Source organism: Peribacillus sp. GL_122 (assembly GCF_057835005.1).
The window spans coordinates 2,021,889-2,137,231 of sequence record NZ_CM174415.1 but is presented as its reverse complement, the minus strand read 5'-3'; the positions used below and the strand labels follow the sequence as shown (position 1 = coordinate 2,137,231).

Sequence of the window (115,343 nt, the reverse complement as noted above, 5' to 3'; positions counted from 1 at the left end):
TGAATTCTTTCATGATGGGAACAGCTGCGAGACCCACGATCGATTTATCTGCAAAATTGATGACGGCTCCAAAGAATAATAGAATGAGAACAACCCAACGCATATAATTCCCTCCCCTGCTTCATTTTTGTTCACACACTGATCTACCCATCCAACTTAGGTTTCATAAATGAAACCACATTCCCTTCTTTCAATCCTTTTCCAATTCTTCTTTAACTAACAATCTTTTTAATAGTTTACCCACTGTATTCCGCGGAAGTTCTTTTCTCAATTCAAATACTTTTGGTACTTTATAAGGAGTCAATTGAGAATAACAATATCCTTCTATTTCTTCAAGATCCACGGAAGCACTTTCTTTAGGTACGATGAATGCTTTCACAATTTCGCCTTTTTCTTTATGGGGGATGCCCACCACAGCTGCCTCTTTTATTGCCGGATGTTCATATAGAACACCTTCTACCTCCTGCGGATAAATATTGAATCCGCCGACGATGATCATTTCTTTTTTCCTGCCGACTATATAGAAATATCCTTCATCATCCATCACCGCAAGATCGCCAGTATATAGCCAGTCATTCTGTAAGGCCTTTTTGGTTTCTGCTTCGTTATTCCAATAACCCTTCATGATTTGCGGGCCTTTTATGAGCAACTCCCCGACGCATGTGTTAGGCACTTCATTATTTTCATCGTCAATGATCATACAGTCCGTGCCTGGAAAAGGGATGCCAATGCTTCCGATTTTCCTTTTTCCAAATGGCGGATTACGATGAGTGGAAGGAGAAGCTTCCGACAAACCGAAACCCTCTCCGATTTTGGCACCTGTCAGCTCCTCAAATCGCTTGATTACTTCAACCGGCAGAGGCGCCGATCCACAAGAACAACTTTTTAAACAATTCAGTCCATAGTTTTCAATTCCAGGATGATTGACGAAAGCATTATACATCTTTGGAACTCCTGGAAAGAAAGTCGGACGGTACTTTTTTATTTTTGCAAGTACATCTTGAAGTTCGAATTTTGGAAATAAGAGGATGGCAGCTCCAATATAGATACCTAGATTCATCGCACTTGTCATGGCATAAACATGGTAAAGAGGCGTAGCTGCCAAAACGATTTCTTCACCAGGTTTCAGGGAATCCCCATACATTTCAAAACTCTGCACGACATTGGAGGTTAAATTATAGTGAGTAAGCATGACACCCTTCATCTTCCCAGTTGTGCCGCCAGTATATTGGATGACTGCAGTATCTTCATACGGGTTTATCATTTCGGGCTTCTTAATGGCATCTCCGGTTTGAATCATCGTTTGAAGGGAATAGGAGCCATTTTGATCATTTTCCGTATCAATGTAAACATCAAATTCATATATCGCTTTCGTTTCTTCGATTGTATTTGCGGCCGTTTGGTCAAATACAATATTCTTGGTATCTGAGTCTATTAAAATTTGCAAAAGTTCCCGCGGTTTATACAGGGGATTAATCTGTACAACTATCAGACCCAGTGCCTGTGCAGCGTAATAACTGATTATGAAATAAGGGTGGTTGGCCATCATCAGACCAATACGTTCACCTTTAACAAAGCCCATTTCTCTCCATTTACCTGCAAGTTTGTCTACCTGCATTTTTAGATTCTTATAATCCATTGAATGGTCTTCATAAATGATGGCTGTATGTTGTGGAAACTTACTTGCTGTTATATCAAGCAGCGAATAGACCGATATTTCCGGCAGCTTCATAGATTTCATTCTTTCAACATACCATTGCTCCCATGGTTTATTTATTGTTTTTCGCACCATTATCCCTCCGCACATAAACGAATTTCTTATCGTGCATGTTTGATTTATACTTATAGTTATTATGCAACTTGCATGCCAAGTCCCATTTTTGTGTAAAATCGCTTAGTATTAAGACCAGTCAATTCATTAATGAATTTTATTCAGTTATAATGCCTATCTTTAGAGGATTCATCGAAATGCCAATAATTCATTTTTGAATTTTTGATTGGTTTTCTAGCGCTTGTGAAACTAGGCTTTTACCATATTATAGATTATACCTACTCACAAATCGTGATTTTGATTTTATCCATGGGTTTTATAAAATTTAAAAAGCCCATCCAGCAACGGATGGGCCTATTGCAACATTTATTAAAAATTGGCTTACTAGTGAAGTTTATAAAAATCTATTGCTCAACTCCAGTCCTGGATTTCTAGCTTTTGCGCATTCACAGACTGATTTTGGGCCACCGCTGTATCCAAGAATCTTCTAAGCCACATAACTAGTTCAATCGATCGGACCATCCTGTAAAGATCTAGATATCTCGTTCTTTAAGACCATTATCCAATATGGCTTGAAGTTGTCGTCCTTCATTTTGATCTTTGCTGCTTATTCGTATGTATCCAAATTTACGAACATCCATTTTTTACACCTCATTCTATTTCTTTCTACTATTCTACTAAAAACGTTCGTAAAAGTGTATGTAAAACAATGAACGTTCGTAAAGTGTTTTTAAACTTTAACGAACGTTAAAATAAGAGGATTTTATCGAAAATAGAACCGTTCGTAAAAGTGTACTTTTACGAACGGGATTTAAAATGATTATTTTGAGTAGAAAGAAGAGATTTTGCAGGAGTAGAATGATAGTTCGAAAAACATGTTGAGTAATTAAAATCAGTTTGAATATCAATAATGACAAATTGGTCTGGCGATTTTGAAACGCCCAATGTACGAAACTGGAACATTCTAATCATCCTCTACCTATATCACTTACAAACAGTAAATACCAACTATTAATAAACAATACAATGAACACATCGAGGTAGTTTAAAATTTGTTACAGAATTTCATTCTCCCCCCTCTTTGTTGTTGCCCGTTGAGTAGAAATAAAATTTAATACATGTCGTTTTCCAGGTGCTGCCTGAATAGCTCCTTTTACGGAAGCAGTTAGTGCTCCACTTGCATTTGCAAAAGTAAGTAATCGTTGATGATTTTCACTCACTCTTTCACATAGATTTTCATTAGATACTTCAAGTGACACTAGTTCGGATAAGAAACCTCCGATAAATGCATCACCTGCCCCAGTTGTATCCGAAACAATTACTTTAAATCCTTTGTCTTCATATTCCTCTCCATTTTTCAAATAAATATTTGCGCCATCGCTTCCTTTTGTATATACGACTACTTTCACGTTACCGACAAAAAGGGATTTAATCGCTTCTTTTTCCTTATTAATATTTGTTATAAAATATAATTCTTCATCGGATACTTTTACAATATCAGCTAGAGGCAAGAAGTTTAGTATCGTACGCCGACAGCTTTCTTCATCAGGCCATAAAGGAAGCCTGACATTAGGGTCAAAACTTACAATTCCACCTATTTTATTAAATCTGTCTATCACTTTTATATGAGTTTGTTTCATTGGACTTTCAACTAAATCCACTGAGCAAAAGTGAAGAAGATCTCCTTGATTAAACCACTCTGACTTCACCTCATCTGGTGAAAGTAATAAATCAGCTGTATTCTTTCGATAAAAATTAAAACTTCTTTCTCCGAAATTATCTACAGATACAAATGCTAATCCAGTTTCACCTTCATCGCTTCGAATTATATAGGAAGTGTCTACATCATTTCCTTGAAGCACGTCCATTAAATAATCACCAAAATTATCATTAGCTATCTTGGTTAGCATGACGGAATTCCCACCATATTTTGCAATTGCAATCGCAACGTTCATAGGAGCTCCACCGGCAACACGTTCAAAACCAGTAACCTCTTTTAAAGATTTTTCTTTTTGAATAGGAATAAAATCAATTAATGTCTCGCCAATACAAAAAACTTTTTTCAATGTATTCACCCCTAAACAAGGAACAAGTGGTCTAGACACTTGTTCCTTGTTATTTTATTTCCAGATGTCTTTTAGGTTCCAATAAGTTATTTCCTTGACTTGTACATCACCATTCTCAGTAAATAACTCAATACCTAATCTATCTTCATTCGGATAGATACGACTTGTCATGGTCGTTTGTCCATCATTCGCAAAGATTTCAATGGAAGATCGATCAATAAATACACGTAGGGAAAGCTCTTTATTTGTCTCAAGTATTGTGTTCCTAACACCATCTTCCACTTTTCCTGACTTGGAGCAATCAAGTGTTAGCTGTTGTTTATCTAAGTGATACGTTAATACTGTTTCTTCTTGGTTAACTCCACGAATCTTTAGACCTACAGATTGAGCACTACAATTAGTTAAGTCAAACACAGCTTTCACTTCAAGTAAATCATCTTTCGTTTCTACCAAATAGCTTTCAGAAATGGATTGATTTGTACACTCATTGTGTTCAGAATCACGTAATAAGGTTAATTCCTCAACAGGATTCATTAAAATCTTGTTATGATCCCCTAGCGTTATTTCACGTGGTAATGTTAAGGCTCCACACCATCCATCTGCTTTTGTTGGCATGTTTGACTCCCACATATCCATCCAACCAATTGCAATTCGACGACCTTTATCATCTAATAGTGTTTGAACTGCATAAAAGTCATGTCCATTATCTAGTTCAGTAAATGATCCATGAACAAACGCGTTTGTTTCATAATTATAATCTCCAACCAAATAACCTGTTTGGAATAGATTATTATATAAATCTCCATTTGATTTAATACCTTGAGGAGAGATCATTAGAATATATTTTCCATCTAATTCAAAGAAGTCTGGACATTCCCACATATATCCAAGTGAGCCATCACTTTGTGCAAGAACGCCAATGTATTCCCAATTCAGTAGATCAGGAGAACGGTATAAAATAACTCTTCCGACATTCTCCTTCGTTGAATTTCCTAAAACCATGTACCAGGCATCATTGTGCTTCCACACCTTTGGATCACGGAAGTGATGTGCACTATCTACTGGTGGTTTAGCAATAACCGGATTTTCTCCAACTTTCTCAAATGTTATGCCATCCGTACTGACCGCAATATTTTGATTTTGATAGAAGAGATCTTTTTCCTTATCTGTATAGTGATGTCCTGTATAGATTAGGGTTAGTTCACCATTATTATCAACGGCACTTCCTGAGAAACATCCATCTGTATCACATGCATCCCCAGGAGCTAAAGCAACAGGCAAATGCTCCCAATGAATGAGATCTTTACTTTTTACATGGCCCCAATGCATAGGCCCCCAATTTGCATCATATGGATGGAATTGATAAAATGCATGATATTCCCCCTTATATTGTGCGAAACCGTTCGGGTCATTAATCCAGTTAGCTGGAGCCATGATATGGTAACCTAATCGATAACGATTATTTATTTTTTTCTTTGCATTCTTCAGTGCCTCTTCAGCCTGTTTAATTCTATTAATTGTTAACATCCTAACATCCTCCTATATTATCTTTCGTAACCTTTCCACATTGCCATTTAAGCCTTTGCTTTTTTTAGAACCTTTTAAAGTAAAGATTGAAATAATGGTAAAACAAAAAACCATGATTCCCATGATGAGATAGGTATGACGAAATCCTACACTGTCATATAATCCACCTGCAATTGGTGAAAGAATAGATGCACCTACCTGAGAGGCAAATTGGAAACCAACTAGATAAAGCACAGAAGATAGACGGGTATCAAAATTCGCTGCTAAATATTTAAAAATAGCAATTAGCATAATAGGCAATTCTAGAGCATGAATTAATTTCATCGAAGAAATTCCGATTGGCCCAACAACTATTCCAGAACCGATGATTCGGAAGGCCATTAAAAATCCTGCTAAAATTAAACTATTCTTTACACCAAACTTATTTACGATAAACGGAGCAAGAAACATCATTCCAGCCTCTAAAAATACTTGGAACGAGTTTAGATATCCAAATACTTGATTGCCTAACGATTCAGTCGGAAATAAAGATGCGTAATAAAGAGGGAATTGCTGATCATAAACACTGTAGACGCATGTCACCCCAATAATGTACATCATGAAAAACCAGAAATCTTTTAATAAAAAAAGTTGTCCAACGTCTTTTAATTTAATAGAATCGGCTCTATTTATCTCTTGATCCGTCATTTCTATTTTCACAGACATAATAATGGCCACTAATATGATTGCTGAAACAGATGCAACCCAGAAATTGATATTTGGATTAATATTAAACAGCTGTCCTGCAAAAAATGTAGCTGCCGCCCACCCTAGAGAGCCCCACATTCTCGATTTTCCATACTCGAAATCATATTTACGGCTAATCTTCTCAATATATGATTCAATCGCTCCAATACCAGCTAGAAAAGCAACTGCTAAATAAATTCCTCCAACAATCGCGCCCCAAAAGACATTGTATTTTAATAATGGTCCATAGATGAAAATATAAAATGGTCCTACAAATACGATTAGCAAACTAATGAAAGATAATATTTTTTTCTTTAAACCTATTTTGTCAGATATATAACCATATAGTGGCTGCATACATAAGGCGAAGATAGCGTTTACAGAAAAGATAATACCTGTAGCTGACCCACTTAAATTTATTTCTTGTCCTAACCAAATGGAAAATAAAGAGTAACTAGAAGACCAAGTGAAAAAGAAAAAGAAAAAATACGCACTTAACATCCAATACAGATTTTTTGAAACTTTCAATTTAATTGCTCCTTTTACTAGACATGTGAAAAGAAATGAATAACTAGTTAACGATATGAAAAAGAAGAAATAGAAATATGAATTTAAGTCCATACATGGTTGTTAATGATGATACACTCTCTATTTAATGCCTGTACCTGAACCGCCAATCCCCTCTAAAATATAACGTTGAGCCACAATATAGATAATAATCAATGGAACGGTGGATATCGTCAGTACAGCCATGACTTGGTTAGTATAAACCGGATCTGTACTATTAATTGCTGTAATCGCTACTTGGATCGGAAATTTCGACTTGTCTGTCAAGACCATCAGAGGCCAGATATAATCATTCCAACTTCCGATGAAAGCCAATGTCCCAACAGTGGCAACGGCTGGTTTAGACATCGGTAGCATGACCCGCCAGAATACTTGCCATGTATTTGCCCCATCCAATTTAGCCGATTCAATAATCTCTGTTGGAATAGCCATAAAAAAGTTTCGGAACAAATAGATATTGAATGCCCCTGCCAACGCTGGCAAAATAACCGCAAGACGTGTATCCACTAATCCAATGCTATGAATAATGGTAAATTGAGAGATTAAGATGGTTTCAAATGGCACGATCAAAATAGCCAATAAAAGACCAAACAGCACTTTTTTTCCACTAAAATTAAGTTTAGCAAATGCATAGCCCGCCATCCCATTGATAATTATGGAACCAACTGCTACACACAAACCATAAAACAAACTGTTGCCGATATAACCTAGTAAATGAAATCGTAACAGAACTTGCTTGTAGGATACAAACCAGTCTGATGGATGAAATGATGGCAGGAAAGCCTTAATGTTACTCATATCGTTATAAATTTCCGCTTCTGGTTTCATCGAGGATGCGACCATCCAAAACAGCGGAAAAATAAATAGCACTGCGAGCAAAACCAGGCAAATGTATTCTAAAATCGTTAGAGGCCCGAATTTCCGTCTCATCAGTCTTCATCCTCCTTCACCAGTTTACGTTGCGTAATCGTAACCAATCCGATAATCGTTCCAAACAAGAGAGCAATTGAACTGGCATAACCAACCATGCGGTCCGTAAAACCAGTTTGATAAATATAATAGACAACCGTCATGGTGGAATTCACTGGTCCGCCTTGCGTCATAACCATTGGTTGAACCAACAGCTTGAATGCGCCAATTAATGTGGTAATAAATATAAAAATTGAAGTTGGTTTCAACAAAGGTAACGTAATGTAAATAAATCGTTGCCATTTATTCATTCCGTCTAACTGTGCCGCCTCATAGACATCACCAGGGATATTCTGCAGTCCTGCTAGAAAAATCAGCATCTGAAAGCCGGCTCCTTGCCAAGCCGAAACCACAACAATTGTAAATATCGCCTGCTTAGGACTTGTCAAAAACGGTTGCGCTGAAATGCCGAAGTATGTGAGTACATTGTTAATAATCCCTTCATTTGGATTCAACAAATACAACCATAGAACAGAGATAACGACAAGTGACATGACAACTGGACTAAAGTAAGCTACTTTAAAAAACGTGTTTGCTTTACGTTGTTTATTTAACAGGAGGGCCAGCCCAAGAGCTGCCCCTATCTGTAACGGAATAACCCAAACTACAAATTCCAGTGTGTTCACCAAGCTTTTCAGAAAAATTGGGTCCTGGAATAGATTAATGAAATTGTCCAATCCGACAAATGTGCGCATATCGGGTGTTAATAAATAATAATCCGTAAACGCATAATAGACTGACATAATAGATGGAATAACAAGGAACATCGATAAAAGTAACAACGCCGGCCCCAAAAATGTATATGCAACTACATTTTCTTTCCACCGAATTTTATTCTTGATTCTTCCCTCTGGTCTCAGAAATGTATAGACATTCCTATTTTCTTTCCATCCAATTTTACTCATAGTTCCTCCTTCTAATTGGCCTTATCTATAGCTGATTGCATTTCTTTCGCATGTGTATCCAATACTTTTTGGATATCTTTATTTTGATCATAGAAGCTGATGTCATCGATTGTTTGTTGGAAAGCACGCGTGACTTGCGGATAAGCCGGTGTAACGGGACGTGCGTGTCCTGTTTCTTTCAATTGTTTCAGGAAGACATTCATTTGATCTGAGAACTCTTTTGCCATCACTTTTTCAGAAGAGTATCGGACTGGCAGTGCTGCAATCGTACGGCTCAGTTCCACATTCGAATCTTTGTTTGTCATCCAGTCAACTAATTTTGCAGCCCATTCTTTATTTTCGGACGTTTGTGTCATCGCAAATTGCCAACTACCTGAAGGAGAAACTAGTTTCTTTGTCTTTGGTGATACTGGATATGGCATAACGCCATAATCTACCTTTTGGTAGTTTGTTTTCATATCAGTTACTGTCCATACTCCACTAAACTTCATTGAATATTTTTCCGTTTCAAACGCTTGTTTGACTGGCGTTCGTGTCGTATAACCTTCTTTCAACATTGTTTGAATAAAAGTCATTGCTTCAACAGTAGTTTTTTTATTGAAGACACCTTCTGCTTTCTTTCCATCTTTCGAGATGATATCCCCATCAGCTGACCAGACAAACGGAGTTAGCGCATACGTCAACATTTCGTCTTTCGACTGTAATTGCATATCAATAGCTGGTTTGTCGTATTTATCTTTCAACGTTTTACAAAGAGCAAGGAATTGGTCCCATGTCCATGGATTATCAACTGTTGGCAGCGTATTCAAATCTACGCCCGCCTCTTGTAACATTCTTTTATTGTAGTAAATCCCAACTGATGATTCACTAACACCAATTGCATACAGCTTGTCTTTATAAGTTCCTTGTTGCTTAATACTTGGCAGCAAATCCTCTTGATCTTTTATATACTCATCCAATGGTGCAATGACACCAGATTTCGCGTAAGCAGCTGTATTTGGTCCGTCCAAAGTAATAACATCCGGCAAAGTGCTGGTTGTAAGGGCCGCGTTTACTTTGTCTTCATAACCACCGCCATTTCCGCTACGTGGAATAAATTCAATTTTAGCTTTGATATTGTCAGAAGAATACTTCTTATTGAAGGCTTCTACCCGTTTTTTATACACTTTTCCTTCTTCATTCTCATCAGATATATGTACCCACATCGTAATCGTCTTTTTACCATCACTATTTACGCTTTCGCTTTTGCTGCAGCCCACCGCAGCAAACATCAGTAATAAAGATATACTTACTAGTAGCCATTTCTTCATACCTTTCACTTCCCCCTCATATGTCTTTCGTCTTAAAAAAAAACTTATAAAAGCGCTTTCAATTGTAGTTTATGTCAACCGGTTACATATGTCAACCGATTGACAGTTATTTTTTTGAAAAATCAGACATTATCTTTCATGTAATTTGTCTCTAACTCTTGCACATATTAGTACTTTTCTCTAAAATAAGTGCGTGATCCGACTAATCTGAAATTATTTTATTATAGGGTTTTCCTAGTAGGTGACAGATTATGATATGCTATTAAACAGTTTATTAATGGATTTTTCATTTTTATCACCTTCGCTCTTTATACAATATTGATGCCAATGTTTAATATCTCTGTGAACCAACTGAAAAAATCTCAGTATCCAATCAATGGACCAAAACATGAAAACTTTATTCAAATGAGTAGTTAAAAAAGTTAAATAAAATGGATGTTTCTTAATAAGGTAGGAGGACATGAAATGAAGCCTAACATTCACGATGTGGCAAAAATAGCAGGTGTTTCATCAACAACAGTTTCCCGTGTATTAAATAACCGCGGTTACATAAGTGAAAAAACAAAAGAAAAAGTTTATAAAGCGATGGAAGAGATTAATTATTTTCCAAACGATTTAGCCCGTTCTCTATTCAATAAACGAACTAATATAATAGGACTAATTATCCCAAATTCAAGTAACCCATTTTTCGGTGAACTTACCTTTCATATTGAAAGCATCTGTGCTTCATTAGGCTATAAATTGTTACTTTGTAACAGTTTAAACCGTATAGATAAAGAAGAAAAATATTTAGAAATGCTCATACGTAATCAGGTAGATGGAGTAGTCGTTGTGACATATAACCGAGGTATACTAAATTATGAGAAGCAGAATCTTTCTGTCGTAGCAATTGACCACTACTTATCGAAAAACATCCCTGTTGTTGGCTCTGACAATTATAGCGGAGGAAAAAAAGCTACAGAATTATTAATAATGAAAGGTTGTCAGTTTATTGTTCATATAAATGGACCAATTGAGCTGCAAACACCAGCAAACTTAAGAAGAAAAGCGTATGAGGATGTTATGAAGGAACATAGTAGACTTCCAATTACATATGAAGTTTCACCTCGTCAAAGTCATCAAGAAGTAATCTCTAAGCTTTTTGATGAACATCCAGAAGTAGATGGGATCTTTGCAAGTGATGATTTAATCGCGGCATCTGTTATAGCTGAATCTAAAAAACGCGGAAAAGATATACCAACGCAATTAAAAGTTGTCGGTTATGATGGAACAGAAGCCGTTCAAGTTTTACTGCCAGAATTGACAACCATACAACAACCAATTGATTTAATTGCCAAGACAGCAATTGATATTTTATTAAAACAAATTGAAGGTGAATTTAACAATTTTCCGTTTGAGACATATCTGCCTGTTAAACTTTTAGAAGGTGGAACGACTTAATTTATTGTATTTGTATGATGGTTTTTGGAGGTGTCAAAACCGGCTTTGGTGCAAATACAAAGACGAATAGAAAAAAATTGTAGATTCACTCTAAATAGCTAGTTATAAAAAAGAAACTGTATTACTTGAAGGGAGTCAGTTCACGTATTTTGTCTGAAAAAGTGTACTTTTTCGAATGGGATAGACAGATCAAATTAATATTTTAACCCGTTAACGTTTTGAGTCTATTCTTAGCCTCGCCCTTTTTATATAGGAGTGTAGTTAGTATAGTTTCATGAACACATTTTAGTTAAGTCCTTACAATGATTTTTGAGAGGATGTGTCCGTCTTGTATAGGTAAAAAATATAATAATGAGTTCAAGTAGACTATAGTAGATCTTTATCACTCGGGTAATTCAGTTAAGAATTAAGCGGCTAATATGGCGGTTAAAGAATTTACTCCTATCGTTTTGGGGAAGAGTCCATGACTCCAAAGAAATGGAAAGCGGAAAATAAAATTGCTCCAACAGGCAAAGGCCGAGGGGCTAGGAAAAAACTATGAATAAAGAGGAAAAGAAAAATAGAGGATGGGCAGCATTATTATTAAGTTAATTTTGAATGTAATGGCTTTTGTGTTAACCACATTTTCAGGTTAAAACGGTAGAGCAAACAAGGCTGCACCAGATTTTTTTCGTTTCGGGCAGCCTTGTTTGTTTATTCCCGACAGCCGGTAGTCGTCTGCCCGGCTTGTATAATAACAACACTGTTTGCAATAGGGTCTCAACGCTTCAATATGTGACATGATAAGTTCTAGTAGATATGTGAGTAGGTGAGATTGGCACACAAACATCACTATCATGTTCTCTCACTAAATTATAGAAGATAAAGCGTATTTCCTTCAGGGCCGAGCGGCAAATGTCCATCTGCAAGCAATTCTACAATAAATGAAAATGGGTTTTCTTCACCGGCAAGTTCGGCTGTACAAGCAAGAACGCTTATATACATGGCATGTCCAACGAGGAACTTGATTGCTTTTTCATCCCTAAATACGTTGAATGCTTGTTTATATGCTCCATGAAAAACGGCCTCCGGCACTTTGTCCACGATATCGGCAAGCAGTTTTTCATTTCCAGCGGCATCGATCTTTTCCTTAAGTTGATCCGGTAATTCTTTCAGAACTTCCCAAAGTGTACTGCTTTCAAACGAAAGTTGGCTGACTGTTTCTAAAACCTGCGCTGCCGAAAGCCACTTTATTTTATATTCACTGACGCCAATTGCACTCATAAACTGCTCTACTTTTTTCTCTGCTTCATTACACTTTACCCCTGCCTGTGAATACCAGTCTATGGATGTAAGTCGCTCAATCATTTCATTGGCAGACCGTGCGTCTGTACCATACTTTTCTTCATTGATTATTCCGGCTAAAGCCATTTTAGTCCGCTCCTTTCATATCTTCCGTTTTATCAGCCTACTGGGATTTCCCTGCCGACCAATGTCTGTTAATATTTTGTTGTCAGTTCTGGAGGACCAAATTTCGGTCCATATGGGCCTTCATCGAGCCAGCGTCCCAGTCTTGGAACTATGGATACGAGGGATGCTGCAAGTTCACGCTTTAGGTTCATTTCAGGGGCATCCCCTTGAAGGTGATGCAATGCAGTGGTTGACCCGTCTCGGTTCCACTTTGCGGCAATCCGTCTTTCAGTCGCTGCTGCATCAATTGCTTCTTTTCGCTCCGCTTCAGAATTAGATTGAAGCGCTTTCTCAATCCCCCTTACAGAAATAATTGCATCCGGTATTCCGGAGTTCAATCCACGGGCACCAAAATGACCTACTCATATACAATTGGTCATCACTTTCATTAACTTCTTGCTAATTTTTAATTCCCTTAATACCCACACACACATCGTTTCTTTGCTTTAATTACTTTTCTAAAGTCCTTGGTTGCTATTACATTTTTTGAACCACTTTTCCGGAATCTTTTATCATCATCAATTTCACTATTTCATTCACCATTCTTCATGCTCCAACATATAATACCTCAAAGGAAAACCGGGGGTATCAACATGCAAGACAATCAACATGGATCGCAAATGAATGAGGTTGAAAAGTTTGATGAATGGGTAAAAAGTTTTTTTCTGGATCCGGAAACTTGTGCGTTGGATCATCAACTTTTTTCAATTGATATATACGAAAGTGACGATGAGTATATGGTGGAAGCGGTTTTGGAAAATCATGATGTGAAAGATATAAAAGTTTGCCTATGTGATAATGAGCTATCGATCATCGTTTACGATACTGATAAGCCAATTCTTGAAAAAAAAGAAGATATACTGCCCACACAGAGAAAGATCCCTTTCCCCTTTTCGATTTGCTCTCGAAGAATTACCGCTGAATTCTCGAATCCGATATTGGTGATTCGCATCCATAAGTTTTCCCCCGGAAAAACAGCTGAAGATATTAACATTGAGTAGTTCATTCATAAAAATAAAAAGAATGGCCTAGGGAACCACTTCTCCCTTAGCCATTCTTTTTTCTTGATTATCCAGCAAAATAAAAGGACGTTCGACTTCCATTTTGTGTCGAAATGACTTGCAGCTGTGCATCAATTCTTTCTTTCAATTCCGGCACATGGGAAATTATTCCGACCAATCTCCCGGTGCTTTGTATATCCATTAATGCTTCAATCGCATGATCAAGAGATTCAGGGTCGAGCGTACCGAAACCTTCATCGATGAACATCGTTTCAAGTGAAATACCGCCAGCGTTCTGCTGGACAACATCCGCAAGACCCAAAGCAAGTGCAAGGGATGCCTTAAAGCTCTCGCCTCCCGAAAGGGTTTTGACATGTCTCTCATGTCCTGTATATTGGTCATACACAGATAATTCCAGACCGCTCTGGATATTCCTGCGTGTAGGATCAAGCTTTCGCAACAGCTGATATCTGCCGCTTGTCATTTTCAGCAGCCTTGAATTGGCTTCTTTTAAGATATCATCTAAAAAGGCTGCCAGTACATATCGTTCAAACGTTATTTTGAAGGAATTTTGACCTTTGGAAATCTCTGACAGATGACCGACTATACTGTACCTTTCATCTAAACTTTTCTGATTTTCCCTGATTTGCGCCAATTTCCTTTCGATTTCTTCGTTATTCCGAATTTCAGCCTGTAATTCATTCTGATTTTGGCGTAACGACTCCAATTCTCCATCTATGAAATCGAAAGTCTTTTTCAATCCTTCAAGATCTGGTTTGGCCACATCTTTTAATTTCATTTCCAAATCATGAAACAGACTTAAAATACTTTGCCAATTTTGATTATACTGTTGTACTTGGTCCTCCAAATTTCCAAGAGCCGCTTCCGATTTTTTTGCTGCCGTATATTCTTTATAATTGGAAAAGCCTTGATTGGTCATATCCGTAATTAACTTTTCCCGCTCCTCTTTCAATTCTGCATTTAAGGCCTCTATATTTCCACTTAGGGATTCTTTTTTTGCAATGATGGCCGATTCTCTTTCCTTCACCAGTTGGAGGTTTTTTTGTGCATCATCAAATGCCGATTGTAAGCGTTTCTGTGTATTTACAGCCATTTGATAAGCTTCATTATATTCTTCCTCAGTCCGTATTCCGTCTGGCAGGGAATCGGTTAATCCAGTTAGTTTTGTAGAGTTTTCAATATACCTCGTTTTCCCTTGGTCCTCTTTTCTCTCTAAAGAGATCATATTATCCTTAAGCTGGGATGCTTTCTCTTTTAAATCCTGCAACCTTTTTTCCAGATCATTGAGTACAGACTTTTTCCGCATCAATTCTTTTAGCTGCTCTTGAAGCACTTTTCCTTTTTGTACAAACTGTAGCAAATGCCCATCAATATTTTCACACCTAAACTCCGGCATGCCATTTTGTATGTCACTAAGCTTTTCTTGTGAAGACTCTGCTAGTGCATCATATTTGGATTTCGCTTGATAATATTCACTTTCCGCTTGGCTTTTTTGTTGTTCTGCAGTTTTCAGCTTGTTTTCTTGATCTTTCAGTTCCAAATCCGTCGGCATATGCTCATGCAATTGCGCTGGTTTTGGATGACTTTGCGAACCGCACACAGGACAATTTTCTCCAGAATGCAGCATGGAAGCAAGCATACCCGCTTGGCCAGTTCTCCAGTTTCGATTCAGGGTTTCAAGTTTTTCCTTCTCCTGAATTTGTATTCTTTGTAACTCTTGGAACCAATTATTCTTTTCATCCAGAACTCGTTTCGTATTCTGGATTTCATAAAGAACTTCTTGAAGCTTTTTAATCTTAGATAACGATTGATTATTTCTTTCTGCTTCAATTTCCTGATCACGATAAAGAACAGCCGCTTTTTCCGCTTCTGTTTTTTCTTGAGCGACTTTCTCTGTTTCCGCTTCAATCGACAGATGTTCCGAAACAGTTTTTTCACGAAGTCGTTTGCTAGTTTCCCACTCTTTTTCATCTAAAGTAACCTGTGCTTTTAAGCTTGCAAAAGTCATGACAGCCTCTTTTACCTGCTCAAGCTGATGAACAGTTCGGACTGCCTGCTCTCTTTGATTATCCTTCGACTTTTCCTTATCATAGGAATCCTGCTTCTCAATGCGCTCAATCCGTAACTTCTCGGACTGCTCACTTAACTTTTGAAGTTCGGTATTCGCATCTTGTACTTGTTTGCCAATTCGCAAATAGTATTGTTCCTGCTTTTCAAGCGAAGCCGCTTTGTGTGCCATTTTTATTTGGACTTTCACTAATTCCATTTCTGGCAGCTTTGCTTCAAGGGCCTCCTTTTCATTCCGCAGTTTTTCTTTTTCCGAAAATCGATTTAATAAATCGACAGCTTTTGAAAGTTCTTGATTTACTTGATCACGAGCTTTCTGCTTTTCCTGTATTTGTTTATTTATATACTCACTTTTTTCTGCCGCTTGCAAAATGACTTCCTGTAACAGCGGTAAGACCTGTTGTTCACTAGGCTCTTCCCCTTGTATTTGTACCTGTAATTCTTCATTATTGCCAGGCTGGATGCCTTTCATTAATTCAATTCGCCGCTGAGCACTTTTTTCACTTTCCTTTTTTAGGATGGAAGCCTCTTCTTTTAATTTTTCTTCTATTCGTTTATAAAGTTCAGTATGAAATAATTTCTGGAGAATCTGTTCTTTATCCTTGCTGTCGGAAGTTAACAGTTTTCGAAATTCATTCTGTGGAATCATCAGGATTTGCCGGAATTGATTAGCGTCAAGTCCAATGAGTACTTTGATTTTTTCTTCAACTTCCCGTACATTTGCTCCCAGCAATTTTTTTCCTTCGGCCAATATCTCATATAATTCAGCCTTTGCTCCAACAGTTGTTGTTCCTTCACCTGCTTTTTTCTTGCGTTCCTGCTGCGGGGACCGGGTCACCAAATACGTTTTTCCACGCAGTGTAAATTGCAACGAGACTTCCGTCCATATATCATCTTCGGCAAACTGACTTCGTAAATCTTGCCCGCTTCGATCTTCACCACTGGCTTTTCCATATATCGCAAAACTAATACCATCAAATATCGTTGTTTTCCCTGCGCCTGTCTTTCCAGAAATGACAAACATCGTCCGTTCTCCAAGGGAATTAAAGTCAATGGTTTCCCTTCCTGCATATGGTCCGAATGCCTGCATCGTTAATATATCCGGTCTCATTTCAAAGCCTCCTCTTTCTTAACAGCCTCAATTACCGAAACCATCAAATCCTGCTTTTGAGAATCAAAGTCCCGATCTGTCATTTCTTGATAAAACGTTTCAAACAAGTCCAATTCTGATTTCCGTTCATCTTTTACAGAGGAGAAAGATTTTTTTCTTCTAAGGTCGGTCAAATCCCATTTACGCTCTAGATGTAGTACGTTCGGATAAATCTGGCGCAAGCGGTTAATAGGATCAATGAGTGCCCCCTCATCATTTAGTGTTATTTTCAAATAGTCATCCCTTTTTTGCGATTGATAGAATGCCGGATCGAGTAACTCTTCCATAACTCCAGATATCTCCCTCATATCGAACTTGGGTGCCAAAGAACGATAGCGTATATGAAAGCTTCCATCTTCTTGCATATCGACGATGGAAAGCGACTTATTTTGCTTGGCCTCGGAAAAAGAATATTTTAATAGTGATCCAGAGTAAAACACCTTAGGATGACGTATTGCGTCTGGACTATGTAAATGCCCAAGTGCCGTATAATCGAACGCATCGAATAAGTCGGATGAAACACAGCCGGAGCCACCTACAGACAAGACCCTTTCCGAATCGCTCGTTTTTCCGCCTAATACAAAAGCATGTCCTACGAAGACATTCGGCTCATCCTTATTGAAATTCTCGGCAATCGTTCCGGTAATCCGCTTCATCGCTTCTTGATGGGAATGGATACTATCATCTTCAAAAAGATGGCGGACCGTCCCAGGTTCTGCATATGGAACACAATAAAAGTTCACGCCTTTGATACGGACCGGCTCACATGTTTTTGTCAATTTCCCATGAATGTATAACTGACTATGACGATACCATGATGAACCGAATGCGAGTCTTTCCGCAGAATCATGGTTTCCCGATATCGCAACGATGGAAGTATTCATTTTCACATTAATCGTATAAAGGATTTCATCAAGAAGCTCCACTGCTTCAGTCGGCGGAACGGAACGATCATATAGATCACCGGCAATCACGACCGCATCCGGTTTTTCCTCTTCGACAATTTCTATGAATTGCAAGAGTGCATGCCTTTGGTCATCTGTCATATGCACCCCGTGAACGATTTTCCCTAAATGCCAATCAGCCGTATGGATAAATTTCATAGTTTCACTCCGTCCTAATTTTTACTTACTATTATTATATCAAAAATTTTACGAATAGCATGGTTTGGGTACAAACGTTCTAATTTTTACCACACTGCCCCATTCTTTTGAAAGATTCAGAATAAAAAAAGCAAACTCCAAAAGAGTCTGCTTTTTTCATCATTAGCTGAATAAGTGTTCATATGGAACCATATTCACCTTTCTTTCAGCTAATTTTTTTTGTAAAAATTTATGGTCACGTTTTGGTGTGGCAATGATATAGCCGCGTATCACTAAATCTTCCGTAATATCGCCCGCTTTTTCCTTTAACGCCAACTCTCCGATTTTCCCTGCGATTTTATGACGTGCAACATCACGAAAAAGTTCTGGCACAGGGCTCACTAAATCTTCCAGTAATTCCTTTTGCTGCTTTGACCATAAGTGCTTTGTTTGTTCCAAATAGTATTCTTCCCAATCCATATCGGATTTCCCATCTTCTTTCGGAAATCTTTTCAGGAACTTCCGAAACATGAAAAAGCCACCTATGCTCATCAATATAATTAAAAGGGCTACCCAAAATAGAATAAACCATAAAAACCATCCACTAAGCAAAGTACCACCTCATATGTATAGAATGATCGTCACTATTATTATAGACAGTAACCCATATCTTTACAAGACTGGCAATGTAATCATTCCTGACCGTTCACTTCCAGCAAGACAAGTGAAAATTCCCCCACCGCATTTTCTTCATATAAATTCGTGACCGAAGTTGCGTAGTTAAAGATCTCTGCTCGAAACTCCTCGTTTGACTGTGGAATCTTTACGTCAAATACCATTTGATAAAGCAGTGTTGTAATATCATGATATTCACTATGTGTAACCCTGAAATTGAAACTGACTTTTCTGATTCCCTTTCCTTCAGAATCCTTTACAGTTTCAGAAAGAAAGTCAGTGACACGCAGTGGAACATCGTTTAAAACGACCTTGTCTACCATTAACAACATCTCCTTAATAAATTGGTTAAAGACATGTTATCACTATAAACTTTCAGCTTCCAATTATTTAACCTCGAAAAAATAAAAAAACGTGCACAAGTTACCTTGGCACGTTTCTTTAAATCAATTTCCCTTTTTAACGATTATACGCCATTTAGCGTCATCGATTTGCTCAAACTCCGTAATTTCATGACCTTCGGTAGCAGCCCAACGCGGAATGCTCTCCGTTGCTTGTGTGCAATCGAAATTAATGATCAATTCCTCTCCTATTGCCATGTCCACTATCGCTTCTTTTGCTTCCACTAAAGGGAATGGACATACCATTCCAGTCGTTTCCAATACTTTTGCCATTTATATCCCACTCCTTGAATTAAAAATTTTTGACTCGTATCTTATGCCGCTTTGGATGCAGCCGCTGTCAGCTTTTGCTTACGGATAATCGTGAAATAAGTTGCTACCCATGTACCCAGCAGGAAAAAGACAATCGCGATCCAACCCTGCCAAGCAAATAGCGCCGAGTTCACCAAACCATTTCCGATAGTGCATCCCCCGGCAACACTTGCACCGAATCCCATGATTACACCGCCAATTGCATTGTTACGTAACGTTTTCATATCAGGCAAACGCCAACGGAATTCCCCGCTTCCTTTGGCAGCAATGAAAGCGCCGAGGAAAATACCCAATACTAAAAACGTACCCCAGTCGATTAACGCATCATCTCCTGTTATAAGGAAAGTTAGAATGTTCGCGGAAGGCGCTGTAATTCCAAGTCCGAACATCCTGCCTGTCATTGCGCTTAGCGGCCATGCCATGATTGCAATAAGGCCGACCAATAATGCTGTAACAAAGGGATGCCACCGTTTCTCGAATAAGATGTGGGCCAATCCCGTTTTTTTCGGTTTCATTTTAAAGATTGGAAGTTTCGGTTTTCTCAATTCACGAATCACCAATAGGCCAACCAAAAGTGTCACAATAATAACAAGCACCCATGGCGAAACATTTAATGTTTCATGAATATACGTATCACTTGTACGATAAGATAACAGATTATCTCCAGCCACTTTCCATACACCATATTTCGTCATTGCTGCCCCTAGCATATAACCAAAAAGAGCAACCCAACTTCCGATCATACCCTCTCCGGCACGATACCATGTTCCAGTGGCGCAACCTCCTGCCAGAACCATACCAATGCCAAAAATAAAGCCACCCACGATTGTTCCCAACCATGGAAAACCATCATTTCCAAACTGAATGACCCCTGTATCATTCAATGCATAAACACCAATACTTTGTATTGCTATTACAATAAATGTAGCTAAGAACATCCGTCCATCTTTAGCTAAAATCAAATCACGATATGCACCAACAACACAGAAACGGCCTCTTTGAAGCACAAATCCCAGCAGTAAACCACAAATAATTCCGAACATAATCATTTGTAACATGAACCGTTTCCTCCTTAAGTAAAATATTATAATACCAATATAATATAATCCGGATAAAATTACTAGGTTTTCGTATGAACTTTTTTACCCTCATGAAAAGTTTCCAAGCAACGAAAAACCTGAGTCATTTATCGACTCAGGTTTATTGATTGTTCCTTTGATTAAATCCTACAGTACATGTATTACACCATGCTACTTCTGCCGAAACTGGCTTCTTTAACTTTCTTATATTGATAAAGCATGGCAATTCTCCACGGAACGATCATCGCAAAAGCAAGTAAGAAGAACATCCCACTCAACACACCGATTTCAATCGTGCTTCCCAGCATCAGTTTTGCCACCAGTCGAATCACCATGAGACCAATCAATATGAATATGAATGCTTTAGAGCGCAGAATATAAATTTTTTCATCTCTAACTTCAAATTTAGATGTTTTTATCAATAAGATGGAAAATAACATCCCTGCAACAAGAGCCTCCAACAATTCGTATCGAGTCACCCGGAACATCGGGAAAATGAACATCAAAGCACCTGTACTCATAAACAGCGGCGGTAAAATGATTTTCTTTTCATTCACTGGTTTTTGCGTTTCCTTCATCCGTAACATGAAAACACCTATAGCCATCACAATCGCTATACCTGTTGATATATATATCATCTCTTAACCATCCCTTTAAACTAAAAATAGGTAAGTACCATTAAAATTATATATGACTTCAATTTATAAACAAAGTATATATTACCTATTTGAGATAAACAAGGAGAGTGTTATTAATCAAGCGCCGTTTTTATGTTATCCAATACCATGCCCTCGTCAGAATGCTTGACTTTAAAATCTTGCGCCCCAGCTTCTCTAGCCTCGACAACCATTTTTTGCTGACCCATGGCAGAGCACATTAGCCTGAAATTCCTTCTTAAATTCTTTAACGGCATCCAGCACGCACAAGATTGGCACAGGAATATCCATCATTACAATGTCAGGATTCCAATTTCGATATCATTCAATGGCTTCTCGTCCATTCCCGCCCTCACTGACCACTACATGTCCTGCTTTAGGTAAAATATTTGAAATTGTCATTTATCATTTAAATAGAAAGAAAAAATTAAAAAATCACATCATAAAACCTAATTAAGGACAATTCATTTTGAATTTTATTGAAAAAATAGCTTATTATGGACTAAAATCCGGTAAAGCCACCGAATAGTCTAGACAGGACTGCGATTATTTTGGTCATCCAATCAAAAAACAAAATCACACCCATTACAATCATTAAATATCCGCCAATCTTCATGATGTATTGGCTGTACTTTTTGATCCATGTCAATTTTCCGACAAAGAAGGATAATATGAAAAATGGTATGGCAAATCCCAAAATATAGGCAGTCATATAGCTCATGGACGCACTAGGATTAGTTGCACCCAGTGAAATGACAGCACCTAATAGCGGACCAGCACAAGGGGTCCATCCAGCCGCAAAGGCAAGTCCGATAAGAATGGAACCTATATATCCGCTAGGTCGGTTCTTAAATTCAAAACGACTGTCTTTCATCAAAGATTTCGGCTGAAAGATTCCTACAATGAATAAACCAAAAATGATAATCAGGATGGCTCCAATCTGACGAATTAATTCTTTATAATTCGCGAAAAAAGAACCTAGGTATGATGTGCTAAACCCTATTGCAATAAAAACAAGAGAAAACCCAAGAAGGAAGAATAAAGTATGCAGCATGCTTCTTCTTTGGAGCATGGCGTTCTCGGATTTGATTTCACCAACACTCATACCAGTGATATAAGATAAAAAGGCCGGATATAGCGGTAAGCAGCATGGCGAAATAAAACTTAGAAATCCCGCCCCAAAAGCTAAAAAAATATTAATATCATCCAAATAAGCTCACTCCTATGTATGTCAACCTATAAACATTGTAACAAATAAGATAAAAAAATACATTTATGGAACTTTGAATATTTCATGACAACCAATTACTTATAACTGGATGGGGCACGGATTAAGTTAACTTATTTGAATTCATTAGTCCAAGCCGATATAATTGTTATATTCATACATATTTTACAACGAACACATAAATTAAGGGTACCTTGAAAAAATGTTGGGGCCAGAAAGGAAATATAATGGCTAAAAAGAATGAATTTCTCGAACAGATTGAATTAAAGAGAAATGAACTTATCAAGATTGTCGCTAAAGATGGTTTAAACTCGCATGTTGCCGTTGAATATAGCCAGCAACTCGATCAATTATTAAATAAATATAATGAACTTTTTTATAAAACCGGTACAGGTTTTTAACTCAGTTCATCTCCCATAGATAACCACATATGTTATTATATGAATTATTTTGCTGTCAAACTCCCCTTTTTGCATTCATTCTCATTTGAATACTTAGGCATGACCTTTGCTATATTAAAACAGGCAAGCGCTATGTGCGCTGCCTGTTTTTTCATTTAAAATAATGCATATGACATGTTCCAATATCAACATCGGATGTAGGTGCATATTTTGTCACAACAAGAACAATAGGAGATCCAGCTAAGATGGAAGAATTGGGCGGAACAGAGATAACAAGACTTCCTACCCCAGTGGCACCCGGTGTGTACGTTGTTAATTCCTCCATTTTCAGCACCCCACTAATAAACACCTCTTATGAACTGTTTTCGGTACTTAATGCAGGCAGAATAGTCGCAGGATCACCAGTATCTGAGAAAAAGCTTACTGGATCAATAGAAAGCGTGGTTGGGCCAGTCGATGCGGCAGTCACCTCATAAAATATTCGGGTGACCAGAATCAGGTAATCCCGGATTCATCAAGGGTATCCTATATAAAGGTATTCATAATGGCATTTTAATCACGAGTAAAAGTGTGAAATTCACGAGTAAAAGTACGAAATTCACGAGTAAAAGTACGAAATTCACAAGTAAATCAGCGAATTTCACGAGTAAGATAGATGTAGCAGGAGGTCATTCGTTTGAAGACCCTAATTGTGACTGTTACACCCAAAATAAATATTCATGATGATGTCTACCTACAGAACGATAAAGAAATGTGTTACGGTTTCTGAAGGCAGTACCATCTCAAAAAGCAAAACTTCCTCCCATCCAGATTTTCATGCAGTACGCTGTAATTGTAGTAGCTGACAGTGAACATTCCTCCTCTTTTTCTGAATCGGGCTCATCTCCCTTTAGTACAGAACCTCGTTCCTTTTTCTCCACGGCAATCATTCAAATTAAAATGAGAAAATTATATTTGACAAATCGCTCAATAAATATTATCTTTAATTAAAGATAAATTAATTCGAGATAACACCCTTACTTTTTTTAATATAAATCTCGAATTAAAAATATCTAAATTAAAAATAAATTCCAGGAGGAATCATAAATGATTGGTATAGGTTTATTAGTTATACGTGTGGTAATCGGTTTATCGTTTGTTGGACATGGAGCTCAAAAATTATTTGGATGGTTTGGCGGACATGGCTTGAAAGGTACAGGAGGCTGGTTTGATTCGATTGGCATGAAGCCAGGAGTTACCATGGCCCTATTTGCAGGTCTATCAGAGCTTATTGGCGGAGCTTTATTTGCTTTAGGTCTCCTTACACCCTTTGCAGGTATATTAATTGCACTTACAATGATCGTTGCGATCGTTAAAGTCCATGGAGAAAATGGCTACTGGGCAACTCAAAATGGTTATGAATATAATCTTGCCATTTTTGCAGTGGCGATTGGCGTTGCGTTAACCGGAGCTGGCCCATACTCACTTGATTCTTTTCTGTTTTAAGGAAAGTTTCGGTTTTATAATCCCTACATTATGAAAAACACGGAGTTGGATAAAACCACTCCGTGTTTTTTCTTTTTCCTTAGAAAGAACCAGGACATATTTTCTCCAGATTCTAATCTTTGGTACGAATGTATAAGGATCAGACTCCCATCAAGTGATTTTCGATTTAAATTCCCCTTAAAATCAACTACATATACTATTTTCCCTAGGTACTAGTCTACAGTTCATATCAATTATTATCAGAGTCTTCTCTTACAGTTTTTTGTCTTCTATTCATTAAAGGACATGGCAGTGTTTGGAGTAGCTGCTGGTTCTGTGAAAGCATTTATTCTTAAGAAAAGAAGCAGCAAGAATTTTTACTGAAACAGTTAATAGCCGATTAATAGCATGGGGAGCACCTGCTCTTACTGTTAGTGCTGTTTATGCAATAAACTATGCTATTGTATATTTTGAAATTGGAACTAGGGTAGCTATATACCACGGAATCGATTATAAACCTAAAAATGAAAGGATAAACTTTTAATTGTTTAAAATTATTAAATTTTATCATTTAGAAATAATAAACTTCGTTTTAGATTAGTATATTTTTTTATTAGATTCTATGTAGTGTTTTCCGGATGGCAGTACACATTATTTTTTTAAATATACTTCTACTTTGGTTACCATTTTGTTTTTAATCTGCTCTCTATAATACGACAGAAAAAGACAAAAAAATAATCTAACATATAAAGACCTCGTCGTATAGATGAACTGTGCCCCAATTTACGGACAATATAAAAAAAGTGCCTAAGAAGCAAATAAGTGGTCCCGGTATTGTCATTTTCTCAAAGCCCCCTTTGGCTCTTTTGGGCGTGGAGGCTTTCCTAGTTAGTCCTCTAAAGCTGTGATTCTGGAAGAGTGGTTTCCTCCTTCCTTTTCCAAGCATTCCGTAAAGAAAGCCCCTTTCCTCGCCAAAATTTCCGATTGTATCTGACCTTAAGACTTAATTGCTGGTAATGAAAATTCCTAAGTCTTTCCCCTTTGTCATTTTCCGAAAAAGCTTGGAAATAGAATACTCAGTTATTCATTCTTTTCAAGGATTGAATTTGAAAATACTCCACTCATCTAAATGATCCTTCCATAAACATAAAAACCCCGGACAAGGAACACTTTTATATGTGTGTCCGTTGTCCGGGGTTATTTTTTCCAAGTATATTCATTCCATAATGGTTTTGAACACCATTATGCATTTTTTATTTCACTAATATATGACGTCTATTTATTCAATCCCTGGAAACCATCCTGGAGAGTGGATGATCGCTTGCCATAATGGGTCTGGAATATCAAGTTGCTGCTGATTATCCTTGTTTATTTTTGTCACGATTTCTGCTTCCCTGCCTTGTTCCACTTTTTGTACCCATTCAGGATCGATTATGATTTCACGGCCTAATGCGATTAACGGAACCCCCGATTGCAGTGCTTTGATCGCATCATCCGCTGTATAGATGGAACCAACACCAATGACAGGTACTTGATCTCCGATACGTTCTTTTATAATTTCCATCCGAGGTCTGTCAACCTCGGCTCCCCTTCTTGCTTTCGACCAGAAATCCATTAATGATACATGAAGATAATCAAGATCTTTTGTTACAAGCCCATCAATTAATGCAAGTGTATCATCCATGGTGATTCCTGGTGTTTCAGGCTCCTCCGGTGAAAAACGATATCCTACGATGAACGGATCCTTTGCATGTTCAGCAACAGCCTTTTTCACTTCATCCACAACCGCTAATGGAAAAGTCAGACGCTTTTCAAGGGAACCGCCCCACTTGTCTTCACGCCGGTTTGAATGAGGCGAAAAGAATTGCTGAAGTAAGTAACCATTTGCACCGTGAATCTCGACACCGTCAAATCCCGCTTCAATGGCCCGTCGTGTGGTTTCACCAAAGTCGAGAATGATCGATTCTATTTCCTTTTCAGCTAGTGGACGCGGAACTACTTTCCCTTCGCCTTCCGATGGGATATTGCTTGCACTGACTACATCGCCATTTACTAATTCCGGTGGAACCTCACGTCCGCCATGAAAAATCTGAAGAATTGCCTTTGCACCTTTTTCTTTAATCGCTGATGCCAAACGACTTAAACTAGGTATCAATTCATCCTGATCTCCGCCAAATTCCCCATGAAAACCTTTGCCATTAGCCGTCACGTAAGTACATGCCGTTATAACCATGCCGACCCCACTTGACCTACGTTCATAATAGTTAACTTCGGCGTCGGTTACAGTCCCGTCAGGATTAGAAGAGAAATTTGTCATAGGCGCCATCACCAATCGATTTTTCACTTCTAATTTCTTTCCTATATTGAACGATTCAAATAATGGTGTATATTTAGAATTCATTTAGTAATCCTCCATTTGCTTCCCCACCATGTTGGTTGGTATAAGTCCTTAATTCACAATATACATCCGCATATTATGATAATGATTCTGCATGTTTTGTGATTAATGCCGAAATGGCTTCTTTTGGCTGGAAGCCAATAGCTTGATCTACCTTTTCTCCATCTTTGAATAGAATTAGAGCTGGAATTCCCATCACTCCATATTCGCTTGTCGTATCTGAATTTTCATCCACATTAAGTTTTACGATTTTAACCCGATCACCCATTTCAACATCAATTTCATTAAGCACTGGGGCAATCATTTTACACGGACCGCACCACGGTGCCCAAAAATCAACCAATACTAAACCTTCCTTGATTTCACTAGCAAAATTATCATCTGTTACATGTTCTATTGTCATGATCATTTCCTCCTTGTATTATCCGAAATATTTATGGTCTTTACTCATCATCTATTTAAATCAAGTTTAGCGATTCTATTACCCGGGATAAGAAACTCTGATTTCCGCGCATTTATTTTCGGATGGATTTTGATGGATTCCAATTTACCGGATAACTCCATAAACCATGTTTCATCTTTAGAAAGTAACGCTAAATCAATTAAGGTCAAAAGATGATTTTCGTTACTGATTTCTAGATCCGGCAGTTTTTCAGTCCATTTACTCGGAATCCAAATCGATTTCCCAACCGCTTTTTCATTGTCACTTTCCACCACATTCACTTTAACGATTTCTCGACTATCACTTACCGTTTCAATGAAACCATGGATAAGTTCCCCATCTCTTGATTTTCCCTGTACCCAATCCCCATTTTTGAGCTGATCGTTTTCAACCATTTCCATAACACCCCTTTTATGTTCATTTGATATTCAAACTATAGTTATTAACTGTAATAATAAAATATACATTTAGTGCAAAGAAAAAACTAAATCAATATCACGGACATTGTTTAATTTTTTCCAAAAAAGTGCTGAGAGTTATATCTTCTAAATATTTTTCAAAATATAATTCAGCTTCATCGAATATTTGATTCATGACTATCTGGGTATTGGAAGATATGACACATTTTTTCTCCGGATCACCTGTACACCACTTTGGTTTCAATGTCCCATGTGAAACAGTTATATAAATATCTGCCAAACTTACCTCTTCAGGGTTACAGTCTAGAATATAGCCTCCGCCAACACCTTCTTTAGTTTTAACAAATCCTTTTTTTCTTAAGCAGCTCATCATCTTTCGAATCCTTGCCGGGTTTGTACAAACGTTTTCTGCGATAGACTCACTGCTTGCCATATGATCTGGTAGATAAGCTAAATAGACCAAACTATGCACAGCTATTGTAAAATCACTATTCACTTTTCGCATCCTCCTCAAGAAGATTACTGTAATAATAATATTTACAGTTGATAAAGTCAAGTCAAAAAACTCAACAGCTTCCTCAACTGTGTTGATTAATTTATTGTTTTAATGAAATCCCCCCTACACAAAGGAAAGAGGGAATGATTTTTAGAGAGATATCTCATTGTTGAGAAAGATTCAATGCTGTATATGCCGATAGATTAACCTAGATTGCTCACTTTTACCCTGAGGATGATAATAACCTTTTGAAACCTTATTATCACCTATTAACCCAAAAGAAGTTAAATACCCCTATACCAAAACTTCAGATGATATTATCGTAAAAGTTACAACTTCAGACATTTGCGGTTCTGACTTGAGCTTGATTCATTAAAAGATTCCAAATAACCCACGGATTATGTGTTTTTAGCCATAAGCCAATGGGGGCTGTCGAGGAAGTAGGTCCTGGTGTAAAAAATTCCCTAAATAAAAAATAAGCACTCGACCAATTCAGGTTAATTGCTCTTCTATTTATAAAGTTCATTCAAATCAAAAACACCCGATTACTTGGATGCTTACCTTTAATCAAATTTATATATTAACTAACTCTCTATTGTCTAAGTGCTTAAATAAAAAAGATTAAGAGAAAAGATTTTTATTTTTTACATTCACATTTAGATTTCCTTCCAAAACAAAAACCACCTTTACTGAATCATTCATTCAGAAAAAGTGGCTTAAGAAACAAAAATGAAAGATAAACCAAAATTTTATATAAAATCGGTGGAAGAATTCAGTCTAAATGGATCAACCAGTTCGATATTATATAAAATTTTGCATCCAATCTTCCAAGAACATTGATATATCAAAGTTTCATGCTATCTTATTTTGTTTGTTGTTTATTCATGGCGCTCATCATTTGATTAATTTTCTTTTGGGATGGTTTCATACCCATTTGCATCATCATCATTTTCAACATCTGTTCGTTAATTGGCGGATTTTTCTTTAAGTAATCCATCATGTATTTACGAGCGATGAAAAATCCCAGCACTACTCCAGCAATCAATGCCAGTACGCCAACTAGAATGTAAACCCACATACTATTTCCTCCTTCATGTTGTCTAACATCAGTGTACTAGACCAAAGGTTATTATACAATACCCGCTACCGAAAAGTCCCCCATTTAGACAAATTTTCTTTCTTTTATCGGTTTTAACCAACCGTATTTTTCATGTTCGAAATCAATGGCCAGAAAACTCGCTTCATATTTTCGAATACTTTCAAAGAAAGCGGTCTCCGCTTCATAATCTCCTTCAGCTTTAAGAGTAATGGACTCATTTTGAATGATTAAAACGGCTTTACTTGTTCCGTTTGTTTTTTCTAAATAGTATTTTCCATTTTGAGTCCAATAATTCATCTTTTTTTGCAAACGTTGTTCAATAGCTACCTGCAACTGGTTAATCGGGACTGTTTTGGTGACATATTCGATTTGTTTTTGCAAAATACTCTTCAGTCTGCCCCTTGCTTGAATATACTCCAAAAACAAATTGAAAAATAGCTTTTCTCTTCCATAATAATGATGGGCAAATTCATCTTCGATTAAATAAATTTGATAGGTTCTCATCAGCCAATGCCTCCTAGCTCTCCTATTTTGGTCACGAAAATATCTAACCACCAGGACCCTCTCCACTATTTTCCACTATTGATGACTTTCCCCTTTAACTGACACATTTAAACGAAATTTATTTATTCTCATTATATATTGACAAACTAAAAAGATATGTTGTTTGTTGGAGAAATTTTCTTCTTTTTTTGTCGAATGGAAGATATCCTTTAGAATAGGAACACATTCAATATAATATAGGATTGTATTTGGTAAAAAAACTGACACCAATCCAATTGGTGTCAGTCCCCATTACTATTATTTAAGCATTTCCTTAACTCGAGCAACTACATTTTCTACAGTGAAACCGAATTCCTCCATGATTTTACCGCCTGGTGCAGAAGCTCCAAAATGATTGATGGCCAATATTTCACCCTCATCACCTGCATAACGATCCCAGCCAAATGGTGAAGCCACTTCGATAGCTAGACGTTTTTTCACTGCCGGATTGATTACGCTTTGTTTATATTCTTTAGATTGAGTTTCAAAACGATCCCATGATGGCATGCTGATTACCGAAACATCAATTCCTTCGTTCGCTAAAGCTTTCTGTGCTTCCACAGCCAAGTTCACTTCGGAACCAGTCGCAAGAAGTAATGCATCGGCTACTTCTTTCTTAGAAGCAGAGATGATGTAAGCACCTTTTGAAACACCTTCATACGCAGTTTCGGAAGTGTCTTTTATTGTTGGCAAGCCTTGACGAGTCAGTACAAGAGCAGTTGGTTTATTTGTTGACTCCATTGCCACTTTCCAGGCTGCTGCCGTTTCATTGCCATCAGCTGGACGTATTACCCCTAGGTTAGGCATTGCGCGCAATGATGCTAATTGTTCGATTGGCTCATGAGTCGGTCCGTCTTCCCCTACAGCAATGCTGTCATGAGTGAACACATAGTTTACAGGCAGTCCCATTAGTGCTGCCATTCTTATGGCAGGACGTAGATAATCAGAGAATACAAAGAATGTTCCTCCGTATACTTTTAATCCACCATGAAGTGCCATTCCATTTAAAGCCGCACCCATAGCGAATTCACGTACACCGAACCATATATTACGGCCACTGTAATTACCAGGTAATAGATCTGTCTCACCTTTTATGGCAGTATTATTCGATCCGGCTAAATCTGCAGAACCCCCAATGAAGCTAGGGACCTTTTTGGCAATCGCATTTAGTACTTCCCCACTTGAAGCACGGGAAGCTAATGTCTTACCTTCTTCATAGACTGGAATTTCCTGATCCCATTCAGCAGGCAGTTCACCTTTGATGGCAAGCTCCAATTGCTCTGCTAACTCAGGATGTGCTTCTTTGTAATTTTTAAACAATTCATTCCAAGCCTCTTCTTTTTGAGCGCCTGCATCAACAACAGCTTCATTGAAGTGTGAATACACTTCTTCCGGAACATAGAAGTCCTCTTCGAATGTCCATTTATATGCTTCTTTTGTCAATTTCAGCTCATCTGCACCAAGCGGAGCGCCGTGAACAGCAGATTTACCTGAACGGTTTGGTGAACCGTAACCAATAACTGTTTTCACTTCGATTAATGTTGGGCGTGCATCATCGGTTTTCGCTTCTTCAATCGCTTTAGCAATTTCCTGAAGATCGTTCCCATCCTCAACGCGGATATATTGCCATCCATAAGATTTGAACCGGTCTGCTACGCTTTCACTAAATGATTGACTTAAGTCTCCGTCAAGGGAAATATCATTAGAATCATATAAAACAACAAGTCTTCCGAGTTGTAGATGTCCAGCTAATGAAGCGGCTTCTGCAGAAACACCTTCCATTAAATCCCCATCTCCACAAATACTATATGTATAATGATCGACCACATTATAAGAATCGCGGTTATAGCTTTCTGCCAAGTGACGTTCTGCCATTGCCATTCCGACTGCCATAGCGATACCTTGTCCAAGCGGCCCAGTAGTTGCATCTACACCAGCCGTATGTCCGTATTCAGGATGTCCTGGAGTTTTACTGCCCCATTGGCGGAAGCTTTTCAAATCATCGATAGATAAGCCATAGCCCGATAGATGAAGAAGGCTGTATAACAACATAGACCCATGACCAGCTGAGAGAACAAAGCGGTCTCTATTAAACCAATCTGGATTTTTCGGGTTATGGTTCATATATTCTGTCCATAGTTTATACGCCATCGGCGCCGCACCCATTGGCATACCTGGATGGCCAGAATTAGCCTTTTCAATTGCATCAATCGATAATGTACGAATCGTATTAATAGAAAGTGCATCTAATTTATCTAACATATCGTAAAAACATCCCTTCCTGTAATGTACCTCTTTATATTATAGTGACAAGCTTAATATCACAACTAAAATCACTATTTACTGCCCCAATATTACAATTTTCTAGAAATAAGAGAAGTCCCCTATTTAGATTAAACTAAATAGGAGAATACATACATGAATGCACTCTCATTTTACTCCAAAATGCTAATAGAATCCTCAAATGGAATGTTCCATCAGAAGAATCCAAGCTTTTATTAATGTAAGTTTCTTTTTTCTTTTATATTTTTTATCTTTTGAGGAGTGACATCATTACCTTCTGGATCCACGACTTTCACATGCTCCAACGTATTGGTCATGGACTTTCTGAATGTTTCCAAATACTCACTTCTCAATTGGGTTTGCTCTTTTGCCTCAACTTCCGTCAAACCTTCAGCCTTTGCCTTTTTAGAAAGTTCATTAATACGGGCTAATTTTTCTTTTGATAACATAATTTCGCTCCTTCATAATCTGCGGATATTGTCATGGTATTAAAAAAATAGCGAAATTACAAGTTCTATGATTGACTTTCCAGTGTATTCAGTTGATGTTCGAGGAAACGCCTGTTCACCGTAGCCTTAGAAACATTGTATCCAAAGCCCCTTAAAGTTGCTGCGATTTCTGCAAATGTCAATCCATTGGCTCGAAGTTTAATAATTTCCTCTATAGGAATCTCCTTACGGTCCCTTCCAGTGGAATTCCTTTGATTCTGAAGATTTTTTTGAGGACGATACCCTTTTTCAACGGCCCTTATCATCCCGCGCTTTATTTTAAGATTATGTAGTTTCCTTTGATATTCTTCTACAATTCCGACTATCTGGATGACCATCGCATCCGAATCAGATAGCTCAAGTTCCCCATCGTGTGAGAGCGTATAAATTTTCACATCTTCTTTAAGGATGACATGGAAAAGGGCTATTTTGGCATTTCCTCTTCCCAGTCTTGTTTCGTCCTGGATTAATAGTACTTCAGCTTCTTTGGTTTTAAATAGTTCGAGCATGTCAAAAATGCCATCCCTATTCAACTCATAACCACTTGCCTGTTCTTTTATTATGGAAATGACTTCAGCATCCATCTTTTCTGCCAATTTGACTAATTCATCTTCTTGCCTTGCCAATGATGTTTCCTGTGACTCTTTTTCTGTGCTGACCCTACAATAGATTACCGCTTTCATAATACCCTACCTTCACTGCTTACTGCTCACTGGCCAAATTCTGAACAAGTTCTTCCCCTTTTACTGGAATGACGATGACTTGACCAGGTTTAATCGAATCCGCTCTGACTCCATTATGCTCTTCTATCCAACCAATGAATTCTTTTTTTGTCAAATTTGCTTCTTCATATTCTTCGGCAATTTCCCATAGGGTGTCACCTTCACTTACTTCTATAGAAAGGAAATCATTTTTTTGATCATTGTTCAATGTACAAGAGAATAAAATTGAAAAGATGAATACTGATCCCGCTAATAGAATCGTATAAATATAATTTTTGTATAATTTTTTCATAAATATCCCTCCAAAGCGAATGTTCGTTCGTATGTTATGATCAAATTATAATACGAACGTTTGTTTCAGTCAACAACAAAATTCGAACTTATGTTTGTATAGAGTTGGGGGCCATGCTATAATATAGCAAAGAACATTGGGGAAGAGGTGCACAAATGACTAAACTATCAAAACGGCAGCAAGATATTCTTGATTTCATTAAAGAAGAGGTTCGCCAAAAAGGGTATCCACCTTCCGTACGGGAGATTGGCGAAGCAGTGGGACTTGCATCAAGTTCAACAGTACACGGACATTTATCCCGCCTGGAAAGTAAAGGCCTGATTAGACGTGACCCAACCAAGCCAAGGGCCATTGAAATAATGAATTCGGAGGAAGCGAACAATATTCCCAAAGCCAATGTCGTGAACGTGCCGTTACTTGGAAAAGTAACAGCGGGCATGCCCATAACGGCCATCGAGAACATAGAAGAATACTTTCCGCTTCCCGAAAGCATGGTTCCACATGATGACCATGTATTCATGCTGGAAATCATGGGTGAAAGTATGATCGAAGCTGGAATTCATGATGGAGACTATGTCATCGTCAAACAACAAAGCAATGCCAATAATGGAGATATCGTCGTGGCCATGACGGAAGATGATGAAGCCACTGTAAAACGATTCTTTAAGGAACCGGATTACATAAGGCTTCAGCCTGAGAACTCAAATATGGAACCAATTATTTTACGAGATGTTTCGATACTTGGAAAAGTAATAGGCTTATATAGACAAATACACTAAAAGCGCTAACCGCGCTTTTTTTGTTTGTTTAATTTATGTCCTGAATTCTCTCAATATGCATATGGAAGAGTAGGTTTTGATATATTTTTTTAATAGAATCCATTTTCATGGGAATATCACATCTTTTATAACGGATGTAAGTACTTTGGCAAGAAGTTCATTCAAATAAAAAAGGAGAGCGTTAAAAAATACCGCTCTCAGTTAAAATTCATTTCACTCTTAATCTTTGGTTCACTTTAATAAGGTTAAGATCGACCAAGTCATTCCACTTTTGAATCTGCACTTGTGTAGAACCATATGCTTTTGCAAGCGCAGAGATGGAATCCCCCTTTTTGACAATATGATAAACCTCCTCATTGCTTGCATCATATATAGTTAAATCGCTTGTTTCGATAAGGTTCACCAGTTTTTCTGTATATTTCGGATCCGAGGCATACCCCGCATCGATTATTGCTTTGAGTGCTTTTTTGTAATCTTTTTCTCCAATGACAGATGTATATAGGCTTCTATTCCATGACGTCCCCTTTACGTATAGATTGGCAAGATCTCGAAGACTTTCTTCCCAAGATGGGTATTTTCTGAATTTGTTCCATACTTGAACGGGCACATAGTTGACGTATTCCATTGTTTGGATAATGACAGACTCACCCTTAAAGTCACCTTTTGTACCGAATATATTTTTTCCTTGATTTGCTAATAAGCTTGTCCCATATCCACTCTCCAAGCAAGCTTGTGCAATGACAACAGAAGGTAAAATATTAAATTCCTTTTGAATTTTCTGGGCATAAGGAGCAATTTCCTTAATAAATGTTTCCTTGCTCAATAGAACCTCCCATTAATAGGTATTACTTTATTTTTTACTGTTTATTTTCATTCATATCGTATTCTTAACCATGAGAAAGGTTACAGCTTGTCCATCAAAAATGAGTCCGATATTTCGTTCATTATTTTTACTATAGATAAACATACTTATGTTGGCTCGCTCCGTGTATTATTAAACCATTCCCGCTGCCAACCAGAAAAAGCCATCAATCCATATAATTATATGGATTGATGGCTTTAAAATTGAACTCTGAAAATCTTCAAAACCTGGTTGCATAACCTTTTATTTATTAGTTTTAAATATGAATTTATTTATTATTGTATAAAGCCTTGATAAAAAGTGAAAATTAATATTGAAAACTACAATTTAAGGTGGTGAAATTATGGACTTCCCAACCATCCATACAAACTTTTGGGATGCGGTAATAGCCATTCCGATCATCATGATTCTTACTCAACTTATTAAGGTCATTTTTCATATTCAGCCAAAATTCATCCCTACCATCGCTTTGGGTCTTGGCTTATTCATTTCCATTTTCATCAGTCATCGTAATCACTTGGTTGCAGGGATTTTCATGGGCTGGTTTTATGGCTATGCAAGCATTGGCAATTATGCTGCACTTAAAACTGGTATTTTGTCTTATAGAGGCACTTATCATAAGACAGATTAAACCCTTTGTCTCTCGCTGCAATTCATCAATCTCTAGTATTACAAGGAGCCCGACTTGCTTCTATCCTCATCGAAGGATCCGTCAAATTAATATCTATTTTAACAATTACGACCTGAATGTTTCCTTTGGCTGAATCACCAACTCCCAAGCTAACCATACCATTAAACATTACCCCAAAAATACCTTTTCAATTAAGAAAAGGTATTCATTTAGTAAAAAAAGGAGGTTCGGAATGCTCTTATCCCGAACCATGATTTTAATGGATGAAACCCTACCTGATTGAAGAAATTCACGACGCTCAAGCCGGAAAACTGACTTTTCTTCGAATTTGATACCTTCTCAATAAGAGAAGGCATTTCACTATTTCTCGATATAAACCGAACGAACCAGCGTCCGGGTTCTTTCACTGCCATCCACATTTTTTTCCTTGACGTCAATTGTTACATTATATACACCTGACTTAGGCACTTCTGGAAGGGTACCAGTAAAATTTTCGGTCTCCATTACCTTAATAGAGCTTTTCCTACTAATTTCATTACCGGTTTCATCTACTAAATGAACCAAAAATGTTGTGCTGATTGGCGTTTTTTTATCATTCATTGGATTCTTTATTAAAAATTTTGCATCTTTTTGCTTAACTTTTCCGGCCATACTTAATGTAATGGGATTCTTTTCGTTAAATTGTGCTGTGAACAGGTAGGCGTCTTTTGGCGATTTAGTCTTCATTCGCACTTTCCAGTCACCGATTTCGAGGTTGTTTCTATTGAATGTTTGGATGGTTGCACCATTAAAAAAGGAAGTTTCATTTTTGGCTGAATCAACCTTTAAGGAAGGTGAATATTTTTTATTGGATGGAGAAATCAATTCAACCTCGACATCATCTGAGGCTGTATATATGGTTATATTACCCGGGGCTGATTCATTTACATGGAAACTTTGTTCAATCCAAACATTTTGTTTCAGGACATCACCCAGAACAGTTTGAGCGAGTGCGGTTGTAATGACATCATCTTCAACTCGTTCTTTATAATTGACATTAAAGCCAGGAATCCCAGTGGTGGAAGTACTCCTTAAATAAGGTTCAATTCTTGAAAATACAGCTGAACCGACTCGGATATTGTCGTGATCAAAGTTGGGATCCGTAAATAAATGTGTTGCGTAGGGTATTTTTGTACTCCATACATTTACTAGACCATCATTTTCGCCATATGAAGATAAATATTGTCCACCCATTGATAAAGCTGAAAGAACCGGGCCTCTGTTCATACCTGCCACAGTGAAATACATGTTTTTACGAGAGTTAACATGGTTATCCGTGACAGAACGAAATTCCGCCATTTTACCAACTTGTAAAGAATAAGTTCCATCATCTTTTTGACCTAATAGGGAACCAAGCCAGCCCGCATACCAGCTATAAGCCAAATCAGCAAGGTAAGAACCATGATGAGGGGAAGCTAAAGTGATGACCCTTCCAACATATTGGTGTGCTCCATAGTGTACTAGAGCCGCTTGGGTGTCTGCCCCCCCTTTGCTGTGAGCTATAATATTTACTTTTTCGCCCCCGAAATGGTTACTGATTTCAGAAAGCATTTGCGCTAAAAGCCTTCCATTAGCATATTGGCTCACTGATCCATTTCCAGCTGAATCATGAAGCTGAACAAAAACCGTTTGGTAGCCTGCTTCATACGCCTTAGTATACATATCATTGATCCCATGATATTCCGTTTCACCGTACCAGCTGGTTGAACTGCTGTTTCTCCCTTGAACAAACACGATTGGTGGTTTCTCTTTGTCAAGATTAGGAGGAATGCTTCCAAGAAACCAATCCCCTGGACTGAAAGTTTCGGAGGGCGGCTTCAATTTCCCTGCTGAGGAAATGTCTGGCTTAGCCATAATTAATATGGTTAGAATGAGGACAAGAAAAACGACATAATTGATTACATTCCTTTTCAATTGTTATCTCCTCCAATATCCTATGGTATTTTTTCGAACTCATCCTATTATCAATGCCCTCCTTCCCAGGACTTCCATAGCCTTCATTATTATATAATTGTACTTTTGCATACCATTACCTGCCACCTTCATAAAGATGGGATAAAAAAACTAGAAGAAGTTCATTAAAAATGGAGATAAAGTATGAAGATTCGCTTTCAATTCATTTAGGTATGCAGTCTTTTTCATTTTATGAAGACGTACTTACGGAGGAAATCGGGATGCTTCAAGTTCACAAAAATGAGAACAAGCCCTTATCCTGCAAAGGATAAGGGCTTGTTCATCCATATTAACTTTTCCTTCGAATTTGCCATTGTCCAAATGCTCCTATTCATGGTGTTTTGAAAATTCGACCTATACATTCAGTAAATAAAAATTTTTCTCAGCAATTGGCTGTCATTCATTGGGATCTCAGTATCAATCGTCTATTTTATATAAAATATCAGCATACAGCCCTTTTATTAAGGAACACCCCAGAAGTTTGGATTTTTACTCCTTTAAATTCTCCCTCCTACATACGCGTATTTCATCCTGAGAACAGGATCAATAATTTCAGTGATAAGCCAATTTGACAACACCGTCGTGTACGATAATCTCCTCAATGACCTCTCCACGAATTTCCTTCCAATCTTAAATGTGCTAACGGCAGCAGCTCCTACTGCAACTTCCCTTTCCACTTTGTTCACCTTCTTTCCATCATTCCTTGAATCTTGTCCCATGGAAGTTAGGATTGTAATTGATTAGACTTTACATTCCGAATGGCCACTCTGTTGAAGAAACGCTGGTACACTTGAACTTTCAACTACATTTGAAGTGTAGGTGAGGGTCAAAAAAAATGATCTCGTCGATTGAGAATCCTACACATTCAGCAAATAAATAAGCCTTATCGATTCGCAAAGGAATCTTATATTGCTCATAGTCAATGTAAGTCCTCTTGGCCATTTTCAGCACTTTAGCCATTTCATCTTGAGTTAATCCTTTATACTTCCTCGCTTGTTTAAGTGTGAACTTAACGTTTGTCATATCTTGTCACCACCTGTCTAAAAAAATAATATCACACTTGAAGTATAGTTTCCAACAATTTTTCGCAAAATTCACGCACTTTAAGTTTACTCACTTTCACTCATAGTGTATATTCAAGTAAGAGGTGAAGAAATATGCACATTGGTGAACGGATTAAAATGTTAAGAAAAGAAAGAAAAATGACACAAGAAGATTTGGCAAATATATTAAAAGTGGCCCCAACGGCAGTATCGGCCTGGGAATCCGGACGGAATAAACCTTTAATGGATAAATTGAGCATGATGTCCACATGCTTTGAAATACCGCTATCCCACCTCATTGAAGGAGCACCTGTCGTTAGAAATAATTCTGGAATGGAATTCCTAAATGAAAAGAATGTAAGATTAATTGGTGTTTACGGAAATATCCCTGCTGGAGATCCTAATTTTACCAATGAATATATTGAAGCCTATATGCCGACATTAAATTCGATGCTAAAATCGAATAAAGAATATTTTTTCCTAAGAGTGAATGGCAATAGCATGAACAAAGAATTCAGAGACGGATCATTGATTCTCGTTGAAAAAACAACCTACGTCGGAAACGGAAAAATTGGTGTGGTTTTAGTAAATGGTCACGATGCTACAGTCAAAAAAGTGAATATCAATGAAGAAAACATCACACTCACTCCCTGCAGCACGGATCCTTTTTATGAAGAAAAAACCTATAACATCAAAAATGATAGAGTCCGTATTTTAGGAAAAGTGGTTCAAGCCATTAAAATATACGATTAGTATCCAACTCGAGGATTTCTTTACAAAAAGGAAAATAAAGGAATAATGAGCAACAATACATAGATTCAATTTATTTTATTTGCTGATATATTTTAGGTACAAGCCATTATGGTTTGTGCTTTTTAGTATTGTTCTTTTTATATTTCATTACAAAGAATCCATTTAAATTTTGTGTCAGCCTATAATAAAGCATAGCTTACATTAGTTAAGAAGTGGAATAACCAACATATACAATTCCCACAGAACCAGTTTTCTTAGACCATTTACTGATGAATTAAAAAAACGATCACTATCGTAATATTGAATCACCTGCAATTGTCAATCGGCGATTTAAAATATCCTATCCGTTTTCCCCAGATTACTTTGTCATTGAGTGAATGCATTTGGAAACTATATGCGTCCCAGGACGCATTTTTCAGTAAATTTCCCTTTCATGCAAAAAGAATGAAATTATCTATATTGTGCAATCACATTATCTTATTTTTATTATTCGATTCACATCTTCATATAAGAATCTTATAATTGGAGAATAAGCATTTGCCTCTGTAGCTCTAGAAGGGAAGAGCGCCGGAAAACATTGTAGCCACCGGATCGCAAGGTAAGGGTTTCAGAAGCACCGAAAAGCAAATACGCTGAGGCAGGTGGAATTCCTGCCGGTGATAATCCGTAGGGAAGCGTGTTCTCCCCTAGCCTATGCTTACGAAAGGGGTACGGGTTCGAATCCCGTCAGAGGCTTGTTTCCTGAAAAATGCGATTATATATAATCCCTGTAAGTGACCCCCATTTGCACAAGTCCACTTTTGCCTTCTGTGCAAATTCATTATTTTCCCCTTTCACTCCCTCCACTATTATCCAAGTAATGGATCAAATCAAGACAGTAGAATGTACATGATTATTTCATTACATACATATTCTTGAACCTGGAAAAGCCCCTCTCTTTTTGAGAAGGGCTTCCTGCGTGGAGTGCTTCTGGAAGTTATAAATAATTTAACCAGTCAATTATTAATTATTCATTTTACCCGCAACTTCTGGTTTACTGTAATGGTGTACTGACTGTCAAGACCGTTCCAATCTTTAATTTGCTTAACCGTACTGCCATAAGCGGTGCTTAAGGAGTATACGGTATCCCCACTAACGACAGTGTGGTATACAGCTGTACTTTTCTTTGTAAGATTGAAGCATTTAACTAAACCGTTTACATGTCCGCGAGCCAGTGATTCGATAAAGGAAGCCGTTTTCAATTTGGCTGCGTCATTGACATTATCGATAAATCCATTTTCAGACAGGAGTGCAGGCATGTCCGTTTCACGGAGTACATGTAAATCCCCTGTTTTTTGTCCTCTGTCTTGGATGGTGATAAGCTTCATAACCTCTGAATGAATATGATCTTGATACGTTTTCGAGATTTGGTTAGTGGACGTACAGATGTAATCCTCGTACCCAGTTCCGCCGCCGGCATTAATGTGGATGGAGAGATAAAAGTCAGCTCCCCACGCGTTCGCTGCATTCGTACGATCGTTTAAGGAGGGGTACGTATCTTGGGTCCTGCTCATTTTCACATAAACGTTATTATATTCTATTAATAAGATGTCTTTTATTCGAGTTGCAATGGATAAAGTTAAATCCTTTTCTCTTAATCCATTCCCCACCGAGCCTGGATCCGTACCTCCATGGCCAGGATTAATAAATACCTTTACCATTTCTATCACCTCTATTAATCTTATGTTATGTATGAATAAATGCTTGTACACATAACTATCGGATTATAGAAATTTCAAAATAGTATAGAATTCTTCATCTCGCCTGCCGTTCCAAAAAAAATACACCCCAAAAGGTGTTTTTTGGCATATAATATTACGACATTCGCCCAATGGACGAAAATTTTTTGAAAAAGTTATCTTCTATTTTTTCACTTTGGCATCAGGAATTATTGGAGATAAGCCATAAAAATAGTGTTGGAAGGAGATAGAGAGATTTAAGAAAAAGTCAACATTAACAATAATGCTCTAACAAAAAGCTACAATTTATTGGTGATGGTTTATTTTATTTATTGCTTCCGCACAAACTTTGATTGAGTCAATCACTATGGTGGGTTCTGATAATTGTGGAAAATGTCCACTTTTTTCAGCGATAATTTGTTTGCTATTTTTTGACAACGAAAGTAATTCCAATTGATTCTCAAGTCGTTTTTTTCGAATTTCCTCTGGCATCATTCTATTTTCTTGTCCACCAGTAATTACAAATACAGGTATTTCGGGAAATGTATCAGTTTGCTGGATTTGATCCACAGTTTTTTCCACAAAATTAACTTCATTGAATTGTTTATGTGAAGACAAGGAATCAAACACCTTGAACATCTTATTAATGGTTTTTACTGCCTTGCCTTGAAATTCATTAAGGCTAATATCTTTCGTAGTACTGGATTCTAAAAAAACAATTCCTGCTACTTCATTTGGGTAAAGTCGGGAATATAAATTAGCATATAAGCCGCCTATGGAATGTCCCACCAATAAATATGGAGGTTCAAAACCCACGATTGTTAATGTTTCACGTAAAGTGTTAACAATATTTATCCCGTCTTGGCTTTCCTTCGGTTTATCGCTGCCAGCAACACCAAAACGATTATAGGAAAATACTGATGAAGATTCCGAAATTGCCGGTAGGATTTTCATCCAACCCTCTATCGGTCCAGAACCACCGTTAATCAAAACTATATTTGGCTTGCCGTTTCCACTAATATTATATAGTAACGTCCCTTTTGATGTATCTACTTTATATTTTTCAATTTTCAATTTCCACACCTCACTTGTTTAAATTACTTTACGTGTGTAACAAGCTGTTGGTTTCATTTATTGAAATTGCAGTCAAATGAGGCCATTGAATTTTTCACGAAAGTTATAGGAAAATGTGAACTTAAATTCCTTAACATTGAACGGGATTAAGGAGATGACATATGATGAACGAATATGATAATTTTGAACGATTGGTTCAAAAGTTTGATCAAGGAAACAAGCTAATTCGCGCATGGGAATTAAAAGGCGGTATTTCTGCACAGGTGACAGGACTTGAAATATTACAATCGTCAGGGCGGATCGTAAAAATGATCGTTCGTCAGCATGGTGATAATGACCTGAAACGGAATCCAAATATTGCAGCAGATGAACACAAGCTCTTAGGGATATTGAAAGCTGCCGGTTTGCCTGTACCAATGCCATATTACTTCGAGCAATCCTGCGAGATATTTTCCAAGCCATGCATACTTCTAGAGTTTATTGAGGGTAAGTCAGAATTCACCCCCTCAAATCTTAATGATCATATATTACAATTGGCAATCAATCTAGCAAAAATCCATCGTGTTAATTGTGCAGATCTATCTTTATCATTCCTGCCTAAAGTACAAAATACATATGTCGCGATGTTAAATAAAAAAGAAAGGGTAATCCTGGACGAAACATTAAATCTGAGCATGATTAGAGATTTGTTAAAATCTTTCATGCCATTACCCTCCAAGAATAAAGAAGTAATCCTTCATGGTGATTATTGGCCAGGAAATATATTATGGAAAGAGGATAAACTAGTTTCCATAATTGATTGGGAAGACTCGGGCTTAGGGGACCCTTTGGCTGACCTTGCCAATAGTCAACTCGAAATTTCATATCATTTTGGAATGCAAGCAATGAATGGCTTCACCCATCAATATAAATCAATGATGCCGGAGTTGAATTTTACAAACTTACCCTTCTGGCAATTATTTGCGGCATTACGGTTATCTGCATTCCCTGAATGGGGCTTGGAAAAAAGCAAGGAAAAGAGCTGGAAGAAAATACACAAGTCATTTGTTCGTCAAGCAATTAACCAAATTCGTAATGAGTGAAAGATCTGATATGCCCATGAACTTTTAATAAAGGCATTTATACCAGTCCCTTTATCAATTTTTTTCATAAACTAACAATGACTTTCAAAAAATATCCGGGAGGTGTTTAAATGTATAATAAGCCCTGGAGGCATCCGAAAGGCGGTCAATATCCACCACAATATTGCCCACCTCACAGAATGCCTACTCAGTATAATCCACCTCAAATCTCCCCGACAAAGCAATATGTTAAAACTAATGTCATTAACACTGTGATTCCGGTTTTTCACCCCACACATACAACTACCGTGAATAAGCATTTCACCACATATATACCGCATACCCGAAGTATCGTGAAAGAGTGTTATACCCAAAGCTTTGTTTGTGGAGTTCCTCAACCCCCCAGTTTTTCGAGGAGAATGTTAAGATATTAATTAAAAAAACCCCGATTCGGGGTTTTTATTAATTCCTTCCATCAACCTTTGAAAATTGACATTCAAAGGATTTACAATTGTCTAAATGCAAACATTACTGGACATAGGAGAATAAGTCCTACTTAAAAACGATTCATGAGTATTTAGCTATTGTAGGGTCATATTTACACCATATATTCTATCGAGGTTTATCTTAAAATAAACTTCTTTGATGAGATTCTTCCGACAGTGCTCATGCAAGCCAAAATGACTAACAATTACATAATCTACCATTTGCCTATTCTACTTAAATATTTTGTCGATAATACAACCGTGCCCTTTTCATATACCTCCAATTCCTTTACACCATCAATCGTTAAAGGAATGTTTTTTTCATTGACAAAATCTGAAATACTGCTAAGAAGGGTTAAGCAATCGCTATTAGCCACTATCTTTATTCCTGATAAAATGGGTATAGGTGTTTTTATGGAAACGGCATGGCTGACATCTGTAATCGCCTTATTGAAGCATTCTTTGTTTATTATAAATTCCATGAAAATAAGTTCACCCCAATATAATCGTTAAAAGAATAATCCACAAAATCCCTAAAAATCCCTGTTTACCCTTCTTATATGTTGCGATCAGGTTCGAAGAAGCGGCTTATTGTATCATTTTCAGCCTAATATTGAGCGTGAACTGCTATGACAGAAAATATAAAACTAACTATAGGTGGTATTAGTTTTATATGAGTCCTTTAGATGATAAGATTCTTGGGGAAAGTGATTGAAAAATAGATCAATATTTAGGAGGAGTTCATCTTGAATCCTTATGCATTTTTGGCAATAGCCATCCTAAGTGAAGTGTTTGGCAGTTCGATGTTAAAAGTATCAAACGGGTTTAAAAGGTTATTCCCTTCCATTGGTGTGGTAATTGGAATGGGTTTGGCTTTTTATTGCCTATCGTTATCATTAATAACCATACCGCTTGGAACGGCTTATGCCATTTGGTCGGGAATTGGCACAGCTTTAACTGCTTTAGTCGGAGTTATCGTTTATAAAGAAAGCTTTAACATGAAAAAATTTTTAGGTTTAGTCCTGATCATTGGAGGAGTGGTGGTTTTGAAGCTCTCTAGTGGAGGCAATTAACAATTTAGTAATCGGAGGTAATAGTATGAAAGGATACATAGCTTTAGGAATATCTATCATAAGCGAAGTATTTGGTACGACCATGCTTAAGTTATCTGAAGGATTCACGCATTTATTCCCTTCATTTGGGGTTATAATAGGATTTGGAATTGCATTTTATAGCTTATCTATATGTCTTAAAACAATTCCGTTAAGCTTAGCTTATGCCATTTGGTCAGGAATAGGCACAGCTTTAACGGCATTAATTGGCGTACTATTATGGAGTGAGCCATTTAGTATCACTACATTAGGTGGCTTAGTATTAATCATTGGTGGAGTGGTTTTACTAAATGCTTCCCATACTCCCAAACAAGCAGAAGGATCGTCAAACTAATGGTTTGACGATCCTCCTCTCCCCCGATTGTTCAAAAATAAAAAGAGTCCAATTCGATGTCTATAAGAAAAACACGCTACCTAGAACAGCATTAAAAAAGGCCGCCACGGCGACCTTCTCTTTTTGAATGGAGCTGAACTTTCATGAATCAGTCCATCTCTTCCATATAATTCTACAGCATTTTCCTTTGCAAGCTAATTGTTTTTTCATTTCATCCTTAGCCTGCCAGTCATCAAATACCTTTAGCCTTCACCAAGTCCTTCGTGCAAAGTCCGTAAACTTGAATTTATCGGGTCTATGCCTGGATTCGCTATACTGAAACAAGCTTCCATCGATTAAATGGACCGTACTTTTCACAACTGCCACCATATCGAAGTCTTCAATGTCCAATAATTGTCTATCTTCTTCACTGCATGGCTCCACGGTAATTTCCTTATTGGAAAATCCGATCTGGAGCCCGAGTTCCTTTTCGATATATCCATAAATCGAATCCTCACAAATTTCCTTCGTCAGGTTAGTTACGAACTCGCTTTTGAAATAGTCTTTGTCCAGTATGATTTTCTTGCCATTGATTTGCCGTACCCGAAACACTTTCCATACTTTACCACCATCCGTTAAGTCCAGAAGCTTGGTCATGTTTGAATCGGGGGTCTCAAGCTCCAACTTATGGATGATCGTTTTGGAATGCAAATTCAACTTTTCCACCATTTCTTTATAGGAAATCAACCCTGCTACAGGAAAATTAAATTTGCTGAAATCCAAGACAAATGAACCCTTTCCTTTGATTTTATGGATATATCCATTTTGTTCAAGCAACTGTAAGGCCTTTCTCACAGTATCCCTGGATATGTAATACTCTTCCATTAAGCTGCTTTCGGAAGGAAGCTTTGAATTTGTCGGAAAGGTTCCTTCTTCAATTTTTGAAACGATATCACCATATAGCGATAGATATTTGCTGTTCATTTCATCACCACAATATATTTTTCTTAGTCTGCTACTTGTCTTTTTTCAACAAATAGACAAGCGATTCATAGGGACGAAGGATTAAATCACCTGCGAGTTCTTTCGAATCGATATAGTTTGAGAGCAAGAGCTCTGATTTGTACCCGAATAGGTCAATATCTTTTGGAATCTCGAAGGACGCTTCTTTTGCATAAAAGTTATTGATGACCAGAAGTTTCTCGTCTTCATAACTGCGAACATAAGCGAACAATTGGTCATGGCCGCCAAGAATTTCCTGGTAGTCCCCATATGCAATGATATCATGTTTCTTGCGTAAGAATATAAGTTTTTGGTAATGATGAAAAATGGAATCCTGACCCTTCAGTGCGTGTTCAGCATTGATGATCTTAGCATTATCAGGCACTGAAATCCATGGTGTCCCTTTTGTAAAGCCTGCGTGCTCCGTATCTTCCCACTGCATGGGAGTTCGAGAATTATCACGGGATTTAGCTTGAAGAATTTCGATTATTTCCTTTTCATCCTTGCCTGCCTCTTTTAAAATATCATAATAATTAATCGATTCCACATCCCGATATTGTCCAATATCATTGAATTTCGGGTTGGTCATTCCTATTTCCTCCCCTTGATAAATATAAGGGGTCCCCCTAAGCATATGAATGGCTGTTGCCAGCATCTTGGCAGATTCCTTATGATACTCTTGATCATTCCCAAACCTGGATACGATCCTCGGCTGGTCATGGTTGCACCAGAACAGGGCATTCCATCCATTCCCTTCTTGCATCCCATACTGCCAGCTGCTTAGGATCTCCTTTAACTGCCTGAAGTCAAAATCTGCAAGTGACCACTTTTCCCCATCTTTATAATCCACTTTTAGATGATGGAAACTGAATACCATGGACAGCTCCTTTTCAACTGGAGATGAATATTTGATGCAATGGTCAATGGTCGTCGATGACATTTCCCCTACAGTCATCACCTCTACATCCTTCCCAAATGTTTCTTCATTCATCTCTTTAAGGAATTGATGAATTTTGGGACCATCTGTATAAAAGCATCGTCCATCTCCATCATTGTCATTTTCATAGATGTCAGGTTTCGAAATAAGATTGATCACATCCAAACGGAATCCTTTGACACCTTTATCCATCCAGAAGTTTACTACATTGAAGATTTCCTGCCTTACTCTGGGATTTTCCCAGTTAAGATCAGCTTGGGTCCGATCGAACAAGTGAAGGTAGTATTCATCATGTTCCGCTACATATTCCCATGCAGGTCCTCCGAATTTTGAAATCCAATTGGTAGGGGGCTCTCCATCTTTCGATTTCTTGAAAATATAATAGTCCTTATATTCTTTCTCTCCCGCCAATGCTTTTTGGAACCATTCATGCTCTGTTGATGTATGGTTGAATACCATATCCAACATGATTTGGATATCCCGCGAATTAGCTTCCTTCACCAATCTTTCGAAATCATCCATCGTCCCGAAAACAGGATCAATGGATGTATAATCCGCTACATCATATCCATTATCATTCTGAGGTGAACGATAAAAAGGGGTCAGCCAAATATAATCCACTCCCAGTTCATTCAGATAATCAAGTTTTTCAATAACACCATTTATGTCCCCGATGCCGTCACCGTTCGAATCCTTAAATGACTTCGGATAAATTTGATAGATGGTACTTTTTTTAAAATCCTTCATTGTGATTCCTCCTCTGCTATCCCTGATGTCACTATTGCCAGTATGGTAAAAAAGAGGGAGAATGCTCTCCCTCCGCGTTATTAAGCATTTAATTTCGTTGTTTTCGTTCTTGTTTTCAAATTCATTTTAGGACGTTTGGAGAATACAATAGTCAAAATGAATGGCACAACGAAAGCAACCAACATCGCGAGTGCAAACATTCCCATGTACTGTGGCTGGATGGATAGGATACCCGGGATCCCTCCAACACCGATGGAATTTGCCATTACTCCAGATCCGACTGAAACGATGCCTGCGAAAAGTGAACCGATCATACCGGCTAAGAACGGATAGCCGTATTTCAGGTTAATCCCGAACATGGCTGGCTCGGTTACACCGAGATAACATGAAATCGTAGCAGGTATGGAAACTTGTCTTTCCTCCTGGTCCTTTCTGTTGATGTAAATCATCGCAAGCACTGCCGTTCCTTGTGCAATATTGGATAATGCGATCATCGGCCATAGGTTCGTACCGCCAAGTTCACTCATAAGCTGAAGATCGATTGCGTTTGTCATGTGATGCAGTCCCGTTATGACAAGCGGTGCATAGGCAAAGCCGAAAACTGCAGCAAATAGCCAGCCAACTGATGAATTCAATCCGGAATATACAACCGTAGAAATGACAGAACCGATTTTCCAGCCTAAAGGCCCCAGAATGGTGTGGGCAATGATAACAGTTGGAAGTAAAGCGAAAAATGGAACGACGATCATGGAAATGGAATTGTGCACTTTATCTCTCAAGAACCGTTCTAAATATGCCAAGACGAACCCTGCAAGTATCGCTGGGATGACTTGAGCCTGATAGCCGATCATATCGACCTGGGCAAAACCGAAATCCCAAAAAGGTATGTCACTTGCCTTTGTGTTTGCCACTGCATATGCATTAAGAAGTTGTGGGGAAACCAGGGTCAAACCAAGGACGATGCCGAGAATTTGAGTCGTGCCCATTTTTTTCGAGATTGACCATGTAATCCCAACAGGAAGAAAATGAAAAATAGCTTCACCTATCAGCCATAGGAAGGCGTGTACTCCTGACCAGAATTGTGAAATATCCACAAGGGTCTTTGTGCTATCATCGAACATTTTAATATCGCCAATGATATTGCGGAATCCAAGAATGAGTCCGCCAACAACTATGGCAGGAATCAGCGGGGTAAAAATATCCGCAAGATGTGCAATCATACGCTGCAGCCAGCTCATATTCTGTTTAGCTGCTTCTTTCACATCTTCTTTTGACGCTTCCTGAAGTCCAGCTATGGAAACGAATTCATTATAAAACGATGATACTTCGTTCCCGATTATGACCTGGAACTGTCCAGCTTGTGTAAACGTTCCTTTCACAAGCTTAATAGATTCGATATTCGTTACATCCGCCTTAGAGGGATCTTTCAAAGCAAAACGCATTCTTGTCGCACAATGCGTAACCGTCGCAATATTCTCTTTCCCTCCGACATATTGAAGCAAATCCGTTGCTGGTCCTGTGTATTTACCCATTTCACTACTTCCTTTCCCTAGAAAGCAAAATATAGTTGTTTTTATAACCTGTACGTATAGGTTCTGTATACGCTTTCATATTATCCTGTACGTACAGGTTCTGTCAAGAACTTTTTTCCAGCCATCTACATTCACTTTTTATAAGGATTGATTGGGCTTCGTTTTACTATACTATTCATCACTATTCATCATCATTAAAGGTATTAAAACGTAAGAAATGTTATCCAGTTAAGGGCGCAATTCTTTTAAGTAAATGTATTCTCTCTCCCTCCCCTGATGGATTAATAAAATTTCAGAAAGGATTCCCATCAGACATGATAAGTAGCTGAGGATTTCCCGAATAGGGTATAATGGTGACATAACCTCTTTATTGATATCTTAATGGTTAGAATATAATAGGTAAATGGGAGATGAACTAATGTCCGAAACTAGTAAATTTCCACTTATATCAGGTAATCTTTCTCTGGATTTAGTGAACACAGAACTAGTCAGTCGTGGTCAACGACAAGATTTATTGCTATCAGAAGTGGATGTGCTGGACTGGCTTACTATAATAAAAGAGCAAAACTTATTTTGGGATGATCGGCTATGCTTAAAAGTTAAAGAGAGAATCGGGCATGTATTAGTAAGTCTATTAGAAATGCGTACAATTTTAAGAAGACAATTCGAATTAATAGCAGATGGGAACCCGATTCCAGATGAGTTTATCTCTTTTTTAGAAAAAAAAATTGATAAAGCACCATTCACTTATAAATTAATGGATCAAAAACTGGTTCCCCTACCTGTTGGAGAAGCGGAAGATATCCTGCTATCTTATATTGCTTTTGACGTATTAACTTTAATTGAAGAAAATAAGCTGACCTCATTAAAGCAATGCTCGAATAATGATTGCGTACTGTTATTTATCGATGAAAGTGGAAGACGCAAATGGTGTTCAATGAAAATATGCGGTAATAGAAAAAAGGTCGCCCGATTTCAACAACGGAAATCTGATGATGAATGAAGAGCCAACTTAATAAAAGAGTTGGTTTTTTTTGCAGTTTTTAACTAACTGTTAAAAACGGTTTTGACAGGTTAGTTGATTTCGTGTAAAGTGTAAATGTACATTAAAGGAGGGGAATAATGGACCGCATAACAGTAGCGAGACAACAAGAAACACGTTCATTTCATATACGGTATTTATCTAAAATGAAGGGAAAAGGAAAAAGTCCTTTACAGATAAATGTAAAAGACGCAATAACCGGGCTAATCGGTGGATTTTTAACCATTTTCGCTTTAATTCTTTTAACAAAAATGACATCTGCAGTGTGGTTAATGGCTCCATTTGGTGCTAGTTGTGTACTGGCATTCGGGCTATGGAACGCGCCGTTATCACAGCCACGAAATATTATTGGCGGCCATTTTATTTCAACATTCGTAGGTTTAGCTTCCTATCAATTTACGATGAGCCTTGGGCAATCGGCTTAGCTGTCGGATTAGCAATTGCGGTGATGATGCTGACAAAAACGACGCACCCACCGGCAGGGGCAGACCCACTTGTTGTTATGCTTGGTCATTATAGCTGGAGCTATTTATTTACGCCTGTGTTAATTGGTTCCGTGATAATTGTTTTCCTTGCACTGTTAATTAATAATTTGCGCAGCAATCGGAACTATCCAACTTTTTGGATTTGATTGCTTTTAATGTGTTATGAGATAAAGCATAATTTTGCAATGTTTCACTATCATGAAATAATAAACGAGGAACGCTCAGGCTCCTCGTTTTTGTCAGCTATAAGTGCTGGTATTCTTATTAAGATCTCCCACACTTTTCAATAACCTTTATCATCCATCATTTAGTTTGACTAGTGTTTCTGCAACTTCCACACCGTTCACAAGGAGTGATATTCGATGGATTCCCATGTAATGGCGACGAGTCGTCAGGTCTTTCCAATTGTGAATCCTCACCCTTTCAACTCCTTCACCATCTGAGAAATCCCTATCTGCCAAAAGGAAAATTTTACGGGACGTTTTCTGATTGGCTTTTACAAAATCGACGGCATACTCAATGCGAAGTTTCGCTGTATTCTCCGCATGCACTTGAAAGCCGAAATGAAGTTCACTGGTTTCCCCAATATAAATCGATTCAGGTTCATTTCTTATAAATGCATTTGTAATGATATTCGGATTATTCAATACATCCGTGTATCCAAATAATGAAAGGACTTCTGGATCTGCTTGGCGAACTAAGGTCCTGCATCCCCGTCTAATAATCCAAATTGTGTTGGGTTCTCCGCTTTCATGCCAGCGCTTGGCTGTTTCTATTACGGTTTTCGGATGGTCTTTGGCAATATCATTCAAATTATTGGCAACACTTTTGCGAACATATAGGGATGGATCGTTTTTCAGGTTCTCAAGTAATTCCAAGACGGGTGCCGGATCGGATTTGAACATCGGTAAAGCTTGCCCCCAAGGTAACCTGGGCCTGCATCCCTCACTAGCCAGCCTGCGGACATGCTCATCATCATGATTGGTCCATTCCTTCATCTTCTCGATCATTAAAACGGGATCAAGCAAGATAAAAGCACGGATTGCAAACTCAGAGGATGACCTTGCTGTAAAACGCTCCAACGCATCTAGCGATAACGGCCAATCTTTCTTATTCAATCCATGTACCTCTACAAAATCCGGGAAAAATAAATATCTAAACCCTTCACAATCCTTATCAAGCCGATACAAAATATCCAAAGCCTCTTGATAATCACTTGGAAGATGCTTTCCAAGAGTAATGGAAATGTGCCTTATCCGTTCTTTTAACTTCCTCTCGTCCCAATGCTCATCAATTACTTCCCCTATAAACGATTCAGTAGAGAAGGACGGATGGACACCCTTTACTTTTTCACCGAATTCACGAATGAACGTTTCATTATATAAATCCTTTAAAGGCTCAGCCATTTAATTCACTTCTTTTCTTCAGGTTAAATTTGCTTTTGGATACTTGCACTACCTATCAGCTATCATTTCAAACTATGTTATGCACTCTCATCCATAGAGCGATACATATCATTAAAAAAGGACAGCTTACTTTACAGAACAAGTCTGTCCAAAATCAAGTGAAGTTCATTCATCACTATTTGGAATGGCTGCATAATAGCTGATTCTATAGGAATCTATATACCTCTTACCAATAGATGTAATCTTTGCACCAGAACCCATTTCCCATAAGTCCATCTAATATCCCCATACAAAATCCCTCCCGGAGTTTTCCTTTGTGTATAGTATGATAGTAGTAGCATATAAAGTAAAATATTCCTACCATATTAATGAATTAATCAAAACGACAAAAAGCCCACTCTGAAGAGCAAGGGCCTGCTTCTAGCTTTTATCAAAGAAAAAGGGTCAGTCCCACTGAGTTAATACTTTAACACAGTGGGGACTGACCTAATTGTCTATTAGACATTTTGATTTTAGCTTTATCTGACCTTTCTACTTATCTATTTAATTGTTTCACTTTTACAGGCTTTTTTTCCTTGCTTAATTTGATGATTTGACCGATAATACTGATGGCAATTTCTTCTGATGTTTCCGAGTCAATTTCCAATCCGATTGGAGAATGGACCTGCTCCAACTGTTCTTGCGTGACCCCTTCACTTTTTAACTTTTCAAATATGCTTATGACCTTGCGTTTACTGGCTACCATCCCAACATATGCAATCGGAAATTGCATTGCCGTTTTTAATACAATATCATCACAATCTTTTGTAACAATTACCACATATGATTTTTCATTTAGGTTGGCTGCGAGCAAAGCCTTTCCAATATCCTCGTTCACAAAAAGGTTTGTCGCATTCGGAAAGCGTTCCTTTGTACAATAACCAACGCGATCATCGACAATGCAATAAGGATATTCGAGGAAATCAGCGAGCTTTGCCAACGCATGGCCTAAATGACCGGCCCCAGCCAGAATGAGTTCAGGCCTGCTTGTATAGACTTCAATAAAGACCCGTAACGTGCCGCCACAATTCATCTGAATTCCGTCTTTTGCATGTTTATTCAATTTATATTCAACGATTTTCGATTGGCCATTTTGGATCGCCTTTACACTATCTTCGATCACATAGTGTTCAGCCAAGCCTCCTCCGACAGTCCCTTCAATGGTACCATCCCGGTAGACAATCATTTTTCCAACATGCCTGGGAGTCGAGCCCTTTGATTCAATAATCATGGCTAAAGCAAAGGTTTCGTTTTGACGCGTCAGCATGGCCACTTTTTCCATCAGCTGCATGAAAAGCTCCCCCCTATCTTTAAACATTAATTCGGTTGATATTGCTTCATGCTAAGAAAATAACGTAAAAGATGTAACGCAACGGTTTTTCTGTAAGCCGCAGTGGAGCGTTGATCGTCGATTGGTCTGATGATCTTATCGAAGGCTGCCACAATTTCAGCGATGTCTGCATCGGCTAATGGTATCGTTTTTCCAACCAGCTTCTTCTCAATATCAATGGAACGAACCATCGTAGGTCCGACCGCCCCGAAGGCAAATCGAATGTCATCGATTCGATCTTTGCTTATCCGGACGAAACCCGCAAACGATACTTTGGCAATGGCATCTGCGTTGCGGTTGCCGACTTTCTCGAAAACGACATGTGAATCTCCTAATACGAACGGCAGAATAATCTCCGTTACTATTTCATTGTGAAAGCGTTGAACCTGTCGTGGACCTTGAATGAAATCGCTAATCGCAACCATGCGATCACCATTTACGGAGTGCAACAGAAGCTTTGCATTGTATACATATAATAAAGGAAGCATGTCACCGGCTGGAGAGGCGTTGCAAATATTACCACCTAATGTTCCCCGGTTTCTAATTGCCGGGGCAGCAATTGTTTTAATTGCATTCTTTAAAGCAAAAGGAATCAACGGATTTTCAAGTAATTCACTATAGGTACAGCAGGCCCCGATGTGGAGATCCTTGTGATGTTGATACACCTGCTTTAATTCGGAAAGATGATTAATAAAAACAATCGGTTTAGGGATTTTTGGAGGTACTCCCCTTCTACTTTTGTGAAGAACCATAACATCGGTGCCCCCGGCTATGATTGCACAATCTTCTCTATTCAATTGGCTCAAAGTTTCGTCTAAACGCTCGAAGCGATACGCTGTTATTTTCTCTATCATAAGCCATCACCTTTTTTAGCTGCTAGGTTAATCGCCTCAACAATCATATTGTAGCCCGTACATCGGCACAGATTTCCGGAGATGCCCTCACGAATTTCAGCCTCTGAAGGATGAGGATTTTCAGATAACAAAGCTGCACTTGCCATAATCATTCCCGGTATGCAATAGCCGCATTGCACTCCCCCGGCGATGGAATAGCTTTCATCTAAAATTTTAAATTGTTCCGTTTCAATGATGCCTTCGATCGTTTGAATATCGGCACCAGCAATCGAGCCAATTGGAATAAGGCAGCTGTTTTGCAGGAGGTTATTCACAAAAACACTACAGGCTCCGCACTCCCCTTCACCACAGCCTTCCTTTGTTCCGATTAACTCAAACTCATCTCTTAATAAATCTAGTAATCTTGCTGTAGCAGGGGCGTCAGTTTCTACCGTTCTTCCATTTAGTGTGAATTTAATCAACCCTCTTCACCTTCTTTCATCCAAAGACTTTCAATAATGACTTCCGGTGTAATCGGAATTTGCTGAAAAGAAGTGTGCAGGGCATCCTCAATCGCAGCTTGGACTGCTGGAGCGCCTCCGATTAAAGTCAATTCACCTGCGCCCTTCGCCCCGTATGGACCATCAGCATAGGGGTTATCAAAGACCTTGCTTTCAATTGAAACAATATCCAATGAAGTCGGCGGTCCATAATCCGATATGCTTTTTTGTTGGATTCTACCTTGTTTTGACGTCATCTTTTCTAGATAACCGTATGCTAGCCCTTGAGCCAAACCACCGTCAATTTGGCCTTTCATAATCCGTTCATCGATGACCTTCCCAACTTCATAATTGCCGTATACTTTTTCTAACTTTAAATTACCTGTTAACGTATCAACTTCTACTTCAACGATATTAACGCCCCATGAATAAGCCGGGTAGGCATCTCCAGTGAAGGTTTTCTCGTCCCAAGGAATCATTTCACGGTGAACATAGTGCTCAACTACTTCCTGTTCCACCCCTGTTTGCCACTGATTCTTAAGTTTTTTTGCGGCCCGTTCAAGCAATTTTCCGACAATCATCGTCGTCCTGGAAGCTACGGTCGGACCCGAGTCGGGAACCTCTTTTGTGTCGGGATAAGGGTACAAAATATCTTCGAACGGGAGGTTAAGTTCTTTGGCGACAATTTTACACAACGTCGTCAAAATACCTTGTCCCATATCAGAGTTTGAGATTTTTAGTGATACCTGGTCGTCCTTTGATTTAACCAGTTTCACCTTTGCTTTAATATGATCTCTTTCGCCACTGCCAGTAAATCCACAGCCGTGGAGGAACAGCGAAGTTCCTATGCCTTTTTTATAGCGCTGATTTTGTTGATTTAAGCGCTGAAAGACTTCTTTTTTCTTTTTGTATTCTGACACGTTGAGTACGTCCTCAATCATTTCTTCCACTAATATCGAGTCGCGGAATTTACCTTTGGTGATGGTGGGGTCTCCTTGTTTGACGAGGTATTTTCGTTTATATTCAAGCGGGTCGATTTTTGCCAGTTTACTAAGATGTCCAATATGACTTTCGATTCCGGCAAAGCTTTGAGGAGCACCAAAGCCTCTGAAGGCGCCGTTCGGAACGGTATTGGTTTTTAAGACATAGCCTTTTGCATGAAAATGCGGAATTTTATAAACACCGGCACTGTTTATTAATGCGCGCTGCAGCACGACAGAGCTCAATCCAACATTTGCCCCTCCATCGAGAAAGATGTCAACACACATGCTCAAAATATTTCCTTCCTTATCAAGGGCCGTCCTATATTTGAGTTTGGCCGGATGCCTTTTCGTCGTTACCAGCATATCCTCAGAACGGTCGAACACGAGCATTACCGATTTTTTGACTGCTCTTGCAGCAACGGCTACGTGACAAGCCATCATAGAAGGATAATCTTCTTTGCCGCCAAAACCTCCGCCGGTAGGACTTTGAACAACTCTGACTTCATCGTCACCACAGGCTAATGCGCTTAGCAATGCATTTTTTATATAATAAAGACATTGCATCGATCCCTGGACGACAATTTCATCATCCTTATAAACGGCGAGCATTCCTTGCGGCTCAAGATAGACATGCTCCTGATAACCCGTATCATATTCTTCTTCGATGATTTGATGGGCTCCCTGCTCGATAGCTGAAATGTTTTCTAAGCTTTCCCCAAATTCATAGCTTGCCAAAACTAAGGATACTGATTTTTGCTTGATCGCTTCGTCCAATGTATAGATAGCCTGATGTTCTTCAAATTCAACCTTCACTTCATTTAACAAACTGTACAGGATATCTAGGTCTTTGCCCGTGAGCATGAGAATTGGCTCACCAATATAATTGACCCACTCATTGGCAAAAATGGGCTGATCTTCTTTGATAATTTTGACATAATTCGGTCCGGGGATATGCTCTGCTCCAACAGCTTCATACCCTTCCGGAAGGTTAGGTAATTGAATGGATATGATTTTTCCATAAGCAATTGGTGATCGATACAAAACACCATAAACCATATTTTCCACTTTTACGTCACTAATATAGGGCAACTGGCCCGATACTTTACCTTTATGGTCCTTTTTGGGCACTGAGGTGCTTATGTCTTTGAGATTCATTGCAACAACACCCTTCGACTCATTTTTTTAATGGGACATATTCTGAATAGAAACCTCTTCCTATGATTTTATCAATGAGAATGATCTTTTATGATTCATTTCTATTCAAGATTTTCGTAGTTTTTATTTTTATTTTTACTTCGAGAAATTTAAAGCATTATCATAATCAATGGCTTTTTGGTAATCCTCCGGTGTATCAACATCCATTAATACTCCCGCATCATCTACATTCATGTATTGCTTTTCGTAACCGCCCAGGACCACACGCAAATTACTTTCTGGATTGGTTTCGAGAATTTTCTGTTTCACTTCGCTTGATAATTTAATGGGATGGCCGCCTTTATAGTCAAAGCTGGGAATAACCACGTTTCCTTTGTGTTTTGCTAGTAGCTGAACAGTCTCTTTTTTTACAAGCGGACAATCGCCGGGTGTTATAAAGAAGGTTGGGGCATTTACTTCGTTGCAGCCCTTTTGAATGGAATGAAACATTCCCTGGTTAAAGTTTTCATTATAAACAAACTTGATCTGAAATGAATAGGCATTTTCACTGATAATTTTGACAATTTCCTCTTGGATGATTTCCGCTTGAAATCCAGCTACGACGATGACCCTGCTGCATAATCCTTCAAATTTAGAGATCGTTTGCTCCAACACGCTCATTTGCCCCATCGGCAAAGTCATTTTAAATGCATTCGCTCGGCTGGAATATCCAGCAGCTAGGACGATTGCTTCCATATTTGTCACCTTCTACCTATCATTTTTCTTAAATCTCACAATAAAATCACAAGCGGAGGAAGGATTTGCTGTATGGACTATTAAGAGAACATAGTGTTTTTTCTTTATATGCGTAAAAACCTCATTATATTACTTATTAACCAACTTGATACTATTTTTAAATTATCAAAAGATATAAAGAGACAATACATAGTCCTTATTTTAAGAGAATGAGTGTCAAGTATTGACCAAGGTTTAATCGAAGAAGCTGAAATTATTGAATTATCAGATAACGATAATTTTTTTAGAATATAAAGAAGCCTTTGCTCTAATGAGCAAAGACTTTTTGTTGACGAGTTTCTTCTATAGTACACCCGTCGAAGCCTCTAATCGACTACATATTTGCATAAGTGATGACGAACGCTTCTTGGCTGAGCCACACACAAAGAGAGATGAGTTCATCTGCTTGATACTTAATAGATCGCTGTACAAACCCAACTTGTTTGGCGATTTCTTGTAGGACTATTGCCTCCATTTCTCAAATCTTTTTTCAATCTTGCGGACTACTTCAGTCAAAGCCACCCCAGACAAAGCATGATGAGAATGCCTACCATCAGTTTATCCGTTTGGAAGGTCGATCCGGCGACCGCCATCATAAACCCGATTCCGGCGGTTGCCGCATAGAGTTCCCCAACAACAATCCCGATCAGGGTATGCCTCAATCCTAAGCGCGCAGCCAGTCAAGATTACTGGAATCGTTACGGGAAAAGCGACCGTCAGAAAGGTTTGCTGATCCTTCGCCCCGAAGGAGCGAGCGCCTTTGATCAAATCGGCATCGACCGTTCGCATCCCGTAACGGTGTTTACCAGGATAGGAAATATCAATCCCAAAAATATAAAGGCAATTTTTGAGCCCATTCCAATCCGAAAGAAATCATCAGCAGCGGCAGCAAGGCGATTCTGGGCGTAGCGTATAAGGCGGATACGAATGGATCCAGCACGGTGCTTATTTACCGTACCAACCCATGGCAATCCCCAGCAAAATCCCGCTTACGCGCAGGTCATTGTATATCCCATTTAATTTTAACAAATAATAGAAGGTCTTTATGAAAGGCATTGTCGTTAGAAGTCTCCTTTACGGGACTGCAAACGACAATGCCTTCTTCTTTAGCTAAATCTAAATATAAGAAAGACAAAACATTTCGAATAAAATGAATGAGTGTTTCAGCTATTTATTTGAATAGTTTGGAACAAGGTAATTTCAATGAACTTTTATAGTAATTATCATTGCTACTGGCTTGAATAATCAGGAGATTCCATCATTGAAAATGTCTGCCCTTCCTTCAATAACAGAAATGGAAAAACGACTGTCACAAGAGTTTTGATGCAAAAATTTACTGTTTAGTATTTGACCGAACCCTGGAAGTGTAATACTCAAAAATATTTAAAATTATTGAAGAATGTCACAAAGACCACAGTTAGTGAAAGTCAAATAGAAGGTATTGAGCAAGAATTATCTGAAAGTCCAGAAGATGGGACATAAATAGTTTCTATTAAGTTCCTTTTAACCTTTTCGTATCCATAAAAAAGGTATGGAACCTGAAAACTAATAGATCGGTTTGTTTTCCCGCATTTTCTATTAATAGACTGCTTTCTTCCACATATCATATTGAAAGGAAATGAATTGTACCTTAGGAAACATGGGAAAGTGGATTGATATGGATTCCAACAAAATACTTTGAGCCTATTACCCCGATTTTCATGTTGTTTCACCTCGAAAATCAAATAGTATTTTTATTATATGGCAAAATCTTAATAGCACTAAAAAAAATTCACCAAAAATCATGCTTTGAAAAGTGAAAGTCCATCTCGTCATTGTTTGAAATTTAAGAATGGGGACCTCTTTACGGAGGTCCCCATTAATGAAAGCAAGGTTTCTTGTTCAAAGGTACAATTCATTACGGAATATCATGTCCCATCGAGCTTGTTAATATGTTAAACCATTGCTCTTTTTCCATGCTTAGGTTTAGTGAATCAATGGCGCTGTCCAATCGTTCTTTCTTACCTGATCCAACGATCGGCATGATTTTTGCAGGATGTCTCAACAGCCATGCATACATTACTTCATCTATTCCGTTAGCACCGATTTCATCTTTCACAATTTCTAACGTTTTTCTTAAGCGGACAGCCTTTTCATTCGACTCCTCAAAGATGCTTCCTCCTGCAAGCGGTGACCATGCCATCGGCGCCACGCCCATTTCCTGACATAAGTTCATGGTTCCGTCTTCGAAGTTTTCTAGATTGTATGCAGAAAGCTCCAGTTGATTCGTCACAAGCGGATATTCTAGATAAGATTGAAGCATATCCCATTGCGGTTTTTTGAAGTTCGATACTCCAAAGTTACGGACCTTTCCTGATTCTTTTAATTGATTAAACGCCTCAGCCGTTTCCGCAGGGTCCATCAGGGGATCCGGACGATGAATAAGTAACAGATCAATATAATCCGTTTTAAGATTCATAAGAGATTGTTCAACAGACTTTATTATATGAGTTTTACTTGTGTCATAATGATGACTTTTATGGGAAGGACGGTTTTCTGATTTAAGAACTATGCCACATTTCGTAACGATCTCCATTTTATCGCGTAAAGATGGCTTTAATGAAAGTGCTTTCCCAAAAATCTCCTCACACGTATAGCTGCCATATATATCGGCGTGATCATATGTAGTGATGCCCCGCTCCATTCCATGTTCAATAAGAGATAGGATTTCCTCTGTAGGAAATCTCCAATCTGCCAACCTCCACATACCGTGTACAATGCGTGAAAGACTAAAATCTTCAGTTAGATTGACTCTTTGCATGTTTTTCTCCCCTTTTATAACATGATTAATCTTGCTAATCAGTTTTTTGTTCTGCGTTCCATCATGTTTATCCTTCGTTAATTTATGTCAGAATCATTTGCTACTGTCATGAACATTAGTATAATTTAAAATTTCGGAGAATCCTAATCTTGAGTGACCCTTAACATCACGGAGCATAGGTTCATGAACCTATGCTAAAGAAATGCATCGCCGCCTTATTCGTGCAATTTCACCCGTTTGTTCCATAAGAAAAAGGCTGCCGCAGCAACCTCTTAAATGGAATTCATCAGCATGAATCACTTCATTAGTTCCTTTGTGTTTTCTCGTGTAATTCCACGATTTCTATCGCTAAATCTTTTGTTGTCATGGAAGTCATCAAGTGATCTTGAGCATGGATCAGGAGCATTGGAATATCGAATTTCTCACCATTCACTTCTTGTTGAATCAATGCGGTTTGGATTTTATGTGCAGCAACAAACTCATGCTCTGCTTCCTTTAATTTATCCTGGGCATCGCTTGATTTACCTTGTTTTTGCAAGGTGATGGCTTCCATTGCACAACTGCGGGCATTCCCGCTATGGAGAATTAATTGAAATGATAATTCTGATAGATCCTCTTTCGTTTTCGTCATTTTACCACTCCTTATGATAGTATGTTATTTTGAAATTAATTGAAGGGCCGTACGCAATACTTCCTTGCCATTACATGATCCATAATGCATTGGATTTATCGTATCTACAGGTACTCCTTTTTCATCCCCTATTTTCTTTATATCATTAAGTAAATAACGAACTTGAGGTCCTAAAAGAATAACATCGACCTCATCTATATGGTTTCTTACTTCCATTGTGGCAACAGCCTGGATTTTCACGTTCAATCCTTCTTCCACCGCCGCTTTCTCCATCTTATTAACCAATAGACTAGTGGACATTCCTGCAGAACAGCATAATAGTATATTCATCATTATTCCTCCTTAAAATTTAGGTTCAGGTTATTTAATCAATCTAAATGTGCCCCATGGTTTAATATAATCCAGCAAAAAAAGTTCCTCTTGTACAACATGGGCGACTGCATTTTTTCGTTCATCCAATGGCATATCCCTCAAGATGACTTGAAGTTCGCCTTTGTATTTCCCAAATGAATCATTGCCGATGAAAACGGACCCTTTGCGCTGTGGGATACTTTCCCGGACTGCAAAATCTTCATTTGCATATTTTTTCCGGACCTCCACTGAACGGACCATATACTCACTGATATCACCACGGCGAAGGTGTAATTCATCCAACACAACCTTTTGCTCAATTGGTGACGCATCCGAATGGAGTTCCACTTTCAACTCGATCATGTCACGCTGTAAGGTTCCCAGCATTCTTAATTCCTCTTCACTCGCGTAAGCATTCCCAATGATGACATCATCAATTAAACCCGTTGCCCATAGATGCTTGGCTTGTACATCAATTGAAAGTTCACGGTGCTGTTCTAATGTGCATAATCCATCATTTATATTCCAAGGACCTATATCACCGGTTTGTGAAGTAACGAATGCAGCTGTACGAATGCCATGTTCTTTAAAACGTCTACTGCAGGCGATGAAGAAGTCGTAAGGAAGACCTGTGAATTTTTGGGGATAGAAATTATGACAGCCAATGATTTGATTTTTATTCCCCTGATGCGTCAGAATGTTCGATAAATAATCGACGTCATTACTCATATTCAATTCGATTTTCAATCCATAAGGATTATAGGTCATTTTAGCTTCTTTCAAGCCATCGAATCCAAGGTCCAGACGAACACCGTCAGCTCCCATTTCTGCGAAAAAGCTTAAATCATCATAACTAATATCAAACTTGTCGAAAACAGCTGGAGCAACATCAAGAATGACTTCCATATGTAGCGCTTTTGCATAAGAAATAATATCTTTATATTCTTCCATGACAATTTCATATGGTTTTGAAACCGATAATAAACACGTGAATATTCGTTCAAAACCATAACTATGGGCAAGTTTAATATATTGCTTGTCTTTATCCGGTGTAGAGTGTTCCGGATAAATTGAAATACCTAATCTTCTCATAAGCTATCATTCACTCCTTTTCTACTTTCTTTCCATTGATCCCGCCTAGCCTGTAATCCCATTAAATAGTCGCGGTAGCGGGAGGATACCATTACAGAACAAATAATCGTTGGTACAATGACAATTAAATAATAAGTCGATCCCATTGCGGTAAACAGAAAGATAGAAAAGCTAATAATTAAAATAGACAGGCCAACCGATTTCCAGGGTGTTAATTTTTCACCTAGCCCTGTTCGGAAAAAAATGATTTGTGCCCCTACAAATGATAGAGTTGCGGATATTATTTCAAGCATATTTAATGCCCGCTTTCTTTTCTTCTGGTCCAGCTTCTATTTTATTTTCATCACGTAAATGCTGCTTCTCGAACATCTTGAAAAATGGAAAATAAATCATTAAAGAGATGACGAAATTCAATAAAACCAGAACCCCGGCCATGATTGTCCAATTTGTACTGATGACAGCTGCGATGGGACTAAAGACCGTAAACGGCAGCTTAGCCATTATCATCGGTATTAACCCTAATTGAAAGAATGTATAGGAAACTATGACATTTACCAAGGGAGCAACAATGAACGGAACCATTAAAATGGGGTTCATGACAATTGGCGCTCCAAAGATGATAGGTTCGTTAATATTAAAAATCCCTGGAACAAAGGACAGTTTACCCAGCTCTTTCAAATACTTCGATTTTGAAAATAAGAACAGTACAACAAGTGATAATGTCGATCCCGCCCCGCCAATCCATACGAACCATTGAATGAATTGTTCGGTAAATAGATTGGGCAAATTCGCCGCATTACCCGTTCTTGCAAATGCATCCATATTCTCGAGAATCGCCGAATCCCACATCGGCCGTATGATCGGACCCAATATTGCCGGTCCATGAATACCCAGCGACCAAAAGAAAACGATGAGAAAGACTGTAAGCAGACCACCTATTAAACTATTACCCACCAATAAATTTTTGAGAGGTGACACCAAAGTAGTGATGATCGAGTTAATGTCAAAGCCTAAACCATAGCGAATGCCCCAGAAAAGAAGGACCACGACCAATGTTGGAATCAGGGCTGCAAAGGAATTCGAAACCATTGGCGGAACGCTTTCCGGTAATTTGATTTTTATATCGCGTTTAATCAAAAAATGAAAAATCTCAACGGAAATCAGCGATGTTACGATTGCCCCGAATAAAGAGGCTGCGCTTAAAGAGCTGATAGGTAACCAGCGACCCGCTTCTATCACCCCTGGAACGGATTCCATGACTTGGGTAGGCACAACACATGTAATCAGAAAAGCTAAGACTGATAGAAGGCCTGCACTGAGTTGATCTAATTTATAATGTCCTGCAAGCGCTGACCCAACCCCAAAAGCTGCATATAAAGCCATTGCTCCCACTGTAAACCGAAACGGTACATCCAAAGCGGCACGATAAGGTGCAATCCATTCGTCATATCCATCAATCGGAAAATTCAACAAAATAACAAAGAATGATCCAATGATCGTCAATGGAAGTGTTGCTAGAACACCGTGCCTAATTGCCAGCAGATGTCTTTGTGAACCAATTTTGTTTGCGACTGGAAGCACTTTCATTTCGAGTAAACCCATAAAACTATTCAATAACCTTTCCCCCTTTTGAATAAGAGTCTGAAAAAACAAACTATTCCAATAAATAAACATTATAACGTTATATTGATTATGTCAATATTTTTATTGAAAATATGGTTTATGTTACAAACTTTTAAATCATAGGAATACATAGTGCAGTTTTATAGCCATTGCTGATAAAAATAGGTAAAAACCCTTCTCGTAGCTCCCCAAGAACACCAAAAAAAACAGGAAATTGATCACTGTCAATTTCCTGCTTTCTTTTTTGAAATCACATTTTTTTAAAAGGAATTTTTTATGACAATCTGTAGCTCTAGACTAGCCTAGTCTAGAGCTCATTTTTTTCTTTTCCTAGTATCAAATTCATATATTTTCTTTACACTTTTCATTAAAAATAGAATGATATAGCGTAGTTGAATATTTACATAATGAAATTAATGGTTTCTTCCAACGCATCATTTGCATCCGGAGATTTCCCCAGCTCGTAAACGATTTCCCCGTCAATCATCGTCATTTCAACCCGTAATTGATCAATACTGTCGATTGTTACATCCAATATTCGGTTGTTTAGCACAATCAAATCTGCTAATTTCCCTACCTCGATGCTTCCTTTTTGGTCTTCCTCGAAGCTTGCGTAGGCTCCGTTCCAGGTGTACAGCCTAATCCCTTCTATGACGGAGATTTTCTGCTCTTCCCCAATGACCGCGCCGGAAGGTGTCAGTCGGTTGACCGCCCCATGAATGCCGATAAGCGGATTGCAGTTCGAGACGGGGCTATCCGAGGCTCCTGCTACGACAATGCCAGCTTTTAAACAGGCTCCAATTGGGTAAAAATAGTCGCTGCGAGCGCCGAAGTGCTTAATGTATATATCTCCAAATTCAGTGAAAAAGTTCGGGTTAGGAACGGTCACTATGCCCAATTTAGCCATTCGTTCGATGAGATCGGGCATCGCCAAACCGGCATGCTCGATTCGATGTCTGTGATTGTGCCGCGGATATTGTCTAAGCGCTTCTTCGAACGTATTCAACAACATCTCGATCGCCCGATCGCCCTGGGCGTGAGCCGTAATTTGATAACCATCTCGATGGGCTGCGATGAGCGCGTCGTTCATATTCTCTTGCGTGTAGTACAGAATGCCGCTGTCTTCCGGATTCGTCTCATATGGCTGACGCGTCGCAAGCGTCGGCGCGGTGCTGGCTCCGTCTATAAAGATTTTCGCCGGACCGATACGAAATCGATCGTCGCCGAACCCAGTGGACAGGCACGTCTCTCTCATTCGGATAAAGTTAGGCTCGTGAACGACCATTGCATACACCCGAACCTTTAAGCGACCAAAACGAACCGCTTGCTGTAGGATGCGAAGATTGACCGGCTCGTACCCACCCGCATCATGAATTGTCGTAATGCCTAACGATACGAAATCGCGCGAAGCGATTTCCGCCGCTCTGGCCAAGACCTCTTCCGTCGGATTCATGACACGTTTTACCGGATCCATGGCTGCTTCCACTAGCAGCCCGTTTAATCTCCCGGACTCGTCCCGACCGAACACTCCACCTTCCGGATCGACCGATTGGTCGTTTACACCTGTCAATTCCAACACATTACTGTTCGCAATCATAATGTGGCCACATTGTCGCACAATTAGAATCGGGTGTTCCGTCGACACCTCATCCAGCTGATTGCGGGTTAGGTACCGCCCTTCCAACATGAACATTTCGTTGTAACCTACTGCTACGATCCACCCTCCTTCAGGGGTAGATTCCGCCTTCCGTTTCAATTCACCGATAATATCTGCATTGGATTGAATCGATGCGTCTTTGCAATTAATCGCTAGCCTTGTAAGTCCATAACCGAGTAGATGCAAATGCGAATCTATAAATCCTGGCAGTAGAGTCCTACCTTGCAAATCCATCACTTTGGTGCTTTCTCCAATCCAACGTTTGATTTCCTTGTTTGTTCCGACGGCTTCTATTCGGTTACGTTTAACGGCAACTGCTTCTGCGATCCGATTGCCCGAATCGACGGTAATGACTTGTCCGTTTAAAAATACAACATCAGCAAACATACGATCACCTCTTATTTTTCTGTAAACAAGTTCTAATGACTATGCTTTGTGGGGTTCTAGTTTTTCAGCCAATTCAGCCTACAAAACGTAATTGATTTCTACTAAGCTTCTACTTGAGTCATAGAATCAGCATCAATAATACTGTTTGAGAGATAGTTAAAAACCAATGCAATAAACATTTTTCCGATGTACAACATTGACTCTTCATCTACATCAAATTTCGGATGATGATGCGGGTATATCGCATTCATCGCCGGATTCGCACCTCCCACATAGAAAAATGTTCCAGGAACCTTCTGCAGATAAAAGGCGAAATCTTCCATTCCTGTTAACGTATACGGCGGGATTTGTATCACTTTTTCCTCTCCCAGAAGATTTTTTGTTAACTTGTCCGCTTTTATTGTTTCATCCGGATGATTCCACAAAGTGGGATATCCTCTCTCGTACTTAAATTTCACAGTGGCTCCTGCGGCTTCGCAGGTGGATGTTGCAATTTGCCCAATGGCTTTTTCTATCAAATCTTGAACGCTTTCCTCGAAGGTTCGTACCGTTCCGGTAATTTTGGCCGTGTCGGGAATGACATTAGAAGCCTGTCCGCTTTGAAAAGAACCAACCGAGACAACAACTGTTTTAGATGGATCAACGCGGCGGCTGACGATTTGCTGCAAATTGAGCACCAGTTGGCTGCCCACCACAATTGGATCTACCGTCAAATGAGGAGCTGCTCCATGCCCGCCTTTCCCATAAACCTCAATTTCAAATGTATCTCCGGCAGCCATTATATATCCCTCTCCAACAGCAACCATACCAATCGGAAGAATGGAAGATACATGGGCTCCATAAATGACATCGACTCCATCCAGACAGCCATCTTCTATCATTGGCTTTGCTCCTCCTGGAATTACCTCTTCCGCAAACTGATGGATAAAGACAACATTTCCTCCGAGCTCATCCTTCACTTCGCTTAATACTTTGGCTACTCCAATCAAAGCAGCTGTGTGAACATCATGGCCGCAGGCATGCATCACCCCAGAAATACGGGACTTGTATTCCACGTCTTTCTCGTCTGATATCGGCAATGCATCGAAATCCGCCCGCAGCGCTACTGTTTTGCCCGGTTTCCCTCCTCTCAAGATTCCAACTACTCCTCTTCCGCCAACTTCAGTTCTTACTTCCAATCCCAAGTTTGTTAATACATCAGCGATCTTTTTTGGGGTATTTACCTCATGGAAGGATAGTTCGGGATACATATGAAGATCTCTGCGAAATTTAACCAACTCCGGATATACCTCTTGAAGTCTACTAAATAAGTTTTTTAGCATCATTACCACCCCGTTATTTGTTATAGCATTAATCCATCGGATTGCTGATATTCGTGATCAACATTTCCATTCCACCTTACTAAATTTGTATTCCCATTAGCCAAAGACCACTATTTTACTTTGACATTCGACTGTATTTGATCAGTCACGTCCCCGTGAGAAACATGATTGCTGTTTCGAATGGTTAGTCCGAACAGCGCGGAGGACAAACCAGCCGCAATTAAGAACCAGAAAGCGCCGTCGTAAGAACCTTTTAATGCTGAGATGAGTACACCCATCATGATCGGTGCAATGAATCCACCAATCATCGATCCCAGATTCATAATTCCAATCGCGGAACCAATCACACTCTTGTCAAACAATTTGTGAGGGAGTGCGTATACTGCACTAAACACAAAACCATAAAAGATTGATGACAGTGTCAAATAGGTAAAGACCATTCCAACATTAGGTGCGAAGAGTGCTAAAAATAAAAATACTGTGTAAAAAAGTCCATTCATTAAAAAGTACATTTTCTCCCTACCGGAAAATCTGACCAGCAACCAACCACCCGCTGCCGTTCCCAGAGTTGCGGCCGTAGTTGGAAGGAGTCCCAACAACCCTGCGGAAACCAAATCTAAATGGCGTACTGTTACCATATACATGGGCAACCATGAAGACGTGCCCCACGAAGCAATGCTGATTGAAAACCACGTTAGGACCAATGCCCATGTCTGACGAGTTTTCAATAAAGAGAGCATGGAATCCTTGTTTACTGGTTGTTGTTCTTTTGCTTCTTCCAATTGAATCGGACTCCGAATGTATTTCCAAAGCAGTACTCCAATAATCACACCTGCTGCTCCAAGAGCAAAGAACACGTTCCTCCAGCCTAACCAGATCAGGAGTGTTGGCACAAGAACACCCGTAATTAGACCGCCAAACGAATTCGATGACATTAAGATGGACTGTGCCTTACCTCGTTCTTTCTGAGGGAAATACTCAGCGATGGCTTTTGCACAGGCAGCAGGATATCCCCCCTCCATAATTCCGAACAAAAAACGAATCACGATTAAAGCGGTAAACGACCAAGCGAAACCGGTGAAGACTGTAAAAAGCGACCAGAGGACAATAGAAAAAATAATCACCCTTCGGTAACCCAACTGATCTGTCAGCCAGCCGGCCGGAATTTGCATGATGGCGTAAGCCAAGAAGAAGACGCTGATTACTGTTCCCGTGGCAGTCGGACTAAGATGGAATTCTTGACCAATCGGCACCAAAGCAAGATTCATAACTAACCGGTCCATATAAGAAACCATATAACCCACAAATAGGAGAGACAAAATGAACTTCCTGTTGTCCCCTTGAACAGCCATACGCTTCACAAATCATAACCTCCCCTTAATGATGCCCAGCAAATAATGGATTGCAGCTTGCACCAAGTTTCTGTAAAAAGGCAACTTCCTCTTACGACAGTTCTTCAATTTAGTTCTTTACGAATTTACTAACTCAAGTGCATTATTTTTTGTTTTCTTATGGATCTCATTACCTCCTTTACATCAAATTGTTTATGCAAGTTTTACGCCAAGAAAAAGATCACTTTACAATGAAAAAAGGACGTAAACGGGTTGATTTATGTGAATCTTCTAAATGTTTAGAGTATAATTTTTATGAATCGATTCAAATGAATCGAAATTGAATCAACGCTACTCAAAATAATGATGAACATTGAATTATTTTCGATTCAAAATAAACGGTGGATCCATCCGTTATCAAAGGAGAGACAAGTGATGAATCAGAATATGTCAACCATCGAACCGGAATATTTATTCAAAATCATGAACTTCATGAATAAACCTATTTATATAACCGATAAGAACGGTATGATTCTTTTTGTTAGCGACATGAGCTGTAAGCTGATTGGGAAAAAGAAAGAGGAGCTAATCGGGAAAAACGTCTCACAATTGGAAAAAGAGGGGTTCTTCAAGCCGTCTGTTGCAAAAATAGTTTTAGATAAGAAACAAAATGTCAGCGTCATTCAACAAGGTGGAGAAGGAACAGGGGTAATTACAGGACATCTCATATTGGACAAGAATGATGAACCAAAATATGCAGTCACATTGGGTTATGATATTCCAGATTTCGTCGGTTACAGTTCTCAAATTAAAATTGAAGAATTGGATTCTGCTTTTCGGTATTATTTACAAGAATTACAAAAACTCAAAGCGAAACTTGTACGGACCAAAGAAGTCCCTTTTTTTATCGGACAAAGCCGGGTCTATGATATGCTCAAGGAAACAATTGAAAAAGTTGCCTGTGTGGAAACGACCGTTCTTATTACAGGGGAAACAGGTGTTGGAAAAACGCTTATAGCGGAACGTATTCATCATCTGAGTGACCGGAAAGATCGTCCTTTTATCCATCTTAATTGCGCAGCGATTCCGGAATTGCTCCTGGAATCCGAACTGTTCGGCTATCAAAAAGGAGCGTTTACCGGAGCAAATGCGAACGGCAAAACCGGACTTGTCAAACTTGCGGAGAAAGGCACCCTTTTCTTAGACGAGATTGGCGAACTCTCACATTCTTTACAACCCAAACTCCTTCAATTGCTGCAAAATAAAACGTACATGCCGATTGGAGCTTCCCAAACGGTAAAAGCCGATGTGCGTATCATTGTAGCTACCAACTGTAATTTGGAGGATATGGTCAAAGAAGGAAAATTCCGGGCTGATTTATATTACCGCCTCCATATTTTGCCAATCCGCATACCCTCGCTTCGTGAGCGGAAGGAAGACATCTTTTGTCTCCTTCAGTATAATTTGGAGAAGTTTAATTACTTGCATAACCATAAACGAGTGCTTTCTACAAAAGTGGTCGAAGTGCTTCAAAACTATCATTGGCCTGGAAATGTACGGGAATTGGAAAATATAATTGAGCAGCTTGTCATTATGGCAAAAGAGAATGAAGTTGCAATTCAGGATTTGCCAAAACGCTTGATCGATTCAGTCTGCGAAGACGTTTCTACCTCTTTAAATGCAGGAAATTCTTTACATGAAGTTTTGGAAAGCGTCGAAAAAAGAATGATCACACAAGCATTCCATCATCATAAAACAACCCGCGATGCGGCAAAAGCACTGGGCGTTACTCAGTCATTATTTATGCGCAGGTTGGCGAAATATGCGATTACAAAAGAAGAAAAATAAGCTGGAACGGTAGTTGCCGCCGTAACTGATAAAAATGTTAGGAAACCTTGACAGTGTGAGGGACCAACCAAAAGTCATGCTTTGTTGCAAAAAAAAAGCACTTAACCCCCTAGGTAAAGTGCTTTTTTCAATTTTTTACCTCATTCGCTTTCTGCATTCTCCTTATTCTGGAGATGACGCTGCAACCAGGCTTTCATTATTCTTTAATATCCCACTGCGGATTCCAAACGACTTCCCAAAGGTGTCCATCAGGGTCTTGAAAGTGTGCAGAGTATCCTCCCCAGAAAGTGTCATGTGCCGGATCGGTTATGATCGCGCCAGCTTTTTTTGCTTTTTCCAACACAATATTCACTTCTTCTTTACTACCTACATTGTGACCAAGGGTAAATTCAGTAGGACTTTTCGGAGACAAAGGAACCTTGGCCTCATGCGCTATATCCTTTCGACTCCAAATGGCAAGCTTTAGGCCTTCTTGCAGGTCGAAAAAGGCAACGGCTCCATGCTCAAATTCTTTGCCCACTATTCCTTCTGTTTGAAATCCAAGGCCTTCCCGATAGAATTCCAGCGATTTTTCCAAATCATCCACACCTAATGTAATTACAGTAATACGTGGTTTCATGATTGCCCCCCTTCTTACTTACTTTCTCCTTCTATTGGTTACAAATGCATGTAGTTCAAACCAGATCAAAGTAAACAAATTTTTTGTCAATCTAAAATGATCAAATTTAACGAGTCCTAATAAATGAGTCCCTCCTTTATACACTTGGTTAATTTTAACATTCCCCATCTTTTTTTCCATTAATTTTACTAATCCATTTTATTGGTATTTTAAGTGTAAAATAACTCTCTACCTACTTTAACCGCTCTTTATCCATTAAAAAGTCCCTCTCGATTGAGAGGGGCCTTTAATGGATTGCACTTAACCTTCAAGCTCCTTCTTCTTGTTTAAGAGTTGGAGGTATTCCCTATCCAATTCCTCTTTTTCCTCTTCCTTCATAACACTGGACAGTTTCCCAAGTGTCTCGATGATTTGCACTTCAATCATAAGAAGTTCAGCCTGTTTATCTTGATTACCATCTTTAAGCGTAGCCGATTTAGTTGATTCCTGATTGATAGCTCTTAATCTCGGAGGTTCATCTTCAAATGAAAGTGAATGTGTTGCAAGCGATTGGATCAATGAACGATCATGAGTCACAAAAACGATGGTTCCTGGATACGCCTTTAACACTTCGGTTAAAGCCTCTTTAGTTTGAATATCCAGGTAATTTGTAGGTTCATCCAAAACCAATACATTATAGTTTCCCAAAAAAACTTTTGCTAGGGAAGCCCTGACTCTTTCCCCACCGCTTAAAAGTGATACTTGTTTGTGAACATCATTTCCTTTAAAAGCTAATCGTGATAATAGCGTACGAATAAAGGCTTGATTGTAGGGACTGTCCTCCAATATATTTTCAAGAACCGTTTTACTTTCATTCAAATTTTCTTGTTGTTGGGCAAAAAATCCAATCTTTGCTGGCTTCGCGACATATAAATCTGAGTGCCGCTCCACTATCTTTTTCAATAATGTCGTTTTTCCTGAACCATTTTGACCATTGATGGCGAGTCTGCAAGCTAGGGGGACATCTCCAAAAATATGTTGTTTCAGAATCCTTGACCCGACTTTCAGGAAACAGCCATTAAATCGAATGACCCTTTTGCTATGCAAAGATGGAAATTCTGAAATATCAAAGATTATAGGGGAATCTTCCCTCGGTTTTTCTTTTTTTGCTAATTTTTCGATTCTAGTTTCAATCGCTTCAGCAGAACGGTTCAATTTCGCCTTCTGTTTCCCGGAGCTCCGTTTATGGAGCCTTGCTTCTGAATTGCCCATTCGTTTAGGGGCTTTCCTAATTGAATCAGATTTGGCTTGGAGGTTTTGTGCAGCCTGTTTCAACCGATTCTTTTCACGGGTGTACTCTTCATATTGCTTATTTTCCTTTTCTGTTTTTGCTTGCTTTTGTTTGATATACGCTTCGTAATTCCCTTCATATACAGTTAACTTGCCTTGCTCGACTTCCCATATTGTTGTACACAGATGATTTAAGAAAGCTTTATCATGTGAAGTAAGCAAAATAGCGCCATTAAAAGACTGTAAATCCTTTTCCAATTGTTCAATTCCGGATATATCCAAATGGCTGGTAGGTTCATCCGCAATCAATACATCCGCATTGGAAGACAGAGCTGCGGCGATTTTTCTTCGAGTAAGTTCTCCGCCGCTTATGATTTCTTGATTCTCATTGGGCAGTTTCCATATGCTCGTTAACTCCCCGCTTATTTCTTGTTCAGTTTCTTCAATTTGCGGGATATAGCCGACTGTTCCATAGCTCTCTATATGACCGGTATCGGGTTCCCTCACGCCCGCTAGAATAGAAAGCAAGGTCGTTTTACCTTCTCCATTCCTACCAACCAAACCAACACGGTCATGGCTGTAAAGATGAAGTGAATCAACGGAAAGAACTTCACGGTTCCCGTAACTTTTCTTTAAATCATTCGCTTTTAAAAATAACATGAAAAATCCCCCTCTATTTTTCTAGAGAGAGATCGCCTGTTACTAAATTAATATACATAAACCAAATATACCTCATCTGATTTGATAACAGATAAAGCAGTTGTATATAAATTAGTACCTATAAACGAACAGACGAATCCCATCTCTAAACATAATCATAAAAAATCTCACAAGGGTATCTAAATAGAGTCTTGTTCAAATGAAATAGTGATTCACTTTACTCACCAATAAATCCGGTAAGCAAACAAAGTGACGCGTATTTTCATTGAACATATTTAACCGATTACACCCATTGATATAGATTTAGATTTACTGTTTATTTGATAAGATTACTGCTTCATTGTATGAGGTACCTTTTCCTTCCAATGTAATGAATTAATGATTGCATATTATTCATATGTTTGTAAAGCCATTTTATTCCTTTTTTTGATTAATGCTCATAAAAAAGTGAGAGAATTAATTGGGCTCAACATGGACATGAACATCATATACTCCATGATCTTTCATCATCACTTTCTCTACATGCGTCGCTATATCATGTGCTTCTTTAATATCCAAGGTAGAATTGACAAGGATGACAACATCAATCACTTCATTATTCCCGTAATTTCTCCCTTTAATTTCTTTTATCCCCTTGACTCCATCCACATTTGTAATTACATCCTTATATAGATGAATTTTATTTTCATCAAATCCGTCTGAAAGTTCATGCGAGGCTTGAATGAAAATCTCCCAGGCTGTTTTGCATATTAATAATCCAACAATGATGGCAGTAAGGGAATCCAGCCAAGGCATATTTAATTGGGAACCAAAAATCCCAATAGCTGTTCCGATACTTACCCAAGCATCCGAGATATTATCTTTTGAAGCTGCCATAACGGCTTTACTATTAATTTTTATAGCAAGCTTTTTATTATATCGGTATACAAAATACATGGCTATTGCTGATAAAACACCTACATACCCTGCAATAATGTCAGGTGATTCCTTTCCACCTTTAAGCATGGAAGCAACGGCATCTATTAAAACTTGTACACCAACAGCAAACATGATGAATGAAGCTACCATCGAAGCAATCGTTTCGCTTTTCCAATGACCATAACCATGATCTTTATCGGGGGGTCTTTGAGCTAACCTTAAACCGATCAGCACGGCAATGGACGCGACAATATCAGTCGTGTTGTTCAAACCATCCGCTTTCAAGGCCGCTGAGTCGCTTATGTATCCTATAACCAGTTTCATTATTGATAGACAAATATAAGCAATTATACTAATGATTGCACCACGTTCGCCTAATTTGAGGTCATTATATTTTTGTTCTTCCATTCAACTTCCCCCCACAATTAAGTACTTGAATATCATATCAACTTAAAAATGGGTGGGTCTATAGCAACCTTTTTGTATCGCTTTATATAAGTAAGTGATATATAACTATGTTGCATAAGGTAAACTATCTGAAAAGAAAAACATTGATGAACCCTTGACAAAATCCCCGGATGTTAACGCCGCAAAAATAACGAATTAAGTGAGATTTATATCGTTTTTTCAACTTTAAAACAAAATAAAGTTCCGCTTTCGTTTGATTGCAAATTATATTTTATATGTAGTGTTTTAGCTATATCCTCAATTATTTTTAAGCCAAGCCCCTTACTTTTACTATCGATATCAAAACCAATTCCATTATCCTTGATTCTGAGTCCATTATTTTCAATGGTTATCACAAGTTTATCAGCCCTCGAGTGATTCAACACATTTTGGAAAACGTTATCGAATAACCTTTGAAGCCACAAGTCATTACTTATCCATTCCAACTCTCCATTTAATGGATGATAAATTAATTCAATACCATGCATGTTATACAAATAACCCCATTTTTTAACCATCATTTCTATTAAATCGTGCATGTTCACTTCATCATTCAAGATATAAGAATTATCTAACGCATCTGTGGATTGAATATTATATTCATTTGTTAATTCGGAAATATAATCAATTTGTTGATATAGTGATTGTAAAAGTGGAACTTGATCCGTATATTGACCTTCTAAATAAAACAATTGTAATCTTATTGCTGTTAAAGGTGTATTGATGTCATGCCTTAATTTATTTAAGAGTTCCTTTTTCATTTCCTCCTGGTGTTTTAGTTCCAATTCCCGATAGGTCGTTCTTTCTATTAATAAGTTCACCGATTTAGTTAATTTCCCGATTTCATCATTGCTTTTAATCTCTAATATATTCGGAATCTCCTTATCACTAGCTAAATTCCTGATGGTTTCATTCAATATATTTATTTTATTTAATAGCGAGTTAATAGATTTGGAAAATAAGAAGGCTAACAATAATAATGATAAAATGAATACCCCAAGCATTGTAGGATATGCAAATGATTCATGAAAAGGAATGTCATCATTTGTGGTTTTAAAGGCCAAGTCATAAATTACTGACATAAGGATACTGATTAACAGTAATATAAATGGCACGCTAATAACGGCGATAAATAATAATAGCTGGTATTTTTTCTTTAATTTCATTTTTTTATATAGGTATTCAATCTATACCCTTCTCCATATATATTTTGGATGATCTCACCGGTGTTATCATTGATTTTTGTTCTAACTTTTTTTATATGTACATTAATGATATTTTGATTCCTATCCTCGAGCTGCCATAAATGTTCAAAGAAATGTTCTTTCGTTAAGATCCGATCCCTATTTTCATATAAATAGAAAAATATTTTACGCTCTATCGCAGTAAAAACCACTTCATTATGCAAGTCATTATTGAATACCTTTTTATGTTCGGCATCTATATATATATGCTTAATTTGCGTGAAAGTACCATATTGATGATCCAGCAATTTCTGCATTCTTAGTAATAGCTCCCTAGGATCAAAGGGCTTAGTCATATAATCCTCACCAATTGTCAAACCTTGGAGTTTGCTTTCCATATCATTTCGGGCGGATAGAAAAATAACTGGAATATTTAAACCTAGACTTTTTACTTTCTTTGTAATTTGATAGCCATCATCTCCTGGCAGCATAACATCCATAATGACTAAATCCATCTCATGGATTATATCTATAATATCTTTTCCTTCTTTCACCCAACGTACATTGTATTTTTCGCGTTGCAAAATTTTTTTCAATAAATCACCAATCATCAAATCATCTTCAACAATTAAAATATTATATCTTTTCATCATAAAGCCTTTCTTTATTCATTTGATAAATTCCATGGCAAGATCATATATCTCATCTGGCACATATAAATAAATGCTGTGCGTCCCATTCAGTTTTATTACATCCGCTTTTAATAGTTTCTCTGCAAACTCCTCATAATCTTCATTTTTTTGTTTTGTATATTTTGAATCCTTATTTTCATCGGCAATCGCATCTAAAAATAAAATGGGTGTTCCTTTTGGAATCGGCAAGTTAACTGATTTTTTCCCATTACTGTAACTCTGTAAAAGCTCTTGCTCCATATCATCATTAAAAAACTGTTTATATGATAGTGCTTTATACACTTCCTTTTCATGGTCACTTAAGAATGATTGCCGAATCACTTCGGGATTATAAACAGCAGAAGGAACAAGACGATGCAAACCCATTTTCGTTAAAATATTCACTCCTCTTACAGTCAATGAATCTACCATACCCATTTTATGAGTTACATATTGGTGCGGTAAACCAATATCCAAAGCAATGATTCCCTTTACTTCACTTGGGTATTTTTGTGCCCAGTAAATAGCTTCGATACCTGATACTGAGTGTGGAACCAAATAATAAGGAGGTTTATTTCCACTTTCCATCAACGATTTCCTGCTTTGTTCCAATATTGTATCAATATCCCTATCATCGTGAAAAACATCACTGTATCCATATCCAGCTCTTTCAATGACTGCAATCTTATTTTCTTTTGCAAACTTACTATATAATCCTTTCAATTCATAAACAGGAGCAGCAATCCCGGAACCGGACATAAAAACGTATGTATCCTCACCGCTGCCTTCTGTATATACATTAATTTCTTTGTTATTAAAATTAACGGATGTTCCTTCACTAATTAATGAAGACTCCTTGCCCTTTTGATAATTATGGTAAATAAAAACAGCTATTGCTACAAAAATGATAATAACAATCAAGGTAAAAAATATATTCTTTGATACTTTCAACATTTTCCTCATAAAGAAAACTCCTTTCAAGTAATACTGAAAGGATATATGTTAAAAATAAATTTCTAATAAATTTTCTTTGTATATTTTCACTTTTACTTTTAATAACAGTGAATTTCATTAGAAAAAGGCTGCTCCAAAGCAGCCCAAACTATTGAAGGAAAGTCTTTCCGAATGGATTAATAGCATCCCTCCACCATATTCCTAAGGATAAATAATATTATATGTAGGTTTAATCACTCCGTTTGGATATTGTTTCATTTCAACTAAATCTAATTTTAGACTTGGCTTAACGCTGCCGAAAAGAGGGATGCCTTCACCGATTATGACTGGATTCACTTTCAGCACCAATTGATCAATGAGTTTATGTTTTAATAACGTTCCAGCCAATTCTCCTCCCCCGCAAAGCCATAGCTTTCCGTCACTTTGCTTCTTGAGATTTTCAATAAACGCAACGGCGTTTCCTTCGATAAGTTCTACATCCTTATTCGATTCAAACTGAAGAGAGCTCGAAAATATATAATGTTTCAAGCCCTTATAACCCGGTTCACCCGGTTTAGCTCCGAATTGAAATCCAAATTCATATGTTTTACTTCCCATCAACACCGCTTCATATTGCTGGATATCGGATAAAAAGTCTGGGACATGATCTCCTTCAAATAAGAAAAAGGATTGATTGATATTCCCATCCAACATTGCTTGATCGGCAATGAAATTGTCCAGTGAAACCGCTACATGATATACCAATTCTGCCACTTAGTCATCCCTCCAAAAGTGATTACACATTTTTACACGAACAACGAGTGTCCCCCATAACCTTTTGTAAAAGGTATCAGATAACCATCTCCTTTTTTTTACAAAACCGCCAAAGTAATATATATTCGTTAATCAGGAATAAAATCCCTTCCGTTGAATTGCCGTATCAGTGATATATACTGCTTCTTACCTCATTGTTTTCTTGGCAGGATATTAAGGTCCCGCTTTACCGGGCATCTATCCATGTTCTCGCCTATATGGTATCATTTTGAATATTAAGTTAAAAGGAGGCATCATTTCATGTTTCTTGCAAATACTCCCGAACCACCCTATTACGCTTGTATTTTCACTTCTCAAAGAAGCGATAAGGATGCCGCAAGCTACAATTCAACCGCGGAATTCATGAACGAACTTGCCGCTCAACAAGATGGCTATTTAGGAGTCGAAAGCGTAAGAGATCAAAACGGGATAGGAATTACCGTATCCTATTGGAGGTCCCTGGATGCCATAAAGCTTTGGAAAGAAAATGCTGCTCACAAAAAGGCACAAGAAAAAGGTATGAAAGATTGGTACTCTTCATACTCAACCCGAATTTGTAAGGTTGAAAGTGATTATACAAGCAAATAAGGAAACTAAGATTTCATATATATACATAATTTTTATGCATTTTCAGCTATAGAAAAAGACCGCTTTTTTAGCGGTCTCAGACTGTAGACAAACTCTAATAAAAGAGAGTTTGCCTGCAGTTTTTTTAGGGGTATGTACAAATTGAACGTTGATTTCCTCTCCAGGCACTCGCTTTCCGCGGGCAGTCAAACTGACTTTCATTCAATATACCTTCGGGATTTGTTTAATTTTAGGCAAAAATTCAAAGGGAGTTTCAAAAGTGGTTCGGAATATTTTAATTCCAAACCACTTTTGTCGACAATTGAGACCGCCTTTTAAGCGGTCTTCACAATGAATTAAAAGGTCAATAAATCTTCTTTTATAAGTGAGTACATATATAAATCATCGAATTTGCCACATGTATATTCATAATGCCTTAGCAATCCTTCTCTTCTAAACCCTTGTTTTTCCACGAGTTTTTGGGATGGGTGATTATCAGGTTCAATTAAAGCTTCAATCCTTTCCAGGTGAAAGTGGCGATAGCCATACATAACAACAGCTTCCAATGCTTCACTAGCAATGCCTTTTCCCCAATGATCTTTACTTAAATCATATCCAATTTCAGCTCGATGATGCTTGGTGACCATATTCAGAAAACCGCAACTTCCTATAACCTTACCGGAATCTTTTAATGTAATTCCCCATCTGATTCCCGTACCTTCCTGGAATATAGATTCGTACCATTTAATTTCATCCCATACGTCATTTACTGTTTGGCACGGATCTAATCCCATTGGCTTCACTACATCTATATCAGATAAATATTTAAACATATCACCCGCGTCTTCTATTGTTACTTCCCTTAAGATCAATCGTCGTGTTTCAATAAGCGGAAATTCCTTCTCCATCCACTTTCCCTCCCCCAAAGTCCCTTTTCCATACGTTACTGATTTAATCATTACCTAATTAAAGCCGATAATCAACGCTTTATTGTATAAAGAAATAATGATAATAGCTAAAAGGCGTCCCTACTTTCGTAGAGACGCCTTTTTTCCGTTTACTTGATTCCTTCATTTATAGAATTCGTTCCCTTTACTGCTGAAATCATTAAAAACTTGGGCCTTCGATTTTCATCTTTCATTTCAGGAACACTTTTTAACAATTCATCAGAAGGCATCGGCTCTTACGCTGAAACCAGCACCAATCAAATCATTTATCTATGTTGAGATCGTACGATGATAATTTACTACGTTTTCTGTTAAGAAGGTTGTTTCTCTCACACCTTCGAATTTATAATTGTCAACTGGCCAATGCAAATGATTTCCGCGATCATCTACATACCAAGCTTGTTCTTTGCGGGAAGTAAAGATTGGATGTTCAACCGAGAAAACAAAAGTTTTGTTAAGTCAAAAAGGGATAATTTTTTCTTATTATTATCACAAAACAACTTAAGCACCAATAGTGTTTAAAATTCAATATGAGGCAAAAAAAAACAGCCATTAATATTGGTGTCTTTTATTTTGACAACAATAAATAGGCAGCCCTGTTTTGTTGTCCATCATTGTCCATATAGGACCCTTCCCACCCTTTGTACATAGTCTGAAAGGGTAAACAAAAAAGGAGGATTTCTTGAATGTATAATTGTAATTACGCTTATTACCCTAATAATGTGCATTATTATATAGATGGAGAACGAATACCTGGCCCGGGCGGTGGTCAATGGGACGGACACGGTGATGGTCATGGCGGTGGACAATGGGACGGACACGGTGGTGGTCATGGCGGTGGACAATGGGACGGACACGGTGGTGGTCATGGCGGCGGACATTGGGACGGACACGGTGGTGGTCATGGCGGTGGACAATGGGACGGACACGGTGGTGGTCATGGCGGCGGACATTGGGACGGACACGGTGGTGGTCATGGCGGCGGTCATTGGGAACACGGACAATGGATTCCACGCTGTAGGAGAGTATGGGCTCCCGGATTTGGTTGGACTTGGATTTGTAGGTGGTGAAAAAAAGACAGCTTATGGCTGTCTCTTTTTTTGCTTTTTCTTCGTTTTGTCCAATCACTCCAATTACCAGTATGCTTGTTTTCCTACCTCCCCATCTGAAGTTCAAATTACTGCAAACAAAACCCTTCATATTGATATTGATCTTAATCCCTTTCGACAATTAGTTGTAATCCCTGATTTCAACAAGATAATTCGTACAATTAGGACTTATCTCCTGATGTCCTTTAAAAGAATAAGTCTTTTTTACCCATCCTTAATAAGTTATCGAGAAGATAAGCAAACTATACCATATTGCAGCTATACGGAATCTACCTAGGCTTAGTTCGCTACAAATTAATCCAGGTAGTAAAAGGATAAATGTATATCGCTTAATCAAAATGTAATGGGGTGAATGTTTTATGAGAATGAAAAAAGCAATAATAGGTCTCTCACTCTTATGTATGATTGTTCCTGGTATTGCCAAATCGGCTGATTCCGTTGCTGAAAATAATCGAAGCAATATCGTAGCAAATTGGAAATTCACAAAACAACATGTTAAATCCGGTTCAATCGATAAAGGTAATTTAATAATAGAAGATACAAGCAAACATGGAAACGATTTAGAGTTAGTGACGATAGGTGATCCTGCCTCGCCTGAATTAAAAAATATGATTCAATGGTCTGAAGAAGATTATCATGATCAAGAAAAAGTGGATAGCTTGAAGTTCGCTAACTATGAAAACGCCCCTTCAGGTAGGTATTTCAAAACCAAAAAGAATGCACCTATCAATTCGGAGAAATTCGATAAGGGTTTTACCATTGAAGCGATTTTTAAGTTGCCAAGTGATTCCAAGAGTGTCATGGGGCTTTTTTCTAGACAAGGACAGGCGGCCGATCTTAATAAAATGGAAGGCGAGAAAAAAATCCTTTCTGCTTTAACTGTATCCAGTGATCAAAAAATCCACTGGACAAGTCATCCATCTAATTTAAATTATAATGTAAGCAATTGGTCTCGATCTTTAAACGCTGAGGAATGGTACCATTTGGCAGTTGTTAATGATGGTAACACGACGACTTTAACTTTGAATGGCATAAGTGATTACGGAAAATCAGAAAAAGTAATAGGTATTGCAGCAGTTAATGGTAAAGGTTGGAACATCGGAGCATCTGAGTGGGGAAATAAGTTTAATGCACTATTCAAAGGGAATATCCAGGAAATACGAATTGCTAATAAGGCTTTAACCGAAAAAGAATGGCTTGTGCAGGATGCCCGTGACGATGAACCATTCGAAGGATCAAACAAAGCTTTACCCTTTCTAAAGAATAAAAAGAATTATAATTTTCTTTTTGTACCAGATACCCAGAAATATTCAAGCCAAAATCCAGAGATATTTAATAGCCAAATGAACTGGATTTCCAATAACACCAAGAAGAACAATATTATCATGAATACATTTGTTGGGGACATAGTCGATAGTGATTTAGAAAAACAATGGCAGAATTCCCTCGGTGCCATTTCCCTTTTGGATAAAAAGGATGTTCCATATATGATGGCGGCCGGGAATCATGACTATGCGGCCGGGGACCCTTTCTTAACACATTATGGGCCGCAGCGTTTTTTGAATAAAAAATACTATAAGGGGTCGTCTCCCTCTGGGTATAGCTCATATGCAATCGCTAAGGCAGGGAGTTATGAATACTTAGTCTTGATAGTCGATATGAAAAATCTGCATAAGGACCTGGAATGGTCAAAAAAGGTTCTGGATCAGCATAAAGATAAACCGACAATTCTCGTCTCACATGATATTATATTTCCTAAAGTTAAGGATGATAAAACCATCGCCGTCGAGTCGTCTAATGGCCGGCTGATTTGGGATGAACTTGTAAAGGACCATAATCAAGTGTTCATGACGGTTAATGGCCATTATTTTGGGATAGCACATCGGGTAAAACAAAATTCAGCAGGAAATGATGTCATTCAAATGCTGGTCAATTACCAAACGAATTATCGAGGGGGTAATGGCTGGCTAAGACTTGTAGAATTTGATGAAAAGAAAAATGTATTGGTATTCCGAACCTATTCGCCATTTGTCGACGAAATGTCTAAAAAAGAAAAATCCTATATCGATTATAAATTTTTAACAGGTGAAAATAATTCATTTAAATTGGATTGGGACTTTAAAAATAGATTTAATTTTAAGTAATTAAAAGAGGAGGAAAAAATCCAATTCCCCAGGTGTAACTGATTGATCTCAGCAACCTGGGTGAATTCCTTTATTGGGTGCCCTCCTATGTGTTGAGTCGTTCAAGAAGGATAAACGTTCATTCTTCATGATGAATTTAAAATGCTGCGATTTTTTCCAGTTGGTTTAAACAACTATCATGCTGCTTTTTTCATTACTGATTTATACTTTCCGAACCCATTAACGACAAGAACCCCTAATATCGCAATTCCGCCGCCAATGACTGAAAGAGTACTAGGCACTTCCCGCAGCCAAACCCAAGCGACGAAAATGGCAATCACAGGTTCAAGGTATAACAAACTGGAAACGGAACTGGCTTTTCCTAATGATAGTGCGACTGCCCAAGTTACATAACCGATGGCTGCAGGGAAAATACCAACAAAAATCGCTGATAAATGACCTTCCATTGTCGCATGTTGAATTTCTTGAAATAGACCAGGAAAAAATATAAAAAAGGGTATTGTACCGATCCATGTGAAATAGGCTGTCAATTCAATCGGATTATAGCGGCTAAACAGTGGCTTTTGGAAAACAAAAAACACTGCAGAAGCAATAGCAGACATCAGCACTAAAAAAGCACCTTCAGAAATATTCAGGGAAGGGCCTGCAGTACCTAATGTTATTAAGGTGATCCCTATGAATCCTATGCCTAAACCAATCCAACCGAATAGGCCGAGGCGTTCTTTTAAAACGAACGCAGCAATGATCGCGATGAAGACAGGTGCTGAACCAATCAGCATTCCAGCCGTTCCCGCCGAAACGGTTTGTTCCCCGAATGTAACCCCGATATGATAAATACTAATACCAATAAATGCAAGGATCGATATCCTCAGCAAATCCTCTTTTTTCGGGAGTCGAAATTTCACCCCAGGCCATAGAGCATAAAGGACAAAAATCCCTGATGCTATAAGATAACGAACAAGTACCAAATGGCCGGCTGAATACCCGCCATGTAAGCTTGCACGAATAGCAGCGAATGTAGATCCCCAAATAATAACTGTAATAGATGCCAATAAAAACGCCTTAGTGTTCAAAACCTATTCCTCCCAACCATACTATAATCTGAAGGTATCATGGATATGCGAGAACTTCAATAAAATTTCTATCTTGCTGTGAAGTGGAACAGTAAAATAACGAATAAGAGTACATTCCGAGATGTAATCATCGCTGAAGAAATCCCATTCCATATGGGATTGAATTGGAAATCTTCATTTAAAGATGGAATAGGTTTGAAAATTATGCTAAACAAAAGGTGCTTCGTATAGGAAGCACCTTTTGTTCAGACTGTAGACAAACTCGATATTAAGATTACCTACATTTTTTTGAGGGAGTGTAAAATATGAACGTTGATTTCCACTCCAGGCACTCGCTTTCCGCGGGCGGTCCGGGAGCCTCCTCGGCGCTCTTGGCGCCTCTGGGGTCTCCCTTGGACGCGCTTTTCCCGCAGGAGTCTCGTACCTTCCGTTCCAATCAACTATGTTTAATTCAGAAGGAACCCCTTTTGTCTACAAACTCGTTTACAATTACCTTTTCCAAATTTAAGCTTACTTGAAATATTGTCTTGGGGCTTTTACACTGTAACCATTTTGTGAAGCAATACTGCAAAAATAACGTTTATATTATAAATATCATTAACTATTTTCTGGTTTCCAAGATGAAAAGCGTCTTTCAATAATGCCTAATAATGAAGTAAGAATGATTCCAGTAATAGTAATGACTAACACTCCAACAAACATGCGATCTGTTTGTAGATTTTGACCATTGCTTGTCAATTGATATCCGATACCAGCAGTCGAAGCGAATAATTCACCTACAACTACAGCAATTAATCCTTGACCAATACCTAAGCGAATACCGTTTAAAAGGAATGGTACCGTCGAAGGCAAAGCGATTGTTTTAAAAATTTGAAATTCACTTGCACTAAATGTTCTTGCTGCTTTTATTAAGTTTTGATCTAATGTTAACATAGCTTTTTGAGCGCTCATCACTATTGGAAAGAAGGCCATCAAAAATACTATAACAATTTTTGATGCTGGTCCTATTCCGAATGCAATTATGATCACTGGTAAAAGGGCGACTTTAGGAGTTACATATAATCCTGAAATGAAAGGGTTAACGACTGCATTAAAGTTAGAATTCCAGCCCGATAACACACCAATTGGAATTCCAATAAGTATGGCTAAAACAAAGCCTGCAATAAATTCGTAACCACTCACTTTCATATTTTCCCAAAAAGAAATTTCTTGGACCATTAAAACTGCCGCTTGGGCAATTTCAATTGGTGAGCTAATGAACAATGGATTTATCCATTCATTTTGAGAGGCAACTTCCCAAAGCAACAGGAATATTAAAATAGAAGCAACACTGATAAAAAATGACTTCTTTTCTTTTTTTATTTTCTTCGCCTTTTTTATCTTGTGCTTTGACTGTGTTAGTTGGATAGTACCCTTCGTCATATTATTCTCCTTTCCCTTTATTATTTTTCTTTATTATCGAAACCTTGTTTTGAAGACTCCTGTTCAATAATGGACCATATATGATCTACAAACTCTAAAAATTCCGGGCTACGCTTCACGTGGAGATCTCTAGGTCTAGGTATATCAACATCGACAACCTCCACTACACGTCCTGGTCTTGCCCCAAAAACAAAAACTCTATCAGCTAAAAATACCGCTTCATCAATTTGGTGTGTAATAAAAAGACTTGTCTTTTTTGTCTCATCCCATATTCTAAGTAACTCACCTTGCATAAATTCCCTGGTTTGTGCGTCTAATGCCGAAAATGGTTCATCCAGTAATATTAAGGACGGGTTCACCGTTAATGCTCGAGCCAAGTTTACCCTTTGCTGCATCCCTCCTGACAATTCGTGGGGATAATGATTTTCATAACCTTTTAAACCGACCATTTCAATAAATTCTTTGGCCTCTTTCTTTTTCTCTGCGGTTACTTGCTTTTGCAGTTCAACTCCATAGAGAACATTTTCCAAAACTGTTCTCCAAGGTAATAGACTAGGGTTTTGAAAAACCATTGCCCTGTCCTTGCCGGGACCATCAATTTTTTGCTGATCTAATAGAATTTCTCCCTTACTTGGCTTCAGTAATCCAACTACAGTATTTAAAAAAGTGGTTTTCCCACAGCCGCTCGGCCCTACAATACATATAAATTCACCATCTTTGATATTTAAGTTTATATTCTGCAGGGCAATCACTTCTGCACCAGTTTTATTGTTTACGTAAGTAACATCCAAAAATCGAGTGGACAATTTGAACTTTTCAAGTTGTGCATTTTCCATCTTACCTATCATCTCCTTTCTATCTAATTATTTTTTAAATGCTTCTTCTATATAACTATTTGTCCAAATAACATCTTCAGTAGTATCCTGTTTAGTAGAAACTCCTGACAACTTGCCGAATTCAACTAATGGATCCTGGGCATTATCCCAAGCTTCTTGATTCATTTCCCCATAGCCTTTAAAAGTGTTTTTCAATCCGATTAGTGATTCCTCTAGGATATCAACATCAATTCCATCAAAATAAGATACGATTGATTCGGCTGCTTCTCTTGGATTATTACGTGTGAATTCCATTCCTTTCCCTATTGCCCGAACTACTTTCAAAGATGTTTCCTGATTTTTTTCTAAATATTCCTTTTTAGCAAAAACAGCTTCCCAGACCATATTCCCATACATTGGCTCTTCACTTGTATTGATTACAATCTCACCAACATCTTTACTTTCCGCTTGTAAACCCATTGGAGGCGATGCTATACCACCGTCAACAATCCCCTCCTGCATACCGCCAATCTTCGATCCATCTCCTGCTAATTTGACGGCTTTAAGAGTTTTGGGATCAACACCATGCATTTGCATTAAATATCGGGTGTATACGTCTCCAGAATCACCAACAAGGTTTGTACCAATAGTCGCGCCGTTCAATGAAGCAACTCTATCTTCAAGTGATGAGTCTTTAGAAACATTCTTTTTCTTTTGATATTGTTTAGAGATAGTAATTTGATAAGTTAGCGCTGAATTTAAAGATTGAATCGCCATTAAATCTTCACCTTTGTCAAGAGGAGTGAACATACTTCGAGGACCTGAGACCGCAAACTGAGCTTCTCCTGATAATACAGAAGCAATTACTTGTGCTCCTCCACCACCAGATACAATCTTAGCTTCAATTCCTTCTTTTTCAAAAAATCCTTGCTCAATGGCTACATACAAAGGGGCAACTGACAATAACCGTGCAGGTTCCGTAAAAGTAAGCTTTACCGCTTTCCCTCCGGAACTCCCCTTATTTTCTGTAGTAGTTTCGTCACTTGAACTGCATCCAGATACTATTAACGCCAAACAAAGCAGAACGAACGCCAATTTATTCTTAAACATATTACTTACCTCCCTAAATCAATTATATTTTTTACACTTAATTCACTAACTTTGTGAACACAATTGCAAAATGTCCATTAAACATCTATAATTCCTCCTATTTCAGTTTTATATACGAAACATAATTTCATATATACATCAATTCTAAATCAGCTGTTACATTAAGGTCAAATACAATTTCGGAAAATTTAGATAATTCAGTAGGTTACAGCACAAAAAAACACTCTTTTAAAATCATGAGTGTCCTTTAACTCTTAAGATACAATTAACTCTTTTCGTAACCAGATAAAATAACGACATAGTACATTTACGTCCTTCAAAAATTAGAATATGGAGTGCTTATTTGTTTTCATACAAAAAAGAGCTGCTAATCAGCTCCTGGTATTGAAGTAAAGTATCGTTGCTTTAAGTACAATTTATCATGATCTTCTAATCCCTTTTTATTATTAGACTAATCCAGTTAAGCTGTAGACTAGAATAATTACAAATGCTGCTAGTGTCTTAAAAATTGTAATCACAAAGATGTCTCCATATGATTGTTTGTGTGTTAAGCCTGTAACCGCAAGTAAGGTAATAACAGCGCCGTTATGAGGTAACGAATCCATCCCGCCTGATGCCATCGCTATGACACGGTGCATTACTTCGGGAGGAATATTATATTGATTAATAGCTTGTATATACTTATCTCCCATCGCACTAAGTGCAATTCCCATTCCACCAGACGAAGAACCAGTAATACCAGATAAAACGTTTGTTGTAACGGCCCCATTTACAAGTGGATTCGTAAAAGTGTGTGAAATACCATCACGTACAGTTGCGAATCCAGGTAATGAAGCGATGACTCCACCAAATCCATATTCAGAAGCAGTATTCATAGCTGCTAGTAACGCTCCACCAATACTGGCATTAATGCCCTGTTGAAACCCTGTTGTAACACGGCCCCAATCGTAAGCAACTGTTGCAATAATACCTAAAACTAGAGCTAGTTCGACAGACCAAATACCTGTTACTGTCGCAAGATCTACTTTCCCAAACAAATCTAATCCTATCTTTGAAAAGTCAAATCCCTCTGGATACCATTTCGGAATAGAAATAGTAAAAAATTTATTCGCCACACCCACTAAAACTAGCGGTATAAATGCAAATATTTGTCGTACTGGACTTGTATTAACAGCTAAAGGAACCGGTAATGGATTGACCGTTTCTGCAGCAACTGCCGTTTCTCCTCCATCTCCATTAAATCTTAAATACCCTTCACCCGCCTCTTGAGCTTTTTTACGACGTCTTTCCAAGTAAATCATACCCATAGATAAAACGAAAATCGAACCAATAATTCCTAATATCGGTGCTGCATATATATCTGTCTTAAAATAAGAAGTAGGAATTACATTTTGGATTTGCGGTGTTCCCGGCAGCGCATCCATTGTAAAAGATAATGCTCCTAAAGCAATCGTCCCTGGAATAAGCCGTTTAGGAATATTGGCTTCTCGGAAAAGATTAGCAGCAAATGGATAAACTGCAAATGCAACGACGAACAAACTCACTCCACTGTAAGTTAATATGGCACACATTAGTACAACTGCTAAAATTGCTCTTTTTTTGCCGACTAGTTTCACAATCGTCTTGGCGATAGACTCAGCAATTCCAGACATTTCGACTAACTTTCCAAAAACGGCTCCTAACAAAAAGACAGGAAAGTAGTTTTTAATAAATCCAACCATCTTCTCCATAAAAATATTAGAAAAGAACGGCAAAACATAGCTGGGCTCTGTTAGAATGACAGCAAGTAACGCACAAAGTGGTGCAAAAAGAATGACAGAAAAACCACGGTAAGCAATAAACATTAATAGCCCTAAAGCAAGTATTATGATGAATAAATCCATTATTTCCCCCCTATATCGCTTAAAACCTAGATGCGTTTTCCTTCTTTTTCAGTAGGATATTCAAACCACAAAATTGAATTGTGAAAGCTTCGTTAGTTGTAAATTGAATCACTCAGAAATTCCTTTTACTTGTTTGTTAATAAAATTGTTTGTTTTGTAAGCGTTTACTGCATTTTGTAAAATTTTAAATTGTCTTGCGTGCGCCTTACCCCATTAGCTGCACTTTCAGTAAAGTCAAATTCAAAAATAATGAGCGTGCATTTTTTGAAAAGAGAGGATGCATAAAAAGCTTATGTATCCTCTTTCACTAGTTAATTTATCTATCCTTTTTTACTTGTTATTAACCGGTACTTTTCCATAACGACGTACACGAAGAAGTGCTTGTTCAGCATGTCCAGCAAAATTCTCCAATTGGCAAAGGCGCGCAGCATATTCCCCAATCATGGCACTGGCTTCTTCCGCTACTTTTTGATAGGTAACAGTCTTCAAGAATTTACCGACCCATAAACCACCGGTATATCGTGCAGCACCTTTTGTTGGCAATGTATGGTTTGTGCCAATGACTTTATCTCCATATGCAACGTTTGTTTCAGGTCCCAGGAATAGGCAGCCGTAATTAGTCATATTTTCAAGGAAGTAGTCCGGATTTTCCGTAAGAATTTCAACATGTTCAAATGCTAATCGGTTTGCTTCAAGTACTGCTTCATCTATGGTATCAACCAGGATGATAACGCCATAATCCTCCCAAGAAACACGGGCCACGTCTGCTGTCTTAAGAACTCCCAATTGTCGCTCAATTTCAACAACAGTTTCTTCTGCTAGTTTACGAGAAGTAGTAATCAATGCCCCAGGCGAAGTCGGACCGTGCTCCCCCTGCCCTAGAATATCCGTAGCAATCATTTCTGCATCAGCCGTTTCATCAGCTACGACTAGTGTTTCTGTAGGGCCGGCGAAAAGATCGATTCCCACACGTCCGTATAGTTGTCGTTTTGCTTCAGCAACGAATGCATTACCTGGCCCGACGATCATATCAACGGATTTTATCGTATCAGTTCCGACAGCCATTGCAGCCATTGCTTGAATGCCACCGAGTATGTAAATCTCATCGGCTCCCGCCATATGCATTGCAGCTACAGTTGCTGCTGGGATTTCCCCACCTATAGGAGGTGTGCATGCAATTACTCGTTTGACTCCAGCTACTTTAGCCGTTAATACACTCATATGGGCAGATGCTACCATTGGATATCGTCCACCAGGAATATAGCAGCCAACACTATTGACCGGAATATTTTTATGACCAAGGATTACACCAGGAAGTGTTTCTACCTCGATATCAATCATGGACTTCCTTTGCTCTTCTGCAAATCGCTTCACATTACTTTGCGCAAACTTTATGTCTTCAATGGTCTGATCAGGAACCTGGCTAATGATTTCTCCAATTTGCTCATCAGTTAGCCGGAAACTTTCTGGTGACCACTTATCGAATTTTTCAGATAATTCTCTAACTGCCGCGTCGCCTTCTTGCTCAATTTTTAGTATCGTTTGACGTACCGTATCGGATACTTGTGCGTCATTCTGTGCAATTTCTTCCTGTGCTTTACCTTGCTTTAAATAAGTTGCCATATAAATCCTCCTTGTTTTTGAAAACCTATGATTAAAACTTTCAAAATGCATACGTATGCATTTTTCAGTTAATTGTCGCCCCATTCAGAAATGCATACGTATGCATTTGAATGGGGAAAATTAAGAATTTATGAAATCTTCTAAACATAGAATAAATAAATCGCTTTCATCTGTCAAGTTTTTTTAAAAGTTTAAGATTTTGTTGTATTTCTTTCGATCAATCTCCCTGATACTAGAGTTGGTTTGGAATTGGAACCCTTTTGGTTCATTTCGATTAATAGAGTATTGATGGTTAATTCAATCATTTCATCGACAGGCTGTTCCCATGTAGTGAGCGAATAAGACGGCCATGAAGCCATTTGAATGTTATCAAATCCAACAATGGCAATATCCTCAGGAATGGATAAATTTAACGTTTTTGCTGCGTCTATTGCGCCTAAAGCGGTTATATCATTTGCTCCGAAAATGACCTCAGGCCGATTTTCTCGTGTCAATAACTTTAATGCGGCTTCATAGGCCCCATCATACGTATAGTCCCCTTCTTCAATGACCGGATCAATCCCTTTTGACTTTAAAAACTCACAAAATCCTCTTTGCCGATCTTGACTGGTCGATGTATTTTTCCTACCCGTAATGAAGGCTAATTTGCTGTACCCTTGTTCAAGCAGGTATTCACCAATCCGCCTACCAGCCGTATAATTATCACAGCTTACGGAGTGACACGGAATGTCTTTACTGTATCGGTTAAATAAAATAACAGGTATGTTGTTTTCATGGAGATGGGAAACCACATTGGAGGACAAAAAGGCATCCGTTACAATAACACCTTCTACATTGTATTCAAGAAATTGGGCAATCTCCTCTTGTTGAATCTCATCATTTTCGGTATAAACAAACAATACATGATATCCCTTTTCGCGAAGCCCCTTAGAAAATTTCCCTAAAACTTCATGGTAAAACGGATTTTGGATATCTTTCATGGCCAGTCCAATCATGTTTGATTTGTTCATAATCAATCCCCTGGCAAAGGCATTCGGCCGATAACCTAAAGTTGATGCGGCTTCCTTCACTTTTCTCTTGGTCTTTTCAGACACATTCGATCCTGGAGTAAACACACGCGAAACCGTTGACTGGGAAACATTAGCTAATTTCGCAACCTCCATCGCATTGACCGATTTTTTCTTCAAGAATCTTCCCTCCAAATATACGTGGATTATGAGTTTTATCATCATTCTTTTATTATATAACTTTACCACTAACAGCGCCAATTACCACAAATTATTATAAGTATAGTCATGAGATTAAAAGGGGGAGTAATCTGGATGTCTTGTTCAATATCTTATGAGCAAGTAATGATCATTTACCTTAGGTTGGACCAGCTGCCCAAGCTACAGCTTATCATCTGAAACTTATTCTCTCCTCAATAGGCTTTTTCACAATACCCCAAAAACAAAGAGCCGCACATCCGGCTCCCCCCCCACCATTAAATCCAATTTATAGGACTTCCTTTCTGTCCGATAGTTATGATATTTCCCTTAACTGTAGCCAGCATCCCTAGATTGACACACCCTTTGCAGAAACCCACCTATTGCTTCTGGTAAAAACTTCAGTGGCAGACTAAAAATAATAGTGGATAAGACTGCAGTAAATATAGGTATAATGGTTTGTTAGATGATCTCCCGTTACAATTTCTGCATGAAATATGTGATAAATCAATATTGGAAGACCTAATCCACTATGCCCCCTATCCATTTTTCCGCTATATTTTAGATTACTTTTTATTAATATAATTCCCCTTAATACATTTCACGCTTTCGGTAACTTTTGGGCGAAGGTTTCGCCCGTTACCTTCTTCATGAACATTCCTTTCCTAAATGCTATATCCCTTCCAAAGATAGCCACATTCTGACGGTCTGGACCAAACGCTTGCCGTTCCATTTCAATACGGTCTGTACAACTCCGAGTGAATCGGCATTGTACCTTCCGGCTATCCTCTGATATGCTTCGAGCTCATATATCCCGTCCCTATTAAAATCTACCGGATATAAAGCAGATAAAGGATTGACCCATCCTGCTATCGGTGCCTTCAAAACACCATACTTGTATAGCAATGAATCACTTTTCTGATATCATACGTATCCAATTTTCATCCCAACTGCTTCTTTATTATCAATATAGAATTATATGCAGGAATTTTGTGGATAGCTTGAGAGTTTTTTTGAAATATAAATATAAAAAGCTAAGTATTACACTGCTGGCATGACTTGGGGTACCGGCATGACCTTAAACGAGAAGCTATGAAACTCAAAAGAGTTTTTCAATATATGGTGAATCAAATTTTCCGAGTTATTACTTTCTTCTTATTGAAAAATATCTCAATTTATGTCAATTGAAACCAAATTACGAGTTTGTTATCTTAGTTAATGAACCGGTTCATGACTATTTTCTGTATGAATATTAGGCACAATAAAAGGAGAGATGAAACCATGACACAAGAACGTAAATCAACAAGCGCAGTGGAGCAGTATGCTAATCTCATCCCCATGAGCGAAATTGCTTCGAACGCAGATCAATTATTTCCTTTTCCAATCTTTAATAGTTTACGACAAAAAACTCCTGTAAGGTACGACGAGGCTCGAAGCTGCTGGGATGTGTTTCGATATGAAGACGTTCATTATATTCTAAAAAATCCAAAACTGTTTTCATCGGAACGAGGGTCTGGAACTCTTCAAGGAAGCATTTTGACAATGGACCCTCCTAGACACACAAAAATGAGAAACTTAGTGAACAAGGCATTCACTCCTAAAGCAGTGAAGGATTTAAAAAATAAAATCGAAGAGGTGACACTTTACCTTCTCGATCAAGTTAATGAGAAGGGGACTATGGATCTCGTTCATAATCTTGCTGGTCCGTTGCCTGTCATTATAATTGCCGAATTATTGGGGGTCCCTGCTAAGGATCGGGATCTTTTTAAAACCTATTCTGATGTTCTCGTGGCAGGCGCCAAAGATGGTTCAATTGAAGCCTTCCAAAGAATGGCACAAAAACGTAAGGAAGGAAGTGGGTTTCTTAAAGAATATTTCAAAAAAATAATTTTAGAGAGAAAAATTAATCCTGAAGAAGATTTAATTTCGCTATTATTAGCAGCAAAAATTGATGGGGAAAAATTAACAGAAGAAGAGGTACTATCTTTCTGTGTTTTATTATTAGTTGCGGGCAATGAAACAACAACTAATTTAATTACAAATGCCGTACGCTATATGACAGAAGATAAAAACATTCAAGAACAAGCTAGGACAAATCTACCTTTAATACCAAAATTGGTAGAAGAAACACTACGTTTTTATCCTCCAATACAGGCAATTGGCCGTGTTACAAAGGAACATGTCAAAGTTGGGGGCAAAACAATCCAAAAGGGGGAACAAGTAATTTGCTGGGTCGCTTCGGCAAACCGGGATGAACAAAAGTTTGCAGAACCTAATCGGTTTACGTTAGAAAGGAAATTAAATCCTCATTTGAGTTTCGGGTTTGGTATTCATTTTTGTTTAGGTGCCCCGCTTGCACGTCTAGAAGCAGAAGTAGCTCTCGTGACACTATTAAGTACATTTGCAAAATTGGAAGGTGTAAAAGGGACTGAGCTGGAGGCGATTCCAAGTCCGTTCGTTTTTGGAGTGAAAAGTCTTCCTTTAAAATTCACAAGATAATGAGCCATGCTGCCTAAGAATATAAACGAACACCCTACATTTATTCCAGTTATTAGAAATTATACTGCACTAGGTTGATAAAAACTAAATATATAATTCGGATTTTATGACCTAAAAAATACAGAAACGAAAATGGAAATCACAAAATGATTGCCATTTTCGTTTTAAAATACTATTTTGGTTTTAGGGCACCTTGATGAAAGTCTTTTCTTATATCGAAATATACATAACCCTTCTGGTAATTGTTACTTTTCATATATTTCAAGAGGCAAATCATCCGGATCACAAAAAAAAGTAAACCTTTTTCCTGTTAACTCATCAACACGGATAGGTTCGACTGGAATGTTTTCTTTTTCTAAATCTTCAATAGCTTGATGAATATCTTCCACTTCAAAAGCAAGATGTCTAAGCCCTCTTGCTTCTGGATAACTTGGACGGTGGGGGCTATCAGGAAAGGAGAACAATTCAAGCTGATATTCCCCTCCGACCATTAAATCTAATTTATAGGACTTCCTTTCTTCCCGATATGTTTCCTGCTTAATATCACAGCCTAAAATGTTTACATAGAAGTTTTTTGATTTTTCATAATCGGAACAAATTATAGCTACATGATGTATTTTTTTCACCTTCATTTGCTTCCTCCCTAAGATGATTGGTTATTTTTATAATCTAATTTTACCAAAGTTATCCATTAATAAAAAATTAGATTTCAGTTCCTTTTATTTTCATTTCTTCAATCTTTGAAACTGGTGCTGATTCAGTATCTTTTTTTATTTCATGAGTTACCGAAGGAATGATAGGACATGGGAGGGAAAGCCTCCAGGGGCGGCGTTGGAAAATGTTCATAACATGGTAAAATTCCATTGTTCTTTTATTTCACGATGCCTTAATGTCCCTAAGTTACTTCATATATCCGTTAACATACATTCAAAATGAACCCCTGCGAATAAGCGGGTTTTTACTAGAAAAACGTTTTAAACTGAGAGAGTTCAATAAGGTGAGTAGCCTGGCGGCGAGAAAAAGGATATTTAGCTTAAAAAATCGGATTCAAATATTTAATTCTTCTCTCCGAACTCTTTTCCTGCTGATTTTTGATCCTTTATTTTAAAAGAAATGAGGAAGCTAATTAACGAAAGTACAGCGATGACAATAAATGAGATTTGCGCGCCATACATATCAGGATGGACTATCTCGGGACGCTGCTGAGCATTTTCGGTAGCTGATGTCATCACAGTAACAAGTATTGCAGTACCTACAGATGCTGCAATCATTTTCATCGTATTATCCATTGCTGCACCATGGGCGATTAACCGTTTAGGTAGCTGGTTTAAGGCGGCCGTTGAAACAGGCATCATAACCATGGCTAATCCGAACATCCGAATACTGTACATTACCATTATAAATGTAAAACTTGTTGAAGGACCAACATCCATAAAAGTAAAGGAGGAAGCGGTTATGAGGAGTAATCCGCCAATAACCAACCACCTGGCCCCAATCCGGTCAAAAATACGTCCAATGAACGGGGACATTATTCCGGTAATAAGTGCTCCAGGGAGTATCGCTAATCCAGCTTCAAACGCAGTAAATCCTCGCATGTTTTGCATAAATAGCGGGATGAGCGTTTCGGCACCAATCAGACCCATAAAGGTAATGGCTCCAATAATAATAGCAATCGGGAATAATGAATACGTGAACACACGGAACTCCAGCATTGGATGCTTCAATCGCAATTGCCTTTTGATAAACCAAACAAGTGAAATTGTTCCAATACCTAGGGATATGATGGTACTCTCGTCTGTCCAGCCATAATTACCTGCAGCTGTAAATCCATACAATAATCCACCGAAACCTACGGAAGATAAAACAATCGAAAGCACATCCACTTTTGGCCGTGTAACTTCTGTTACATTTTTTAAAGCGAAGAAAGCAACTATGATATCAATAATAGCAATTGGAAGAATGATAAAGAATAACACCCTCCATGAGTAGGTCTCCGTAACCCAGCCCGACAAAGCGGGCCCAATAGCCGGCGCGAAGGAAATGACCAGACCGACCAATCCCATAGCTGCACCCCGTTTATGAACAGGGAAAATCATTAGGAAGACTGTTTGCATTAACGGTAGCATAATTCCGGCTCCGCTCGACTGAATCATCCTTCCTAGCAGCAGCATTCCAAAATTAGGAGCTAGCCCCGCTACCAATGTACCAGTAGCAAAAATCCCCATGGCTGAAAGGAAAAGCTGTCTGGTGGTAAAGCGCTCCAGTAAAAACGCGCTAACAGGGATCATGATCCCATTAACCAGCATAAAAACAGTAGTTAGCCACTGTGCACTATTTGCCGTAATATTCATTTCCTCCATAACAGGAGGAATCGCGGTAATCATTAATGTTTGATTCAAGATCGCAATAAATGTACCCGCAAGCAAAAGGGCAACAATTGTTGTTTGTTTACTATTTGTTGAACTCAATTATGGTCCCCCTTTACGATTTGGAAAAAACATACTTTTGTAGATTACACGAATTCACATCAGATATCCAGTTATTTGCTGTTAAAAATATAAGCAATAAAGTCGGCATTAAATACTTACTTTCCCTACAAATAAAAGGGGATTTCCTTTGAAGAACAGGCTGCAATTGATGTACTTTCTATTGGCCTAGTCATAGGGTTGCTGTCACAGACCGCAAAGTAGCAGATAAGTAGAGAGATGATGGGGAACACAGGAGCAAAGTGTATGCTCCTTATGTTGTTTATAGGGTCCGTTTCTGAATAGCTCTGTATAAAAAAACCTGTGAAATAATTCCTTTAATGGAGTATTCCTTACTGTCATACATTCGTAGGACCAAGACTATTTTATCCTTGGTTATATATGATCTCATCTTTCAAGTAATTTTTCGTTTCTCGGTTTCTTCTTGTATAAATATTGTCAACTAAGGATAATGTCATTTTATAAAGTAGGTTACCTTGTTTTTCGTTAGTGGCTTGATGAATGGCCAAAGTGTTCTTATCTTTAGTCTTCCCTACCCATTTCGTCATTTACATTGTATCCCCTTGTAGAATATAAGTTTTGTGCTGAAATTAAAAAAGAGCACTTTGAAAATACCGATGCTCTTTAAATAGTAAAAAATAAAATTATTATTTATTATTTTCTGATTCTTATACCTTTTCATTGTGCTATCACAAATATAAAGGTGTATTTCCATTCCTGTTTAGTAATCTTTTTTTCACCAACCAAGCGCCTCCCATAATTCCTGCATCATTTCCTAACGTGGCATTGGCTAACTCCACTCCTTGCAATACTCTTGGAAAAGCAAAACGAGTAAATTGCTCTTTTAAAGGTACTAACAGTGCATCCCCTGCTTTGGAAACTCCTCCACCAATGATAATTTTCTCAGGATTTAAACCATTCGCAAGATGAGCTAATGCTAATCCTAAATAAAGGGTAACTTTCCCAATCACTCTATTAGCTAATTCATCACCCTCATTCGCTACTTCAAATACTAGCTCAGATGATAATATTTGATGTTCATTGTAAAAATCCCTCAGTCTACTTGGTGTCTCGGTAAAAGATAATTCTTCAATCGCTAAACGAACAATACCTGTGGCAGATGCTATGGTTTCAATACATCCCGTTTTCCCACAATTACAAGGTGCCCCATCCTCTACGAGAGAGGTAATATGCCCTATTTCGCCACCTGCCCCATTTATTCCATGTACAATTTGCCCATTGGAAATAATTCCACCACCAACGCCCGTTCCCAAGGTGATACATAATAAATCTTTTGACCCTTGTCCAGCACCTTTCCACATCTCCCCAATGGCTGCTGCATTTGCGTCATTATCAACTATGACTGGCAAAGATGTTCCCATTTCAAGAAGATCCTTCAAAGGAAAGTTATTCCACCCTAAGTTAACTGCGACATCAATAGAACCATTCCCCAAGTTAACAGGACCGGGTGCTCCAACCCCAATACCAATTAACTTCTGTTTTTCTTGCCCCAACTCACTTAATGTTTGATCTATTGATTTAGCCATCTCCTTAGGAATATTTTTCCCTTTTTCATTTATATTGGTAGGAATTTCCCATTTATATATAATCTCACCATTTTGATTGATAAATGCCATTTTAATAGTTGTACCGCCTATATCTGCACCCACTAACCATTTTTCATCCATCAATACTCACCCTTTTTCATTCAAGTTGGCAAGGAACTGTATGCCTTCACCTTACGGCAAGTTAAGATTAAATTCGTTAATCTTGTACTAGCTATCGACTATACAGCTTTACTTTTTTATATAGTAATTAAGAAGTTTAACTCCTATCTTTCCTTGTTCAATAGAAATTTTTCTAGAGCTACGATAGCCCTTTGTTCATCGTCTCCATCTGCAGTAAATTTAAACTCCTTTGCCATGTCTTACTGTCAGGGCCATTCCCCCGATATTACTTTTCTCAACTACCTTTTTTCCTTTTTCACAATATTAATGTCACTGTTAAAAGATGATGCTTTTCCTACAAATTTCAGCACCAGATCGAGATTGGAGTCCATGACGAAGAAGTACGTCAATTTTTTTCCACCATTAATCCTCACTCTACCCTTACTAATTTATCTATATTTTTAATTGAAATTAAAAAACTTATTTCTCGTAGTTCATACATCTGTTATAAGACACCAGCTTCTCTTCTTTTATGTGTTTTCATAGGAAGTGGAATACGAGTCTCCGTTTTACTATCAAAGAAGTGTACCTTGTTCATGTCTATAGCTAATTTCATTTGTTGACCTGCTTTCACTTCTGTACGAGCATCCACGCGCGAAACAAAGTTCTGATCATTAATTTGTGAATAAACCATTATTTCAGCACCCATTAATTCTGCCACTTCCACTTTAATATTTATTGTTGTATTCGGTGAGGCATCAACGAAAATCAGCTCATCATGAAAATCTTCTGGACGTACACCTAAAATTATTTGTTCACCTATATATCCTTGCTCACGTAATCCTTTCATTTTTCCCTCTGGCACCTCAATACGTATCGGTCCGATATGGAAGATACCCTCTTTTAAGGTACCAGTAAAGAAGTTCATCGCAGGAGAACCAATGAACCCGCCAACAAATACATTTGCAGGTTCGTCATATACTTCTTTTGGTGCACCCACTTGTTGTACAATTCCATCTTTCATAACAACAAGACGAGTTGCCATGGTCATCGCTTCTGTTTGATCATGCGTTACATAAATTGTGGTGGTTTGTAAGCGTTGATGTAGTTTAGCAATTTCAGAACGCATTTGGACACGCAGTTTTGCATCCAAATTGGACAAAGGTTCATCCATTAAAAATACTTTTGCATCACGAACGATTGCACGACCTAAAGCAACACGTTGACGTTGCCCACCCGAAAGGGCCTTTGGTTTACGCTGTAAGTATTGCTCTAGACCAAGGATATGGGCAGCCTCTTGTACACGACGATCAATTTCCTCTTTCGCGAATTTACGTAATTTCAGACCGAATGCCATATTGTCATAGACGCTCATATGGGGATATAAAGCATAGTTTTGGAAGACCATTGCAATATCTCGGTCTTTTGGTGCCACGTCGTTGACACGTTTACCATCGATAAAAAAATCGCCTTTTGAAATCTCTTCAAGTCCTGCAATCATGCGAAGAGTAGTTGACTTACCACAACCAGATGGACCAACAAAGACAATAAATTCTTTATCTTCAATCTGAAGGTTAAAATCTTTCACTGCTGTTACGTTTTTATCGTAGATTTTATAAATATGATTTAAACTTAACTCGGCCATTGTTTTCTCCTTCTTGAATCAGATTTTTTAATTTGTAATAGACTAGAATTTTATGATAATTTGATTTTGAAAAAATATTGTGATATGGATCAAGTAGATTCATACCACAACGACCTTTCAATAAAATTAACTTGTTATGCCCACCACATCTGTGAAGGTGATTCCTCAATTAAAACCGTTTGTAAGTTTGTCACTGCACGTTCGAATCCCTCATCAATAGACATGATCGCATCTTCATGCTCGATACTTACCACATAATCATACCCGTATGTGCGTAATGCACTCATCATATCTGACCATTCTTTTAAACTATGTCCACAACCAACTGAACGGAACGTCCATGCCCGCGAGCGAACTTTTCCATATGGTTGCATATCGGTTAACCCAAACATATTAATATTTTCTTGATCTAAATAAGTATCTTTGGCATGAAAATGATGAATGGCATTTTCTTTGGCTAAAATCTTAATGGCTGCCACTGGATCAATTCCTTGCCACCATAAGTGACTTGGATCTAAATTCGCTCCAATTGCATCACATGTTTGTTCTCGAAGTTTTAACAAGGTATAAGGTGTATGAACTAAAAATCCTCCGTGCAATTCTAATCCGATTTTCACGTTATTCTCTTTTGCATACTCTCCTACCTCTTTCCAATAAGGAATGAGCTTTTGTTCCCATTGCCAAGTTAAGATCTCACCATATTCATTTGGCCATGGAGTAACCGGCCAGTTTGGGTATTTAGCCCCCTCGTGATCACCAGCTGTTCCTGAAAAGCAGTTGACAACAGGTACATCAAGTAAAGAGGCCAGCTTAATCGTTTTACGTAAGGTTTCATTGGATTCTTTTGCAAACCCTTCTTCTGGTGAGATAGGATTTCCGTGACAACTAAATGCACTAATCGTCAATCCACGATCCGCTACTTTCTTTTTATAGCTTTCTCTCGCATTCGCATCTTCTAATAATTCATCTAACGGGCAATGATGGTTTCCTGGATAGCAGCCTGTCCCAATTTCCACGGTATGTAACCCAGCTGTTTGCACTTTATCTAGCATGTCTTCAAATGAATAGTTTGCAAATAGAACAGTAAATACACCCAATTTCACGTTGTTTTCCTCCTATAGGTCCCAAATTCTTAATATGGTAAGATATTTTTATAAAGCAGATTTTAAACTGCTGGCTCTTTTATCGCTAAAAAGGTACTTACAATTTGTTTGGTTTCATGAGATTCAATAGCGGCTAGAATAACAGATAGAGATTTTGCCCCTTCCTCTCCTGAAACGGCTGGCTCTTTATCCTCTACGATAGCATTTACGAATTGTTCAATCACATGTGAGTTGTCTTGGCCGCCCTCATCGTTTGATTGAATTTTGCCAAGCTCATAATTTGCAACCTCACCTGTTGCGTATTGAACGATTAAGGAATACGTTGGATGATCTTCTAAACGAAGAATTCCTTTCTCACCGTAAATAATCGTGGAGTTATCTTCTTGACCCACGTACGCCCAACTAGATGCGAGCGTTCCAATAATTCCACTTTCTGTTTTTAACACACATACTGCGTTGTCATCGACATTAGCAAAATCTTTAGCGTTCGTTTGCACAAATGCACCTACTTCAACGATTTCTTCACCAAGAATGTAACGAAGTAAATCTGTTTTATGCACACCTAAATCTCCCATGGCTCCAATAAACGCTTCTTTCTTTTTAAAGAACCAACTCTCTTTACCGTCAACACTCCATTGCTCAGGTCCTCCATGACCAAATGCGGTACGGAAGCTATATATTCTTCCAATTTCACCACATTCAATAAGCTGACGTGCTTTTTGATGGGATGAAACGAAGCGTTGATTGTGACCGATCATAAGTTTTTTGCCACTTTCTTTTGCTGCTTGAATCATAGCCTGAGCTTCTTCTTTTGACGTAGCCATTGGTTTTTCACACAATACATGAACGCCTTTGTTTAAAGCTGCGATTGATATGAGCGCATGCAAATAATTTGGTGTACAAACACTCACTGCATCTACCGTTTCGCTTGCGAGTAATTCTTCATAATTTTTATATACTTTTGCACCATACTGCTTGGAAACTTCAATGGCGCGCTGTTCATTTATATCACAAACTGCTACAATCTCTACTTCTTTATTCATTTTATATTCTGGTAAATGACGAAGTTGAGCGATACTTCCACAACCTATAATCCCTACTTTTACTGTTTTCATAATCAGTTTCCCCTTTAATATCCTTAATTTTTCACTGCAATTCGTTCCAGTGGTGTTGCATTTCCGTATATAGGACGTTTTCTGTCAACTGGGTGTGCCCATTTCACGCCATTTATAATGACACGTTGAATATCTTTATTGTGATATGTTGGATACGTTTCATGGCCTGGTCTAAAATAAAAGACTTTTCCATTGCCTCGTTTATATGTGCAACCACTGCGGAAAACTTCCCCACCTTCGAACCAACTCGTAAAGACTAATTCGTCTGGAGCCGGGATATCAAAATGTTCCCCGTACATTTCTTCGCGTTCTAGCTCGATATATTCTGAAATGCCTTCAGTAATCGGATGACTAGGATCTGTTACCCAAAGACGCTCTTTTTCATCTGCTTCGCGCCATTTTAAATCACAACTTGTACCCATTAATGTTTTGAAAATTTTGGAGAAATGGCCTGAATGCAATACGATTAAGCCCATTCCATCTAATACACGCTGCTTTACCTTTTTAACAATTACATCGTCTACTTCATCGTGAGCTAAATGCCCCCACCAAATCAGCACATCTGTTTCTTCTAATACAGCATCTGTTAAACCGTGTTCGGGATCATCCAATGTAGCTGTTTTTGCATCAAATCCGCTTTCTTTTAAAAATGCTGCAATAGCACCATGAATACCTTCAGGGTAGACTTCTCTTACAACTGGATTTTTTTGTTCATGTCGATTTTCATTCCATACAGTTACTTTTACCATCATAAATACTCCCTCTCATTTTGATTTGATGTATTGAAATTATTATCCGTAAATCTCCAACTTCACAATACATAAGCTGTCGATTTGACTGCCCAACCGCTTTCTAAAGTATTTGCTTTAGAGGTCTGCCTGCCAACCTATCACTCTATGGACTGCACTGAATTAAGTCGTTAAAAACAACGTAAACGTTTACGTTAATGGTACTGTAGTCTTCCTCACAGCGGATAGCGGATAACGGCTGTCAATGCCTGTGAGTTGTGGAACAGCCATTACATCACTTGAACAGAATACGGCTGTAAATGTTGGATAGTCCAAACTTGAACCACCCTTTCTATTCCACGTTGAAGACCATAATACCCATATGTACTCATTTGAATGGTTACCGTAACACCAACATCATTTATAGCGTCCTTAAATCCATTTACACGAGGAATTGTCGAAATGACATCTCCTTTTGTTCCGGCAATCATCCCAACATCAATTCCTGTTAAAACTTCACTTGTTAATTGTTTCGATACTTTGAGAACCAGTAAGCAATATATCTAGTACAACAGCCTTAGCCTGATAACCAATCTCGTCAATCACTTTTCTGAATGCCAGAAACAGATAAAACTGGATTTCTTTGCTGCATCAATAATTGTAATTTCCACCAACTTTCTACGTAAACGTTTTCTAAAAACACACTAGCACATGTGTAAAACCTTTTCAATGATTTTTCAGATATTTTTGAATTTTATTTATTTTATAAGATATTCTGTTACTGCAAAAAAAGTGGTATCACCCCTTTATGGGTATATTTGTATAGTGTTTATGGAAAATGAGTGTCTAAGCTTGAAAAGCATGTACAGACAGAAAAATTACTATAAAAAAGGGAACTATTCTTGCACAAATAGCTACTTCAAACAAAAGGATAGAATGACTTATCTGGGGCTTAGATTCAAAGGTAAAAATTTTTTATTCGATTGATGATCAGTCCGGATAAACTATGCTTCTTCCTTCTTGAATAAAACCCGCGCCCGTTAGCTGAAAGAATGTTGTTTTACCTGTACAATTAGCATTAGCAATCTTTTAACTATCTCACGTGAACTTTCGGAAGTCGCGCTTACTTTTATCCACGAACTTCGGCTTTCTAAAGACACATCTTCTATCCTGGAGACTCTTCTTTTTATAGACTGTGCTTCCTATGATTTCTTTCATTTCCCATCTCCAACTAGTCTGTTTCTCTCCCCTAAGATGGCAGAAATAGTCGCCTATTTTGTGTTGGTAATTTCGGTTTTCTGTGAATGGTTTTTTGATTTCGCTTATGTTAACCTCTCTTCACTCCAACTATTTGCAACTGTATATTTATCATTGTGTATGTGTGTAACATCACATCATATTATGTTTTCGTTTTCTATCTGGGGCATTTGTTTTCGAAAACCTTCATTTACATCTACATCCACCTCTATTAACCCTTTTTTCAAAATATATGCTTCATATATTTTTCATTCACATAATCGTGAAATTAACGGATTAAATGTTTACATATGAAACAAGTCGTTTGACGGAAGTTAGAATATTCAAATTTTGAAATAAATTGTATTGAAAACGCTTTATTTATATGTTAAGGTTTTTTAGAAAACGTTTACGTAGAAAGTTGGTGAAACATGTCGATTACCATTAAAGATGTAGCAAAGCAAGCAAATGTATCCGTTGCGACTGTTTCTCGTATTTTAAATAATTTGCCTGGCTACTCGGATGAAACACAACAACGAGTAAAAAAGGTAATCAAAGAACTTGGTTATCAACCTAATGCCGTTGCAAGAGGTTTAATTAATCGCAAAACAAAAACGATAGGTGTACTCGTTCCCAATGTATCTGATTTATTTGCAAGTGAGGTTTTAGCCGGAATTGAGGAACAAGCTCATGAGTTTGGTTACAGTGTAATGATATGTAAAACCAATCATGATGGTAAACGAACGATCAACTACTTGCAGGCATTGTATGAAAAACGGGTGGATGGAATTATTATCGTCAGTGAATTTATCACGCTAGATTACTATAAAGCGATTGAAACAAACAATGTACCGGTTGTATTAGTGGCAACACAATCAGACTATCCCCTTCCCTTTATTAAAGTAGATGATTATCAAGCTGCTTACGATGCCACGACCTATTTAGTAGAAAAAGGGCATTCACATATTGGAATGATTGCAGGAACAAAAAGCGATATCATTTCGACAACTCCACGTGTAAAAGGCTTTACAGACGCATTAAATCACGTGGGAATAACAGTGACCAATGAAATGATCACGTATGGAGATTTTTCTTTCAAGAGTGGTATTGAGGGAATGAACGATTTATTGAAAAGTTACCCAAAAGTAAGAGCTGTATTTTGTGCAAGCGATGAAATGGCTGTAGGAGCCTTATCACTTTTATATAAAAAAGGAATTAGAGTACCGGAAAGTATATCCATTATAGGATACGATAATACAGCTACAGCTGAGAAGGCCATTCCCCCACTTACGACGGTAGCGCAGCCCTTATATAAGATGGGTAAAGATTCCATTCAACTTTTATTGGATCCATCTTTAAAAATAAACCAGCTTTATCCTCATCATATTGCTGAACGTGATACAGTCCATTCATATAGCGAATAAAGGTTAAGTTACAAGTTGGGGTGATTACACTATTATCACTCCAATTATAAACGGCTTAACGTAAACGTTTACTATCATTGATGATTCCATTAGAGTAAACGTTTACTTATGCATAAAATAGACGAAATTTTCAGACGGGAGATACGTATATGAAGAATAAGTGGCGTTACCTCTGTACTACAGCATTTATAGCCAGTTTACTTACAGGATGTACTAATCAAACAACAGCTGATGAAAAAATCCATATTGAATTTTTTCAAAATAAGCCGGAAGCTGTAGCGACATTTGATCATTTAATTGTAAGGTTTGAAAAATTGCACCCCAATATTGATATTGAACAGAATAACGTTCCTGATTCCGAGACGGTATTACGGACGAGATTGGTGAAAGAAGATGTACCAGACCTTTTAGCGATCGGAGGCAATGCTACGTATGGCGATATTGCAGAAGAAGGATTATTTTATGATTTTTCAAAGGATTCAGCCATCAATAAAGTTATACCAGACTATGTTAATATGCTTAATTTATTAGGTAGAACGAATAATGAGGATAATGGAATTCCCTTTGCGACGAATGCAAATATGCTTTTATATAACAAGGATAAATTTAAAGAGTTAGGGTTACAAGTTCCCAAAACATGGGATGAGCTAATTAACGTTTCAAAACGGATTCAAAAACAAGGAGAATTACCTTTTTATTTTACGTATAAAGATGCTTGGACTGCAATGGTCTCATTTAATGCCTTAGCAGGAAACTTGCAAGGTGACAACTTTATCCAGGATCGCAATTCCAATAAAACAACTTTTACAGAGCATTACAAGGAAACTTTAGAAAAAATGCTTACATTGCTCGATTATGGTCATAAGGATAATTTTGGCCGTGACTATAATGCAGGCAATCGGGCGTTTGCAAATGGTGAATCAGTTATGTATATCCAAGGAAGCTGGGCAATCTCATCAATTAAAGCAATTAACCCAAATATAAAACTCGGTTCCTTTCCCTTACCTGCATCCAATGATTCATCTCAAAACAAACTCGTATCAGGTGTAGATACTGCATTAACGATGTCAAAAGATACACCACATAAAAAAGAAGCGTTAATGTTTATTCATTTTTTATTAGAAAAGGAAAATTCACAGTATTACATTCAAGAACAAAACAGTTTTTCTGCAGTTAAAAATGTTTTACAAAATGATGAAGCTTTAAAAGAGTTAAACCCTTATTTTGTACAACAAAAAATCACTAGTTTTCCGGAACACTATTTCCCTGCTAGTATGCAAGCAGCCAATTTAGTACAGGATTTTCTAATTAAAGGAGAAGTCAAACCGTTCCTTTCAAAACTGGATGATGAGTGGAATAAAGTCAAAGCGAGAGAATAACAAGGGGGAAAAACGAGTGGTTAAACAATCCAAAGCCTATTACTGGATGGTGCTTCCAGCATTTTTAATATTTTTTGTATTTCATACAGTTCCAGTTTTTCAAGGAATGATTTATAGTTTTACAAATTATAAAGGGTATGGGGATTTTAATTTTGTTGGCTTAAAAAACTATGTGAATTTATTCCAAGACCAACGTATTTTGGCTTCCTATGGCTTTACATTTAAATTTGCCATTGTTTCCACTTTACTCGTAAATATCATTAGTTTGGCAATTGCCATAGGACTTAATGCAAAGATTAAATTTCAAAATACACTTAGAGCTGTGTTTTTCGTGCCGAATATTCTAAGCGTATTAATCGTTGGGTTTATCTTTAATTATTTATTTGCATTTTTTATCCCTCAAATTGCTGAAAAGTTGGGCATCACATCTTTAACACAAAATATTCTTGGTAACCCAGATTTAGCATGGGTTGGAATTGTGATTGTGGCTGTATGGCAAGCCGTTGCATTTAATACCGTTCTCTATTTAGCAGGATTACAAACGATTCCAACTGAATTGTACGAAGCTGCTAGTTTAGATGGTGCGGGAAAATGGAAAAGTTTTAAACACATTACATTTCCACTTATTGCATCTTTCTTCACCATAAATATGGTGCTTGCAATGAAAAACTTTTTGATGGTATTTGACCATATTATTGCAATGACAAATGGAGGTCCAGGTCAATCCACGGAAGCCATTTCGGTATTGATATATAAAGGGGGCTTCTCAGGGGGGGAGTTCGCTTATCAGGCAGCAAATTCTGTGATCTACTTTATTTTAATTGTGGTTATATCAATCCTGCAAATTAAATTCCTTCAAAAACGTGAGGTGGATATGTAATGGAAAGTAAAAAAGTAAATTGGCCTATAACCATACTGCTAATTTTTTGCTCACTGGTTATCTTATTTCCCCTCTACCTAACAGTCGTGACAGCATTCAAGTCACCAGATGAAATGAGTAAATCCCTTTTGTCTCTGCCTCAAACATTAAGATGGGAAAACTTCGCTGAAGCCATTCGCCTGACGAATTTTTTTCAATCTATTAAAAATAGCTTTATCGTTACAGTTTTTACAGTTGCTCTTACATTACTGACAAATTCGATGGTGGCTTATGCCATTGCACGGAATATGCATAGAAGATTCTTTAAGTTGCTTTATTACTATTTTGTTAGTGCGATGTTTGTACCTTTTCCGATCATTATGTTGCCTGTTGTAAAGCAAACTAGCCTATTCGGATTAAATAATATGACAGGACTTATCTTTCTGTATATTGTATACGGTTTGGCTTTTAATATTTTTATTTATGTGGGCTATATACGTTCGATTCCCAAGTCATTAGAAGAAGCAGCTTATGTAGATGGAGCAAGTATTTGGACAGTATTTTGGAAAGTTATTTTTCCATTATTAAGCCCAATAAACGCAACAGTCGGAATTTTAACATGTTTGTGGGCATGGAATGATTTTATGTTACCACTTGTTATTTTAAGTGATCGTGATTCGATGACATTGCCGCTTGTTCAATATGTATTCCAGTCACAGTTTACAACAAATTATAACTTAGCATTTGCCTCCTATTTAATGGCACTCTCCCCTATGGTCCTTGTTTATATCATAGCTCAAAAATGGATTATTAGTGGTGTGACAAAAGGTGCTGTTAAATAAGGGGAATATGAGACTGATTAAGAAACAAATTAGAAGTGAAAGGAAGATGAAATTGGAGAAAAAATGGTGGAAAGAAAGTGTTGTTTATCAAATTTATCCTCGGAGTTTCATGGATAGTAACGGGGACGGAATTGGAGATTTACGTGGAATTATTTCAAAACTTGATTATTTAAATGAATTAGGAGTTAATGTCGTTTGGCTATCACCTGTTTTCAAATCTCCAAACGATGATAATGGCTATGATATTAGTGACTATCAAGACATTATGGATGAGTTTGGTACCCTGAATGACTGGGATGATCTTTTGGAAGGATTACATTCACGCAATATGAAATTAATGATGGATCTAGTTGTTAATCACTCATCAGATGAACATAAATGGTTCATTGAATCCCGATCATCAAAAGATGATCCGTACAGAGACTACTATATTTGGCGCCCCGGCAAAGATGGAAAAGAGCCAAACAATTGGACATCAGTTTTTAGTGGTCCAGCTTGGCAATATGATAAAGAAACAGATGAATACTACCTTCATCTGTTTAGCAAAAAACAGCCTGATTTAAATTGGGCAAACCCTACAGTAAGAAAAGAAATTCATGACATGATGATATGGTGGCTTGATAAGGGCATTGATGGTTTTCGAATGGATGTGATTAACCTCATTTCCAAAGCGGAAGGATTGCCCAGCACTCCAGGCGGAAAGCGATACGACTGGGGTGGCGATTTCTTTATGAATGGTCCTCGTGTGCATGAGTATCTACAAGAGATGAATCGTGAGGTACTTTCGAAATATGACATGATGACAGTCGGCGAATGTCCTGGGGCATCCGTTGATGATGCCACTAAGTATGCGAATAGTGAAGGTACTGAACTAAATATGATTTTCACATTCGAACATATGGATTTAGACTCAGGACCAGGCGGAAAATGGGATGTAAAGCCTTTAAAGCTGGACGATCTTAAAGAATGCATGACAAAATGGCAGAAAGGATTGGAAGGAAAAGGATGGAATAGCCTTTATTTAAACAACCATGATCAACCAAGAATGGTCTCTCGCTTTGGCAATGATACATCTTACCGAGTAGAATCCGCAAAAATGCTTGGAACATTCCTTCATATGATGCAGGGAACGCCTTATATTTATCAAGGTGAGGAAATAGGTATGACAAATGTTAAATTTAGTCTTGATGAATATAAGGATATTGAGATTCTGAATATGTACCGTGAAAAAGTTATAGAGGGTCAAGAGGATAAAGCTAAAGTAATGGAATCCATTTATATTAAAGGCCGTGATAACGCTAGAACTCCTATGCAATGGGACGATAGTAAAAATGCTGGTTTTACAACAAGTACTCCTTGGTTAAAAGTAAATCCAAACTATAGAGAAATTAATGTGAAACAATCATTAGAAGACTCGAATTCTATCTTTTACTACTATCAAAAACTAATTAAGTTAAGAAAAAAATATGACGTAATTGTGTACGGTGCATATGATCTTATTTTAAAAGAAAATGAGCAAATTTATGCGTATATACGTACTTTAGATAACGAAACATTACTTGTTATTTGCAACTTTACAGGGGAAGCAGCCTACTTTGAATTACCAGAACACATTAGCTGTGAAGCTAGCCAACTGCTAATCAATAACTACGCGGATCAAAACAGTGATGAAATTTCTTCTAATACATTAAAACCTTATGAAGCGCGCGTTTATCTCTCGAAGTAACGAAAAAAAGTAACCTCGATCGTTTTTGACTTTATGAAGAGTTCACCTTTTGATGAACCTATTCTTTTTAAGCATATGCATCGTAAGGTTCGTGTGCGAGGACTTACAATTAATATTTTAAAACTAGATATACGGATACTTTCAAATTAAAAAGGCATGTGTATAGGAATAAAAAATAACTTTATATCCGAAAAACTTACCCATTAGGTAAGTTTTTCTTTTTTTCGTTTTAAATTACCGATAACAATACTAGTGAATTTAAATGGGTTATTATAATTCATGTTTTTTGCCTTAACCATGTGGATGCAATAATCCTAGACTTTGCGGTTATTTTAACTCTTCTATTTCATTCTTTAAAAAGTTCAACATCTTTTTCCCTCCTGCAAATAAAAAGCACCCAATTTAATGGATGCTTAGATTTCCTTTCTTTCGTAATCTTATTTCAAATTTATCACTGAAAAATTCATTTGCATTAAATATAGTACTAATGTCTGAAATATCACCAACGTTTACAATTAAGGCTTCATCAACTTCTTGATCTGTGAGAACTATGCGATATTCATATTGATTTTCAAAATATTTATCTTTCCAAAAGTAAATATCAGTCCCTTGATTTTTATAAGAGCTCATCCTAGCTGAGGAATTGATGTTATAATCATCGTATTTTACCAACCCCCCTCTGTAAGCATAACCTTTTTCATTGAGTGTTCTAGTAATTCTGTCAATAAATTGCGATGGTGTAACAAAAATTAAGCTATCTCCGAACTCCCTGATCATTTTATCGATTTGTTCATTAGGTAAATCAAATTTGGTATAGAAATACTTTTCATCCTCCTTAACCACTTTTAACATATCGCCGACAATTGCAAACATACAATATAATGGTCTTTTTTCATTTATATTTTTTCTGAAATTCATTTTTTTAGTTCGTCCCGACATTATTAATTCATGGGTATCTTGAGTAAAGAAATTCATTGTTAATTCCGTAAAAACATGTGCTGCTTCAAATTTGTCTCCTACACCTTTTTCTCCTGAAGCACTTTCCATATCAATATACTTTTTGAAATTATTCATATATAAATCTCCAGACAAGAAACTTTCCACAAAAGGTGTGAACTTTATAAATCCAAAAACTTGACCTTTAAATCCAACGTCTGATATTTTCATACTCTTCATTCCCTCCTATTTGACTACTAAATTCGACAAAAGGGACTATTCACCGGTATTTAATCCTAGACTATTAAGGTACGATTACTGTTAGTGAACATGTAAGAATGTATGCCTAGTTGACAAAGAATATACTTCATTAAAAAACGCTTATCCAAAGGATAGACAGTCTTTCTTCTTTACAGTCTTCCCTTTAACCTCTCCTGACTCCATAATCTCTCCCCAATAAAAAAAGCACCCAATTTAACGGATGCCCCCTTTAACATCAATAAAAAATCCTTCCGGTATTCAGGAAACACTTGAACCTATATAATTACCCGTTCAAGCTTTTCGTTGAAGTGAAATTCAAACGGGAGTGCCCGATTTTAAGGCTTCACGGAAAGATCAAATCTTTTAATATCTATGATTTCTCTCTGCACTGCGATTTGGACCATTTCATCGGCCGTTTTCAAAAATATTTAAAGCGGGAATCGTGAATATACAGAATATCACTAGGGTAGCGGTACTGTATAATAGAAGTATAGGTTTACATATTTTTGATGCTAATTACATTGCGTTCAGCTTATTCAAACTAAAGTATCGGTAGAAAGGTTGGTAACTATTTTGAGTATAAATCCAAATATGGTGGAGATAGCCTCCCTTCTTGGGGAAAAGTCACGTGCAACAATTCTTGCAAGTTTACTGGATGGGCGTTTTCATACTGCAGGTGAATTAGCATTGATGGCTGTAATAACACCTCAAACCGCCAGCTTTCACCTTTCTAAATTAATGGAAGGTAACCTTGTTAAAGTTGAAAAGCACGGACGACATCGTTACTATCAGCTAGCAAATGGAGAAATTGCGCACATTTTAGAATCATTTCTTGCCATTTCCCCACCTCCTGAAGTTCGGTCGTTAAAACAATCAAACCAAGTCAAATTGCTTAAGGAAGCCAGAACTTGCTATGATCATTTGGCTGGAAAACTAGGAGTCCAATTAACTGAATCGATGTTGAAAGCCGGATATTTGAAAATAGAAGAGAGAGAGTTCACAGTCACACCCAAAGGAGATCATTTTTTTTCTGAATTCGGCATCGATTTACTTGATTTAAGAAAAAAACGCCGTTCATTTTCCCATTCATGTTTAGACTGGAGTGAACGTCACCATCATCTTGGCGGTGCTTTAGGAAATGGGCTCCTTACACATTTTTTTGATTTAGGCTGGATAGTCCGTGTTCCATCTATTCGCGCAGTAAAAGTAACAGCTAAAGGGAAAGAAGGATTTAAAGAAGTTTTTTGTATAGAGGTATAATTTAATAATCCCTCGTGAAAAAGAAAAGAGGCTCTTTTCTTTTTCACGAGGGATTTTCTGTACTTAGCAGCTTAAGACAATCATAACGATTACTATAAAGCTCTTTTAACAAATTTATTTTCCTTTTGGAAATTGCTATTTACAAGATAGATGCCAATGATAATAAACAGTCCGCCGATTAGGAGTGAAGTGTATATCGGTTCACCTAATAGTGCCCACCCTGATAATACTCCGAAGAAAGGTGCCAAAAATAAAAAGGCACTTGTTTTTCCTGGATCACTCTTTTGTAAAAGGTAATACCAAACAGCGAATTGCACGATCGATGACATGATACTTAACCAAAATAAAATGAACAACGAATGAACATTCATTATGAAAAATGGTTTTTCAAGAATAAAGCTGCCAAGTAAAAGCAGTAAACCGCCAAAAAGCATCTGATAAGCAGATAATACCCATGTATCGGAAATCGCTCCCCATTTTTTCGCCAATAAAGTGGAAATGGCCCAGAAAACAGCAGAAAGAATACCGAAAAGAATACCAACCTTAAATTCAAGTTGAGCTCCCATCGTTATAATTACTCCAACTAATCCTAATGAAACTCCAATCCATTGATATAGTTTATAGCGTGTTTTTGATAAGATGGTACCGAATACAACAACAAGTAACGGGTTCGTGAATGTAAGTATTGAGGATTCACTTGCTGTTATAGTGCGTAAACTCAGGAAAATGCACCCCATAACTCCGGCTGTTTGAAAAGTGCCGATAATAAGGATTTTTATCCAATCCCCTTTAGAGTTTGGATGCGGTCTTTTAAAAAAGATAACGATCATCGCCATTATGAACCCAGCAAGTGTGAAGCGTAATGCTGCTAATAATAATGGGGATGAATAAGGCAGACCAATTTTAACTACTGCAAAGGAAGAACCCATTAAAAATGTCGTTAAAAGTATCAACAGTGTAAATTTGTAAGTATTCATTTTTTTATCTCCTGACATATTTAAATGACGATCTACCGATATTATAGCTGGTGATTATTTCAGCTATCATCGAAATATGGAATACAAGTGGAGATAAATTAAATAGTATCGACATATTATAGGAATCCTTATAGTTTAATTGGCATAAGTAACCCTTTTTAAATCATCGTATTCATCTTTTGAAATCAACTCCAATTCTTGAAGTTTTACCTCTCCCATCAAACTTCATGCCTTAAAGCTCTCTCATCAACCTATATAGGCTTGTAATTCCTACTTTTCATATATTTCTAGAGGCAAATCATCCGGATCACAAAAAAAAGTAAACCTTTTTCCTGTTAACTCATCAACACGGATTTCGGAATGTATCACCATATCTACATTTTATATCCTTATACATTCCTGAAGACTTTTCATTATATGTTAAAAAAAGAGCCCTCCAGTATGATTTGGGTAAATGAACACCACATCATACGGAAGAAGCTCTATCATGCAATTACACATCAAACGAATTTGACTGTTTGAGAGAACCAGCGAATAATCATTAAACTTGCCCTTATTATACTGCCGTATAACCGCCGTCTACAATAAGGCTTGTGCCTGTAACAAATGATGCATCGTCACTTGCAAGGAAGAGAACAGCTTTCGCCACTTCTTCCGCTCTGCCTAAACGGCCAATTGGATGTAAATCGATCAAACCTTGTCTGATCTC

Annotated in this window: 103 protein-coding genes and 13 pseudogenes (2 of these 116 cut by a window edge); 25 read left to right on the top strand and 91 right to left on the bottom strand. The window is 37.9% G+C overall.

Going from position 1 to position 115,343, the window contains the following annotated elements; genetic code table 11:
• The 9 genes and pseudogenes from AC3ISB_RS10395 to AC3ISB_RS10355 form a co-directional block, all read right to left on the bottom strand.
• Positions 1 to 103 carry the 5' portion of an MFS transporter gene (locus tag AC3ISB_RS10395; protein ID WP_480338835.1) on the bottom strand. The gene continues 1,175 nt to the left of window position 1, outside the view, so the window shows 103 of its 1,278 coding nt (coding positions 1-103); its start codon is at positions 101 to 103; its stop codon lies beyond the left edge, outside the window.
• 87 nt (positions 104 to 190) lie between these two features.
• Positions 191 to 1,792 (bottom strand): long-chain-fatty-acid--CoA ligase, encoded by a 1,602-nt coding sequence (locus AC3ISB_RS10390; RefSeq protein ID WP_489276322.1) that lies wholly within the window; start codon positions 1,790 to 1,792, stop codon positions 191 to 193.
• 515 nt (positions 1,793 to 2,307) lie between these two features.
• Positions 2,308 to 2,412 (bottom strand): annotated as a pseudogene (locus tag AC3ISB_RS10385) (recombinase family protein); the annotation flags it as partial.
• Between the two features lie 414 nt (positions 2,413 to 2,826).
• The gene (locus AC3ISB_RS10380) at positions 2,827 to 3,837 is read right to left on the bottom strand and encodes a carbohydrate kinase family protein (RefSeq protein ID WP_141995074.1); all 1,011 of its coding nucleotides are present in this window, start codon (positions 3,835 to 3,837) and stop codon (positions 2,827 to 2,829) included.
• A 54-nt stretch (positions 3,838 to 3,891) separates the two neighbouring features.
• Positions 3,892 to 5,355, bottom strand: coding sequence for a glycoside hydrolase family 32 protein (locus AC3ISB_RS10375; RefSeq protein ID WP_141995088.1), 1,464 nt, complete (start codon positions 5,353 to 5,355; stop codon positions 3,892 to 3,894).
• Between the two features lie 21 nt (positions 5,356 to 5,376).
• On the bottom strand, positions 5,377 to 6,618 hold the full coding sequence (locus tag AC3ISB_RS10370) for an MFS transporter (protein WP_480338833.1): 1,242 nt from the start codon (positions 6,616 to 6,618) through the stop codon (positions 5,377 to 5,379).
• A gap of 120 nt (positions 6,619 to 6,738) precedes the next feature.
• A complete protein-coding gene (locus AC3ISB_RS10365; RefSeq protein ID WP_141995072.1) occupies positions 6,739 to 7,587 on the bottom strand; it encodes a carbohydrate ABC transporter permease in 849 nt (282 codons plus the stop codon).
• The gene (locus AC3ISB_RS10360; RefSeq protein WP_141995071.1) at positions 7,587 to 8,531 is read right to left on the bottom strand and encodes a carbohydrate ABC transporter permease; all 945 of its coding nucleotides are present in this window, start codon (positions 8,529 to 8,531) and stop codon (positions 7,587 to 7,589) included. The genes AC3ISB_RS10365 and AC3ISB_RS10360 overlap by 1 nt, the downstream gene beginning before the upstream one ends.
• 11 nt (positions 8,532 to 8,542) lie before the next feature.
• A complete protein-coding gene (locus tag AC3ISB_RS10355) occupies positions 8,543 to 9,841 on the bottom strand; it encodes an ABC transporter substrate-binding protein (RefSeq protein WP_141995070.1) in 1,299 nt (432 codons plus the stop codon).
• A gap of 465 nt (positions 9,842 to 10,306) precedes the next feature.
• On the opposite strand from AC3ISB_RS10355, the gene AC3ISB_RS10350 reads away from it, so the two are divergent.
• Entirely contained in the window at positions 10,307 to 11,281 is a 975-nt protein-coding gene (locus tag AC3ISB_RS10350; RefSeq protein ID WP_489276319.1) for a LacI family DNA-binding transcriptional regulator, read from the top strand.
• An 852-nt stretch (positions 11,282 to 12,133) separates the two neighbouring features.
• On the opposite strand, the gene AC3ISB_RS10345 is transcribed toward AC3ISB_RS10350, so the two are convergent.
• Together AC3ISB_RS10345 and AC3ISB_RS10340 are read right to left on the bottom strand one after the other, a co-directional pair.
• Complete coding sequence (locus AC3ISB_RS10345; RefSeq protein ID WP_141995068.1) at positions 12,134 to 12,691, bottom strand: hypothetical protein; 558 nt, start codon at positions 12,689 to 12,691, stop codon at positions 12,134 to 12,136.
• A gap of 68 nt (positions 12,692 to 12,759) precedes the next feature.
• Positions 12,760 to 13,083 (bottom strand): annotated as a pseudogene (locus AC3ISB_RS10340) (monooxygenase); the annotation flags it as partial.
• 240 nt (positions 13,084 to 13,323) lie between these two features.
• On the opposite strand from AC3ISB_RS10340, the gene AC3ISB_RS10335 reads away from it, so the two are divergent.
• Complete coding sequence (locus AC3ISB_RS10335; RefSeq protein ID WP_489276317.1) at positions 13,324 to 13,731, top strand: Hsp20/alpha crystallin family protein; 408 nt, start codon at positions 13,324 to 13,326, stop codon at positions 13,729 to 13,731.
• Positions 13,732 to 13,798: 67 nt separating this feature from the next.
• Here AC3ISB_RS10335 and AC3ISB_RS10330 read toward each other — a convergent pair whose 3' ends face one another.
• The 9 genes and pseudogenes from AC3ISB_RS10330 to AC3ISB_RS10290 form a co-directional block, all read right to left on the bottom strand.
• The gene (locus tag AC3ISB_RS10330) at positions 13,799 to 16,930 is read right to left on the bottom strand and encodes an SbcC/MukB-like Walker B domain-containing protein (RefSeq protein ID WP_489276315.1); all 3,132 of its coding nucleotides are present in this window, start codon (positions 16,928 to 16,930) and stop codon (positions 13,799 to 13,801) included.
• The gene (locus AC3ISB_RS10325; RefSeq protein WP_489276313.1) at positions 16,927 to 18,072 is read right to left on the bottom strand and encodes an exonuclease SbcCD subunit D; all 1,146 of its coding nucleotides are present in this window, start codon (positions 18,070 to 18,072) and stop codon (positions 16,927 to 16,929) included. Before AC3ISB_RS10325 ends, AC3ISB_RS10330 begins: the two co-directional genes overlap by 4 nt.
• A 162-nt stretch (positions 18,073 to 18,234) precedes the next feature.
• Complete coding sequence (locus AC3ISB_RS10320) at positions 18,235 to 18,663, bottom strand: DUF2621 domain-containing protein (protein ID WP_048685984.1); 429 nt, start codon at positions 18,661 to 18,663, stop codon at positions 18,235 to 18,237.
• 80 nt (positions 18,664 to 18,743) lie between these two features.
• Positions 18,744 to 19,049, bottom strand: a complete 306-nt coding sequence (locus tag AC3ISB_RS10315; protein WP_141995064.1) for a DUF3219 family protein — start codon at positions 19,047 to 19,049, stop codon at positions 18,744 to 18,746.
• 123 nt (positions 19,050 to 19,172) lie between these two features.
• Positions 19,173 to 19,400: a sulfurtransferase TusA family protein gene (locus AC3ISB_RS10310; protein WP_100532532.1), complete on the bottom strand. Its 228-nt coding sequence runs from the start codon at positions 19,398 to 19,400 to the stop codon at positions 19,173 to 19,175.
• A 41-nt stretch (positions 19,401 to 19,441) separates the two neighbouring features.
• The gene (locus tag AC3ISB_RS10305) at positions 19,442 to 20,497 is read right to left on the bottom strand and encodes a YeeE/YedE thiosulfate transporter family protein (protein WP_452451762.1); all 1,056 of its coding nucleotides are present in this window, start codon (positions 20,495 to 20,497) and stop codon (positions 19,442 to 19,444) included.
• Positions 20,498 to 20,679: 182 nt separating this feature from the next.
• Positions 20,680 to 21,156 (bottom strand): CcdC family protein, encoded by a 477-nt coding sequence (locus tag AC3ISB_RS10300; protein ID WP_480338824.1) that lies wholly within the window; start codon positions 21,154 to 21,156, stop codon positions 20,680 to 20,682.
• Between the two features lie 113 nt (positions 21,157 to 21,269).
• Positions 21,270 to 21,576: pseudogene (locus AC3ISB_RS10295) on the bottom strand (response regulator).
• 100 nt (positions 21,577 to 21,676) lie between these two features.
• A complete protein-coding gene (locus AC3ISB_RS10290) occupies positions 21,677 to 22,384 on the bottom strand; it encodes a cytochrome c biogenesis protein CcdA (RefSeq protein WP_377393081.1) in 708 nt (235 codons plus the stop codon).
• Positions 22,385 to 22,629: 245 nt separating this feature from the next.
• Here AC3ISB_RS10290 and AC3ISB_RS10285 point away from each other — a divergent pair, with 245 nt between their 5' ends.
• Positions 22,630 to 22,803: an aspartyl-phosphate phosphatase Spo0E family protein gene (locus AC3ISB_RS10285; protein WP_076368851.1), complete on the top strand. Its 174-nt coding sequence runs from the start codon at positions 22,630 to 22,632 to the stop codon at positions 22,801 to 22,803.
• A 151-nt stretch (positions 22,804 to 22,954) separates the two neighbouring features.
• Here the strand turns inward: AC3ISB_RS10285 and AC3ISB_RS10280 are convergent, their stop codons facing one another.
• Entirely contained in the window at positions 22,955 to 23,152 is a 198-nt protein-coding gene (locus tag AC3ISB_RS10280) for a DUF4183 domain-containing protein (RefSeq protein WP_480338823.1), read from the bottom strand.
• Between the two features lie 737 nt (positions 23,153 to 23,889).
• Between AC3ISB_RS10280 and AC3ISB_RS10275 the strand changes: the two genes are divergently transcribed.
• A complete protein-coding gene (locus AC3ISB_RS10275; RefSeq protein ID WP_480338822.1) occupies positions 23,890 to 24,288 on the top strand; it encodes a DoxX family protein in 399 nt (132 codons plus the stop codon).
• Positions 24,289 to 25,546: 1,258 nt separating this feature from the next.
• On the opposite strand, the gene AC3ISB_RS10270 is transcribed toward AC3ISB_RS10275, so the two are convergent.
• From AC3ISB_RS10270 to yneA, 10 genes are all read right to left on the bottom strand, one after another.
• A complete protein-coding gene (locus AC3ISB_RS10270) occupies positions 25,547 to 26,668 on the bottom strand; it encodes an NADH-dependent flavin oxidoreductase (protein ID WP_489276308.1) in 1,122 nt (373 codons plus the stop codon).
• A 73-nt stretch (positions 26,669 to 26,741) separates the two neighbouring features.
• Positions 26,742 to 27,068 (bottom strand): thioredoxin, encoded by a 327-nt coding sequence (trxA, locus tag AC3ISB_RS10265; RefSeq protein WP_141995059.1) that lies wholly within the window; start codon positions 27,066 to 27,068, stop codon positions 26,742 to 26,744.
• Positions 27,069 to 27,115: 47 nt separating this feature from the next.
• Positions 27,116 to 27,502, bottom strand: coding sequence for an IDEAL domain-containing protein (locus tag AC3ISB_RS10260; protein ID WP_489276306.1), 387 nt, complete (start codon positions 27,500 to 27,502; stop codon positions 27,116 to 27,118).
• 100 nt (positions 27,503 to 27,602) lie between these two features.
• Positions 27,603 to 28,022, bottom strand: a complete 420-nt coding sequence (locus AC3ISB_RS10255; protein WP_098372923.1) for an RrF2 family transcriptional regulator — start codon at positions 28,020 to 28,022, stop codon at positions 27,603 to 27,605.
• Positions 28,023 to 28,884: 862 nt separating this feature from the next.
• Positions 28,885 to 29,100 carry a YneF family protein gene (locus AC3ISB_RS10250; RefSeq protein ID WP_034312934.1) on the bottom strand — a complete coding sequence of 72 codons (216 nt, stop codon included), beginning with the start codon at positions 29,098 to 29,100 and terminating at the stop codon, positions 28,885 to 28,887.
• 84 nt (positions 29,101 to 29,184) lie between these two features.
• Entirely contained in the window at positions 29,185 to 29,625 is a 441-nt protein-coding gene (sirA, locus tag AC3ISB_RS10245) for a sporulation inhibitor of replication protein SirA (protein WP_076368842.1), read from the bottom strand.
• A 297-nt stretch (positions 29,626 to 29,922) separates the two neighbouring features.
• Positions 29,923 to 31,926, bottom strand: coding sequence for a transketolase (gene tkt, locus AC3ISB_RS10240; RefSeq protein WP_098372922.1), 2,004 nt, complete (start codon positions 31,924 to 31,926; stop codon positions 29,923 to 29,925).
• Between the two features lie 236 nt (positions 31,927 to 32,162).
• Complete coding sequence (locus AC3ISB_RS10235; protein ID WP_076368840.1) at positions 32,163 to 32,396, bottom strand: DUF896 domain-containing protein; 234 nt, start codon at positions 32,394 to 32,396, stop codon at positions 32,163 to 32,165.
• Positions 32,397 to 32,461: 65 nt separating this feature from the next.
• Positions 32,462 to 33,118: a YneB family resolvase-like protein gene (locus tag AC3ISB_RS10230; protein WP_489276304.1), complete on the bottom strand. Its 657-nt coding sequence runs from the start codon at positions 33,116 to 33,118 to the stop codon at positions 32,462 to 32,464.
• Positions 33,119 to 33,137: 19 nt separating this feature from the next.
• Positions 33,138 to 33,449, bottom strand: a complete 312-nt coding sequence (gene yneA / locus AC3ISB_RS10225) for a cell division suppressor protein YneA (protein ID WP_098372920.1) — start codon at positions 33,447 to 33,449, stop codon at positions 33,138 to 33,140.
• Between the two features lie 155 nt (positions 33,450 to 33,604).
• Between yneA and lexA the strand changes: the two genes are divergently transcribed.
• Positions 33,605 to 34,228, top strand: coding sequence for a transcriptional repressor LexA (gene lexA, locus AC3ISB_RS10220; protein WP_098372919.1), 624 nt, complete (start codon positions 33,605 to 33,607; stop codon positions 34,226 to 34,228).
• Positions 34,229 to 34,436: 208 nt separating this feature from the next.
• Here the strand turns inward: lexA and AC3ISB_RS10215 are convergent, their stop codons facing one another.
• A complete protein-coding gene (locus AC3ISB_RS10215; RefSeq protein ID WP_489276301.1) occupies positions 34,437 to 35,051 on the bottom strand; it encodes a glucosaminidase domain-containing protein in 615 nt (204 codons plus the stop codon).
• A gap of 382 nt (positions 35,052 to 35,433) precedes the next feature.
• Here AC3ISB_RS10215 and AC3ISB_RS10210 point away from each other — a divergent pair, with 382 nt between their 5' ends.
• Positions 35,434 to 35,721: a hypothetical protein gene (locus AC3ISB_RS10210; RefSeq protein ID WP_489276299.1), complete on the top strand. Its 288-nt coding sequence runs from the start codon at positions 35,434 to 35,436 to the stop codon at positions 35,719 to 35,721.
• A 360-nt stretch (positions 35,722 to 36,081) separates the two neighbouring features.
• Here the strand turns inward: AC3ISB_RS10210 and AC3ISB_RS10205 are convergent, their stop codons facing one another.
• Positions 36,082 to 37,614 carry an esterase/lipase family protein gene (locus tag AC3ISB_RS10205; RefSeq protein ID WP_260398055.1) on the bottom strand — a complete coding sequence of 511 codons (1,533 nt, stop codon included), beginning with the start codon at positions 37,612 to 37,614 and terminating at the stop codon, positions 36,082 to 36,084.
• An 897-nt stretch (positions 37,615 to 38,511) separates the two neighbouring features.
• Entirely contained in the window at positions 38,512 to 38,736 is a 225-nt protein-coding gene (locus AC3ISB_RS10200; RefSeq protein ID WP_098372915.1) for a helix-turn-helix transcriptional regulator, read from the bottom strand.
• 134 nt (positions 38,737 to 38,870) lie between these two features.
• Between AC3ISB_RS10200 and AC3ISB_RS10195 the strand changes: the two genes are divergently transcribed.
• Positions 38,871 to 39,509: a LexA family protein gene (locus tag AC3ISB_RS10195; RefSeq protein WP_489276298.1), complete on the top strand. Its 639-nt coding sequence runs from the start codon at positions 38,871 to 38,873 to the stop codon at positions 39,507 to 39,509.
• Positions 39,510 to 40,519: 1,010 nt separating this feature from the next.
• On the opposite strand, the gene AC3ISB_RS10190 is transcribed toward AC3ISB_RS10195, so the two are convergent.
• Positions 40,520 to 41,209 carry an N-acetylmuramoyl-L-alanine amidase family protein gene (locus AC3ISB_RS10190; RefSeq protein WP_489276296.1) on the bottom strand — a complete coding sequence of 230 codons (690 nt, stop codon included), beginning with the start codon at positions 41,207 to 41,209 and terminating at the stop codon, positions 40,520 to 40,522.
• A 324-nt stretch (positions 41,210 to 41,533) separates the two neighbouring features.
• Complete coding sequence (locus AC3ISB_RS10185) at positions 41,534 to 42,310, bottom strand: alpha/beta fold hydrolase (protein ID WP_489276295.1); 777 nt, start codon at positions 42,308 to 42,310, stop codon at positions 41,534 to 41,536.
• A gap of 152 nt (positions 42,311 to 42,462) precedes the next feature.
• On the opposite strand from AC3ISB_RS10185, the gene AC3ISB_RS10180 reads away from it, so the two are divergent.
• Positions 42,463 to 43,383: an aminoglycoside phosphotransferase family protein gene (locus AC3ISB_RS10180; protein WP_489276293.1), complete on the top strand. Its 921-nt coding sequence runs from the start codon at positions 42,463 to 42,465 to the stop codon at positions 43,381 to 43,383.
• A gap of 110 nt (positions 43,384 to 43,493) precedes the next feature.
• Complete coding sequence (locus AC3ISB_RS10175; protein WP_141995047.1) at positions 43,494 to 43,796, top strand: CotD family spore coat protein; 303 nt, start codon at positions 43,494 to 43,496, stop codon at positions 43,794 to 43,796.
• A 266-nt stretch (positions 43,797 to 44,062) separates the two neighbouring features.
• Here AC3ISB_RS10175 and AC3ISB_RS10170 read toward each other — a convergent pair whose 3' ends face one another.
• Positions 44,063 to 44,329 (bottom strand): hypothetical protein, encoded by a 267-nt coding sequence (locus AC3ISB_RS10170; protein WP_489276292.1) that lies wholly within the window; start codon positions 44,327 to 44,329, stop codon positions 44,063 to 44,065.
• 264 nt (positions 44,330 to 44,593) lie between these two features.
• Here AC3ISB_RS10170 and AC3ISB_RS10165 point away from each other — a divergent pair, with 264 nt between their 5' ends.
• Both AC3ISB_RS10165 and AC3ISB_RS10160 read left to right on the top strand, forming a co-directional pair.
• Entirely contained in the window at positions 44,594 to 44,920 is a 327-nt protein-coding gene (locus tag AC3ISB_RS10165) for a DMT family transporter (protein ID WP_144528463.1), read from the top strand.
• 25 nt (positions 44,921 to 44,945) lie between these two features.
• Positions 44,946 to 45,293 carry a DMT family transporter gene (locus tag AC3ISB_RS10160; RefSeq protein WP_480338809.1) on the top strand — a complete coding sequence of 116 codons (348 nt, stop codon included), beginning with the start codon at positions 44,946 to 44,948 and terminating at the stop codon, positions 45,291 to 45,293.
• 249 nt (positions 45,294 to 45,542) lie between these two features.
• Here the strand turns inward: AC3ISB_RS10160 and treR are convergent, their stop codons facing one another.
• The 3 genes from treR to treP all read right to left on the bottom strand — a co-directional run bounded on the left by treR (position 45,543) and on the right by treP (position 49,490).
• Complete coding sequence (treR, locus tag AC3ISB_RS10155) at positions 45,543 to 46,256, bottom strand: trehalose operon repressor (protein WP_489276289.1); 714 nt, start codon at positions 46,254 to 46,256, stop codon at positions 45,543 to 45,545.
• Positions 46,257 to 46,287: 31 nt separating this feature from the next.
• On the bottom strand, positions 46,288 to 47,958 hold the full coding sequence (treC, locus tag AC3ISB_RS10150; RefSeq protein WP_489276287.1) for an alpha,alpha-phosphotrehalase: 1,671 nt from the start codon (positions 47,956 to 47,958) through the stop codon (positions 46,288 to 46,290).
• 80 nt (positions 47,959 to 48,038) lie between these two features.
• Positions 48,039 to 49,490 (bottom strand): PTS system trehalose-specific EIIBC component, encoded by a 1,452-nt coding sequence (gene treP, locus AC3ISB_RS10145; protein ID WP_489276285.1) that lies wholly within the window; start codon positions 49,488 to 49,490, stop codon positions 48,039 to 48,041.
• A 418-nt stretch (positions 49,491 to 49,908) separates the two neighbouring features.
• Here treP and AC3ISB_RS10140 point away from each other — a divergent pair, with 418 nt between their 5' ends.
• Together AC3ISB_RS10140 and AC3ISB_RS10135 are read left to right on the top strand one after the other, a co-directional pair.
• Positions 49,909 to 50,493: a CGNR zinc finger domain-containing protein gene (locus AC3ISB_RS10140; RefSeq protein WP_489276283.1), complete on the top strand. Its 585-nt coding sequence runs from the start codon at positions 49,909 to 49,911 to the stop codon at positions 50,491 to 50,493.
• A 119-nt stretch (positions 50,494 to 50,612) separates the two neighbouring features.
• Positions 50,613 to 51,163, top strand: a pseudogene (locus AC3ISB_RS10135) (HPP family protein).
• 150 nt (positions 51,164 to 51,313) lie between these two features.
• Here AC3ISB_RS10135 and AC3ISB_RS10130 read toward each other — a convergent pair.
• Entirely contained in the window at positions 51,314 to 52,423 is a 1,110-nt protein-coding gene (locus tag AC3ISB_RS10130) for a DNA alkylation repair protein (protein ID WP_489276281.1), read from the bottom strand.
• 98 nt (positions 52,424 to 52,521) lie between these two features.
• On the opposite strand from AC3ISB_RS10130, the pseudogene AC3ISB_RS10125 reads away from it, so the two are divergent.
• Positions 52,522 to 52,619: pseudogene (locus AC3ISB_RS10125) on the top strand (IS6 family transposase); the annotation flags it as partial.
• Positions 52,620 to 52,958: 339 nt separating this feature from the next.
• Here the strand turns inward: AC3ISB_RS10125 and AC3ISB_RS10120 are convergent.
• From AC3ISB_RS10120 to AC3ISB_RS10035, 18 genes and pseudogenes are all read right to left on the bottom strand, one after another.
• A complete protein-coding gene (locus tag AC3ISB_RS10120) occupies positions 52,959 to 53,753 on the bottom strand; it encodes an XdhC family protein (RefSeq protein WP_489276279.1) in 795 nt (264 codons plus the stop codon).
• A gap of 26 nt (positions 53,754 to 53,779) precedes the next feature.
• A complete protein-coding gene (locus tag AC3ISB_RS10115) occupies positions 53,780 to 54,646 on the bottom strand; it encodes an FAD binding domain-containing protein (RefSeq protein WP_063234628.1) in 867 nt (288 codons plus the stop codon).
• Positions 54,643 to 55,107: a (2Fe-2S)-binding protein gene (locus tag AC3ISB_RS10110; protein WP_034312987.1), complete on the bottom strand. Its 465-nt coding sequence runs from the start codon at positions 55,105 to 55,107 to the stop codon at positions 54,643 to 54,645. The genes AC3ISB_RS10115 and AC3ISB_RS10110 overlap by 4 nt, the downstream gene beginning before the upstream one ends.
• The gene (locus AC3ISB_RS10105) at positions 55,104 to 57,263 is read right to left on the bottom strand and encodes a xanthine dehydrogenase family protein molybdopterin-binding subunit (protein WP_489276276.1); all 2,160 of its coding nucleotides are present in this window, start codon (positions 57,261 to 57,263) and stop codon (positions 55,104 to 55,106) included. Before AC3ISB_RS10105 ends, AC3ISB_RS10110 begins: the two co-directional genes overlap by 4 nt.
• Before the next feature lie 135 nt (positions 57,264 to 57,398).
• Entirely contained in the window at positions 57,399 to 57,998 is a 600-nt protein-coding gene (locus tag AC3ISB_RS10100; protein ID WP_063234626.1) for a nucleotidyltransferase family protein, read from the bottom strand.
• A 345-nt stretch (positions 57,999 to 58,343) separates the two neighbouring features.
• A pseudogene (locus AC3ISB_RS10095) lies at positions 58,344 to 58,512 on the bottom strand (IS4 family transposase); the annotation flags it as partial.
• Between the two features lie 37 nt (positions 58,513 to 58,549).
• Positions 58,550 to 58,699 carry a hypothetical protein gene (locus AC3ISB_RS10090; RefSeq protein WP_181762342.1) on the bottom strand — a complete coding sequence of 50 codons (150 nt, stop codon included), beginning with the start codon at positions 58,697 to 58,699 and terminating at the stop codon, positions 58,550 to 58,552.
• Positions 58,700 to 58,757: 58 nt separating this feature from the next.
• Positions 58,758 to 58,826 (bottom strand): annotated as a pseudogene (locus AC3ISB_RS10085) (hypothetical protein); the annotation flags it as partial.
• Positions 58,802 to 59,008 carry a hypothetical protein gene (locus tag AC3ISB_RS10080; RefSeq protein ID WP_144479610.1) on the bottom strand — a complete coding sequence of 69 codons (207 nt, stop codon included), beginning with the start codon at positions 59,006 to 59,008 and terminating at the stop codon, positions 58,802 to 58,804. The pseudogene AC3ISB_RS10085 and the gene AC3ISB_RS10080, both read right to left, overlap by 25 nt.
• A gap of 926 nt (positions 59,009 to 59,934) precedes the next feature.
• On the bottom strand, positions 59,935 to 60,837 hold the full coding sequence (locus AC3ISB_RS10075) for an aldo/keto reductase (RefSeq protein WP_141995033.1): 903 nt from the start codon (positions 60,835 to 60,837) through the stop codon (positions 59,935 to 59,937).
• 304 nt (positions 60,838 to 61,141) lie between these two features.
• On the bottom strand, positions 61,142 to 61,468 hold the full coding sequence (locus AC3ISB_RS10070) for a PTS sugar transporter subunit IIA (RefSeq protein ID WP_098372895.1): 327 nt from the start codon (positions 61,466 to 61,468) through the stop codon (positions 61,142 to 61,144).
• A gap of 24 nt (positions 61,469 to 61,492) precedes the next feature.
• A complete protein-coding gene (locus AC3ISB_RS10065) occupies positions 61,493 to 61,798 on the bottom strand; it encodes a PTS sugar transporter subunit IIB (RefSeq protein WP_063234623.1) in 306 nt (101 codons plus the stop codon).
• A gap of 30 nt (positions 61,799 to 61,828) precedes the next feature.
• A complete protein-coding gene (locus AC3ISB_RS10060) occupies positions 61,829 to 62,911 on the bottom strand; it encodes a DUF871 domain-containing protein (RefSeq protein WP_141995032.1) in 1,083 nt (360 codons plus the stop codon).
• Complete coding sequence (locus AC3ISB_RS10055; protein ID WP_098372892.1) at positions 62,908 to 63,204, bottom strand: hypothetical protein; 297 nt, start codon at positions 63,202 to 63,204, stop codon at positions 62,908 to 62,910. Before AC3ISB_RS10055 ends, AC3ISB_RS10060 begins: the two co-directional genes overlap by 4 nt.
• Positions 63,197 to 64,525: a PTS sugar transporter subunit IIC gene (locus AC3ISB_RS10050; protein ID WP_141995031.1), complete on the bottom strand. Its 1,329-nt coding sequence runs from the start codon at positions 64,523 to 64,525 to the stop codon at positions 63,197 to 63,199. The genes AC3ISB_RS10055 and AC3ISB_RS10050 overlap by 8 nt, the downstream gene beginning before the upstream one ends.
• 409 nt (positions 64,526 to 64,934) lie before the next feature.
• Positions 64,935 to 66,578, bottom strand: coding sequence for an amidohydrolase (locus AC3ISB_RS10045; RefSeq protein ID WP_489276272.1), 1,644 nt, complete (start codon positions 66,576 to 66,578; stop codon positions 64,935 to 64,937).
• Between the two features lie 101 nt (positions 66,579 to 66,679).
• Complete coding sequence (locus AC3ISB_RS10040) at positions 66,680 to 67,900, bottom strand: M20 metallopeptidase family protein (RefSeq protein WP_489276898.1); 1,221 nt, start codon at positions 67,898 to 67,900, stop codon at positions 66,680 to 66,682.
• A gap of 110 nt (positions 67,901 to 68,010) precedes the next feature.
• Complete coding sequence (locus AC3ISB_RS10035) at positions 68,011 to 69,252, bottom strand: MFS transporter (protein ID WP_489276896.1); 1,242 nt, start codon at positions 69,250 to 69,252, stop codon at positions 68,011 to 68,013.
• A gap of 414 nt (positions 69,253 to 69,666) precedes the next feature.
• Between AC3ISB_RS10035 and AC3ISB_RS10030 the strand changes: the two genes are divergently transcribed.
• The gene (locus tag AC3ISB_RS10030) at positions 69,667 to 71,079 is read left to right on the top strand and encodes a sigma-54 interaction domain-containing protein (RefSeq protein WP_347942054.1); all 1,413 of its coding nucleotides are present in this window, start codon (positions 69,667 to 69,669) and stop codon (positions 71,077 to 71,079) included.
• A gap of 196 nt (positions 71,080 to 71,275) precedes the next feature.
• Here the strand turns inward: AC3ISB_RS10030 and AC3ISB_RS10025 are convergent, their stop codons facing one another.
• The 7 genes from AC3ISB_RS10025 to AC3ISB_RS09995 all read right to left on the bottom strand — a co-directional run bounded on the left by AC3ISB_RS10025 (position 71,276) and on the right by AC3ISB_RS09995 (position 78,554).
• The gene (locus AC3ISB_RS10025) at positions 71,276 to 71,698 is read right to left on the bottom strand and encodes a VOC family protein (RefSeq protein WP_347942052.1); all 423 of its coding nucleotides are present in this window, start codon (positions 71,696 to 71,698) and stop codon (positions 71,276 to 71,278) included.
• A 300-nt stretch (positions 71,699 to 71,998) separates the two neighbouring features.
• Entirely contained in the window at positions 71,999 to 73,627 is a 1,629-nt protein-coding gene (gene abc-f, locus AC3ISB_RS10020; protein ID WP_489276270.1) for a ribosomal protection-like ABC-F family protein, read from the bottom strand.
• A 456-nt stretch (positions 73,628 to 74,083) separates the two neighbouring features.
• Positions 74,084 to 74,953 (bottom strand): cation diffusion facilitator family transporter, encoded by an 870-nt coding sequence (locus tag AC3ISB_RS10015; RefSeq protein ID WP_141995025.1) that lies wholly within the window; start codon positions 74,951 to 74,953, stop codon positions 74,084 to 74,086.
• A gap of 206 nt (positions 74,954 to 75,159) precedes the next feature.
• Positions 75,160 to 76,158: a sensor histidine kinase gene (locus AC3ISB_RS10010; RefSeq protein ID WP_489276268.1), complete on the bottom strand. Its 999-nt coding sequence runs from the start codon at positions 76,156 to 76,158 to the stop codon at positions 75,160 to 75,162.
• Positions 76,155 to 76,826, bottom strand: a complete 672-nt coding sequence (locus AC3ISB_RS10005; protein ID WP_098372960.1) for a response regulator transcription factor — start codon at positions 76,824 to 76,826, stop codon at positions 76,155 to 76,157. Before AC3ISB_RS10005 ends, AC3ISB_RS10010 begins: the two co-directional genes overlap by 4 nt.
• 18 nt (positions 76,827 to 76,844) lie before the next feature.
• Complete coding sequence (locus tag AC3ISB_RS10000; protein WP_098372883.1) at positions 76,845 to 77,810, bottom strand: alpha/beta fold hydrolase; 966 nt, start codon at positions 77,808 to 77,810, stop codon at positions 76,845 to 76,847.
• Positions 77,811 to 78,002: 192 nt separating this feature from the next.
• Positions 78,003 to 78,554: a dihydrofolate reductase family protein gene (locus AC3ISB_RS09995; RefSeq protein WP_489276266.1), complete on the bottom strand. Its 552-nt coding sequence runs from the start codon at positions 78,552 to 78,554 to the stop codon at positions 78,003 to 78,005.
• Between the two features lie 300 nt (positions 78,555 to 78,854).
• Between AC3ISB_RS09995 and AC3ISB_RS09990 the strand changes: the two genes are divergently transcribed.
• Positions 78,855 to 79,181, top strand: coding sequence for an antibiotic biosynthesis monooxygenase family protein (locus tag AC3ISB_RS09990; RefSeq protein WP_489276264.1), 327 nt, complete (start codon positions 78,855 to 78,857; stop codon positions 79,179 to 79,181).
• 335 nt (positions 79,182 to 79,516) lie between these two features.
• Here AC3ISB_RS09990 and AC3ISB_RS09985 read toward each other — a convergent pair whose 3' ends face one another.
• Both AC3ISB_RS09985 and AC3ISB_RS09980 read right to left on the bottom strand, forming a co-directional pair.
• Positions 79,517 to 80,068 (bottom strand): GNAT family N-acetyltransferase, encoded by a 552-nt coding sequence (locus AC3ISB_RS09985; RefSeq protein ID WP_489276262.1) that lies wholly within the window; start codon positions 80,066 to 80,068, stop codon positions 79,517 to 79,519.
• A 149-nt stretch (positions 80,069 to 80,217) separates the two neighbouring features.
• Positions 80,218 to 80,557: pseudogene (locus tag AC3ISB_RS09980) on the bottom strand (class I SAM-dependent methyltransferase); the annotation flags it as partial.
• A 236-nt stretch (positions 80,558 to 80,793) separates the two neighbouring features.
• Between AC3ISB_RS09980 and AC3ISB_RS09975 the strand changes: the two are divergent.
• Positions 80,794 to 81,177 carry a hypothetical protein gene (locus AC3ISB_RS09975; RefSeq protein ID WP_489276261.1) on the top strand — a complete coding sequence of 128 codons (384 nt, stop codon included), beginning with the start codon at positions 80,794 to 80,796 and terminating at the stop codon, positions 81,175 to 81,177.
• 398 nt (positions 81,178 to 81,575) lie between these two features.
• The gene (locus AC3ISB_RS09970; RefSeq protein WP_489276260.1) at positions 81,576 to 83,360 is read left to right on the top strand and encodes a laminin G domain-containing metallophosphoesterase family protein; all 1,785 of its coding nucleotides are present in this window, start codon (positions 81,576 to 81,578) and stop codon (positions 83,358 to 83,360) included.
• 176 nt (positions 83,361 to 83,536) lie between these two features.
• Here AC3ISB_RS09970 and AC3ISB_RS09965 read toward each other — a convergent pair whose 3' ends face one another.
• The 9 genes and pseudogenes from AC3ISB_RS09965 to AC3ISB_RS09925 form a co-directional block, all read right to left on the bottom strand.
• The gene (locus tag AC3ISB_RS09965) at positions 83,537 to 84,433 is read right to left on the bottom strand and encodes a DMT family transporter (protein WP_098372877.1); all 897 of its coding nucleotides are present in this window, start codon (positions 84,431 to 84,433) and stop codon (positions 83,537 to 83,539) included.
• A 597-nt stretch (positions 84,434 to 85,030) separates the two neighbouring features.
• Entirely contained in the window at positions 85,031 to 85,855 is an 825-nt protein-coding gene (locus tag AC3ISB_RS09960; protein ID WP_489276258.1) for an ABC transporter permease, read from the bottom strand.
• A 20-nt stretch (positions 85,856 to 85,875) separates the two neighbouring features.
• Positions 85,876 to 86,691, bottom strand: a complete 816-nt coding sequence (locus AC3ISB_RS09955; RefSeq protein ID WP_377452844.1) for an ABC transporter ATP-binding protein — start codon at positions 86,689 to 86,691, stop codon at positions 85,876 to 85,878.
• A 27-nt stretch (positions 86,692 to 86,718) separates the two neighbouring features.
• Positions 86,719 to 87,780 carry an ABC transporter substrate-binding protein gene (locus AC3ISB_RS09950; RefSeq protein ID WP_489276256.1) on the bottom strand — a complete coding sequence of 354 codons (1,062 nt, stop codon included), beginning with the start codon at positions 87,778 to 87,780 and terminating at the stop codon, positions 86,719 to 86,721.
• A gap of 446 nt (positions 87,781 to 88,226) precedes the next feature.
• A pseudogene (locus AC3ISB_RS09945) lies at positions 88,227 to 88,925 on the bottom strand (GntP family permease); the annotation flags it as partial.
• A gap of 80 nt (positions 88,926 to 89,005) precedes the next feature.
• Positions 89,006 to 89,663: pseudogene (locus AC3ISB_RS09940) on the bottom strand (GntP family permease); the annotation flags it as partial.
• Between the two features lie 330 nt (positions 89,664 to 89,993).
• Positions 89,994 to 91,286, bottom strand: coding sequence for a histidinol dehydrogenase (gene hisD, locus AC3ISB_RS09935; RefSeq protein WP_098372867.1), 1,293 nt, complete (start codon positions 91,284 to 91,286; stop codon positions 89,994 to 89,996).
• Between the two features lie 191 nt (positions 91,287 to 91,477).
• Positions 91,478 to 92,473: a LacI family DNA-binding transcriptional regulator gene (locus tag AC3ISB_RS09930; RefSeq protein WP_144552856.1), complete on the bottom strand. Its 996-nt coding sequence runs from the start codon at positions 92,471 to 92,473 to the stop codon at positions 91,478 to 91,480.
• 688 nt (positions 92,474 to 93,161) lie between these two features.
• Positions 93,162 to 93,382, bottom strand: a pseudogene (locus AC3ISB_RS09925) (VCBS repeat-containing protein); the annotation flags it as partial.
• Between the two features lie 390 nt (positions 93,383 to 93,772).
• Between AC3ISB_RS09925 and AC3ISB_RS09920 the strand changes: the two are divergent.
• Positions 93,773 to 94,990 (top strand): cytochrome P450, encoded by a 1,218-nt coding sequence (locus tag AC3ISB_RS09920; protein ID WP_489276255.1) that lies wholly within the window; start codon positions 93,773 to 93,775, stop codon positions 94,988 to 94,990.
• Positions 94,991 to 95,235: 245 nt separating this feature from the next.
• On the opposite strand, the gene gloA2 is transcribed toward AC3ISB_RS09920, so the two are convergent.
• The 10 genes and pseudogenes from gloA2 to AC3ISB_RS09870 all read right to left on the bottom strand — a co-directional run bounded on the left by gloA2 (position 95,236) and on the right by AC3ISB_RS09870 (position 104,070).
• Positions 95,236 to 95,622, bottom strand: coding sequence for an SMU1112c/YaeR family gloxylase I-like metalloprotein (gloA2, locus tag AC3ISB_RS09915; RefSeq protein WP_489276254.1), 387 nt, complete (start codon positions 95,620 to 95,622; stop codon positions 95,236 to 95,238).
• A gap of 423 nt (positions 95,623 to 96,045) precedes the next feature.
• The gene (locus AC3ISB_RS09910; RefSeq protein WP_489276253.1) at positions 96,046 to 97,458 is read right to left on the bottom strand and encodes a DHA2 family efflux MFS transporter permease subunit; all 1,413 of its coding nucleotides are present in this window, start codon (positions 97,456 to 97,458) and stop codon (positions 96,046 to 96,048) included.
• Positions 97,459 to 97,738: 280 nt separating this feature from the next.
• A pseudogene (locus AC3ISB_RS09905) lies at positions 97,739 to 97,864 on the bottom strand (recombinase family protein); the annotation flags it as partial.
• A complete protein-coding gene (locus AC3ISB_RS09900; protein WP_133345271.1) occupies positions 97,842 to 98,024 on the bottom strand; it encodes a hypothetical protein in 183 nt (60 codons plus the stop codon). The pseudogene AC3ISB_RS09905 and the gene AC3ISB_RS09900, both read right to left, overlap by 23 nt.
• Before the next feature lie 141 nt (positions 98,025 to 98,165).
• Positions 98,166 to 99,164: an ROK family glucokinase gene (locus AC3ISB_RS09895; RefSeq protein ID WP_148356828.1), complete on the bottom strand. Its 999-nt coding sequence runs from the start codon at positions 99,162 to 99,164 to the stop codon at positions 98,166 to 98,168.
• 484 nt (positions 99,165 to 99,648) lie between these two features.
• Complete coding sequence (locus AC3ISB_RS09890) at positions 99,649 to 100,788, bottom strand: ABC transporter ATP-binding protein (protein WP_480338785.1); 1,140 nt, start codon at positions 100,786 to 100,788, stop codon at positions 99,649 to 99,651.
• Positions 100,789 to 100,922: 134 nt separating this feature from the next.
• A complete protein-coding gene (locus tag AC3ISB_RS09885; RefSeq protein ID WP_489276251.1) occupies positions 100,923 to 101,891 on the bottom strand; it encodes a sugar phosphate isomerase/epimerase family protein in 969 nt (322 codons plus the stop codon).
• A gap of 62 nt (positions 101,892 to 101,953) precedes the next feature.
• Complete coding sequence (locus AC3ISB_RS09880) at positions 101,954 to 103,006, bottom strand: Gfo/Idh/MocA family protein (protein ID WP_489276250.1); 1,053 nt, start codon at positions 103,004 to 103,006, stop codon at positions 101,954 to 101,956.
• Between the two features lie 23 nt (positions 103,007 to 103,029).
• Entirely contained in the window at positions 103,030 to 103,755 is a 726-nt protein-coding gene (locus tag AC3ISB_RS09875) for a ThuA domain-containing protein (protein ID WP_063234582.1), read from the bottom strand.
• 189 nt (positions 103,756 to 103,944) lie between these two features.
• A complete protein-coding gene (locus AC3ISB_RS09870) occupies positions 103,945 to 104,070 on the bottom strand; it encodes a hypothetical protein (protein ID WP_489276248.1) in 126 nt (41 codons plus the stop codon).
• Positions 104,071 to 105,401: 1,331 nt separating this feature from the next.
• Here AC3ISB_RS09870 and AC3ISB_RS09865 point away from each other — a divergent pair.
• The 5 genes from AC3ISB_RS09865 to AC3ISB_RS09845 all read left to right on the top strand — a co-directional run bounded on the left by AC3ISB_RS09865 (position 105,402) and on the right by AC3ISB_RS09845 (position 111,200).
• The gene (locus AC3ISB_RS09865; protein WP_141994745.1) at positions 105,402 to 106,394 is read left to right on the top strand and encodes a LacI family DNA-binding transcriptional regulator; all 993 of its coding nucleotides are present in this window, start codon (positions 105,402 to 105,404) and stop codon (positions 106,392 to 106,394) included.
• 149 nt (positions 106,395 to 106,543) lie between these two features.
• Entirely contained in the window at positions 106,544 to 107,773 is a 1,230-nt protein-coding gene (locus AC3ISB_RS09860; protein WP_489276246.1) for an ABC transporter substrate-binding protein, read from the top strand.
• A gap of 46 nt (positions 107,774 to 107,819) precedes the next feature.
• On the top strand, positions 107,820 to 108,653 hold the full coding sequence (locus AC3ISB_RS09855; protein ID WP_489276894.1) for a carbohydrate ABC transporter permease: 834 nt from the start codon (positions 107,820 to 107,822) through the stop codon (positions 108,651 to 108,653).
• The gene (locus AC3ISB_RS09850; protein WP_489276244.1) at positions 108,653 to 109,474 is read left to right on the top strand and encodes a carbohydrate ABC transporter permease; all 822 of its coding nucleotides are present in this window, start codon (positions 108,653 to 108,655) and stop codon (positions 109,472 to 109,474) included. Before AC3ISB_RS09855 ends, AC3ISB_RS09850 begins: the two co-directional genes overlap by 1 nt.
• Positions 109,475 to 109,526: 52 nt before the next feature.
• Entirely contained in the window at positions 109,527 to 111,200 is a 1,674-nt protein-coding gene (locus tag AC3ISB_RS09845; protein WP_489276242.1) for a glycoside hydrolase family 13 protein, read from the top strand.
• Between the two features lie 402 nt (positions 111,201 to 111,602).
• Here AC3ISB_RS09845 and AC3ISB_RS09840 read toward each other — a convergent pair whose 3' ends face one another.
• On the bottom strand, positions 111,603 to 112,367 hold the full coding sequence (locus tag AC3ISB_RS09840) for a hypothetical protein (protein ID WP_144528640.1): 765 nt from the start codon (positions 112,365 to 112,367) through the stop codon (positions 111,603 to 111,605).
• 603 nt (positions 112,368 to 112,970) lie between these two features.
• Here AC3ISB_RS09840 and AC3ISB_RS09835 point away from each other — a divergent pair.
• Positions 112,971 to 113,657: an ArsR/SmtB family transcription factor gene (locus AC3ISB_RS09835; RefSeq protein WP_144528641.1), complete on the top strand. Its 687-nt coding sequence runs from the start codon at positions 112,971 to 112,973 to the stop codon at positions 113,655 to 113,657.
• 92 nt (positions 113,658 to 113,749) lie between these two features.
• Here AC3ISB_RS09835 and AC3ISB_RS09830 read toward each other — a convergent pair whose 3' ends face one another.
• The 3 genes and pseudogenes from AC3ISB_RS09830 to AC3ISB_RS09820 form a co-directional block, all read right to left on the bottom strand.
• Positions 113,750 to 114,634, bottom strand: a complete 885-nt coding sequence (locus AC3ISB_RS09830) for a DMT family transporter (protein WP_480338780.1) — start codon at positions 114,632 to 114,634, stop codon at positions 113,750 to 113,752.
• Positions 114,635 to 114,904: 270 nt separating this feature from the next.
• Positions 114,905 to 114,988: pseudogene (locus tag AC3ISB_RS09825) on the bottom strand (VOC family protein); the annotation flags it as partial.
• Positions 114,989 to 115,190: 202 nt separating this feature from the next.
• On the bottom strand, positions 115,191 to 115,343 hold the 3' portion of the coding sequence (locus AC3ISB_RS09820) for an SDR family NAD(P)-dependent oxidoreductase (RefSeq protein WP_141994738.1). 591 nt of this gene lie beyond the right edge of the window; only the last 153 of its 744 coding nucleotides appear in the window; its start codon lies off the right edge, out of view; it ends in the stop codon at positions 115,191 to 115,193.

What these genes read in the sequence shown, in the direction of transcription:
- AC3ISB_RS10330 (WP_489276315.1), bottom strand. Translation starts at nt 16,930, where the DNA reads ATGAGACCGGATATATTAACGATGCAGGCATTCGGACCATATGCAGGA.
- AC3ISB_RS10335 (WP_489276317.1), top strand. Translation starts at nt 13,324, where the DNA reads ATGCAAGACAATCAACATGGATCGCAAATGAATGAGGTTGAAAAGTTT.
- AC3ISB_RS10360 (WP_141995071.1), bottom strand. Translation starts at nt 8,531, where the DNA reads ATGAGTAAAATTGGATGGAAAGAAAATAGGAATGTCTATACATTTCTG.
- AC3ISB_RS09960 (WP_489276258.1), bottom strand. Translation starts at nt 85,855, where the DNA reads ATGACGAAGGGTACTATCCAACTAACACAGTCAAAGCACAAGATAAAA.
- AC3ISB_RS09850 (WP_489276244.1), top strand. Translation starts at nt 108,653, where the DNA reads ATGGAAAGTAAAAAAGTAAATTGGCCTATAACCATACTGCTAATTTTT.
- treR (WP_489276289.1), bottom strand. Translation starts at nt 46,256, where the DNA reads ATGAACAGCAAATATCTATCGCTATATGGTGATATCGTTTCAAAAATT.
- abc-f (WP_489276270.1), bottom strand. Translation starts at nt 73,627, where the DNA reads ATGTTATTTTTAAAAGCGAATGATTTAAAGAAAAGTTACGGGAACCGT.
- AC3ISB_RS10200 (WP_098372915.1), bottom strand. Translation starts at nt 38,736, where the DNA reads ATGACAAACGTTAAGTTCACACTTAAACAAGCGAGGAAGTATAAAGGA.
- AC3ISB_RS10035 (WP_489276896.1), bottom strand. Translation starts at nt 69,252, where the DNA reads ATGGCTGTTCAAGGGGACAACAGGAAGTTCATTTTGTCTCTCCTATTT.
- AC3ISB_RS10075 (WP_141995033.1), bottom strand. Translation starts at nt 60,837, where the DNA reads ATGCAAAGAGTCAATCTAACTGAAGATTTTAGTCTTTCACGCATTGTA.
- AC3ISB_RS10025 (WP_347942052.1), bottom strand. Translation starts at nt 71,698, where the DNA reads ATGAAACCACGTATTACTGTAATTACATTAGGTGTGGATGATTTGGAA.
- AC3ISB_RS09855 (WP_489276894.1), top strand. Translation starts at nt 107,820, where the DNA reads ATGGTGCTTCCAGCATTTTTAATATTTTTTGTATTTCATACAGTTCCA.
- AC3ISB_RS10030 (WP_347942054.1), top strand. Translation starts at nt 69,667, where the DNA reads ATGAATCAGAATATGTCAACCATCGAACCGGAATATTTATTCAAAATC.
- AC3ISB_RS10365 (WP_141995072.1), bottom strand. Translation starts at nt 7,587, where the DNA reads ATGAGACGGAAATTCGGGCCTCTAACGATTTTAGAATACATTTGCCTG.
- AC3ISB_RS10160 (WP_480338809.1), top strand. Translation starts at nt 44,946, where the DNA reads ATGAAAGGATACATAGCTTTAGGAATATCTATCATAAGCGAAGTATTT.
- AC3ISB_RS10190 (WP_489276296.1), bottom strand. Translation starts at nt 41,209, where the DNA reads ATGGTAAAGGTATTTATTAATCCTGGCCATGGAGGTACGGATCCAGGC.
- AC3ISB_RS10070 (WP_098372895.1), bottom strand. Translation starts at nt 61,468, where the DNA reads ATGACGAAAACGAAAGAGGATCTATCAGAATTATCATTTCAATTAATT.
- AC3ISB_RS10305 (WP_452451762.1), bottom strand. Translation starts at nt 20,497, where the DNA reads ATGTTACAAATGATTATGTTCGGAATTATTTGTGGTTTACTGCTGGGA.
- AC3ISB_RS10310 (WP_100532532.1), bottom strand. Translation starts at nt 19,400, where the DNA reads ATGGCAAAAGTATTGGAAACGACTGGAATGGTATGTCCATTCCCTTTA.
- AC3ISB_RS10120 (WP_489276279.1), bottom strand. Translation starts at nt 53,753, where the DNA reads ATGCAGCTGATGGAAAAAGTGGCCATGCTGACGCGTCAAAACGAAACC.
- AC3ISB_RS10170 (WP_489276292.1), bottom strand. Translation starts at nt 44,329, where the DNA reads ATGGAATTTATAATAAACAAAGAATGCTTCAATAAGGCGATTACAGAT.
- AC3ISB_RS09895 (WP_148356828.1), bottom strand. Translation starts at nt 99,164, where the DNA reads ATGGATGAAAAATGGTTAGTGGGTGCAGATATAGGCGGTACAACTATT.
- AC3ISB_RS10055 (WP_098372892.1), bottom strand. Translation starts at nt 63,204, where the DNA reads ATGCTTGAAATAATATCCGCAACTCTATCATTTGTAGGGGCACAAATC.
- AC3ISB_RS09865 (WP_141994745.1), top strand. Translation starts at nt 105,402, where the DNA reads ATGTCGATTACCATTAAAGATGTAGCAAAGCAAGCAAATGTATCCGTT.
- treP (WP_489276285.1), bottom strand. Translation starts at nt 49,490, where the DNA reads ATGGGTAAATACACAGGACCAGCAACGGATTTGCTTCAATATGTCGGA.
- treC (WP_489276287.1), bottom strand. Translation starts at nt 47,958, where the DNA reads ATGAAGGATTTTAAAAAAAGTACCATCTATCAAATTTATCCGAAGTCA.
- AC3ISB_RS10000 (WP_098372883.1), bottom strand. Translation starts at nt 77,810, where the DNA reads ATGAGGAAAATGTTGAAAGTATCAAAGAATATATTTTTTACCTTGATT.
- AC3ISB_RS10065 (WP_063234623.1), bottom strand. Translation starts at nt 61,798, where the DNA reads ATGAATATACTATTATGCTGTTCTGCAGGAATGTCCACTAGTCTATTG.
- AC3ISB_RS10350 (WP_489276319.1), top strand. Translation starts at nt 10,307, where the DNA reads ATGAAGCCTAACATTCACGATGTGGCAAAAATAGCAGGTGTTTCATCA.
- yneA (WP_098372920.1), bottom strand. Translation starts at nt 33,449, where the DNA reads ATGAAAAAATTATACAAAAATTATATTTATACGATTCTATTAGCGGGA.
- AC3ISB_RS09860 (WP_489276246.1), top strand. Translation starts at nt 106,544, where the DNA reads ATGAAGAATAAGTGGCGTTACCTCTGTACTACAGCATTTATAGCCAGT.
- AC3ISB_RS09880 (WP_489276250.1), bottom strand. Translation starts at nt 103,006, where the DNA reads ATGAAAACAGTAAAAGTAGGGATTATAGGTTGTGGAAGTATCGCTCAA.
- AC3ISB_RS09920 (WP_489276255.1), top strand. Translation starts at nt 93,773, where the DNA reads ATGACACAAGAACGTAAATCAACAAGCGCAGTGGAGCAGTATGCTAAT.
- AC3ISB_RS10015 (WP_141995025.1), bottom strand. Translation starts at nt 74,953, where the DNA reads ATGGAAGAACAAAAATATAATGACCTCAAATTAGGCGAACGTGGTGCA.
- AC3ISB_RS10045 (WP_489276272.1), bottom strand. Translation starts at nt 66,578, where the DNA reads ATGTTTGCTGATGTTGTATTTTTAAACGGACAAGTCATTACCGTCGAT.
- AC3ISB_RS10040 (WP_489276898.1), bottom strand. Translation starts at nt 67,900, where the DNA reads ATGCTAAAAAACTTATTTAGTAGACTTCAAGAGGTATATCCGGAGTTG.
- AC3ISB_RS09875 (WP_063234582.1), bottom strand. Translation starts at nt 103,755, where the DNA reads ATGGTAAAAGTAACTGTATGGAATGAAAATCGACATGAACAAAAAAAT.
- AC3ISB_RS09990 (WP_489276264.1), top strand. Translation starts at nt 78,855, where the DNA reads ATGTTTCTTGCAAATACTCCCGAACCACCCTATTACGCTTGTATTTTC.
- AC3ISB_RS09970 (WP_489276260.1), top strand. Translation starts at nt 81,576, where the DNA reads ATGAGAATGAAAAAAGCAATAATAGGTCTCTCACTCTTATGTATGATT.
- AC3ISB_RS09975 (WP_489276261.1), top strand. Translation starts at nt 80,794, where the DNA reads ATGTATAATTGTAATTACGCTTATTACCCTAATAATGTGCATTATTAT.
- AC3ISB_RS10315 (WP_141995064.1), bottom strand. Translation starts at nt 19,049, where the DNA reads ATGGTAGACAAGGTCGTTTTAAACGATGTTCCACTGCGTGTCACTGAC.
- hisD (WP_098372867.1), bottom strand. Translation starts at nt 91,286, where the DNA reads ATGGCAACTTATTTAAAGCAAGGTAAAGCACAGGAAGAAATTGCACAG.
- AC3ISB_RS10010 (WP_489276268.1), bottom strand. Translation starts at nt 76,158, where the DNA reads ATGAAATTAAAGAAAAAATACCAGCTATTATTATTTATCGCCGTTATT.
- AC3ISB_RS10390 (WP_489276322.1), bottom strand. Translation starts at nt 1,792, where the DNA reads ATGGTGCGAAAAACAATAAATAAACCATGGGAGCAATGGTATGTTGAA.
- AC3ISB_RS09950 (WP_489276256.1), bottom strand. Translation starts at nt 87,780, where the DNA reads ATGTTTAAGAATAAATTGGCGTTCGTTCTGCTTTGTTTGGCGTTAATA.
- AC3ISB_RS10205 (WP_260398055.1), bottom strand. Translation starts at nt 37,614, where the DNA reads ATGGCTAAGCCAGACATTTCCTCAGCAGGGAAATTGAAGCCGCCCTCC.
- AC3ISB_RS09840 (WP_144528640.1), bottom strand. Translation starts at nt 112,367, where the DNA reads ATGAAAATATCAGACGTTGGATTTAAAGGTCAAGTTTTTGGATTTATA.
- AC3ISB_RS10270 (WP_489276308.1), bottom strand. Translation starts at nt 26,668, where the DNA reads ATGAATTCTAAATATACACCATTATTTGAATCGTTCAATATAGGAAAG.
- AC3ISB_RS09830 (WP_480338780.1), bottom strand. Translation starts at nt 114,634, where the DNA reads ATGAATACTTACAAATTTACACTGTTGATACTTTTAACGACATTTTTA.
- AC3ISB_RS10355 (WP_141995070.1), bottom strand. Translation starts at nt 9,841, where the DNA reads ATGAAGAAATGGCTACTAGTAAGTATATCTTTATTACTGATGTTTGCT.
- AC3ISB_RS10325 (WP_489276313.1), bottom strand. Translation starts at nt 18,072, where the DNA reads ATGAAATTTATCCATACGGCTGATTGGCATTTAGGGAAAATCGTTCAC.
- AC3ISB_RS10250 (WP_034312934.1), bottom strand. Translation starts at nt 29,100, where the DNA reads ATGTGGGTTTACATTCTAGTTGGCGTACTGGCATTGATTGCTGGAGTA.
- AC3ISB_RS10130 (WP_489276281.1), bottom strand. Translation starts at nt 52,423, where the DNA reads ATGGCTGAGCCTTTAAAGGATTTATATAATGAAACGTTCATTCGTGAA.
- AC3ISB_RS10140 (WP_489276283.1), top strand. Translation starts at nt 49,909, where the DNA reads ATGTCCGAAACTAGTAAATTTCCACTTATATCAGGTAATCTTTCTCTG.
- AC3ISB_RS10115 (WP_063234628.1), bottom strand. Translation starts at nt 54,646, where the DNA reads ATGATAGAGAAAATAACAGCGTATCGCTTCGAGCGTTTAGACGAAACT.
- AC3ISB_RS10175 (WP_141995047.1), top strand. Translation starts at nt 43,494, where the DNA reads ATGTATAATAAGCCCTGGAGGCATCCGAAAGGCGGTCAATATCCACCA.
- AC3ISB_RS10230 (WP_489276304.1), bottom strand. Translation starts at nt 33,118, where the DNA reads ATGAAAGCGGTAATCTATTGTAGGGTCAGCACAGAAAAAGAGTCACAG.
- AC3ISB_RS10180 (WP_489276293.1), top strand. Translation starts at nt 42,463, where the DNA reads ATGATGAACGAATATGATAATTTTGAACGATTGGTTCAAAAGTTTGAT.
- lexA (WP_098372919.1), top strand. Translation starts at nt 33,605, where the DNA reads ATGACTAAACTATCAAAACGGCAGCAAGATATTCTTGATTTCATTAAA.
- AC3ISB_RS09985 (WP_489276262.1), bottom strand. Translation starts at nt 80,068, where the DNA reads ATGGAGAAGGAATTTCCGCTTATTGAAACACGACGATTGATCTTAAGG.
- AC3ISB_RS10285 (WP_076368851.1), top strand. Translation starts at nt 22,630, where the DNA reads ATGGCTAAAAAGAATGAATTTCTCGAACAGATTGAATTAAAGAGAAAT.
- tkt (WP_098372922.1), bottom strand. Translation starts at nt 31,926, where the DNA reads ATGTTAGATAAATTAGATGCACTTTCTATTAATACGATTCGTACATTA.
- AC3ISB_RS10300 (WP_480338824.1), bottom strand. Translation starts at nt 21,156, where the DNA reads ATGATATATATATCAACAGGTATAGCGATTGTGATGGCTATAGGTGTT.
- AC3ISB_RS10345 (WP_141995068.1), bottom strand. Translation starts at nt 12,691, where the DNA reads ATGGCTTTAGCCGGAATAATCAATGAAGAAAAGTATGGTACAGACGCA.
- trxA (WP_141995059.1), bottom strand. Translation starts at nt 27,068, where the DNA reads ATGACAATAGAACATGTAACAGATGATAATTTTGCTAGTGAAATCAAG.
- AC3ISB_RS10210 (WP_489276299.1), top strand. Translation starts at nt 35,434, where the DNA reads ATGGACTTCCCAACCATCCATACAAACTTTTGGGATGCGGTAATAGCC.
- AC3ISB_RS10275 (WP_480338822.1), top strand. Translation starts at nt 23,890, where the DNA reads ATGATTGGTATAGGTTTATTAGTTATACGTGTGGTAATCGGTTTATCG.
- AC3ISB_RS09955 (WP_377452844.1), bottom strand. Translation starts at nt 86,691, where the DNA reads ATGGAAAATGCACAACTTGAAAAGTTCAAATTGTCCACTCGATTTTTG.
- AC3ISB_RS10195 (WP_489276298.1), top strand. Translation starts at nt 38,871, where the DNA reads ATGCACATTGGTGAACGGATTAAAATGTTAAGAAAAGAAAGAAAAATG.
- AC3ISB_RS10235 (WP_076368840.1), bottom strand. Translation starts at nt 32,396, where the DNA reads ATGTTATCAAAAGAAAAATTAGCCCGTATTAATGAACTTTCTAAAAAG.
- AC3ISB_RS10260 (WP_489276306.1), bottom strand. Translation starts at nt 27,502, where the DNA reads ATGGTTGAAAACGATCAGCTCAAAAATGGGGATTGGGTACAGGGAAAA.
- gloA2 (WP_489276254.1), bottom strand. Translation starts at nt 95,622, where the DNA reads ATGAAGGTGAAAAAAATACATCATGTAGCTATAATTTGTTCCGATTAT.
- AC3ISB_RS09900 (WP_133345271.1), bottom strand. Translation starts at nt 98,024, where the DNA reads ATGACGAAATGGGTAGGGAAGACTAAAGATAAGAACACTTTGGCCATT.
- AC3ISB_RS10105 (WP_489276276.1), bottom strand. Translation starts at nt 57,263, where the DNA reads ATGAATCTCAAAGACATAAGCACCTCAGTGCCCAAAAAGGACCATAAA.
- AC3ISB_RS10060 (WP_141995032.1), bottom strand. Translation starts at nt 62,911, where the DNA reads ATGAGAAGATTAGGTATTTCAATTTATCCGGAACACTCTACACCGGAT.
- sirA (WP_076368842.1), bottom strand. Translation starts at nt 29,625, where the DNA reads ATGAGAACCTATCAAATTTATTTAATCGAAGATGAATTTGCCCATCAT.
- AC3ISB_RS09890 (WP_480338785.1), bottom strand. Translation starts at nt 100,788, where the DNA reads ATGGCCGAGTTAAGTTTAAATCATATTTATAAAATCTACGATAAAAAC.
- AC3ISB_RS10100 (WP_063234626.1), bottom strand. Translation starts at nt 57,998, where the DNA reads ATGGAAGCAATCGTCCTAGCTGCTGGATATTCCAGCCGAGCGAATGCA.
- AC3ISB_RS10005 (WP_098372960.1), bottom strand. Translation starts at nt 76,826, where the DNA reads ATGAAAAGATATAATATTTTAATTGTTGAAGATGATTTGATGATTGGT.